Annotated in this window: 100 protein-coding genes, 3 tRNA genes and 2 pseudogenes (1 of these 105 running past the window's edge); 53 read left to right on the top strand and 52 right to left on the bottom strand. The window is 73.4% G+C overall.

Annotated elements, in window-relative coordinates:
- Nucleotides 1-116: 116 nt before the first annotated feature.
- The gene (locus QP090_RS22570; RefSeq protein WP_285941119.1) at nt 117-422 is read left to right on the top strand and encodes a hypothetical protein; all 306 of its coding nucleotides are present in this window, start codon (nt 117-119) and stop codon (nt 420-422) included.
- Between the two features lie 11 nt (nt 423-433).
- On the opposite strand, the gene QP090_RS22565 is transcribed toward QP090_RS22570, so the two are convergent.
- A complete protein-coding gene (locus QP090_RS22565; protein WP_285941118.1) occupies nt 434-1,459 on the bottom strand; it encodes a glycoside hydrolase domain-containing protein in 1,026 nt (341 codons plus the stop codon).
- A 203-nt stretch (nt 1,460-1,662) separates the two neighbouring features.
- On the opposite strand from QP090_RS22565, the gene QP090_RS22560 reads away from it, so the two are divergent.
- Nucleotides 1,663-2,589 (top strand): LLM class F420-dependent oxidoreductase, encoded by a 927-nt coding sequence (locus tag QP090_RS22560; RefSeq protein ID WP_285941117.1) that lies wholly within the window; start codon nt 1,663-1,665, stop codon nt 2,587-2,589.
- 109 nt (nt 2,590-2,698) lie between these two features.
- Here QP090_RS22560 and QP090_RS22555 read toward each other — a convergent pair whose 3' ends face one another.
- Complete coding sequence (locus QP090_RS22555; RefSeq protein ID WP_285941116.1) at nt 2,699-4,459, bottom strand: MFS transporter; 1,761 nt, start codon at nt 4,457-4,459, stop codon at nt 2,699-2,701.
- Between the two features lie 191 nt (nt 4,460-4,650).
- Between QP090_RS22555 and QP090_RS22550 the strand changes: the two genes are divergently transcribed.
- Entirely contained in the window at nt 4,651-5,373 is a 723-nt protein-coding gene (locus QP090_RS22550; protein ID WP_285941115.1) for a TetR/AcrR family transcriptional regulator, read from the top strand.
- Nucleotides 5,374-5,415: 42 nt separating this feature from the next.
- Here the strand turns inward: QP090_RS22550 and QP090_RS22545 are convergent, their stop codons facing one another.
- On the bottom strand, nt 5,416-6,060 hold the full coding sequence (locus QP090_RS22545; RefSeq protein ID WP_285941114.1) for a TetR/AcrR family transcriptional regulator: 645 nt from the start codon (nt 6,058-6,060) through the stop codon (nt 5,416-5,418).
- Between the two features lie 71 nt (nt 6,061-6,131).
- On the opposite strand from QP090_RS22545, the gene QP090_RS22540 reads away from it, so the two are divergent.
- Complete coding sequence (locus QP090_RS22540; protein ID WP_349666503.1) at nt 6,132-8,255, top strand: HelD family protein; 2,124 nt, start codon at nt 6,132-6,134, stop codon at nt 8,253-8,255.
- Here QP090_RS22540 and QP090_RS22535 read toward each other — a convergent pair whose 3' ends face one another.
- The gene (locus tag QP090_RS22535; protein WP_285941113.1) at nt 8,256-9,089 is read right to left on the bottom strand and encodes a TIGR02452 family protein; all 834 of its coding nucleotides are present in this window, start codon (nt 9,087-9,089) and stop codon (nt 8,256-8,258) included.
- A 114-nt stretch (nt 9,090-9,203) separates the two neighbouring features.
- Between QP090_RS22535 and QP090_RS22530 the strand changes: the two genes are divergently transcribed.
- The 3 genes from QP090_RS22530 to QP090_RS22520 are packed head-to-tail and all read left to right on the top strand — an operon-like array spanning nt 9,204 to nt 14,323.
- Nucleotides 9,204-10,193: a DUF3152 domain-containing protein gene (locus QP090_RS22530; protein ID WP_285941112.1), complete on the top strand. Its 990-nt coding sequence runs from the start codon at nt 9,204-9,206 to the stop codon at nt 10,191-10,193.
- A gap of 42 nt (nt 10,194-10,235) precedes the next feature.
- Nucleotides 10,236-11,732 (top strand): 3' terminal RNA ribose 2'-O-methyltransferase Hen1, encoded by a 1,497-nt coding sequence (locus QP090_RS22525; RefSeq protein WP_285941111.1) that lies wholly within the window; start codon nt 10,236-10,238, stop codon nt 11,730-11,732.
- Entirely contained in the window at nt 11,729-14,323 is a 2,595-nt protein-coding gene (locus tag QP090_RS22520) for a polynucleotide kinase-phosphatase (RefSeq protein ID WP_285941110.1), read from the top strand. The genes QP090_RS22525 and QP090_RS22520 overlap by 4 nt, the downstream gene beginning before the upstream one ends.
- 79 nt (nt 14,324-14,402) lie before the next feature.
- Here the strand turns inward: QP090_RS22520 and QP090_RS22515 are convergent, their stop codons facing one another.
- From QP090_RS22515 to QP090_RS22505, 3 genes are all read right to left on the bottom strand, one after another.
- Complete coding sequence (locus tag QP090_RS22515; RefSeq protein ID WP_432763067.1) at nt 14,403-14,663, bottom strand: TFIIB-type zinc ribbon-containing protein; 261 nt, start codon at nt 14,661-14,663, stop codon at nt 14,403-14,405.
- A 67-nt stretch (nt 14,664-14,730) separates the two neighbouring features.
- Entirely contained in the window at nt 14,731-15,690 is a 960-nt protein-coding gene (locus tag QP090_RS22510; protein ID WP_285941109.1) for a phosphotransferase family protein, read from the bottom strand.
- A 12-nt stretch (nt 15,691-15,702) separates the two neighbouring features.
- Nucleotides 15,703-18,390, bottom strand: coding sequence for a PQQ-dependent sugar dehydrogenase (locus tag QP090_RS22505; RefSeq protein ID WP_285941108.1), 2,688 nt, complete (start codon nt 18,388-18,390; stop codon nt 15,703-15,705).
- Between the two features lie 247 nt (nt 18,391-18,637).
- On the opposite strand from QP090_RS22505, the gene QP090_RS22500 reads away from it, so the two are divergent.
- Both QP090_RS22500 and QP090_RS22495 read left to right on the top strand, forming a co-directional pair.
- Nucleotides 18,638-19,204 (top strand): NUDIX domain-containing protein, encoded by a 567-nt coding sequence (locus QP090_RS22500; protein ID WP_285941107.1) that lies wholly within the window; start codon nt 18,638-18,640, stop codon nt 19,202-19,204.
- A 32-nt stretch (nt 19,205-19,236) separates the two neighbouring features.
- Complete coding sequence (locus QP090_RS22495) at nt 19,237-20,022, top strand: N-acetyltransferase (RefSeq protein ID WP_285941106.1); 786 nt, start codon at nt 19,237-19,239, stop codon at nt 20,020-20,022.
- Between the two features lie 10 nt (nt 20,023-20,032).
- On the opposite strand, the gene QP090_RS22490 is transcribed toward QP090_RS22495, so the two are convergent.
- A complete protein-coding gene (locus QP090_RS22490; RefSeq protein WP_285941105.1) occupies nt 20,033-20,317 on the bottom strand; it encodes a hypothetical protein in 285 nt (94 codons plus the stop codon).
- Nucleotides 20,318-20,517: 200 nt separating this feature from the next.
- Between QP090_RS22490 and QP090_RS22485 the strand changes: the two genes are divergently transcribed.
- Complete coding sequence (locus QP090_RS22485; RefSeq protein WP_285941104.1) at nt 20,518-22,050, top strand: glycosyltransferase family 39 protein; 1,533 nt, start codon at nt 20,518-20,520, stop codon at nt 22,048-22,050.
- Here the strand turns inward: QP090_RS22485 and QP090_RS22480 are convergent.
- Nucleotides 22,034-22,534, bottom strand: a complete 501-nt coding sequence (locus QP090_RS22480) for a GyrI-like domain-containing protein (protein ID WP_285941103.1) — start codon at nt 22,532-22,534, stop codon at nt 22,034-22,036. The two genes, QP090_RS22485 and QP090_RS22480, sit on opposite strands and share 17 nt — an antisense overlap.
- A 90-nt stretch (nt 22,535-22,624) precedes the next feature.
- Here QP090_RS22480 and QP090_RS22475 point away from each other — a divergent pair, with 90 nt between their 5' ends.
- Nucleotides 22,625-23,035: a nuclear transport factor 2 family protein gene (locus QP090_RS22475; RefSeq protein WP_285941102.1), complete on the top strand. Its 411-nt coding sequence runs from the start codon at nt 22,625-22,627 to the stop codon at nt 23,033-23,035.
- Nucleotides 23,036-23,090: 55 nt separating this feature from the next.
- Here the strand turns inward: QP090_RS22475 and QP090_RS22470 are convergent, their stop codons facing one another.
- Nucleotides 23,091-23,549 carry a hypothetical protein gene (locus QP090_RS22470; protein WP_285941101.1) on the bottom strand — a complete coding sequence of 153 codons (459 nt, stop codon included), beginning with the start codon at nt 23,547-23,549 and terminating at the stop codon, nt 23,091-23,093.
- 55 nt (nt 23,550-23,604) lie between these two features.
- Here QP090_RS22470 and QP090_RS22465 point away from each other — a divergent pair, with 55 nt between their 5' ends.
- The 4 genes from QP090_RS22465 to QP090_RS22450 all read left to right on the top strand — a co-directional run bounded on the left by QP090_RS22465 (nt 23,605) and on the right by QP090_RS22450 (nt 24,704).
- Entirely contained in the window at nt 23,605-24,051 is a 447-nt protein-coding gene (locus tag QP090_RS22465) for a nuclear transport factor 2 family protein (RefSeq protein ID WP_285941100.1), read from the top strand.
- A gap of 326 nt (nt 24,052-24,377) precedes the next feature.
- Nucleotides 24,378-24,462 (top strand) — tRNA-Ser (locus QP090_RS22460).
- 92 nt (nt 24,463-24,554) lie between these two features.
- Nucleotides 24,555-24,627: transfer RNA gene (locus QP090_RS22455), tRNA-Arg, on the top strand.
- Nucleotides 24,628-24,629: 2 nt separating this feature from the next.
- Nucleotides 24,630-24,704, top strand: a tRNA-His gene (locus tag QP090_RS22450).
- A gap of 28 nt (nt 24,705-24,732) precedes the next feature.
- On the opposite strand, the gene QP090_RS22445 is transcribed toward QP090_RS22450, so the two are convergent.
- Nucleotides 24,733-25,158 (bottom strand): NAD(P)-dependent oxidoreductase, encoded by a 426-nt coding sequence (locus tag QP090_RS22445; RefSeq protein WP_285941099.1) that lies wholly within the window; start codon nt 25,156-25,158, stop codon nt 24,733-24,735.
- 240 nt (nt 25,159-25,398) lie between these two features.
- Between QP090_RS22445 and QP090_RS22440 the strand changes: the two genes are divergently transcribed.
- Complete coding sequence (locus QP090_RS22440) at nt 25,399-27,237, top strand: glycoside hydrolase family 3 protein (RefSeq protein ID WP_285941098.1); 1,839 nt, start codon at nt 25,399-25,401, stop codon at nt 27,235-27,237.
- A gap of 6 nt (nt 27,238-27,243) precedes the next feature.
- On the opposite strand, the gene QP090_RS22435 is transcribed toward QP090_RS22440, so the two are convergent.
- The 4 genes from QP090_RS22435 to QP090_RS22420 form a co-directional block, all read right to left on the bottom strand.
- Nucleotides 27,244-28,185 (bottom strand): polysaccharide lyase family protein, encoded by a 942-nt coding sequence (locus tag QP090_RS22435; RefSeq protein WP_285941097.1) that lies wholly within the window; start codon nt 28,183-28,185, stop codon nt 27,244-27,246.
- 2 nt (nt 28,186-28,187) lie between these two features.
- Nucleotides 28,188-29,777, bottom strand: a complete 1,590-nt coding sequence (locus tag QP090_RS22430; RefSeq protein WP_285941096.1) for an alkaline phosphatase D family protein — start codon at nt 29,775-29,777, stop codon at nt 28,188-28,190.
- A 271-nt stretch (nt 29,778-30,048) separates the two neighbouring features.
- Nucleotides 30,049-31,353 carry an ABC transporter substrate-binding protein gene (locus tag QP090_RS22425; RefSeq protein ID WP_285941095.1) on the bottom strand — a complete coding sequence of 435 codons (1,305 nt, stop codon included), beginning with the start codon at nt 31,351-31,353 and terminating at the stop codon, nt 30,049-30,051.
- Entirely contained in the window at nt 31,350-32,633 is a 1,284-nt protein-coding gene (locus QP090_RS22420) for a Gfo/Idh/MocA family protein (protein ID WP_285941094.1), read from the bottom strand. Before QP090_RS22420 ends, QP090_RS22425 begins: the two co-directional genes overlap by 4 nt.
- Nucleotides 32,634-32,763: 130 nt before the next feature.
- On the opposite strand from QP090_RS22420, the gene QP090_RS22415 reads away from it, so the two are divergent.
- Together QP090_RS22415 and QP090_RS22410 are read left to right on the top strand one after the other, a co-directional pair.
- Nucleotides 32,764-34,050, top strand: coding sequence for an ROK family transcriptional regulator (locus QP090_RS22415; RefSeq protein WP_285941093.1), 1,287 nt, complete (start codon nt 32,764-32,766; stop codon nt 34,048-34,050).
- A gap of 134 nt (nt 34,051-34,184) precedes the next feature.
- Nucleotides 34,185-38,111: a glycoside hydrolase family 2 TIM barrel-domain containing protein gene (locus QP090_RS22410; RefSeq protein ID WP_285941092.1), complete on the top strand. Its 3,927-nt coding sequence runs from the start codon at nt 34,185-34,187 to the stop codon at nt 38,109-38,111.
- 91 nt (nt 38,112-38,202) lie between these two features.
- Here the strand turns inward: QP090_RS22410 and QP090_RS22405 are convergent, their stop codons facing one another.
- Complete coding sequence (locus QP090_RS22405) at nt 38,203-38,688, bottom strand: nucleoside deaminase (RefSeq protein ID WP_285941091.1); 486 nt, start codon at nt 38,686-38,688, stop codon at nt 38,203-38,205.
- 101 nt (nt 38,689-38,789) lie between these two features.
- On the opposite strand from QP090_RS22405, the gene QP090_RS22400 reads away from it, so the two are divergent.
- Entirely contained in the window at nt 38,790-39,797 is a 1,008-nt protein-coding gene (locus tag QP090_RS22400; protein WP_285941402.1) for an endonuclease/exonuclease/phosphatase family protein, read from the top strand.
- Here QP090_RS22400 and QP090_RS22395 read toward each other — a convergent pair.
- From QP090_RS22395 to pdhA, 4 genes are all read right to left on the bottom strand, one after another.
- Nucleotides 39,778-40,896, bottom strand: a complete 1,119-nt coding sequence (locus tag QP090_RS22395; protein ID WP_285941090.1) for an AAA family ATPase — start codon at nt 40,894-40,896, stop codon at nt 39,778-39,780. The two genes, QP090_RS22400 and QP090_RS22395, sit on opposite strands and share 20 nt — an antisense overlap.
- Before the next feature lie 143 nt (nt 40,897-41,039).
- Nucleotides 41,040-42,326, bottom strand: coding sequence for a dihydrolipoamide acetyltransferase family protein (locus tag QP090_RS22390; RefSeq protein WP_285941089.1), 1,287 nt, complete (start codon nt 42,324-42,326; stop codon nt 41,040-41,042).
- Entirely contained in the window at nt 42,323-43,348 is a 1,026-nt protein-coding gene (locus QP090_RS22385; RefSeq protein ID WP_285941088.1) for an alpha-ketoacid dehydrogenase subunit beta, read from the bottom strand. The genes QP090_RS22390 and QP090_RS22385 overlap by 4 nt, the downstream gene beginning before the upstream one ends.
- A gap of 13 nt (nt 43,349-43,361) precedes the next feature.
- The gene (gene pdhA / locus QP090_RS22380) at nt 43,362-44,477 is read right to left on the bottom strand and encodes a pyruvate dehydrogenase (acetyl-transferring) E1 component subunit alpha (RefSeq protein ID WP_285941087.1); all 1,116 of its coding nucleotides are present in this window, start codon (nt 44,475-44,477) and stop codon (nt 43,362-43,364) included.
- 131 nt (nt 44,478-44,608) lie between these two features.
- Here pdhA and QP090_RS22375 point away from each other — a divergent pair, with 131 nt between their 5' ends.
- The 5 genes and pseudogenes from QP090_RS22375 to QP090_RS22355 all read left to right on the top strand — a co-directional run.
- Nucleotides 44,609-45,241: a GntR family transcriptional regulator gene (locus QP090_RS22375; protein ID WP_285941086.1), complete on the top strand. Its 633-nt coding sequence runs from the start codon at nt 44,609-44,611 to the stop codon at nt 45,239-45,241.
- 82 nt (nt 45,242-45,323) lie between these two features.
- A complete protein-coding gene (locus tag QP090_RS22370) occupies nt 45,324-46,091 on the top strand; it encodes a LamB/YcsF family protein (RefSeq protein WP_285941085.1) in 768 nt (255 codons plus the stop codon).
- Nucleotides 46,092-46,183: 92 nt separating this feature from the next.
- Nucleotides 46,184-47,572, top strand: a complete 1,389-nt coding sequence (gene xylB, locus QP090_RS22365; RefSeq protein WP_285941084.1) for a xylulokinase — start codon at nt 46,184-46,186, stop codon at nt 47,570-47,572.
- Nucleotides 47,569-48,726 (top strand): xylose isomerase, encoded by a 1,158-nt coding sequence (gene xylA / locus QP090_RS22360; RefSeq protein ID WP_285941083.1) that lies wholly within the window; start codon nt 47,569-47,571, stop codon nt 48,724-48,726. Before xylB ends, xylA begins: the two co-directional genes overlap by 4 nt.
- A 15-nt stretch (nt 48,727-48,741) precedes the next feature.
- A pseudogene (locus tag QP090_RS22355) lies at nt 48,742-48,804 on the top strand (family 1 glycosylhydrolase); the annotation flags it as partial.
- Nucleotides 48,805-48,821: 17 nt separating this feature from the next.
- On the opposite strand, the gene QP090_RS22350 reads toward QP090_RS22355, so the two are convergent.
- The 10 genes from QP090_RS22350 to QP090_RS22305 form a co-directional block, all read right to left on the bottom strand.
- Nucleotides 48,822-49,832: a LacI family DNA-binding transcriptional regulator gene (locus QP090_RS22350; RefSeq protein ID WP_285941082.1), complete on the bottom strand. Its 1,011-nt coding sequence runs from the start codon at nt 49,830-49,832 to the stop codon at nt 48,822-48,824.
- Between the two features lie 18 nt (nt 49,833-49,850).
- Complete coding sequence (locus tag QP090_RS22345; RefSeq protein ID WP_285941081.1) at nt 49,851-51,287, bottom strand: GH1 family beta-glucosidase; 1,437 nt, start codon at nt 51,285-51,287, stop codon at nt 49,851-49,853.
- Nucleotides 51,284-52,168, bottom strand: coding sequence for a carbohydrate ABC transporter permease (locus QP090_RS22340; RefSeq protein ID WP_285941079.1), 885 nt, complete (start codon nt 52,166-52,168; stop codon nt 51,284-51,286). The genes QP090_RS22345 and QP090_RS22340 overlap by 4 nt, the downstream gene beginning before the upstream one ends.
- The gene (locus tag QP090_RS22335; protein WP_285941078.1) at nt 52,165-53,142 is read right to left on the bottom strand and encodes a carbohydrate ABC transporter permease; all 978 of its coding nucleotides are present in this window, start codon (nt 53,140-53,142) and stop codon (nt 52,165-52,167) included. Before QP090_RS22335 ends, QP090_RS22340 begins: the two co-directional genes overlap by 4 nt.
- Before the next feature lie 90 nt (nt 53,143-53,232).
- Complete coding sequence (locus tag QP090_RS22330) at nt 53,233-54,531, bottom strand: ABC transporter substrate-binding protein (protein WP_285941077.1); 1,299 nt, start codon at nt 54,529-54,531, stop codon at nt 53,233-53,235.
- Between the two features lie 98 nt (nt 54,532-54,629).
- A complete protein-coding gene (locus QP090_RS22325; protein ID WP_285941401.1) occupies nt 54,630-55,664 on the bottom strand; it encodes a LacI family DNA-binding transcriptional regulator in 1,035 nt (344 codons plus the stop codon).
- A 5-nt stretch (nt 55,665-55,669) separates the two neighbouring features.
- Nucleotides 55,670-57,331, bottom strand: coding sequence for a glycoside hydrolase family 13 protein (locus QP090_RS22320; protein ID WP_285941075.1), 1,662 nt, complete (start codon nt 57,329-57,331; stop codon nt 55,670-55,672).
- Nucleotides 57,332-57,407: 76 nt separating this feature from the next.
- On the bottom strand, nt 57,408-58,226 hold the full coding sequence (locus QP090_RS22315; RefSeq protein WP_285941074.1) for a carbohydrate ABC transporter permease: 819 nt from the start codon (nt 58,224-58,226) through the stop codon (nt 57,408-57,410).
- Nucleotides 58,223-59,239 carry a carbohydrate ABC transporter permease gene (locus tag QP090_RS22310; RefSeq protein ID WP_285941073.1) on the bottom strand — a complete coding sequence of 339 codons (1,017 nt, stop codon included), beginning with the start codon at nt 59,237-59,239 and terminating at the stop codon, nt 58,223-58,225. The genes QP090_RS22315 and QP090_RS22310 overlap by 4 nt, the downstream gene beginning before the upstream one ends.
- Nucleotides 59,240-59,288: 49 nt before the next feature.
- Complete coding sequence (locus tag QP090_RS22305) at nt 59,289-60,590, bottom strand: ABC transporter substrate-binding protein (RefSeq protein ID WP_285941072.1); 1,302 nt, start codon at nt 60,588-60,590, stop codon at nt 59,289-59,291.
- A 189-nt stretch (nt 60,591-60,779) separates the two neighbouring features.
- On the opposite strand from QP090_RS22305, the gene QP090_RS22300 reads away from it, so the two are divergent.
- Nucleotides 60,780-61,460 (top strand): nucleotidyltransferase domain-containing protein, encoded by a 681-nt coding sequence (locus QP090_RS22300; RefSeq protein ID WP_285941071.1) that lies wholly within the window; start codon nt 60,780-60,782, stop codon nt 61,458-61,460.
- A 188-nt stretch (nt 61,461-61,648) separates the two neighbouring features.
- Nucleotides 61,649-62,272 (top strand): GTP cyclohydrolase II, encoded by a 624-nt coding sequence (locus QP090_RS22295; RefSeq protein ID WP_432763066.1) that lies wholly within the window; start codon nt 61,649-61,651, stop codon nt 62,270-62,272.
- 14 nt (nt 62,273-62,286) lie between these two features.
- Here the strand turns inward: QP090_RS22295 and QP090_RS22290 are convergent, their stop codons facing one another.
- Together QP090_RS22290 and QP090_RS22285 are read right to left on the bottom strand one after the other, a co-directional pair.
- Entirely contained in the window at nt 62,287-62,994 is a 708-nt protein-coding gene (locus tag QP090_RS22290) for a creatininase family protein (protein WP_285941069.1), read from the bottom strand.
- Nucleotides 62,995-63,031: 37 nt separating this feature from the next.
- Nucleotides 63,032-63,967, bottom strand: coding sequence for a phosphatase PAP2 family protein (locus QP090_RS22285; RefSeq protein WP_285941068.1), 936 nt, complete (start codon nt 63,965-63,967; stop codon nt 63,032-63,034).
- 160 nt (nt 63,968-64,127) lie between these two features.
- Between QP090_RS22285 and QP090_RS22280 the strand changes: the two genes are divergently transcribed.
- On the top strand, nt 64,128-65,774 hold the full coding sequence (locus tag QP090_RS22280) for an ABC-F family ATP-binding cassette domain-containing protein (protein WP_285941066.1): 1,647 nt from the start codon (nt 64,128-64,130) through the stop codon (nt 65,772-65,774).
- Between the two features lie 170 nt (nt 65,775-65,944).
- Here the strand turns inward: QP090_RS22280 and QP090_RS22275 are convergent, their stop codons facing one another.
- Nucleotides 65,945-67,069, bottom strand: coding sequence for an ROK family transcriptional regulator (locus tag QP090_RS22275; RefSeq protein WP_285941064.1), 1,125 nt, complete (start codon nt 67,067-67,069; stop codon nt 65,945-65,947).
- A 164-nt stretch (nt 67,070-67,233) separates the two neighbouring features.
- Here QP090_RS22275 and edd point away from each other — a divergent pair, with 164 nt between their 5' ends.
- From edd to eda, 3 genes are read left to right on the top strand one after another with little or no spacing between them, the layout of a single operon-like run.
- Nucleotides 67,234-69,060 carry a phosphogluconate dehydratase gene (edd, locus tag QP090_RS22270; RefSeq protein ID WP_285941063.1) on the top strand — a complete coding sequence of 609 codons (1,827 nt, stop codon included), beginning with the start codon at nt 67,234-67,236 and terminating at the stop codon, nt 69,058-69,060.
- A complete protein-coding gene (locus QP090_RS22265) occupies nt 69,057-69,374 on the top strand; it encodes a glucokinase (RefSeq protein WP_285941062.1) in 318 nt (105 codons plus the stop codon). Before edd ends, QP090_RS22265 begins: the two co-directional genes overlap by 4 nt.
- The gene (gene eda / locus QP090_RS22260) at nt 69,371-69,994 is read left to right on the top strand and encodes a bifunctional 4-hydroxy-2-oxoglutarate aldolase/2-dehydro-3-deoxy-phosphogluconate aldolase (RefSeq protein ID WP_285941061.1); all 624 of its coding nucleotides are present in this window, start codon (nt 69,371-69,373) and stop codon (nt 69,992-69,994) included. The genes QP090_RS22265 and eda overlap by 4 nt, the downstream gene beginning before the upstream one ends.
- 35 nt (nt 69,995-70,029) lie before the next feature.
- Here eda and QP090_RS22255 read toward each other — a convergent pair whose 3' ends face one another.
- Nucleotides 70,030-70,227, bottom strand: a complete 198-nt coding sequence (locus tag QP090_RS22255) for a hypothetical protein (RefSeq protein WP_285941060.1) — start codon at nt 70,225-70,227, stop codon at nt 70,030-70,032.
- Nucleotides 70,228-70,300: 73 nt separating this feature from the next.
- On the opposite strand from QP090_RS22255, the gene QP090_RS22250 reads away from it, so the two are divergent.
- Nucleotides 70,301-71,248 carry a LysR family transcriptional regulator gene (locus QP090_RS22250; protein WP_285941059.1) on the top strand — a complete coding sequence of 316 codons (948 nt, stop codon included), beginning with the start codon at nt 70,301-70,303 and terminating at the stop codon, nt 71,246-71,248.
- Between the two features lie 50 nt (nt 71,249-71,298).
- Here the strand turns inward: QP090_RS22250 and QP090_RS22245 are convergent, their stop codons facing one another.
- From QP090_RS22245 to QP090_RS22235, 3 genes are all read right to left on the bottom strand, one after another.
- On the bottom strand, nt 71,299-72,519 hold the full coding sequence (locus QP090_RS22245) for a M28 family peptidase (protein ID WP_285941058.1): 1,221 nt from the start codon (nt 72,517-72,519) through the stop codon (nt 71,299-71,301).
- Between the two features lie 70 nt (nt 72,520-72,589).
- Nucleotides 72,590-73,123, bottom strand: a complete 534-nt coding sequence (locus tag QP090_RS22240) for a DUF1707 SHOCT-like domain-containing protein (RefSeq protein WP_285941057.1) — start codon at nt 73,121-73,123, stop codon at nt 72,590-72,592.
- Nucleotides 73,124-73,130: 7 nt separating this feature from the next.
- Entirely contained in the window at nt 73,131-73,901 is a 771-nt protein-coding gene (locus tag QP090_RS22235; RefSeq protein ID WP_285941056.1) for a PadR family transcriptional regulator, read from the bottom strand.
- 221 nt (nt 73,902-74,122) lie between these two features.
- Here QP090_RS22235 and QP090_RS22230 point away from each other — a divergent pair, with 221 nt between their 5' ends.
- The gene (locus QP090_RS22230) at nt 74,123-76,120 is read left to right on the top strand and encodes a bifunctional phosphatase PAP2/O-acyltransferase family protein (RefSeq protein WP_285941055.1); all 1,998 of its coding nucleotides are present in this window, start codon (nt 74,123-74,125) and stop codon (nt 76,118-76,120) included.
- On the top strand, nt 76,113-77,057 hold the full coding sequence (locus QP090_RS22225) for an SDR family NAD(P)-dependent oxidoreductase (protein WP_285941054.1): 945 nt from the start codon (nt 76,113-76,115) through the stop codon (nt 77,055-77,057). Before QP090_RS22230 ends, QP090_RS22225 begins: the two co-directional genes overlap by 8 nt.
- A 54-nt stretch (nt 77,058-77,111) precedes the next feature.
- On the opposite strand, the gene hpnH is transcribed toward QP090_RS22225, so the two are convergent.
- Genes hpnH through hpnC form a run of 7 tightly spaced genes read right to left on the bottom strand, consistent with a single transcriptional unit; the run spans nt 77,112 to nt 84,891 of the window.
- Nucleotides 77,112-78,110 (bottom strand): adenosyl-hopene transferase HpnH, encoded by a 999-nt coding sequence (hpnH, locus tag QP090_RS22220; protein ID WP_285941053.1) that lies wholly within the window; start codon nt 78,108-78,110, stop codon nt 77,112-77,114.
- A gap of 5 nt (nt 78,111-78,115) precedes the next feature.
- On the bottom strand, nt 78,116-78,832 hold the full coding sequence (locus QP090_RS22215; RefSeq protein WP_285941052.1) for a phosphorylase family protein: 717 nt from the start codon (nt 78,830-78,832) through the stop codon (nt 78,116-78,118).
- A complete protein-coding gene (shc, locus tag QP090_RS22210; RefSeq protein WP_285941051.1) occupies nt 78,829-80,781 on the bottom strand; it encodes a squalene--hopene cyclase in 1,953 nt (650 codons plus the stop codon). Before shc ends, QP090_RS22215 begins: the two co-directional genes overlap by 4 nt.
- Complete coding sequence (locus tag QP090_RS22205) at nt 80,781-81,806, bottom strand: polyprenyl synthetase family protein (RefSeq protein WP_285941050.1); 1,026 nt, start codon at nt 81,804-81,806, stop codon at nt 80,781-80,783. Before QP090_RS22205 ends, shc begins: the two co-directional genes overlap by 1 nt.
- Nucleotides 81,803-83,125: a hydroxysqualene dehydroxylase HpnE gene (gene hpnE / locus QP090_RS22200; protein ID WP_285941049.1), complete on the bottom strand. Its 1,323-nt coding sequence runs from the start codon at nt 83,123-83,125 to the stop codon at nt 81,803-81,805. Before hpnE ends, QP090_RS22205 begins: the two co-directional genes overlap by 4 nt.
- Nucleotides 83,122-84,012, bottom strand: a complete 891-nt coding sequence (gene hpnD / locus QP090_RS22195; protein WP_285941048.1) for a presqualene diphosphate synthase HpnD — start codon at nt 84,010-84,012, stop codon at nt 83,122-83,124. Before hpnD ends, hpnE begins: the two co-directional genes overlap by 4 nt.
- Nucleotides 84,013-84,015: 3 nt before the next feature.
- Nucleotides 84,016-84,891, bottom strand: a complete 876-nt coding sequence (gene hpnC / locus QP090_RS22190) for a squalene synthase HpnC (protein ID WP_285941047.1) — start codon at nt 84,889-84,891, stop codon at nt 84,016-84,018.
- Between the two features lie 412 nt (nt 84,892-85,303).
- Between hpnC and QP090_RS22185 the strand changes: the two genes are divergently transcribed.
- The 5 genes from QP090_RS22185 to QP090_RS22165 all read left to right on the top strand — a co-directional run bounded on the left by QP090_RS22185 (nt 85,304) and on the right by QP090_RS22165 (nt 90,205).
- Nucleotides 85,304-85,432 carry a hypothetical protein gene (locus tag QP090_RS22185; RefSeq protein ID WP_285941046.1) on the top strand — a complete coding sequence of 43 codons (129 nt, stop codon included), beginning with the start codon at nt 85,304-85,306 and terminating at the stop codon, nt 85,430-85,432.
- Between the two features lie 94 nt (nt 85,433-85,526).
- Nucleotides 85,527-85,859 carry a VOC family protein gene (locus QP090_RS22180; protein WP_285941045.1) on the top strand — a complete coding sequence of 111 codons (333 nt, stop codon included), beginning with the start codon at nt 85,527-85,529 and terminating at the stop codon, nt 85,857-85,859.
- A gap of 452 nt (nt 85,860-86,311) precedes the next feature.
- The gene (locus QP090_RS22175; RefSeq protein ID WP_285941044.1) at nt 86,312-86,731 is read left to right on the top strand and encodes a hypothetical protein; all 420 of its coding nucleotides are present in this window, start codon (nt 86,312-86,314) and stop codon (nt 86,729-86,731) included.
- On the top strand, nt 86,728-89,331 hold the full coding sequence (locus tag QP090_RS22170; RefSeq protein WP_285941043.1) for a TniQ family protein: 2,604 nt from the start codon (nt 86,728-86,730) through the stop codon (nt 89,329-89,331). The genes QP090_RS22175 and QP090_RS22170 overlap by 4 nt, the downstream gene beginning before the upstream one ends.
- A 697-nt stretch (nt 89,332-90,028) precedes the next feature.
- Nucleotides 90,029-90,205, top strand: a complete 177-nt coding sequence (locus tag QP090_RS22165) for a hypothetical protein (protein WP_285941042.1) — start codon at nt 90,029-90,031, stop codon at nt 90,203-90,205.
- A 38-nt stretch (nt 90,206-90,243) separates the two neighbouring features.
- Here the strand turns inward: QP090_RS22165 and QP090_RS22160 are convergent, their stop codons facing one another.
- Nucleotides 90,244-90,615, bottom strand: a complete 372-nt coding sequence (locus tag QP090_RS22160) for an ArsR/SmtB family transcription factor (protein ID WP_285941041.1) — start codon at nt 90,613-90,615, stop codon at nt 90,244-90,246.
- A gap of 64 nt (nt 90,616-90,679) precedes the next feature.
- Between QP090_RS22160 and QP090_RS22155 the strand changes: the two genes are divergently transcribed.
- Entirely contained in the window at nt 90,680-91,747 is a 1,068-nt protein-coding gene (locus QP090_RS22155; RefSeq protein ID WP_285941040.1) for a flavin-containing monooxygenase, read from the top strand.
- A 9-nt stretch (nt 91,748-91,756) separates the two neighbouring features.
- Here the strand turns inward: QP090_RS22155 and QP090_RS22150 are convergent, their stop codons facing one another.
- A complete protein-coding gene (locus QP090_RS22150) occupies nt 91,757-92,122 on the bottom strand; it encodes an ArsR/SmtB family transcription factor (RefSeq protein WP_285941039.1) in 366 nt (121 codons plus the stop codon).
- 319 nt (nt 92,123-92,441) lie between these two features.
- Between QP090_RS22150 and QP090_RS22145 the strand changes: the two genes are divergently transcribed.
- The 7 genes from QP090_RS22145 to QP090_RS22115 all read left to right on the top strand — a co-directional run bounded on the left by QP090_RS22145 (nt 92,442) and on the right by QP090_RS22115 (nt 98,909).
- Complete coding sequence (locus QP090_RS22145) at nt 92,442-94,136, top strand: FAD-dependent oxidoreductase (RefSeq protein WP_285941038.1); 1,695 nt, start codon at nt 92,442-92,444, stop codon at nt 94,134-94,136.
- A 4-nt stretch (nt 94,137-94,140) separates the two neighbouring features.
- A complete protein-coding gene (locus QP090_RS22140) occupies nt 94,141-95,406 on the top strand; it encodes an MFS transporter (RefSeq protein ID WP_285941037.1) in 1,266 nt (421 codons plus the stop codon).
- 76 nt (nt 95,407-95,482) lie between these two features.
- Complete coding sequence (locus QP090_RS22135; RefSeq protein ID WP_285941036.1) at nt 95,483-95,797, top strand: ArsR/SmtB family transcription factor; 315 nt, start codon at nt 95,483-95,485, stop codon at nt 95,795-95,797.
- Between the two features lie 59 nt (nt 95,798-95,856).
- Nucleotides 95,857-96,864, top strand: a complete 1,008-nt coding sequence (arsB, locus tag QP090_RS22130) for an ACR3 family arsenite efflux transporter (RefSeq protein ID WP_285941400.1) — start codon at nt 95,857-95,859, stop codon at nt 96,862-96,864.
- A gap of 92 nt (nt 96,865-96,956) precedes the next feature.
- Nucleotides 96,957-97,589 (top strand): arsenate reductase/protein-tyrosine-phosphatase family protein, encoded by a 633-nt coding sequence (locus QP090_RS22125; protein ID WP_349666506.1) that lies wholly within the window; start codon nt 96,957-96,959, stop codon nt 97,587-97,589.
- Entirely contained in the window at nt 97,586-97,987 is a 402-nt protein-coding gene (locus tag QP090_RS22120) for an arsenate reductase ArsC (protein ID WP_285941034.1), read from the top strand. The genes QP090_RS22125 and QP090_RS22120 overlap by 4 nt, the downstream gene beginning before the upstream one ends.
- Nucleotides 97,988-98,183: 196 nt before the next feature.
- Entirely contained in the window at nt 98,184-98,909 is a 726-nt protein-coding gene (locus QP090_RS22115; protein WP_285941033.1) for a hypothetical protein, read from the top strand.
- 469 nt (nt 98,910-99,378) lie between these two features.
- Here QP090_RS22115 and QP090_RS22110 read toward each other — a convergent pair whose 3' ends face one another.
- Nucleotides 99,379-100,887: a hypothetical protein gene (locus tag QP090_RS22110; RefSeq protein ID WP_285941032.1), complete on the bottom strand. Its 1,509-nt coding sequence runs from the start codon at nt 100,885-100,887 to the stop codon at nt 99,379-99,381.
- A 96-nt stretch (nt 100,888-100,983) separates the two neighbouring features.
- Nucleotides 100,984-102,120, bottom strand: coding sequence for an epoxide hydrolase family protein (locus tag QP090_RS22105; RefSeq protein WP_285941031.1), 1,137 nt, complete (start codon nt 102,118-102,120; stop codon nt 100,984-100,986).
- An 88-nt stretch (nt 102,121-102,208) separates the two neighbouring features.
- Between QP090_RS22105 and QP090_RS22100 the strand changes: the two genes are divergently transcribed.
- Nucleotides 102,209-103,216: a helix-turn-helix transcriptional regulator gene (locus QP090_RS22100; RefSeq protein ID WP_285941030.1), complete on the top strand. Its 1,008-nt coding sequence runs from the start codon at nt 102,209-102,211 to the stop codon at nt 103,214-103,216.
- Here QP090_RS22100 and QP090_RS22095 read toward each other — a convergent pair.
- From QP090_RS22095 to QP090_RS22085, 3 genes are all read right to left on the bottom strand, one after another.
- A complete protein-coding gene (locus QP090_RS22095) occupies nt 103,188-104,141 on the bottom strand; it encodes an HAAS signaling domain-containing protein (RefSeq protein WP_285941029.1) in 954 nt (317 codons plus the stop codon). The genes QP090_RS22100 and QP090_RS22095 overlap by 29 nt on opposite strands.
- On the bottom strand, nt 104,138-104,476 hold the full coding sequence (locus tag QP090_RS22090) for a PadR family transcriptional regulator (protein WP_432763065.1): 339 nt from the start codon (nt 104,474-104,476) through the stop codon (nt 104,138-104,140). Before QP090_RS22090 ends, QP090_RS22095 begins: the two co-directional genes overlap by 4 nt.
- Nucleotides 104,477-104,577: 101 nt before the next feature.
- Complete coding sequence (locus QP090_RS22085; protein ID WP_285941027.1) at nt 104,578-105,252, bottom strand: HAD family hydrolase; 675 nt, start codon at nt 105,250-105,252, stop codon at nt 104,578-104,580.
- 91 nt (nt 105,253-105,343) lie between these two features.
- Between QP090_RS22085 and QP090_RS22080 the strand changes: the two genes are divergently transcribed.
- Together QP090_RS22080 and QP090_RS22075 are read left to right on the top strand one after the other, a co-directional pair.
- Nucleotides 105,344-106,618 (top strand): sensor histidine kinase, encoded by a 1,275-nt coding sequence (locus QP090_RS22080; RefSeq protein ID WP_285941026.1) that lies wholly within the window; start codon nt 105,344-105,346, stop codon nt 106,616-106,618.
- Nucleotides 106,615-107,287: pseudogene (locus QP090_RS22075) on the top strand (response regulator). The gene QP090_RS22080 and the pseudogene QP090_RS22075 overlap by 4 nt, the downstream one beginning before the upstream one ends.
- A 322-nt stretch (nt 107,288-107,609) precedes the next feature.
- On the opposite strand, the gene QP090_RS22070 reads toward QP090_RS22075, so the two are convergent.
- Entirely contained in the window at nt 107,610-108,542 is a 933-nt protein-coding gene (locus tag QP090_RS22070; protein WP_285941025.1) for a LysR family transcriptional regulator, read from the bottom strand.
- Between the two features lie 105 nt (nt 108,543-108,647).
- Between QP090_RS22070 and QP090_RS22065 the strand changes: the two genes are divergently transcribed.
- The 4 genes in view from QP090_RS22065 to QP090_RS22050 are tightly spaced (at most 55 nt apart) and all read left to right on the top strand, a layout consistent with a single transcriptional unit that may run on beyond the window.
- A complete protein-coding gene (locus QP090_RS22065; protein ID WP_285941024.1) occupies nt 108,648-109,103 on the top strand; it encodes a nuclear transport factor 2 family protein in 456 nt (151 codons plus the stop codon).
- Complete coding sequence (locus QP090_RS22060; RefSeq protein WP_285941023.1) at nt 109,100-109,777, top strand: SDR family oxidoreductase; 678 nt, start codon at nt 109,100-109,102, stop codon at nt 109,775-109,777. The genes QP090_RS22065 and QP090_RS22060 overlap by 4 nt, the downstream gene beginning before the upstream one ends.
- A gap of 55 nt (nt 109,778-109,832) precedes the next feature.
- Complete coding sequence (locus QP090_RS22055) at nt 109,833-110,729, top strand: alpha/beta hydrolase (RefSeq protein WP_285941022.1); 897 nt, start codon at nt 109,833-109,835, stop codon at nt 110,727-110,729.
- A 10-nt stretch (nt 110,730-110,739) separates the two neighbouring features.
- Nucleotides 110,740-111,897, top strand: partial view of an MFS transporter gene (locus tag QP090_RS22050; RefSeq protein WP_285941021.1) — the 5' portion only. The gene runs 252 nt beyond the window's last position; only the first 1,158 of its 1,410 coding nucleotides appear in the window; its start codon is at nt 110,740-110,742; its stop codon lies off the right edge, out of view.

Genomic DNA, 111,897 nt, shown 5'->3' with positions numbered 1-111,897 from the left:
CGGAGTCTGAAATCATTCAGGATCTGACCGGTTGTTACGGCTACTGACAAGCGGGAACACTGGAGGTGCCGATCCCGGTCAGGAGCCCCCGCTCCATGGGCGAAGGAGTGTCACCGATGCGCGGACGCGCCCATCCTCGTCGGGGGCCCGGCGCCGCGGCGGCCGGCGTGGCCGGCGTCTCCGGCGCCGTGCTCGGCGTGATCGCGATCGCGCTCGCCATCGCCCCGGGCCGTCCCGATCCGCTGGTGCTCGTCGGCGCCGGGCTGGCGCTGGCCGTCGCCGGCCTCACGCTCGCCGTGCTGCGGCTCTCCCGCGAGCTGCGCCTCCAGCGGCGGTACCTGTTCAGGCAGATCGAGACGCAGACCCGCGTCCTGCACAACGCCGCCCGCCTCGCCGCGGAGCGGCAGGACGAGCGGCGCTAGCGCGGGCGCGGCTACTTCCAGAACAGCACCTTCGCGGAGCCGCCGGTCATCGAGGCCGCGCCGGTGCCGTGCTGGACGAGCTGGATCCGGACCCGGTGGTCCTGGCCGACGTTGTCGGCGGCCACCCCGTACACCAGGTTGGTCTCGTCGCCGACCGAGGCGAAGTCCTGGACCGGGCCGCCCTCGTACTCGGTGGTGTCGGCCGCGTCCACCTCGATCGCCCGCGCCTGGATGAGGGTGCCGGCGGGGACGCCGCTGACCGTGACCGCCGCGGTGAGCGTGTAGCGGGCCGGGCCGGTGAGCAGGCTCGGGCCGCCGTCGTCGCGGTGCTGGCCGCGGGAGTCGGCGTACTCGGTGTCCCAGTTGACGGTGGTCCACTTGCCGGGGGCGAGCGGCTGCGCGGCGGTGGCGCCGACGGACACGTAATCGGGCATGTCGTCCTCTCCGGGTGAGACACCGACGCGCCACTGCCCGTAGTCGTCCTTGACGGCGTGGTTGTAGTCGACGCCCACTCCGTTGATCGTGTGATCGTTGGAGTACTGCTGGAGCTGCGCGCGGGAGTCCCACTTGCCGCCGGACCAGGCGTACGTCTGCCAGCCATAGGTGATCTTGCCGGCGTCGAACGCGCGCTTGGTGGGCCCGTATCCCGCGTAGACCCCCACCCGGCCGCGGCCGATGACGGAGGCGGCGCCGTCGAGGTAGGCGTTGATCGCCGACTGCTGGGCGGCGGAGGCGTCGAAGTCGACGGCGAAGTAGATCGGCCGGTCGCCGGGCATGCCGAGCGCGGTCGCCTGGGCGGCGGCGTCCCGGGCGTCGGCCTGGCCGGCCGCGCGCCCGTCCAGCGCGCGGTTCGCCGAGGTCTCCCAGACGACCACCAGCCACAGGCCGGCCGCCGACAGCTCGTTCGCCTCGGCCTGGGTGAGGTTCTTCCCGGTGGTGTCGTGCGAGAGGTAGCGGCACGCGAACTTCGCGCCGGCCTTTTTCAGCGCGGCCGCGCCGGGGCGCCCCCACGCGTAGTCGACGCCGAAGACAGCCATGGTCAACTCCATGGGTCGGGAGCAGGTTCGCGACGATTCAACCCGAGTGCCCGTCCGGACGCAGGCGAATCCGCAGGTTCCAGGCCGGACGGCACCGAAAGGCTGGCTTTGCGGCCAGGTCGGACAGGCGGATCGGCCCCTTCCGGATTCCGGATTCCGGACCCGGCGCGCTCACGGCGCCCCGCGGGGACGAGGATGGGGGCATGCGTCTTCGGATCTTCACCGAGCCCCAGCAAGGGGCCAGCTACGAGACATTGCTGTCGGTCGCCAAGGCCACGGAGGACCTCGGGTTCGACGCCTTTTTCCGCTCCGACCACTATCTGAAGATGGGCGATGTGCCGGGCCTGCCGGGCCCGACCGACGCCTGGATCACCCTGGGTGCGCTGGCCCGGGAGACCAGCCGGATCCGGCTCGGCACGCTGGTGACCGCGGCCACCTTCCGGCTGCCCGGCCCGCTGGCCGTCGCGGTCGCCCAGGTCGACCGGATGAGCGCCGGGCGGGTCGACTTCGGGATCGGCACCGGCTGGTTCGAGGAGGAGCACACCGCCTACGGCATCCCGTTCCCCAGCCTGAACGAGCGGTTCGAGCGGCTGGAGGAGCAGCTCGAAGTGATCACCGGGCTGTGGCGCACGCCGGACGGCGAGACCTTCTCCTTCGACGGCGAGCACTACCGGCTCGCGGACTCGCCCGCCCTGACCAAGCCCGCGCGTCCCGACGGCCCGCCGGTGCTGATCGGCGGGGTCGGCGCCAAGCGGACGCCGCGGCTGGCCGCCCGCTACGCCGACGAGTACAACGTGCCGTTCACGATGCCGGACGACACCGGCGCCGCGTTCGACCGCGTCCGCGCGGCCTGCCGGGACGCCGGCCGCACCCGCCCGATGGTCTACTCCGCCGCGCAGGTGGTGTGCTGCGGGCGGGACGAGGCCGAGATCAAGCGCCGCGCCGACGTGATCGGCCGCGATGTGGACGAGCTGCGGGAGAGCGGCCTGGCCGGCACGCCCGCCGAGCTGGTCGACAAGATCGGCCGCTTCGCGGAGCTGGGCGCCGAGTGCCTCTACCTCCAGGTCCTCGACCTCGACGACCTCGGCCACCTGGAGCTGCTCGCCATCGAGGTGCTGAGCAAGCTCTGACCGCCGGCGGCGTCTGACGGCCGACGGCGCTGGACGGCGGCCTGAGGGCCGTCCCGGCGGCGGCCCGTGACGGGGGTTCGGTCACGGGCCGCCGTGTTTCGCCGGGGGGTCACGCGGTGGCGGGGACGGCTCCCGTCCCGGTCTCGGGCTCCGGGGCGTCCTCCTCGGGGCGGGCGTGCATCGGCAGCAGGAAGACCATCACGAAGGTGAGGCCGAGCAGGCCGACCTCGACCCACAGCGTGACCTTCATGGCGCCGTCGAAGCCGGTCTTGGCCGAGTGCCCGGCGGCGGCGCCGACGGCCCGCTGGACGGCGGGCGCCGACTCCGGGACGGTGGCGACGGCCGCCGCGACGTCCCGCTGGAGCCGGGCGCAGGACGCGGGGACCGCGGCCGGGTCCTTGGCGGTCGCGCGGTCGTCGCCGCAGGCGCGCAGCCCGGCCACGATCGGGTCCTGCCGGGCGGCCGGGACCGAGGCGGCGGTGAGCTGTGCGCGCAGTCCGGGCGCGTCGTGGTCGACGGCGCCGGTCACGTGCCCGCCGAGGATGCCGAAGAAGACGGTGCCGAGGACGGCCGCGCCGAGGGCGCTGCCGAGCTGCTGGACCGCGGTGAGCGTGCCCCCGGCCGAGCCGGTCTCCTCGGGCTCGACGCCCCCCAGGACGGTGTCGAAGAACGGCGCCATCATCATGCCCATGCCGAGCCCAGTGACGATCAGCGCCGGGGTGAACTGCCAGGGCGTCACGTCCAGGCCGGCCAGGTGGAGGGTCGCGACCATCCCGGCGACGCCCGCCGCCATGGCCGCGGTGCCGATGTGGATCACCGTCCGGCCGAGGCGCTGCACGGCCTGCGCGGCCCCGAAGCCGACCATGATCCCGACCGACCAGGGGATCTGCGACAGCCCGGCCTTCAGCGGGGAGTAGCCGAGGCCCATCTGGAGGTAGAGCGAGAAGACCAGGCCGAATCCCGCCACGCCGGAGAAGAAGACCAGCCCGACGGCCAGGCCGCCGGTGAAGCCGCGCTTGCGGAACAGGCTCGGCACGATCAGCGGGTCGCCGCCCGCGCGCTGCTTGCGGACCTCGTACCAGGCGAACACGGCGAAGACCGCGACCGAGGCGGCCATCATCAGGAACGTCCACGCGGGCCAGTCCAGCTCGCGGCCCTGGACCAGTGGGAAGACCAGCAGCCCGGCGCCGGTGGAGGCCAGCGCCGCGCCGGTGAGGTCGAGCCGGGTGGCCTGCTTGGACCGGCCCGCGGGCAGGTAGCGCAGGCCGGCCAGCACGGCGGCCAGGCCCACCGGCAGGTTGATCAGGAAGATCATCCGCCAGCCGGTGCCGAACAGGTCGGCGTCCACCAGCCAGCCGGCCAGCACCGGGCCGCCGACCGAGGACAGCCCCATGATCGGCCCGAACAGGCCGAACGCGGCGGCCATCTGCTTCGGGGTGAACATCTGCTTGATCATCCCGATCCCCTGCGGCAGCATCAGCGCGCCGAACGCGCCCTGGAGCAGCCGGGCGCCGATCAGCGTCCCCGGGCTGACCGCGATCCCGCACAGCAGCGAGGCGACGGTGAACCCGCCGGCGCCGATGAGGAACATCCGGCGGCGGCCGTAGAGGTCGCCGAGCCGGCCGCCGGTGATCAGCCCGACCGCCATGGCCAGGGTGTAGCCGGCGGCGAGCCACTGCATGGTGCTGGCCGAGCCGCCGAGCTCGGCGCGGATGGTGGGCGCGGCGATGTTGGTGATCAGCACGTCGAGCATGTCCATCACCTCGCCGGCGAGGATCACCAGCAGGGCGGCCCAGCGCCACCGGTAGCCGCCGGTGGCGGCGTCGGGACGGTCCTCCTCCGCCCTGCCGGTCTCGATGGTCTCGGTCATGAGGGTCCTCCGTTGTTGGAACAGGGTTCGTTATGACGAACACTGTTCTAAATTACGAATACTGTTCGTGTCAAGTACGATGTTCGTTGACCGGAGTGGGAGGGGTGTCGGCCGAGAACCTCTCCTCAACAGAGAAGATATATCGCGATTCTCGACAGTCAAGATGTATCGCGAGATTGGCAGGTTCCGACATGGCCGCACCCGCCGGCATGCCGACGCCTCCGGGCCGCAGGCCGCGCAAGGCCGTCCCGTCCAAGCGGCCGCTCAGCCAGGACCTCATCGTCGGCACCGCGATCGGGGTGCTCGACGCCGAGGGGCTGGACGCGGTCAGCATGCGCCGGGTCGCCCAGGAGCTCGGCACCGGGCCCGCCTCCCTGTACGCCCACGTCTCCGGCAAGGACGAGCTCCGCGAGCTGATGCTCGACCGGGTCGCGGGCGAGATCCGCGTCCCCGAGATCGATCCGGACCGCTGGCAGGAGCAGCTCAAGGACCTGGCCCGCGAGGTGCGGCGCGTGTGGGGCGCGCACGCCGACATCGCCAGGGTCTCCCTGGCGCTCATCCCCACCGGCCCCAACCTGCTGCGCCTCGCCGAGTTCCAGCTCGCCGTGATGCGGGCCGGCGGCGTCCCGCCCCGCATCGCCGCCCTGGCCGTCGACACGCTCGGCGCGTTCATCGACGCCGACAGCGTCGAGAACACCCTCTACGCCGCCAAGACCGAGGACGGGCAGGGCGGGACGGAGCACTTCCTCCGCTACATCGCCGAGATCCGCGAGTACTTCAAGGCCCTGCCGGCCGAGCGCTACCCCAACGTCGTCGCGATGGTGGACGATCTCACCGACGGCGACGGCGACGAACGCTTCGAGTTCGGCCTCGACATCTTCATCCGCGGCATCGGCTCCTACGTCGAGCAGTGACCGCGGTTCTTCTCGCCGCGGTGCGCGCGGGCGGCCGGGAGGTCAGGCCAGGTGGGCGGCGAGGCCGGTGTCGAGCAGGTCGAACGCGTGCTCGGCGCCCGCCAGTGCGTCCGGGAGGGCGGCGGCGGCGTCGCGTCCGTCCGCCAGCGCCCGCCAGTTGGCCCGGGCGAGGACGCGCATCACGGCGATCACCTGGGCCGCCGCCGGCCCGGAGGTGAGATCGGCGCCCGCGTCTCCGGGGCCGCGGCGCTCGGCGAGCGCGGCGGCCAGCTCCTCCTCCTCGCGCGCCGCGTGCTCGGCCAGGCGGGCGAGCAGGCTCGGGGTGGCGAAGACCATCCGGTGGTAGGCGAGGACCTCGGGGGCGTCGCTCAGGCCGGTGACGGGGTCGTGCCGCCGGAGCCCGTCGAGGAAGTGGCGGCGGAGGGCGGTCAGCGGGGGCCGGTCCGGCGCGTCCCGGACGACGCGCGCCGACTCGCCCCGGTGGTCGGTGACGCGGTGCAGCACCAGGTCTTCCTTGGTGGCGAAGTACTTGAACAGCGTGGGCTTGGAGACCTCCGCCGCCGCCGCCACGTCCGCGACCGAGACCCGGTCGAAGCCGTGTTTCAGGAAGAGCGCGATCGCCGCATCCGACAGCGCCCGGTGGGTGCGTTCCCGTTTGCGCTCGCGGAGTCCGGTCGGTTCGGCCATGCGCCGAGCGTAGCAGCGGGGCGACTCGGGCAAATTTTTAACCAGGTCACTATATTAACCAGGTTAAGATTTTGTCGGAGGAGGTGCTCACCGTCATGGACGAGCTCGAACGGGAACGGCGGCACGCCGCGGACGCACGCGAGGCGCTGGCCGCCATGGTCGACGCGGCCCGGCACCAGGTCGTCATCGGGGAGGCGGCGGGCGCCGACGGGTTCGCCCTCGAATCGCTCGGGCGGCTGCTGAAGGGCAACGCCGGGCGGATCGCCGGGGAGCCGGCCGGTCCGCCGTTCTTCGGGCGACTGGACTTCGGCGCCCGGCCCGAGGCCGGGGACCACGCCGGTCGCCGCTACCACATCGGCCGCCGGCACATCTCCGGCGGCCCGGAACGTCCGCCGCTGGTGCTCGACTGGCGCGCGCCGGCCGCGCGGGCGTTCTACCAGGCCAGCGCCGGAGAGCCGCAGGGCGTCGCGGTGCGCCGCAGGTTCGGCTGGGCCTCGCTGACGCTGACCGGATTCGAGGACGAAGACCTCGGGCGCGGCGCGGGCACCGAGCGCGGCGCGGATCCTGAGCACGGCGCGGACACCCGGCCTGCCGGCTGTATCCTCGCCGCTGAGCTCGAACGTCCGAGGCGCGGGCCGATGCGCGACATCGTCGCGACCATCCAGCCCGAGCAGGACGATCTGGTGCGCGCCGGGCCGGACGAGTCGATCTGCGTCCAGGGCGCGCCCGGGACGGGCAAGACCGCCGTGGGCCTGCACCGCGCCGCGTACCTGCTCTACAGCCACCGCAAGCGGCTCGAACGGTCCGGGGTGCTGATCGTGGGCCCCAACCCGACGTTCCTGCGCTACATCTCCGCGGTGCTGCCCGCGCTCGGCGAGGTCGACGTCGAGCAGACCACGCTGGACGGCCTGCTTCAGCGCACCGCCGTGCGCGGCGTGGACGAGGGGGCCGCGGCGATCGTCAAGCACGACGCGCGGATGGCGCCGGTGCTGCGCCGGGCCCTGTACGCGCGGGTGGCGGGCCCCGAGGAGACGCTCGTGGTCCCGGACGGCGCGTACCGCTGGCGCGTTCCGCCGGCGGACCTGCGGGCGATCGTCGACGCGGTGTGCGGCGAGCGGGTGCCGTACGAGACGGGCCGCGATCGGGTCCGGTCGCGCGTCGTGGCGCTGCTCCAGCGGCAGGCGGAACGCCGGGGACAGCCCACGAATGCCGCCTGGCAGCGCCGGACAGGCCGCTCCCGCGCCGTCACGGCCTTCCTGGACGCGACGTGGCCGAGGACGCGGCCCGAGGAACTGGTGGCGGCGCTGCTCGGCGACGCCGGGACTCTCGCGGCGGCGGCGGGCGGGACGCTGACCGAGGCGGAGCGGACGGCGATCCGGTGGGCGCGGCCCCGTCCGGCGAGGTCGGCGCGCTGGACGGCGGCCGACGCGGTCCTGATCGACGAGGCCGCCGGGCTGATCGAACCGGCCCGGGGCCACGGCCACCTGATCGTGGACGAGGCGCAGGACCTGTCGCCGATGGAGTGCCGGGTGCTCGCCCGCCGCGGCGGGCTCGGCTCGCTCACGGTGCTCGGCGACCTCGCGCAGGGCACCACGCCGTGGGCGGCGCGGGAGTGGCGCGCGCAGCTCGCCCACCTCGGCGTGCCGGACGCGCGGATCGTGCCGCTCACCCGCGGGTTCCGGGTGCCGGGCGCGGTCCTGGCCCTGGCCAACCGGCTGCTGGACGCGCTGGACGTGGACGTGCCGCCCGGCCGGTCGGCGCGCGGCGACGGGGAGCTGCGCCTCCGTCCGTCCGATGACCTGGCCGAGGGCGTCCGCGCGGCCGTGCGGGACGCGCTCGCGCGGGAGGGCTCGATCGCCGTGATCGCGGCGGACGCGGCGCTGCCCGCGCTGGCCGGCGCGCTGCGCGCGGCGGGGATCACGGCGGGGACCGCCGACGGGGACGAACGGGTGTCGCTGGTCCCGGCCACGCTGGCCAAAGGGCTGGAGTACGACCACGTGGTGGTCGCGGAGCCGGCCGGGATCGCCGAGGCCGAGGCCCGCGGGCTGCACCGCCTGTACGTGGTGCTCACCCGCGCGGTGTCGCGCCTCGACGTCGTGCACGCGCGGCCCCTCCCCGCCCGGCTCGCCGCCGCGGTGCCCCCGGAGGCGGAGGCGGAGGCGGAGGCGGCGGTACCTGCGGGGCCTGCGGGGTGATCAGGGGGAGGGGGTGATGACCTGCTCGAAGGCGGAGTGGCGGGGGGAGCCCGCGGCCGTGTCCCAGACCGCGAACACGACGTGCTCGAAGAACCCGGCGAAGTCGGCGCGCAGCGCCTCGTCGAACGCGGCGGCGACCTCGTGCGGGTCGTTGCCGAAGACCCCGCAGCCCCAGGCGCCGAGGACGATCCGCCGGTGGCCGTGCGCGAGCGCCACCGCGAGGACCCGGCGGGCGCGCGAGCGCAGCACCTTGGGGACGCGCGCGGCCACGGCCGGGTCGCGGATCGCCCCGAGGTTCGGGGCCGGGGAGGTGAGGAACGCGACGTCGTACGGCTCGTCCAGCAGCCGTCCCGCGTCGTCCCGGAACACCGGCACGGCGGGTGAGTAGATCATGTGGTCGCTGTAGAGCAGGTCGCGCTGCTCGCGGTGGAACTCGTAGTACTCGGGGGCCGCGCGCAGCGTCGTATAGAGGCCCGACGAGCGCGCGAGACCCTCTTCCTGGGCGTGCGCGCCGTTGAGGAAACCGCCGCCGGGGTTCTTGGCGGACGCGAAGTTGAGGGCGAGGGGCGGCGTGTCCGGGCCGCAGAGGCGGCGCGCGGCGGCGAGCGTGGTCTCGCCGGTGACCTCGACGCGCGTCGCCCGGCCCTCGGGGAGCGCCTCGGGCCGTCCGAACGGGGCGAGGCTGTCGCCGGGCCGGTGCAGGACGGTGCCGTACACGGCGGAGTCGAGACGTCCGGCGATCGTGACGGTGCTGCCGGAGGGAGAGGTGTATTCGCCGCTCTCGAGGATGGCCACGGTCTCCTGGGCGGTCATCCGGCGGGGGTGTCTGCTCATCGCGGTCCGGATTGTTCCGGTCACGCGGTCGGAGCGGCAACTTGTTTGCGCTGACCTGCGAGGTCACGCGAAATGATTAGAATCGCCCTGGTTTCTGGCATGCTGTGCTGCGCCATGCAGCCCCCACGATCGCGACCACGTTCCCGCCGCTCCTCGTCCCACCGCCGGGCCGAGGCCCCGCCGCCCGCCGCGCCGCCCCCGCCGCGCGGGCCCGCACCGTACGGGGAGCCGCCGCCGTACGAGGAGCCGCCGTTCGAGGAGTCGGTTTACGCCCCCCAGCCCCTCGGCAACCTCGCCGCCGACCTGGACCGGGAGTTCGAGGGCGCGCGGCGCAACCGGGTGCGGGGCGCGATCATCCTGACGGTGTCGCTGGTGCTGCTCGTCGCGCTCGGCGCGGGCGCGATGCTCGCCTGGGGGTCGATGTCGGGGAAGAAGCCGCTCGCCGCCGACACCCCCGACTCGCCCGCGACCTCGAGCCCCTCCGCCGACACCGCCCCGTCCAGCCCGCCGGTCGTCACCCCGAAGCAGCCGCCGTACATCCCCGCGAAGGGCGACGGGAAGTTCACCCGCCCGCCCTCGGCGACCCGGGCGTACGGGCACGGGAAGCTGATGCGCTACATGGTCGAGGTCGAGGGCGGCCTCCGCCAGAACCCCACCGCGTTCGCCCGCAGCGTGGACCGGATCATGGCCGACCCGCGCGGCTGGACCGCCGGCGGCAAGTGGTCGTTCCGCCGCGTCGACTCGGGCCCCTACGACTTCGTGGTGCGGCTGGCCTCGCCCGGGACCGTCGACAAGATCTGCGGCGCGTACGGCCTGACCACCGAGGGCAAGGTCAATTGCAGCGTCGGCAAGCAGGTCGTCGTCAACCTGAAGCGCTGGCTGCTGCTCACCACCTTCTACCGCGGGCAGCCCGACCACTACCACGCGCTGGTGATCAACCACGAGGTCGGCCACCGGCTCGGCTTCGGCCACATGACCTGCGCCGGCCGCGGCCGGGCCGCGCCGGTCATGCAGCAGCAGATCTTCGGCCTCAAGGGCTGCAAGATCAACGGCTGGCCGTTCGACCGGCGCGGACGGCTGGTCACCGGTCCCTCGGTGCCCTGAAAACCGCTGGGGCACCCGACCCGCTTCCGCCACACTTGGCCCGTGCTTCTGACCATAAAGACCACCATGCCAGGTGCGCCCGACCTGGGGTACGCGCTGCACAAGCACCCTGGACGGGTGCAGCGGTTCGACCAGTCCTTCGGGACCGCGCACGTCTTCTACCCCGACGCCGACGAGGACCGCTGCACGGCCGCGCTGCTGCTCGACGTCGACCCCGTCAAGCTGGCCCGCACGCGTAGCAGGAGCACCCCGGACTTCTCCCTCGGCCAGTACGTCAACGACCGTCCGTACGCGGCGTCCTCGCTGATGGCCTCCGCCATGGCCAACGTGTTCCGGACCGCGATGCGCGGCCGGTGCGACGCGCGTCCCGAGCTGGCGGCCACGCCGATCCCGCTGGAGATCGTGCTGCCCGCGCTGCCCTGCCGGGGCGGGCCCGCGCAGGCCGCGCGGTTCTTCGAGCCGCTCGGCTGGGAGGTCTCCGCCGTTCCGGTGCCGCTCGACCCGGAGTTCCCCGAGTGGGGCGACTCGCGGTACGTGACGCTCACGCTGACCGGCACGCAGCGGCTCGCCGACGCGCTCAACCAGGTCTACGTGCTGCTCCCGGTGCTGGACGACGCCAAGCACTACTGGATGGCGCCGGACGAGGTCGACAAGCTCATCCGCGCGGGGGAGGGCTGGCTGGCCGCCCACCCCGCCCGCGCCGACGTCACCCGCCGTTACCTGGCCAACCGCCGCACCCTCGTGCGCGCCGCGCTGGGACGGCTCGCCGACTCCGAGGACGCCCCTGAGGACGCGCTCGACCACACCGACATCGACGAGGAGCAGCCCGCCGCCACCGTCCCGCACGCGACCGACGCCGACGCCGACGCCGACGCCGCGTCCGCGCACGGCGCGACGGCCACCGAGGACGCCGGGGCCACCGAGGACGCGGCACCCGTGACGCTCGCCGAGCGGCGCGGGCGGGCGGTCCTCGAGGCGCTGCGCGAAGAGGACGCCCGGCGCGTCATCGACCTCGGCTGCGGCTCCGGGAAGCTCCTCTCCCGCCTGCTCCAGGACGCCTTCTTCACCGAGATCGCGGGCGCGGACGTGTCCTACCGCGCGCTCGGGGCGGCCAAGCGGCGGCTGAAGTGGGAGCCGAGCCCGAACGCGTCGTCCGGCCGGCTCACCGACCTGTTCCAGGGCGCGCTGACGTACGCCGACGAGCGCTTCCGCGGCTACGACGCGGCGGTGCTGATGGAGGTCGTCGAGCACGTCGACCCGCCCCGCCTCGGCGCGGTCGAGCAGGTGGTGTTCGGCGACGCCGCGCCCCGCGTGGTCGTCGTCACCACTCCGAACTCCGAGCACAACGTGCGCTACGAGGGCATGGCGCCCGGCGCGATGCGGCACGCCGACCACCGCTTCGAGTGGACCCGCGCGCAGTTCCGCGAGTGGGCCGGGCGCGTCGCCGCCGCCCACGGCTACCAGGTCCGCCACGTGCCCGTCGGCGACGACGATCCCGAGGTCGGCGCGCCGACGCAGATGGGGGTGTTCAGCCGATGACGATCGAGACTGCGGAGGGGGCGCGGCCGGCCGGCCGCGAGGTCCGGATCCCCGAGATGGGGCTGGTGGTGCTGGTCGGGGTGTCCGGCTCGGGCAAGTCGCACTTCGCGCGCGAGCACTTCACGCCGACCCAGGTCGTCTCGTCCGACTTCTGCCGGGGCCTGGTGTCGGACGACGAGAACGACCAGTCCGCGACCGGTGCGGCGTTCGACCTGCTGCACTACATCGTCGGGACGCGGCTGCGGCGCGGGCTGCTCACGGTGGTCGACGCCACCAACGTGCAGCCGAAGTCGCGCGAGTCGCTGGTGCGGCTGGCCAAGGAGAACGACGTGCTGTCGGTCGCGATCGTGCTGGACGTGCCCGAGCACGTCGCGGCCGAGCGCAACGCCGCCCGGCCTGACCGGGACCTGCCCGCGCACGTGATCCCGCGGCAGCGCCGCGAGCTGCGCCGCGGGCTGCGGTCGCTGTCCCGCGAGTTCCGCCGGTCGTACGTGCTGGCGGGCACCGCGGAGATCGACGCCGTGACGCTGGTCCGGGAGAGGGCGTGGAACGACCGGCGCGACCTGACCGGCCCGTTCGACCTGATCGGCGACGTGCACGGCTGCCGCGCCGAGCTGGAGGACCTGCTGGCCGACCTCGGCTACGAGATCGAGCGGGACGCGGCGGGCCGGGCCGCCGGCGCCAACCACCCCGGCGGGCGCACCGCCGTGTTCGTCGGCGACCTGGTCGACCGCGGCCCGGACAGCCCGGGTGTGCTGCGGCTCGTCATGGGCATGGCCGCCGCCGGGAACGCCCTGTGCGTCTCGGGCAACCACGAGGCCAAGCTCGTCAAGGCGCTGCGCGGGCGCAAGGTGCGGGTCGCGCACGGGCTGGCCGAGTCGCTGGAGCAGCTCGCCGCCGAGCCGGCGGAGTTCCGTGACGAGGCGCTGCGGTTCATGGACGGCCTGGTCGCCCACTACGTCCTGGACGGGGGCCGCCTGGTGGTGGCGCACGCCGGGCTGAAGGAGGACTACCACGGGCGCGCGTCCGGCCGGGTCCGCTCGTTCGCCCTCTACGGCGACACCACCGGCGAGACCGACGACTACGGGCTGCCGGTGCGCTACCCGTGGGCGCGCGACTACCGGGGCGAGGCGATGGTCGTGTACGGCCACACGCCGATCCCGAGGCCCGAGTGGATCAACAACACGATCTGCCTGGACACCGGCGCGGTGTTCGGCGGGAGCCTCACCGCGCTGCGCTATCCCGAGCGCGAGCTGGTCTCGCTTCCGGCCCGGCAGGTCTGGTACGAGCCGGTCCGCCCGCTCGCGGCGCCGGGCGGGGCGGACGCCGCGGGCGGGCACCGCGAGAGCGACGTGGTGAAGATCGACGACGTGCTCGGCAACGGGGGCGTGCGGACCCGGCTGATGGGCCGGGTGTCGGTCCGCGAGGAGAACGCGCTGGCGGCGCTGGAGGTGATGAGCCGGTTCGCGGTCGATCCGCGCTGGCTGGTCTACCTGCCGCCGACGATGGCGCCGGCCGCGACGTCCGGCCTGCCCGGCTACCTGGAGCACCCCGCCGAGGCCCTCGCCGCGTTCCGGGACAGGGGCCTCACCCGGGTGGTGTGCGAGGAGAAGCACATGGGCTCGCGCGCCGTCGTGGTCGTCTGCCGCGACGCCGAGGTCGCGCGGGCGCGCTTCGGCGTGGACGACGGCACCGGCGGCGCGATCTACACGCGCACCGGGCGGGCGTTCTTCCGCGACCCCGCCCGCACCGGCGAGGTGCTCGGCCGGGTCCGCGCCGCGATCGGGGCCGCCGGGCTCTGGGACGAGCTGGACACCGGCTGGCTCGTGCTCGACTGCGAGCTGCTGCCGTGGTCGGCCAAGGCGATGGACCTGATCCGCACCCAGTACGCGGCGACCGGCGCCGCGGCGCGGGCGGCGCTGCCGGTGGCCGCGGACGCCCTGGCGCGGGCGGCGGCGCGCGGCCTCGACGTCGGCGGGCTGCGCGAGCACGTCGACCGGCGGGCCGCCAACGCGGCGCTGTTCCGCGACGCCTACGCGCGGTACTGCTGGACGGTCGACGGCCTGGACGGGCTGCGCCTGGCCCCGTTCCAGGTCCTGGCGGGCGAGGGCTCGGCGTGGGCGGCGCTGCGCGACCACGACTGGCACATGGAGGTGGCCGGGCGGCTCGCCGCGTCCGACCCGTCCGGGCTGATCGCGCCGACCGGGTGGACGGTCGCCGACCTCGGCTCGGCGGACTCGGAGGCGGCCGTGACCCGGTGGTGGGAGGAGCTCACCGCGTCCGGCGGGGAGGGCATGGTGGTCAAGCCGCTCGGGCCGCTCCCGGACGGCGCCAAGGTGCAGCCGGGGGTGAAGTGCCGGGGCCGCGAGTACCTGCGGATCATCTACAGCCCCGACTACACCGAGCCCGCCAACCTGGACCGGCTGCGCGGCCGGTCGCTCGGCCGCAAGCGGTCGCTGGCCATGCGCGAGCACGCGCTCGGCCTGGAGGCGCTCGACCGGCTCACCGCGGGCGAGCCGGTGTGGCGGATCCACCAGGCGGTGTTCGCCGTGCTCGCGCTGGAGTCGGAGCCGGTCGACCCCCGGCTCTGACGGCTCCGGGCGCGGACCGCGTCCCGCCGTGCTCAAGGGGCGTCCGGACGGACGGGCTCTTGAGCACGGCGGTGGCGGGTCAGGTCGAGAAGAGCATGCCGAAGACGCCGCCGTGGTGCGGGCGGTGGTGGCCGCCGTGGTGGTGGTGCACCGCCCCGCCGGGGGCGCCCCACGCGGGGGCGGCGGGCGGCGGGGCGGCCCGGTACTGGGCCTCCATCTGCCCCAGGGCCTCCAGCTCGCCGTAGTCGAGGAAGACTCCCCGGCAGTTGTCACATTGCTCGATCTGAACGCCGCTGCGGTTGTAGGTCCGCATCACGCCGCGGCACTTTGGGCAGTGCATCGCTTGGCCGTCCTTCCGATCTGGATCCCCAGGAAGAGGGTAAATCTAGGGCAGGCACGACGCCACGTCATGCCCGGTCCCTCATCCTGGAGATTCTCCTACAGGTGTCGATGAGCGCCTCTTCGGCGCCGTCGAGCGGTCGGTCCTCCTCCCGCGCGGTTCTGACGCACGTGGCGGCGATCTGGACCGCCAGACTTCGGGCCGGCATCTCCAGCGCCGCCCACGGGTCGCCGTCCGCGGGCACCGCCGCGCCGCCGGCGGCGCGGTAGGCGTCCAGGAAGACCTCCCAGTCGGCGGGGGCGAGCACGCCCGCCGAGTACAGCGCGGCGGGCCGCGCCAGGTCCCAGGCGGGGTCGCCCCGGCCGAGGTCCTCGATGTCGATGAGCCGCCAGTACCCGGCGCGGGTGCGGACCATCTGGCCGAGGTGCCAGTCGCCATGGAGCAGATGGTCGTCCGCGCTGCGCGCGGGCGGCGCGGATTCGCCGCGGACCCAGGCCGGGAGAGTGGCGAACGCCCGGCGCACCTCGGCCGCCGCAGTGACCAGCTCAGGCGCGTCCGTGGCGTCCATACGGGCGACGACGCGGGCGACGCGTTCGGGGCGTCCCCAGGAGGGCGCGTCCATGGGGACGGGGGTGTTGTGGAGGGTGGCGAGCAGCCGCGCGCCTTCCGCCCAGGGCAGCCTTCCCAGCGGGTCGACCGGTTGCCCGTACGGTGCGACGGTGACGGTGTGTCCGTCCAGCAGGAGCAGCGGGGGACCGAGCGGCGCCAGCACCTGCGGGAGGGTACCGGCCAGTGCGACCCGCTGGGCGAACGGACGGCCGTAGACGCGGTCGGGTTGGTGCGCCTTCACCGCCAGTTCCCCGATCCGCACCACCAGGACGCCGTGACGGTCGTACAGCATCTCCGGCTCGCGGTCCCCGCCGGCACGGCCGCCACCACCGCCGGTACCGGCGATGGTGCCGTACGAACCGCTGCCTATCTCGACGAGCCGGGCGAACAGCTCAGACTGCTCCGTCTCGGTGTGCACCGGTCAAGTCAATCATCTGTCGAAGACCTCCATCTCCCAGAGCGAGTAGCCCCAGTTCGTCCCGCGCGCGGTGCCGTACACCCGGACCCAGCGGGCGTTGATCGGGGTGAAGCGCATGACGTCCACCTTGCCGTCGCCGTTGGTGCGGGTGTGCACGGTGGTCCACACCCCGCCGCCGGTCGAGGTCTGGAGTGTGTAGTTCTTGCCGAACGCGGTCTCCCAGCGCAGCAGCGCGTAGCCGACCGGGCGGGCCGTGCCGAGGTCGACCTCGATCCACTGCGGATCGGCGGCCTTGCTGCCCCAGCGGGTGGCGAGGTCCCCGTCGACGGCCTTGGCCCCCTCCACGCCGGCCTTCTCCACGCTGGAGGTCTTCACCGGCCGGTTCAGGGCGAGGTCGGTCTTGCGCCGGTATGTGGCGGTGAGGGTGCCGGCGGCGTCCACGGTCACGTTGTGCGCGGACGCGCCGCCGTCCGACCAGCCGGCGAACTCGTAGGCGTTGTCGCCCACCACCTGCGTCTGCGTGGGCGCCGAGACCGACACGTTCGATCCGGTGATGACGGTGCCGTCGAACGGCGCGGGCGCGGTCTTCTCCAGCAGCGTCAGCGGGATCCCCGGCGGATCGCTGGCGAGCGTGAGCGTGCTGGTCTTCGGATGCAGTTCGACGCTCTTGGTGTCGCTGAGCCCGTCGGAGTCGGTCGCGGTCAGCCGCAGCTCGATCCACGACGGGTACTCGTGGTCGGGCGCGTCGAACGCCCCGGACTGCCCGTCCTGCCCGGTGATGGTGTGGGTGTGGCAGTCGCTCGGGCAGTGGTGCATGATGATCTGCCACTTCAGCGCGTCGCCGGTGAGCGTGCCGTCCTCCCCGTCGGTGCCGCCGCCGGAGAACCCGATCCGGTCGCCGACCTTCCAGGTGAGGCCCGCGTCCGGGGAGGCGATCGTCGCGACCGGCGGGGTGGACCCGGCCGTGACCACCAGCGTGGCGGTGTCGGACGCGCCCCTGGTGTCGGTGACCTTCAGCCCGACGGTGTAGCGGCCCTTGGTCTCATAGGTGCGCTTCGGCCTCGCGTCGGTGGAGTCGTCGTAGGCACCGTCCCCGTCCAGGTCCCAGGCGTAGGCCAGCGGGACGTCCCCGTCGGCGTCGCTGGAGGTCGTCCCGTCGAACGCGACGGTGAGCGGCGCCGGGCCGCTGGTCACGTCCGACTTGATCGCGGCCACCGGCGGGTTGTTCACCCCGTTGTAGGTGAACCGGACGATCCGGCCGCCGAGGATGTCGACGCCGAACAGGTCGCCGTTCGGGCCGGCCTGGAGCTCCACGATGCCGCCCGCGCTGGTGGCGAACGTCTCGATCCTGGTCTTGTCGGGCAGCCCGTTCGCCCCGGGCCGCATCGCCCACACGCACTGGCGCGCGTAGTCGCTGAAGAACAGCGCGCCCCGGTACTGCGCCGGGTAGATCCCGCCGGAGTAGAACGCCATCCCGCTCGTGGAGGAGCTGCCGACGCCGCAACTCTCCCCGGGGACGACCTTGTCGCTGTGCTTGTAGGCGAAGTGCGGCGCCGTCACGGCCGCCGCGCCCTCCGAGTACAGGTTCTCGCAGATGTCGAGGTTGGCGGCGTCGTACCCGGGCGTGCGGCCGGCGCCCTCGTAGCAGGGCCACCCGAAGTTGCGCAGGGTGGACCTCGGCTCAGGGAGGCGGTTGATCTCCTCCCAGGTGGTGTAGCCGACGTCGCCGTTCCAGATCTCGTCGGTGCCGGGCCGGACGGTGAACCGGTAGGGGTTGCGCAGGCCGTAGGCGACGATCCGCCGCACGTTCACCCCGCCGTTCGGCAGCGGGTTGCCCGCCGAGCCCTGGCCGGTGTCCGGGTCGATGCGGATGATGGCGCCGTCGAGCGTGGCCGGGTCGCCGGCGGTGCGCAGGTCCTGGGCGCGCAGCGCGCCGCCCTCGGCCGTGGGGGCGGTCAGCGGGGTGCCCGCGGGCTTGGGCGGGTCGCCGCAGGCGTTGTCCTTCTGGCCGTAGTCGGCGTACCCGAAGCTGGCGCCGTCACCGCCGCCCGCGTAGAGCTGCCCGTTCTTGCCGAACGCCAGCGTCCCGACGGAATGGCTGGAGAACTGCTGGCACCAGTCCTCCACCAGCACCTGCTCGCTGATCGGTCCCTCCTGCGCGGCCCGCGCCCGCACCGCGGGCGTCAGCACCGAGATGCGTCCGGCGACCACGCACCCGGCGTTGTTGGCGCCCGGCGGGTCGGGGCACTGGTCGTTGGTGCCGTCCTCGGAGGGCCACCTGGGGTAGGCCCCGCCCAGCTGGCCGTTGTAGGTGTACATCACGTACACGCGCGGGTCGGTGGGGAAGTTCGGGTGCAGCGCCATTCCGAGCAGGCCCCGGTCCCAGCCGTTGAACGTCTGGCGGCGCAGGTCCGCGAACACCTCCGGGGTGGTGTCGGCCGGCGAGTCGAAGACCTTGATGATCCCGCTCTTCTCCGCGACGAACACCCGGCCGTCCGGGGAGAACTCCACGTTCGTCGGCATGGTCAGCCCGGAGAAGGCCGTCTTCTGCTGGAAGCCGGCCGGGAGGTCCACCGCCGGGAGCCCGGCGCCGAGCGCGGTGGGCGCCGCGAGCACGACCGCGGCGAGCAGCACCGCCAGCACCGCCGCCGCGGTGCTCCTCGCCCTTCGTCCCCGATCGGTCAACGCGAGTGCGGCCACGGACAACCTCCCCGTTCCCGGGTGCGCGCTGTGGACTCCGCGCACTGGGGCGAACGATGAAGCATTTCGTGACATGTGGGGATACCTAGGACGAATACGGACCGCAAGCGGTCAGCGCCCCATCCGGAACCGGTCACCAAGTCAACCGATCACACCGGCCGGACGACGCGGACACCGCCCCCCCCGTGAAGATCGCCGGGCCGCCCGGGCCGGCGACGGCGGGTGGGCGATGCAGCACAATGGGGCCATGGGAGACGGGGGAGCGGGGAGCGACGGACCGGCGGTGCGGCGACTGGCCTCGCGGGTGGTGTACGAGAACGCGTGGATGACCGTCCGGGAGGACGAGATCCAGCGGCTCGACGGCGCGCGCGGTATTTACGGGGTGGTCGACAAGCCCGACTTCGCGCTGGTGATCCCGGCGGCGGACGGCGGGTTCCACATGGTGGAGGAGTACCGCTACCCGATCGGGCGGCGCACCTGGAACTTCCCCCAGGGGTCCTTCCCCGGCGACGAGACGGGGACGCCCGAGGAGCTCGCCCGGCGCGAGCTGGCCGAGGAGACCGGGTTCCGCGCCGCGACCCTGACGCCGCTCGGCTATCTGAACGCCTCGCACGGCACCAGCAGCCAGGGGTTCCACGTGTTCCTCGCGACCGGCCTGGAACCGGGGCCGCACGCCAGGGAGACCGAGGAGCAGGACATGCGGCAGCGGTTCGTCGGCCGCGCGGAGTTCGAGCGCCTCGTCCGCGAGGGGGCGGTCACCGACGACTCGACGGTCGCGGCCTACACGCTGCTGGCGCTGCACGAAAACGCCTAGCCGCGCCGGCGGCACCGGGCTAGCTTCGGTGCGTGGACGTTGTGATCACGACGCTCGCCGAGCGTCCCGAACTGGCCGGACCGCTGCGGCGGATGCCGGCGGGCTGGCCGGAGTTCGTCCAGCACGACCCGGTGAACCGCGACCTGTTCGCCCTGCTCGCCACCACCTTCCCCGAGTTCACCCTGGTCGCCACCGACCCCGGCGGGCAGGTCGCCGCCCGCGCGCACAGCGTGCCCTTCGCCCTGGCCGCCCCCGGCCGCGCGACCCTGCCGGACGGCGGCTGGGCCCAGGTCATGACCTGGGCCTTCGCGGACGAACTCGGGGCGGCGCCGGCCCGGCGCGAGGCGGCCGGCCCGGACGCGGCGGGGCTCGCGGCGGCGGCCGACACGGTGAGCGCGATCGAGGTCGCCGTCCGGCCGGACCTGCGCGGCGCCGGCCTGTCCGGGGCGATGCTCAGGGCGATGCGCGAGAACGCGGCGCCACGCGGCCTGGTGGCGCCCGTCCGGCCGACGGGCAAGCACCTCGAGCCCGCGACGCCGATGGCCGAGTACGCGTTCCGCACCCGCGGCGACGGGCTGCCCGCCGATCCGTGGCTGCGCACCCACGTCCGGGCGGGCGGGGTGATCGAGTCGATCGCCCCGGCGTCGATGACCGTCGCGGGCTCCCTGGCCCGGTGGCGGTCCTGGACGGGCCTGCCCTTCGACGCCGACGGCTGGGTGGAGGTGCCGGGGGCACTGGTCCCGGTCCGCTGCGCGGTGGCGCACGACCACGCCGTCTACGTCGAGCCGAACGTCTGGATCCGGCACCCGGCCGGGTGAGCCCGGCAGGTCAGCCGGCCGGGTCGTCCGCCCCCTCGATGCGTCCGCGGACGAGCCGGGGGTGGAAGTAGCTGATCACGATCCGGCCGGCCCCGGTCACGCAGAAGATCTGGTAGCCGTTGCGGCCGTCCTCGTCGGGCGTCGTGAACTCCTCGGGCACGAACATGCCCTCCGAGGTCATCGCGCTGAACCAGCGGCCGAGCGCGTACTCGTCGCCGAAGGTCTCCACGCCCGCGCCCCGGCGGCCCAGCGTGTAGCGGACCTCGTAGCCGCACCCGTCCGGCGGGAATCTCATCTCCGGCACGTCCCCCCGCGGACGCCGCACTCGCGCATACGCCTCCCCCTCCCCGGATCGCCCCATCCTAGGGGCCGCGGGGTCTCGCTCATGGTGATCGCCTGGCACCGGGCGGCGGCGGCGCCGGTCCCGCCGGGCGCGGTGGCCCGCCGCGGCCGAATCCGGACGCGACCGAACCCCTCGATCGACGTACAGTGCGCATGGCAGCCTCCGGCCCGGCGCCGCCCACCCCCGCTCCGACGCCCGCGCCACCCGGGCCGCCGCCGGTCGCCTGGCGGCCACTGCTCCTGATGGCGGCCGTCCTGGCGGCCGTGCTGATCCCGTTGAGCACCCGGTACGGCTACCACCGCGACGAGCTGTACTTCCGGGTCGCCGGGCGGCACCTGGCCTGGGGGTACCCCGACCAGCCGCCGCTGCTCCCGCTGATCACCCGGGGGATCACCGCGGTGTGCGGCGACGTGCTGTTCGTCCAGCGCCTCCCGGCGGCGCTGCTCGCCGTGCTGGGCGTGCTGCTCGCCGCGCTGACCGCGCGAGAGCTGGGCGGCGGGCGCCGCGCGCAGCTGCGGACCGCGGGCGCGTACGCGATCGCCCCGTTCATGGTCGCGATCGGCCACTCGTTCTACACCGCCACGCTCGACGTGACCGTCTCCACCGCGCTGGTCTGGCTCGCGGTCCGCTGGGTGCGGGTCCGCGACTCCCGGTCGCTGCTCGCCGTAGGCGTGCTGACCGCCGTCGCGGTGAACGTCAAGTACCTGGCCGCGCTCCTGCTCGTCGCTCTCGTCGCCGGGCTGCTGGTCAGCGGGCCGCGCGACGTCCTGCGCCGCCCGGTGCTGCTGCCCGCCGCCGCGATCGCGGTGGCCGCCGCCGTCCCCGGGCTGATCTGGCAGGCCGGTCACGGCTGGCCCCAGCTGGACATGGCCGGCGAGATCGCGGCCGAGGCCGACTTCGGCGGCCGTCCCGGATTCGTGCCGTTCGAGCTGATCCTCGCCGGGGTGGTGCTGTCGTGGCTGTGGATCTACGGGCTGTGGCGGCTGTTCCGGTCCCGCGAGCTGGCCCCGTACCGCTTCCTCGGCATCGCGTTCCTGCTGTTGAACCTCCTCTACCTCGCCACCGCGGGCAAGCCGTACTACCTGGCCGGGTTGTGGGCGGCGCTGTGGGCGGCGGGCGCGGTCGAGGTCGAGCGCCGGGGCGGCGCGCCGCGCGGTGCGGGGTGGACGCTCACCATCCCCGCGTACGCGATCACCGGCCTGGGCGTCGTCCTGGTCACCCTGCCCGTCTACCCGGTCCGCGACCTGGCGGGCACCCCGCAGCCGGTCATCAACCCGGACTCGGCCGAGACCGTCGGCTGGCCCCGGTTCGCGGCGGAGATCGCGCGCGTGCACCGCGCGCTGCCCACCGCCGAACGTCGCAAGGCGACCATCGTGACGTCCAACTACGGGGAGGCCGGCGCCCTCGATCGCTACGGCCCCGCGCACGGCCTGCCCCGCGCCTACAGCGGCCACAACGGCTACTGGTACTTCGGCCGGCCCCCGGACACCGGCGGCCCCACCATCGTCGTCGGCCCCGACACGCCCGCCCTCCTGCGCCGCTACTGGTCGGACGTCACCGTCGCGGGCCGCATCGACGACGGGGTCGGCCTGGACAACGAGGAACAGGGCAAACCGGTCTTCGTCTGCCGCGGCCAGACCGCCCCCTGGCGGACCCTGTGGCCGGACTTCAAGCACCTCGGCTGAGCTTGAACGCCAGATCGGTCACCCATTGGTCCATGTCGGGCTGCTCGGACGGATCGGTGCGGTAGATCTCCAGCCGGCACGCCCACCGCTCCTCCTCGGAGGTCGCGGTCATGTCCCACTCCAGCCCCTCCCGCGCCCCCCATCCGAGCATCGCCGCGGTGACCCCGACCAGCTCGTCGGGAGGCCCGACGTGCGTGTACGTCGCGTAGCGTCCGGCCGGCAGCGTCTCGGCGAGCACCTCGCCCTCGCCCTCCACCGGTTCGACCACCGGCACCCCCGCCTCGACCACCGTGCGGCCCGCCATGTCGATGACCACGTACCGCAGGAACGGCGCCCCCGCCGGTCTGGCCCCGCGGTCGGAGAGCCACATGAACACCTCGGGTATCCGGTCGGCGACCTCCGCCAATCCGTCCATCGTCACGTCCTGCCGGATCGCCGCGTACGGCACCGCCGGGCGCTCCTCGATATAGGGCTCACTCGTCATGCCCGTTCAGACCTCCCCATCGTCCGGAACTCATCGCATGACCTCCGAAGTAATCGGCCGCTCTACCCGTCCGGTGCGAGGATCGTCCCCATGGACACCCGCACCGTCGTGCAGACCCTCATGCAGAGCGTGGCCGCCGGAGACTCCGCGACCATCGAGAGCCTCTTCGCCGACGTCGTCGACTGGCGCCTCGACTGGCCGGACGAGGGCCACCCCGCCGTCCCGTGGATCCGGCCCCGCCGCACACCCGCCGAGGCCGCCGCCCACTTCAGCGAGATCCGCACCCACCACGTACCCGAGAAGGACGCCTCCGAAATCCACCAGATCCTCGTGGACGGCCCCGACGCCGTGGTCCTGGCCACGATCGCCCAGACCGCCCGCGCCACCGGCCGCGAGTACACCGCCCTGTGCGCGCTCCACCTGACCGTGGAGAACGGCCTCATCACCCGCTACCACGTCTACGAGGACAGCCTCACCGTGGCCAACGCCCTGACCCCCTGAGGCGGCAAATGGAAGTCCCGCACACCTGAGCGCCTGCTGTTTCCACCACTGACCGCTAGAGAAGGGTGACGGTCCAATCGCCGTCGGCGCGGACGTGGACGAGCGTCGACCCTTCCAGGTGGCCCTTCGCGCTGGAGTTCCCCATGCCGGACAGGACCCTTTCGCCCTGCCCGAATTCGAGGGTGAGCCCGGTGAGGGAAAAGGCGCCGCGGCCGTTGTGCTGCATGGAGATCTGCCTGGGTTCGCCGACGTGGCGGAAGACGAACGAGCCCTTGGAACTGATCCGCTTCTGGAGGATCGGCGCGGTGTCCGCGGCCTGAAGCCACGCCGACCACGTGCAGTCCGATTCGATCAGCAGCTGGACGTGCTCGGCCTCGTCCGCGGGCAGGGGCATCACGACCCGGTCCGGTCCGCGCCCGCGGAACAGCAGCCAGGGCCTCCCGAACCCCTCCAGGTCGACGGGCGCGGGGCGCCGCTGCCAGGGCGGTGCGGCGCGGCCGGACCGCCGGCGCATGGCCGTGACCTCCGGAGTTATCGAACGAATAACTCCCAGCAGGAAAATAGAATTCATGGACACCCGAACCGTCGTTCAGACCTTCCTCCAGAGCATGGCCGCCGGAGACTCCGAGGCCATCAAGGGCCTCTTCGCCGAGCGTGTCGACTGGCGGCTCGACTGGCCGGACGGTGAGCACCCCGCCGTCCCGTGGATCCGCCCCCGCTTCACCGCCGAGGACGCCGCCGCCCACTTCCGGGAGATCAGCGACCACCACGTGCCCGAGAAGGCCGCCTCCGAGATCCACCGGATCCTCGTGGACGGCCCCGACGCCGTCGTCCTGGCCACGATCGTCCAGACGGCCCGCGCCACCGGCCGCGAGTACACCGCCATGTGCGCCGTCCACCTGACCGTGGAGAACGGCCTCATCACCCGCTACCACGTCTACGAGGACAGCCTCACGGTCTCCAGCGCCCTCACCCCGTGGCCCGATTTCGGCCCGGCCTCCAAGGGCTTCGCCTAGAACCGCCCGGCTGAGCCGTAAACGTTCCGCGCACGCGTCGCGTGCCGGACCGTCCGCGCCCTCGGCCCAGGCGAGCGCGATGCGCAGCGGTTCGGTGCCTACCCGAGCCAATAAAAGCGTTGCCGTCCGGCAGAAGGTCGGGCAGAGTGGTCAACGAAGCGAACGAGACCGGAGGAGGGCAGCGAAATGCGACGTCGTCATCAGCGCCGAATGCATCGCAGTGGCCACCCTGGCACCGGGAGCAGCCGCAGCGGGACGTGACCTGCACGTCTCGATGTGAACCGCCCGCGGACCGAGGTCCGGCCGGGCGGTTCTCTGTTTTTCCCGGAGGGTTGGCCGAGCGGAAAGGCAGCGGCCCGCTAAGCCGTGGTCAGGGGTCACCCTGCGCGAGTTCGAATCTCGCACCCTCCGCTCCCGGCGAGGAGGGACGCTGGTGCGTCCGGCGGCCTCATAAACCGTTTCAGGTGGGTTCGATTCCCGCACTCGCCACAATTCAATATCTGGTCTCCGTGGCGCAGCGGAAAGCGCGCCGGGTTGCGAACCCGGAGGGCGCAGGTTCGATTCCTGCCGGAGACACGGCGACCGTGGTGTAGTGGTTTCTGCACGCCAGGCTGTGGACCTGGAGGTTCTCGGTTCGATCCCGGACGGTCGCCCTGAAAGGTCGAGGCTGAGGGCGTCCCGCTATCGGACGATGGTGGGACGGCTGTGCGACCAGCGGTCCCCTTCGGCCGCCTGCACGACGAATCGTGCGAGGTCGGCTCTGGGAATGCTGGAGGAGAGGGCGACGAGTCGTTGAACACCGACGGCGAGCAGGGCGGTGACGAGAGTGCGGGCGCCTTCGGAGTAGAGCTTGTCGGCGTGCCGTCCTGAGGGGCCGATGGCGGAAATGACGGCGTCATGGCCGGCGACCGCGGAGCGGACGGTGTCGATGTCGCGAATGTCGGCCCGCGCGACATCGAGGGGAGCACCGCGGAGTTCATCGGGTACCGCGCGGAAGGCGTCAGGGTCGCGGACGGCTGCGGTGACGGCATGCCCCGCGCGCAGGGCCTCCTGGACGATCACGTGGCCGGTCGCGCCGTTGGCGCCGAAGACGACCAGGGAGCTCATCGATTCTTCCTTTCGTGTCGTTCGCGATTGGGGGCGAAGAACATGGTGGCGTACATCCGGTCGAAGAGCCGGGCCGCCGCGTCCCGCTCCGGCAGCGGTCGCGCCCTTTCTTTGAACGCCGTCCGGCGGGGGAAGGATCCTGATCACCCGCCGGGGGCGGGTCTTGCTCGCGAGACGGGACCGACTTACGTTGCTCGTGACGCGGGGGGGCACGCACGACGATCCGTTCGCGGAGGCGACATGCACCGCAGACCATCCCGATCAGTCCTTCTCGGCCTGCTCACCTCGCTCATCCTCAGCACCGGCGGCGCGGCGGCCCAGGTCGCCGCGGGCGCCGCCCCGGCCCCCGGTCCGCGGCGGCCGGTGAAGGACCGGGTGGAGGACCTGCTGCGGCGGATGAGCCTGGACGACAAGCTCGGGCAGATGACGCAGCCGGAGCGGCAGAACGTCACCGCCGCCGACGTCACCAGGTACCGGCTCGGCTCGCTGCTGTCCGGTGGCGGGTCGGCGCCGGAACCCAACACCGCCAAGGGCTGGGCCGACATGTACGACGGGTTCCAGAAGGCGGCGCTCGAGGCCCCGCTGAAGATCCCGCTGATCTACGGAGTGGACGCGGTGCACGGGCACAACAACGTGGTCGGCGCGACGGTCTTCCCGCACAACATCGGGCTCGGCGCGACCCGCGACCCCGCGCTGGTGCGGCGGATCGGGCGGGCGACCGCCGAGGAGGTCTCGGGCACCGGCGTCGACTGGGACTTCGCGCCCTGCCTGTGCGTGGCCCGCAACGACCGGTGGGGCCGGACGTACGAGTCGTACGGCGAGGTGCCCGAGCTGCCCGCCGCGATGTCCACGGTCGTCACCGGGTTGCAGGGCGAGCGGCTCGGCGGGCCCGCGTCGGTGCTGGCGACGGCCAAGCACTACATGGGCGACGGCGGCACGATCGGCGGCAAGGACCAGGGCGACACGCGGCTGTCCGAGGCCGAGCTCCGCGAGATCCATCTGCCGCCCTTCAAGGCCGCGGTCGACCGCGGCGCCGGGTCGGTGATGATCTCCTACAGCTCGTGGAACGGCGTCAAGCTGCACGGCGACAGGTATCTGATCACCGACGTGCTGAAGCAGGAGCTCGGCTTCTCCGGGTTCGTGGTCTCCGACTACAACGGGATCGACCAGATCGACGGCAGGCCCGGCTTCACCCCCGCCGAGGTCCGCACGGCGATCAACGCGGGGGTCGACATGGTGATGGTGCCGGCCGAGTGGCGCAGGTTCATCGACACGCTCCGCGCGGAGGTCGAGGCCGAGCGGGTGCCGATGTCGCGGATCGACGACGCCAACCGGCGGATCCTGACCAAGAAGGTCGAACTCGGGCTGTTCGAGCGTCCGCTCACCGACCGGCGCTACACCGCCACGGTCGGCGGCGCCGAGCATCGCGCGCTCGCGCGTGAGGCGGTCGCCGAGTCGCAGGTGCTGCTGAAGAACGCCGGGAACGTGCTGCCCCTGAAGAGCCGCGACAACAAGATCTTCGTGGCGGGCAAGAGCGCCGACGACATCGGGATCCAGAGCGGCGGCTGGACCATCACCTGGCAGGGCTCGGCCGGGCCGATCACGCCCGGGACCACGATCAGGCAGGGCATCGAGCAGGGCGCGGGACGCGGCACGAAGGTGACCTACAGCAAGGACGGCAGCGGCATCGACCGTTCGTACAAGGCCGCCGTCGCCGTCGTCGGCGAACTGCCGTACGCCGAGGGCATGGGCGACCGGCCCGCCGGCATGGGCCTGGACGCGGCCGACCTCAAGACCCTGGCCACCCTGCGCGCCGCCGGCGTGCCGGTGATCGTGGTGCTGGTCTCGGGCCGGCCGCTGGACATCGCGGCGCAGCTCCCCGGCTGGGACGCGCTGGTCGCGTCCTGGCTGCCGGGTACCGAGGGCCGCGGCGTCGCCGACGTGCTGTTCGGCGCCGCCGAGCCGTCCGGCAGGCTGCCGATGACGTGGATGGCGAGCGCGGATCAGCAGCCCATCAACCGCGGCGACGGGAAGAAGCCGCTGTTCCCCTACGGCTACGGGCTCACCTACCGCCGCTGACACCGGTCAGCGGGCGAAGACGCCCAGGGCGTCGTAGGCGTGCCAGGAGCCGGTCCTCTTGTCGATGGTCAGGACGTTCTCGCCGGTCTTGAGGGCGGAGGCGGGCAGCCGCAGTTCCACGTAGGACGGGACGAGCGCGCTGCCCGGGACGGTGGCGTCGCCCTCGAGCGAGCCGCGGGTCGCGCCGTTCTCCAGTTCCACCTCGCGGACGGGCGCGCCGTTCAGCGCGAGGACGACGCTGCCGGGGTTGGAGGCGTGGGTGTCGATCAGCCAGATCGCCAGCCATGTCTCGCCCGCGGGGACGGCGTCCAGCGGGAAGCGGAAGGTGGCGCGGGTCGCCTTCCGATCGTTCCACGCGTCGGCCGGGCCGGGCTGGATGTAGGACCAGTCGGCGGACGGGTCGCTCTCGCCGTGGGTGTAGTCGACGCCGCCGGCGAACCTGGTCTTGTACTGCGCGTAGCCGGCGGGGGCGAGGGCGAGTTCCAGGCTCTTGTGGTCGAACGCGCCGACGGTGGCGAGGGGGCGGCCCGAGGCGGTGACCGATTCGGCGCTGTGGCCGGCGGTCTCGGCGGACGGGCGGCTGCGGTTCCCGGCGGCGTCGACGGTGACGAGGCGGTAGTGCCAGTCCTGCCTGCGTCCGCCCATGCCGGAGTGGGAGAAGGAGGCGTAGACGGTCTTGGCGATGAGGTTGCCGGGGCCGGGGGTGAAGCCGCGGGTGCGCGAGGCGTGGATCGCGTAGTGGTCGACGAGCGGCGCGTACGCCTCGCCTTCCCAGGTCAGCCTGATCCGGCCGATCTCGGCCGCGGTGCGCAGCCGGCGGGCGGGACGGGGCGCGCCGCCCGCGGCGGCCTCGGCCGGGGCCGCGCCGAACGCGGCGGGGGCGGCGGCCAGCGCGGGGGCCGCGGCGGCGGCGAGGCCGAGGGCTCTGCGGCGGGCTACGGGTTCCATGCTCAGACCTCCCGGTTCAGGCCGGGGCGGCCGGCCTCGGTGACGAAGCGCGCCGCCGTGGTGACGGGGGCGCCGGGCCTGCTGACGTACGGGACGGTCTTGAACTCCGACGTCAGCTCCGACGGCGTCAGCGTGCAGCTCACATAGCCGCGGCGGCCGTTGTAGAACTTCACGTGCGGGTTGCCGAGCCAGAGGTCGGCGTACTTGTCGGTGTCGGCGCCGTCCCCGTCCGAGCCGATCGAGGTGCACACCAGCTCGGTGCCGATCGCGGGGGAGCCGGGGTCCTTCCAGTCGGACTTGAGCTCGGCGGCGACGTGGTGGTGGATGTCGCCCGACAGTGCGACGGGGTTGGCGACGCGGTGCCGCTTCAGCGCGGCCCACAGCCGGTCGCGGTTGGCGGGGAAGCCGTCCCACATGTCGTTGCTGTACAGGTGGCCGGGGCCGGTGTCGCGGTCGATCTCGGCCATGACGACGCCGGTGCCCATGAGGTTCCAGACGGCGTCCGACCGGCTGAGCCCGTCGTACAGCCAGCGCTCCTGCCGGGCGCCGAGGATCGAGCGGCGCGGGTCGTGCCGTTCGGGCGAGTCGTCTTCGACGACGCCCGCCGGAAACCCGTCGCGGTACTGGCGGTTGTCGAGCATGTCGATCTGCGCGAGTCGCCCCCATCTCAGCCGGTTGTAGAGGGTGATGTCCGGGCCGTGGGGGAGGACGGCGCGCCGCACCGGGAGGTTCTCGTAGAACGCCCGGTACGCCACGGCGCGGCGGCGCAGGAAGTCGGACGGCGGGATGCCGGTCTCCGACCACGCGTCGGCGTGGTTGTTCTGCACCTCGTGGTCGTCGCTGGTGACGATCCAGGGGGCGGCGGCGTGCGCGGCCTGGAGGTTCGGGTCGGTCTTGAACAGGGAGTAGCGCAGCCGCCACTGCTCCAGCGTGACGGTCTCCACGGCGTGCTCGGGGCCGGGCAGCGGGACGCCGCCGCGCAGCATGTTCTTGCTGGTGATGCCGTACTCGTACACGTAGTCGCCAAGGAAGACGACCAGGTCGAGGTCCTCCTTGGCCAGGTGCTCGAAGGCGGTGAAGTGCGCGTGGTACCAGGCCGCGCAGGACGCGGTGGCCAAGCGCAGCGAGGCGGGCCGGGAGCGCGGGTCGGGCGCGGTGCGGGTGCGGCCGGCGGGGCTCACCTCGGTCCCGGCGCGGAACCGGTAGAAGTACTCGCGGCCGGGCCGCAGCCCGGTCACCTCGGGGTGCACCGAGTGCGCCAGCTCCGGCGTCGCGAGGGCCTGCCCGCGCCGGACGACCTTGGTGAACGCGGCGTCCTCGGCGACCTCGTAGCGGACGGTGCAGGGGCGGCGCGGCATGCCGCCGTGCCCGTCCGGGTCCAGCGGCCGGGGCGCCAGCCGGGTCCAGAGCACGAAGCCGTCCGGCCGCGGGTCCCCGGAGGCGACGCCGAGGGTGAACGGGTCGGACGGGACGGCGCCGCCCGCGTTCTCGGCGGCGTCGGAGTGCCCGGTGCCGACCGCGAACGCGGCGGCGCCGACGCCGGTCAGCGTGAGGAACGAGCGGCGCCGCGGCGCGGGAAGGGAAGGTGTCATGCGCGTGCTCCAGGGGACGGGGGGCGGGCGCGGCGGAATCCGGCGCCGCCCCGTGAAGATCAGGCTGGAGGGGGCGGGTGGACGGCGGCGGGCCGGCGGGTGTCCTGCCGCCGGACCGGTGGTGACGTTCGCTGACGCGGGCGGGAGGGACCGCCCTGGCCGGGCCGCTCGTGGCCTTGGGAGACGGCCCGGCCGGGGCGTTCGGACCGGCCCCGCACGGGGTCGGGGCCGGTGTTGGCGCGGGCGTGGTGACGCCCGGTGACGGGGTGGCTCAGTCGGCGAGCGGGCCGAGGGCGGTCTGGAGGTCGGCGGCGGCCTGGTCGATGGACTTGGCCCCGGAGATCGCGGCGGAGACCTGTTCCTGGATCGCGGTGCTGACCTCGCTGTAGCGGACCACGACGGGACGGGGCCGGGCGTTCTCCAGGCTCTTCTTCATGACCGGCAGGTACGGGTACAGCTTGATCATCTCGGCGTCGTCGTAGAGCGCGGCGCGCGACAGCGGGAACGACTGCACCTTCCCGTACTCGCGCTCGACCTCGAGCCCGACGATGTGGGCGATGAAGTCGCGGGCGCTCGCCTGGTGCTTGGAAAACGCCGACACCGACAGGTTGTTGCCGCCGAGCGTCCCGGAGCCGGGGCCGTCCTTGCCGGGCAGCGGCGACACGTCGAACTTCCCGTTCACCTTGGACGAGCCGTCCTTGGCGGCGGCCATCGCGTACACGTACGCCCAGTTGCGGTGGAAGACGAGCTTGCCCTCCTGGAAGGCGCGGCGGCTCTCCTCCTCTTTGAGCGTCACCCCCTTGGCCGGGATGGTGCCCTGTTTGAACCCGTCCACGAGGAAGCGCAGGCCCTCCTTGGCCTGCGGAGTGGTCACCTGGGGCCTGCCGGACGCGTCGAACACCTGCCCGCCGGCCGACTGGACGGCCTCGGAGTAGTTGACGGTGAGGCCCTCGTACTTGCTGAACTGGCCCGCGTAGCAGTCGACGCCCTTGCCCTCGGACGTCTTCTCGACCTTGCCGCACGCCTCGCGCAGCTCGGCCCACGTGGCCGGGGGCTTGTCGATCCCGGCGGCCGACAGCAGGTCGGTGCGGTAGTAGAGGATGCCGGTGCCGGTCAGCCACGGCGCCCCGTACAGCTTGCCGCGGTACATCCCGGTCTGGAGCGCCGCCGGGACGAACGTGCCGGTGTCCATCGTGTCCTGCGGCAGCGGCATCACCCAGCGGCGCGCGGCGAACTCGGCGGTCCACACCGCGTCCAGCCGGACGACGTCGTAGGCGTCGGACTTGATCTGGGCGTTCTGCACGAGCTGCTGCCGCACCTGGTCGCCGTCCTCGGGCAGCTCGATGATGCGGGCCTTCTCGTCCGGGTGCGCGGCGTTCCACGTGTCGACGAGCTTCTGCGTGGTCTGGGTGAGGTCCTTGCCGGTGGCGAAGGTGATCGGGCCGCGGCCGTCGTTGGCGGCCGGGGCCGCGCCCGAGCCGCCGCCGCCGTCACCTGAACCGCAGGCGCTCAGCGCGCCGAGCGCGATGGCCAGCGCGAGCACTGCGGCGGCGCCGCCGGTGGGTCTGGTCGTCATGGGATCGCCGTGCCTTTCGCGGGGGGAGGGGTGAGGTCCACGACCGTTCCGGCGTGCCGGGCCCGTTCGGCGGCCCACACCACGCGGTGCGAGGCGAGGCTCTGGCGGCCGTCGGAGCCGAGCGCGGACGGGTCGCCGGAGGCGAGCGCCTCGGCGAACGCGTCGGCCAGCGCGTCGTCGGCCGCGGCGTGCCGGCCGTCGGGCGCCTCCCGGCCGCCGCCGGGCTCGATGGTCTCCACCTCCCCGGTGACGAAGTCGCGCACGAGCAGCCGCACCCCGTCGCCCTCGACGCAGCCGGCCGAACCGAAGATCCGGGTCTGCCGCTGGGCGAACGGGGAGAAGGCGGTCATCGTGAACGAGGCCGTCGCGCCCGACGGGAACTCCATGCTCACGACCTGGTGGTCGACCACGTCGTTGTCGCAGGCGTACACGCATCGGCCGTAGGGGCCCTCGCGCAGCGCGCGCAGCACGCCGTCCTCGGTGCGGTCCCGGGTGACGGCGCCGAGCGGCCACTCCTCGCGCTCGGGGTCGCCGAGGCACCCCAGGTAGAGCCGGGTCGCCGAGTACGGGCAGTCCGGCTCGACCGCGCAGCCGGTGCAGCGGTCGGCGGCGCCGGCCGGGCGGTTCTCGGGACGGAAGTGGGTCAGCCGCCCGAACGAGCCGACCCGGGCCGGGACCTCGCCCATCACGTGCACGAGCCAGTCGACGTCGTGGCAGGACTTGGTCATCAGCATCGGGCCGGACTCGTCCTCGCGGCGCCAGTTGCCGCGCACGTAGGAGTGGGCGTGGTGCCACCAGCCGACCGGTTCGAGGTGCTGGACGCTGATCGGCGCGCCGATCCGGCCCGCGCGGACGAGCTCGCGGAGCGCCCGGGTGTAGGGGGTGTAGCGCAGCACGTGGCAGACGGCGAGCATGACGCCGGCGCGCTCGACGGCCTCCAGGACCCGGACGGCGTCGGCCTCGCCGGTCGCCATCGGCTTCTCCAGCAGGAGGTGGCAGCCGAGCCCGGCGAACGCGATCGCCGGTTCGGCGTGCTCGGCGTCCTGCGTGGCGATGACCACGCCGTCGGCGACGCGGCCCGCCGCGGCCATCTCGCGCCAGCCGGCGAAGGCCAGCTCCGGGGGGATGCCGTGCTCGGCGGCGAACCGGGCGCGGCGTCCCGGGTCGGGTTCGGCGACGGCGACGACCCGGCCGCGTCCGCTCTCCCGCATCCGCCGCGCGTAGGCGGTGCCGCGCAGGCCGGCTCCGGCCACCGCCACCGCGGGTCGGGTGCTCGGCATCCCGCTCATCAGCCTCCTGACATGGGCACACGGCTCGGCCGGCGGACGGCCGGGGCTACTTACGTAATTTCATTTCATAAGTAGATTGGCAATAATGTGGTCCGTCCGCCGATCCCTGTCAAGAGGTGCCGTGTCCGAACTCCCCCTGCACGGCGGCGATCCGTCGGTGCTGCGCCGCCTCAACTCCGCCGCCACGCTGCGGGCGCTGCGCGAGGACGGCGAGGCGACGCTGTCCGGCCTTGCCGGGCGGGTCGGGCTGTCCCGGCCGACCACCGAGGGCGTGCTCGCCGACCTGACCGCCCGCGGCCTGGTCGACGAGGCGCCGCCCCGCCAAGGCGCCGGGCTGGGCCGTCCCGCGCGCCGCTACCGGTTCCGTGCCGAGGCGGGACATGCCCTCGGCATCGAGATCGACGCGCACCGGACCCGGCTGTTCCTGGCCGACCTCGCCGGGACCGTCGTCGGCCGTCACCGCGCCGACCTGGAGGCCGATCAGCCCCCCGCCGAGCGGCTCGCCGCCGTCCGCGCCGCGGTCAAGACCTGCCTCGCGGACGCCGGGATCGACCGCCGCTCGCTGCGTGCGGTCGCGGCCGGCACCCCGGGCGTGGTCGCCCCTGACGGCGTCGTGGCGTTCTGCACGGTCGTGCCGGGCTGGGAGGGCGTCGACCTCGGCCGCGAGCTGGGCCGCTCGTTCCCGTGCCCGGTGCTGGTCGAGAACGACGCCAACCTCGCCGCCGTGGCCGAGCGCTGGCACGGCGCCGCCCGCGAGGCCGACGACGTCGTCTGCGTGCACGCCGGCTCGCACACCGGCATCGGCACGCTCATCGGCGGACGCCTGCACCGGGGCCGCTGGGGCGCGGCGGGCGAGATCGGCAAGCTGCCCGAGCTGGGCCTGTACGACACCACCGCCGTTCTGAGCGGCGCCGAGAGCGCGGGCGCGCTGCTGGACGGGATCGCCCCGTCCGGCGCCGGGGCCCGCCGGGTGCTGGACGCGGCGGGCCGCGCGGAGCGGGTGCTGGACGCGGCGGCCCGCGCCGAACGGGTGCTGGACGCGGCGGGCCGCGCCGAGCCCGCCGCGTCGGCGCTGGTCGCCGCGCTCGCCGAGCGGATGGCCCGCGGCGTCGCGGCGATGGCGCTCGCGCTGGACCCGGAGATGATCGTCGTCGGCGGTCCGCTGGTCCGGCCCGGCGGTCCGCTGGTGCCCGAGCTGCGGCGCCGCGTCCGGCCGCTGTGCCTGAGCCCGGTCCGGATCGAGGCGTCCACGCTCGGCGACGAGGCGGTCGGGCTCGGCGCGGTCCGGCTCGCCCTGGACCGGATCGACGAGGACCTCTTCAGCCTCGACCGGCCCGCGCAGGCGCCCGCGGAATCGCCCGCGGAAACCGGCGAGGAGCGCCAAGACAGGCCCGCCCCGTCGGCATGAACCGCCACAAGTGGCGCGACCGGTTGACGGCACTACGCGTGACACCTACGTTCCGGTGGTAGACATCCACTCCGGCCGTCAGAGAGAGTCGACGGGTGTTGTCAGGGGGCCGCCCGCGAGGAGGCGTCGCGCCGATGCTCCCGTCCGCCCCATTCCTCCCGTTCCGTCATCCCCGCCGCCCCCGCCGCCCCCGCCGCCCCGGCCGCCCCGGCCGCCCCGGCCTCGGTCCCTCGTCCCGGCCGGCCCGTGCCCTGGTCGTCTGCGCCACGCTGGTGGCGCTCGTCGCGGCGTCGCTGCCCGGCCTCGCCGCCGCGTCCCCGTCCGCGCCCGCGCCGCCGCCCGACGTCTACACCTACCTCGACGACCCGCAGATGACCGGCGAGGGACAGGAACCCGCGCACGCCCTGCTGCGCCCCTACACCGGCGTCCCGGAGGCGACCGCGGGCGGGGACGGCTCGCGGTGGACGCGACCGCTCGACGGCGACTGGCGGTTTGCGCTCGCCGACCGTCCCGGCGAGGTGCCCGCGGGCTTCTACCGCGAGGGCTACGACACCTCCGACACCTCCCGGTGGCGGGACGTGAAGGTCCCGCACACCTGGCAGAGCGACCGGCTCGACCATCCGATGTTCCGCAACATCCCCACCGAGGTCTGGCCGGACGACCCGCCGAGGACTCCCCGCGACATCAACCCGACCGGCGCGTACGTCAAGCGGCTGGACGTGCCGTCCGACTGGTCCGGGCGCCGCACGGTCGTCCGGTTCGAGGGCGTGACCAGCGCCTACTTCGTCTGGGTGAACGGGAAGTACGCGGGCTACGACCAGGGCGGCTACACCCCCGCCGAGTTCGACGTCACCGATCTGGTGCACAAGGGTGCCAACACGGTCGCGGTGCAGGTGCACCGCTGGAGCGCCGGCTCCTACATGGAGGACTACGACCAGTGGCGGTACAGCGGCATCTTCCGCTCCGTCTGGGCCTACTCCACGCCGAAGACCTACCTGCGCGACGCGACCATCACCACCGGCCTCGACGCGTCCTACCGCGACGCGACGCTCAACGCCGATCTGACGCTGGCCGGCAAGCAGGGGACCCGGGGCGCCCACACCGTGCGCGCGGCCCTCGTCGCCCCGGACGGACGGACCGTGCAGCGCCTCTCCGGCAAGGTCACGGTCGCGGGCGAGACCGCCAGGGTGCGGCTGAGCGCGCCCGTCGCCGATCCCGCCAAGTGGTCGGACGAGACGCCGAACCTCTACCGGCTCGTCCTCGAGCTCGTGGCCCCCGACGGACGGGTCGCGCAGACCACCGCCGAGACCTTCGGCTTCCGCAAGATCGAGGTGCGCGACCGGCAGCTCCTGGTCAACGGGAAGCGCATCCTGATCAAGGGCGTGAACCGGCCCGAGACCGACCCTGACACCGGCCGGCACCAGACCCGGGCGCGGATGGACTCCGACGTCGCGCTGATGAAGCGGCTGAACGTCAACGCCGTCCGCACCGCGCACTACCCGTCCGACCCGTACCTCTACGGCCTCGCCGACCGGCGCGGGCTGTGGATCGACGACGAGGTCGACATCGAGACGCACAACTACCAGGACTGCACCAAGCCTCCGGGGCCGCAGGACTGCCTGGCCGACCGGCCCGAATGGCAGAAGGCGTTCCTCGAGCGGTTCCAGGCGATGGTCGCCCGCGACAAGAACCATCCGAGCGTCCTGATGTGGGACACCGGCAACGAGGCGGGCCTCGGCGCCGCGCACTACACGATGGCCGAGTGGGCGACCGCGACCGATCCGTCCCGGCCGCTGTACCACCAGTCCAACACCCCCGACGGTGACGCCCCGTACGCGGCGGTGTGGGGCCCGCGCTACCCGACGCCCGCCCGGCTGGAGGCGCAGGCCGCCGCGACGACGAAGCCGATCGTGCTCGGCGAGTACGCGCACGCGATGGGCAACAGCCTCGGGAACTTCCGGGAGTTCTGGGAGGTCATGCGCCGGCACCCGCAGGCGCAGGGCGGGTTCATCTGGGACTGGGCCGAGGCCGGGCTCCGGCAGCCCCTCACCACCACCCCCGACGCGTCCGGCAACAACATCCGCGCCTGGTTGCAGGGGCTCCCGCGGACCGTGCCCGGCCACCACGGCAAGGCCCTCTACCTGTCCGGGCTGGACGACTTCACGGAGGTCTACCGCGACCGCCGCCTCGACCTCACCGGCAGGGCCGTCACCCTGGACGCCTGGGTGAAGCCGGCCCGCCCCTGGACGGGCGACTTCACCATCGTCGGCAAGGGCGACCGGTCGTACGCGCTGACGATGGCCGACGAGAAGACGCTGGAGTTCTTCATCCACAGCGGCACCTGGCGTACCGTCCGCGCGCCCGTCCCCGCGAACTGGAACGACACCTGGCACCGCGTCACCGGCAGCTACGACGGCACCGCCCTGCGGCTCTACATCGACGGCCGCCAGGCCGCCGCCGTCCCCTACGGCGGCACCATCGACCGGTCGTCCTCGGACGTCAACGTCGGCCGCAACTCCGACACCATGCAGGACGCCTACAAGGGCCGCATGGCGCACGGCACCATCGACGAGGTCCGGATCTACGACCGCGCGCTGGCGCCCGCCGAGCTGGCGTCCGGCGCCGACCCGAAGAGCGGCGCCGTGCTCGCGCTCGACTTCGACCGCTTCGACACCGGCGGCACCTTCCTGTCCAACGGGCAGAGCCTGTCGGGCGAGGACGGGCTGGTCGGCGCCGACCGCTACCTCCAGCCCGAGCTGAAGCAGCTCGCCTGGACGCAGTCGCCGATCCGCGTCACCCGCGCGGGCGGCGCCGGCGGCACGGTGACCGTGGCGAGCGAGCGGGCTTTCGCCGGCACGTCCGACCTCGAACTGCGCTGGCGCTACATCGAGGGCGGTCGCACGCTCGGCTCAGGCACGAGGCCCCTCGACCTACCGCCCGGCGGATCGACGCAGTTCGCGCCGCCACCGCCGCCCGCGAACCCGGCCGGGGCCGAACGGTGGCTCACCGTCGAGGCCGTCCTCAAGGACCGCACATGGTACGGGCCGGCCGGGCACGTCGTCGGCTTCGGCCAGTTCCCGGCGGGCGGCACCGCCGTCCCGGGCGTCCGCAGGCCCCCGTCGGGCGAGGTGCGCGCGGTGCAGGACGCGCGGACCGTCACGGTGACCGGCGGCGGCTTCCGCTACGTGTTCGACAAGGCCAAGGGCACGCTCACCTCGATGCGCAGCAACGGCGCCGAGCTGCTGCGCACCGGCCCCGAACTCGACGTGTGGCGCCCGCCGATCAGCAACGAGACCTACACGTGGGGCCGCGCCGAGGGGGAGGACTGGCGCAAGGCGGGCCTGGACCGCCTGGTCACCACGCCGGGCACCGTCACCGTCACGCTCGGCGGCGGTTCCGGCGCGGCCCGGGGCGCGGCCCCGCGCGCCGCCGGCCCGAAGGTCACGGTCGAGATCACCTCGACGGTGTCGGGGGAGGCGGACGCCTGGTTCGACCAGACCACCACCTACGTCGTCGACGGGGCCGGGCAGATCGACCTGACCCACCGCGTCGTCCCGCAGGGGCGCGTGCGCACGCTGCCCTACCTCGCCCGGATCGGCCACACCCTCAAGGCGCCCGACCGGTTCTCGACGTTCGCCTGGTACGGGCGCGGGAAGGCGGAGAACTACACCGACCGCAAGGACGGCACCCAGATGGGCGTGTGGTCGTCGTCCGTCGACGACCAGTACGTCCAGTACTACCGGCCGCAGGACCACGGCAACCACGACGACGTCAGATGGGCGCTGCTGACCGACGGCCGCGCCGGGCTGCTGGTCGCGGGCGACCTGGAGGTCGGCGTGACCCCCTACGACGACCTCGACCGGGCGCTGTACCCGTTCGCCCGGCAGCGCAATCCCGGCTGGAACACCCTGCACGTCGACCATTCCGTCACCGGGGTCGGCGACACGCCCAACCCGGTGCGGCCCGAATACCAGGTCCGTCCGGACCGGGAGTACTCCTACACCACGCTCCTGCGCCCACTCACCCCGGCTGAGGCGCGCGCCAAGGCCCCGGGCGGCTAACCGCGCGAGACGTCGGCCTCGGCCCAGGCTCCCCGGCGCGGCCCGTCCGGAGGCGCCGGTCTCAGTCGCGCCGGTTCTCGTCGCCCCGGTCTCAGTCGCGGTGGTCCCGGACGCGGCGGTGGTGCAGAGCGCGCATCTCGTCGGCGAACTCGGGGGCGGGGCCTTCGACCGCGACGCCGGGCGCGACCTCCTGCACCGGCAGGGACCGCACCGGCGAGGGCGGGAGGCCGATCTCGGCGCACCAGGCCGCGGTCTGCGCCGCCGACGACGCGTACACGATCCGGCCGATGCCCGCCCAGGCGTGCGCGGCCGAGCACATCGGGCAGTGCTCGCCGGAGGTGTAGACCGTCGCCCCGGCCCGCTCCCCGGCGGAGAGGTTCACCGCGGCCCAGCGCGCCAGCGCGAACTCCGGGTGGGCGGTCGGGTCGCCGTTCTCGCGGACGCGGTTGTGGTCCTCGGCGAGCGAGGCGCCGTCCGCGCCCGCCAGCACCGACCCGAAGGGCTCCTCGCCCCGCTCCAGGGCCGTGGCGGCGAGGTCGACGCATCGGCGCAGGTGACGGAGATCGTTCTCGTTCATGGGCGGATGCTAGCCCGCGGTCGCACGCCGCCGCGAACCATCGGTCCACTCCGTCCATCGAAGGATCGAGACCACCGGCGGACGGAGACGACTTGCACACCGTGACCGACGCGGAGCCGAGCACGGACGACCATGGCGCCGGGCGGGGGGACCGGCCGCGCGCGTGGGTGACCGTCCTCGTGTGGGCTGTCGTGGCGCTGTTCGCGGCGTGGGCCGCCCTGCGGACGCTCGGCTGGGAGCCGGGCTTCCGCTGGCGGCAGCTCGTGGCGTTCACGCCGTACGTCGCGGCTGCGGCGGTCCTCGTGCCGGTGGCGGCGCTGGTGATGCGGCGCTGGTGGGCGTCGGTGACCGCGGTGGCGGTGGCCTGCGCCCTCTCCTGGGCGGTGCTGCCCCGGGCGATGCGCGACGGCGACCCGCCGGCCCAGGGGCCCGCGCTGCGGGTGCTCGCCGCGAACCTGCGGGCCGGCACGGTACCGGCGGACGACCTGGTGAACGAGGTGCGGCGGCTGCGCCCGGACGTCCTCGCGGTGCAGGAGCTGACCCCGGACGCCGCGGCGGCGTTCGATGCGGCGGGCCTGAAGGGCCTGCTCCCGCACCGGGTGCTCAGCCCGTCCCCCGGCGTCGTGGGGTCCGGGGTGTACGCCCGGTTCCCCGTCCACGAGCAGCAGATGATCGCCTATTCGTTCCGGCAGGTGCGGGCCCGGGTGGACGTTCCCGGGGCGCCGCCGGTGGAGGTCGTGTCGGTGCATCCGTGCGCGCCGTCCGTCCCGAGGCTGGAGGCGTGCTGGGAGGCCGGGCTGAAGGCGCTGCCTCCCCCCGGCGGGAAGGGGCCGGTGCGGCTGCTGGCCGGCGACTTCAACGCCACCCTCGACCACCGGCTGATGCGCGGGCTGATCGACCGGGGCTACCGGGACGCCGCGGACGTCACCGGCGCCGGGCTGCTCGCCACCTGGCCGGTCAACGACGTGCGCCGCGAGCCGACGCCGCACGTCACCCTCGACCACGTGCTGGCGGACCCCCGGGTCGCGGTCCGCTCGTTCGGCACCCGCACCCTGCCGCGCACCGACCACCGGGCCGTCCGCGCCGACCTCACCCTGCCCCGGGGGTGAGCGGGGCGGCGAACGGCGGGCGTTTGGCGAGGAGCGCGTCGGTGGCGGCGACGGCGGCGGCCAGGCGGTCCTCGTGCGGGCCGGTGACCTGGACGTGGGGGAGCCCGCGCCGCTCCAGCTCCGCGCGGAGCCGGTCCGCCGCCCGGGTCCGGTCCGGCTCGCCGTCGTGCCGCCCGTCCGGCGCGAACGGGACGCCCTCCGGCGAGGTGACGATCCACAGGTGGTGCGCGGTGCCCTCGTGCAGATGCTCGATCTCGGGCGCGGGCGCGTCCAGCCGGCGCTCGTGCCAGAGCGCCGCCGCGAGCGCGTCGGTGTCGCAGACCAGCAGCGGCGAGCCGGACCGCGCGGCGGCGTCCTCCACCGCGAGGTGGCGCTCGGCGATCAGGGTGAACTCGGCCGACTCCCAGGTCAGATCGCCCGGCCCCAGGCCCGGGTCGGCGGCGTCGCGGCGCGCGGCGGCGAGCTTCTCCTCGGCGTAGGTGCGGCCGTACTCGGGCACCCACCGGGTCGCCTCCCACACCCCGCCCCGTCCGGCGTAGTGCGCGGCGAGCGCGCGGGCGAGCGTCGTCGTGCCGGACGATCCCGCCCCCGCCACCACGACCCGGCGGGCGAGGTAGGCGCGGACCGGCGGGGCGAGCCAGCGCCAGTGCCCGGCCGGGTCGTCCCGGATGGCGGTGCCGCTGACCGGGAACCGCTCGCGCGGCGGGTCCACCGGGACGTGCGCGGCGGAGAACCGGCGGGCCAGCTCCGCCCCGTACGGCTCGGAGCTGAACACCGCGTCCACCGGGGGCACCGCGACGCCGAGCCCGGACCGCAGCGCCAGCCCGGCGCGGAACGCCGCCACGTGCGCCGACCGGACCGCGTCGGAGTCATCGTCGACCTCCGCGTCGTCCACCACCGGGACGATCTCCACGTGCGGCTGCGGATGGGCCTCGCGGAGCCAGGCGGTGCGTAGCGCCAGCGGGACGCTCTCCACGCTGGACGCCGCGACGGTCACGGTCACCCGGACGCAGGACCGGGCCGCGGTGTCGATCAGATGGCTGTGGCCGGCGTGCGGCGGGTGGAACTTGCCGATCACCAGCCCGTGCTCATAGGTCAATCGGTCCCCTCCCCGGAACGATCACAGGTCGTCCGGCAGACGGTAACGCGTGCGCGCCCGTCCGGCCACGCGGGGCGAAGACCCCTCCGTCCCGGACCGTGTGGGGCGGCCGGGACGGAGGGGGACTCGGGGGACGCGCGGAGTCAGGCGACGATCAGGACCGGCCGCTCCAGCAGCTCGGCGAGGCGGGCCAGGAACTGCGCGCCCGTCGCGCCGTCGCACGCGCGGTGGTCGACCGACAGCGTCACCGCCAGGCGCTTGCCTGGGACGACCTGCCCGTCCTTCACCACCGGCTCGTCCCGCACCGCGCCGACGGCCAGGATCGCCGCCTCCGGCGGGTTGATCACCGCGGAGAAGCTGGCCACCCCGTACATGCCGAGGTTGCTGACGCTGAAGGTGCCGCCGCTCATCTCCCGCGCGCCGAGCTTCCCGTCGCGGGCCCGGCCGGCCAGCTCCCGGGTCTCGGCGCCGATCTGCGACACGCTCTTGCGGTCCGCGTCGTGGATCACCGGGACCAGCAGCCCCTCGTCGACCGCGACGGCCACCCCGACGTTCACCCGCTTGTGCTGGAGCAGGGCGTCCTCGGTGTAGGAGACGTTGACGGCCGGGTGCTCGCGCAGCGCGGTGGCGCACGCCTTCACGATCAGGTCGTTCACGCTGACCTTGGCGGGGGCCAGCGCCTGGTTGAGCGTGCCGCGGAAGGCCAGCAGCGGCTCGGCGTCCACCTCGCGGGTGAGGTAGAAGTGCGGCGCGTCGCGCTTGCTCTCGGTGAGCCTGCGCGCGGCCACCTTGCGGAACCGGCTGAGCGGGACCGCCTCGACGTCCGGGTCGTCCTGCCGCGCGGTCGCGGGCTGGGCGGGCGCCGCCTGGACGGCCGCGGTCACGGGCGTTACGGACGCGGCGGGCGTGACGGACGCGGCGCCGCGGACGGCGGCCTCGATGTCGGCCCGGATGATCCGTCCGCCCGGGCCCGAGCCGGTCAGGGTGCCCAGGTCGATGCCGTGGTCACGGGCGAGCCTGCGGGCCAGCGGCGACGACGGCGGCCGGGACCGCGGAGCCGTCCCCTTGCTCTGCGCCGGGACGGGGGCCGGGGCCGGGGCGGCGGCGGGCGTGGCCGCGGCGGCGGGTTCCGGGACGGCCGCCAGGACGGGCTTGTCCTCGGCGGCGGGCTCCGCCGCCTTGGCCGGGGCCGCGCCGGTCGGGGTGACGATCGCGATGGGGGCGCCGATGGGGGCCGACTCGCCCTCGGCCACCAGGATCTCGGCGAGCACGCCGGCCTCGTAGGCCTCGTACTCCATCACGGCCTTGTCGGTCTCGATGTCGACGATGACGTCGCCGACCGCGACCGGGTCTCCGGGCTTCTTCTGCCAGGAGCTGACGACGCCCTCCTCCATGGTGTCGGAGAGCCGGGGCATGAGGATCTCGGTCATGAAGCGTTCTCCAGCGGGGACAGGGGCAGGCGGCCGGTCGCGCGGAGCGTGTCGCGGGCGGCGGCGAGGAGGGAGTCCGCGGACGGCAGCGCGGCCGTCTCCAGGGACTTGGCGTAGGGGAGCGGCACTTCGGCCATCGCGACCCGGCGGACCGGCGCGTCGAGCCAGTCGAAGGCGCCCTCCTGGATGGTCGCGGCGATCTCGGCGCCGATGCCGTAGGTCAGCCAGTCGTCCTCGGCGACCACGGCGCAGCCGGTCCGGCGGACCGACTCGACGATGGTCGCGCGGTCGAGCGGGCGCAGGCTGCGCAGGTCGACGACCTCGGCGGAGATCCCCTCGGCGGCGAGGGTCTCGGCGACCTCGGTGGTGACCCGGGCCATCCGCGAGTAGCCGATGAGGGTGATGTCGGTGCCGGGACGGGTGACCGCGGCGCGGCCGATCTGCGCCGGCTCGATGTCGGCGATCTCGGCGGGCAGCTCGCCCTTGCTGTTGTAGAGGGCGAGGTTCTCCAGGAACAGCACCGGGTCGTCGTCGCGGATCGCGGCCTTCAGCATCGCCGACGCCTCGGCGGGCGTGCTCGGCGCGACGACCTTCAGGCCCGGGATGAACGAGTAGAACAGCTCCACGTTCTGCGAGTGCGTGGCACCGAGCTGCTGGCCGCCGCCGCCGGGGGTGCGGATCACCAGCGGCACGCTGGCCTGGCCGCCGAACATCCCGTAGATCTTCGCGGCGTGGTTGACGATCTGGTCCAGCGCGAGCAGCGAGAAGTTGATCGTCATCAGCTCCACGACCGGGCGCAGCCCGAGCATGGCGGCGCCGATCGCGGCACCGACGAAGCCCTCCTCGGCGATCGGGGTGTCGCGCACCCGGCGCGGGCCGAACTCCTTCAGCAGCCCTTCAGTGATCTTGTACGAGCCCTCGAAGAGGCCGATCTCCTCGCCCATGAGGAAGACGTTCTCGTCGCGCAGCATCTCCGCGTGAAGCGTGTCGCGCAGGGCCTGGCGGTAGGTGACGGTTGCCATCGGACGGTCTCCTTCAGTCCCGGAACACCGGCTCGGCGGGCAGGCGGCGCAGCTCGCCCGGGACGGGGGTGGCGTAGGTGTAGTCGAACAGCGTGGAGACCTCGGGGGCCGGGCTGCCGTCGGCGAACGCGGCGGCGGCGTTGATCTCCGCGGTGACCTCGGCGTCGAGCCGGTCGCGGTCGTCGTGGCTCAGCGCCCCGGACTCGGCCAGCTCCAGCGCCAGCCGGGCCAGCGGGTCGGCGGCCTTGAGCGCCTCCCGCTCCTCCTTGGAGCGGTACCGGGCCGGGTCGACCACCGAGTGGCCCTTCAACCGGGGGCTCACGGTCTCCAGCAGGTACGGCCGGCTCTCGGAGCGGGCGCGCTCCACGGCGACGCGGGCCGCCTCGCGCACGGCGATCACGTCGGTGCCGTCCACCCGGGCGCTCTCCATCCGGTACGCGGCGCCGCGCTTGTACAGCTCGGGCTCGGCGGCGGAGTTCTCCACCGTGGTGCCCATCCCGAGACCGTTGTTGATCACCACGAAGACCACCGGCAGGTCCCACAGGCCGGCGATGTTCAGCGACTCGTGGAAGGCCCCGATGGCGGTCGTCCCGTCGCCCATCTGGCACATCACGACCTCGTCGCCGCCCTTGTAGGACACCGCGAGGGCGGCCCCTGTGGCCAGCGGGACCTGCCCGCCGACGATGCCGTACCCGCCGAGCAGCCGGGCCTCGGCGTCGAACAGGTGCATCGACCCGCCCCAGCCCTTGGACACCCCGGTCGAGCGGCCGTACAGCTCGGCCATCACCCGGTCGGCGCCGATGCCCTTGCCCAGCGCGTACCCGTGCTCCCGGTAGTTGGTGAACAGGTAGTCGCTCGGGCGCAGCGCGGCCATCAGCCCGACGACCGTGGCCTCCTCGCCCAGGTTGAGGTGGCAGTAGCCGCCGATCTTCGCCTCGGTATAGGCCCGGGCGGCGCGCTCCTCGAAGCGCCGGATCAGCAGCATCTGCCGGTAGTAGGCGACGAGCGTCGCCGCGTCGGCCGAATGCTCGGTCGTGCCCTGCGCCGTCGCGCCGCCGCCATTGGAGCGGGCGCTGTCCGCGCGCGTGCGCCGCGCGCGGGCCGGGGCGGCCTTGGTGGTCTCAGCCATCGGCGACCTTCCTCTGTACGGGGGAGACGTCGTAGGATCGCCACGACGCTCACCGATCATCATTGATCAATGATCGATCATATGTTAGCCGTCAAGAGGCACTTACCGGGCATGCGTCTACGATGTGCTGCGTGAACGCGCCGCCCGCCGCCCAGCTGCTCCGTACCGGACTGGCCGACCAGATCCGCGAGTTCATCGTCGAGGGCATCAGCTCGGGCCGCTGGGAGCCCGGCGAGCGCATCGTCGAGCGCCGCATCGCCGGCGAGCTCGGGGTGAGCCAGGGCCCGGTCCGCGAGGCCCTGCGCCAGCTCGAGGCGCAGCGGCTGATCGAGACCCTGCCCAACCGCGGCGCCCGGGTCCGCGAGTTCACCGAGCAGGACCTGGCCGAGATCTTCCCCGTCCGGGCCGGCCTGGAGCGGACCGCCGCCGAGCTGGCGCTGCCCCGCCTGGCCGGCCGGATGGGCGCGCTGGAGCACCACAACCGGCTCCTGGCCGCCGCCGCCGAGGACGGCGACCTGGTCGCCCAGATGCGGCTCAGCATCGCCTTCCACCGCGAGATCGTCGAGACCGCGGGCAACCGGCTGCTGGTGGCGGTGTGGGAGGGCCTCGGCATCGAGCTGTGGACGACGCTCTCGCTGCGCCTGCACCGCACCGAGATCTACTCCAAGTCGGCCGAGCACGCCGAGCTGATCGAGGCGTTCCGCCGCGAGGACCCCGACGCCCCCCGGCTGCTGCACGACCACGTGATGAACTACGCCCCCTAGGACTCCCGTGCCCGCCCCGATGGCCCGCCCGGGCTGTGGGGCGGGCCGGCCCTGGGCACAACCCGGGAAGGAAAGGAGTGACATGCGCATCGATCTGAACTCCGACCTCGGCGAGGGCTTCGGCCGCTGGGAGCTCGGCGACGACGAGGCCATGCTGGACGTGGTGACCAGCGCGAACGTCGCCTGCGGGTTCCACGCGGGCGACCCGGGGGTGATGCGGCGCACCTGCACGGCCGCCGCCGCGCGCGGCGTCGTGGTCGGCGCCCACCCCGGCTACCGCGACCTGGCGGGGTTCGGGCGGCGGTTCATCGACATGCCGCCGCGCGAGCTGGCCGACGACGTCCTCTACCAGCTCGGCGCGCTCCGGCAGTTCGCCGAGGCGGCGGGCGTCCGGGTCGGCTACGTCAAGCCGCACGGCGCGCTGTACAACGCGATCGTCCACCACGAGGAGCAGGCGCAGGCGGTCGTCGACGCGGTCGTGGCCTGCGACCCCGGCCTGCCGGTGCTGGGCCTGCCCGGCTCGGCGTGGCTGCGCCGCGCCGAGGCCGCCGGGCTGCCCGTGGTGCACGAGGTGTTCGCCGACCGCGGCTACACGCCCGAGGGGACGCTGGTGTCCCGCCGAGCCGAGGGCGCGGTGCTGCACGACCCCGCCGAGGTCGCCGAACGGTGCGTCCGGATGGCGGTGGACGGCGAGGTCGTCGCGGTGGACGGCACGGTGGTGCGGGTACGGGCCGAGTCCATCTGCGTGCACGGCGACAGCCCCGGCGCGGTGCGGATGGCGAGCGCCGTCCGGGCGGGCCTGGACGCGGCCGGCGTCGAGGTCGCGCCGTTCGTCCCGGTCACGGGCTGAGGGAGAAGGGACCGGTCGCCGGTACCTGGTGCGCCGCCCCGTAGCCGTCTAGGGTCGAAGCGCTTCGAAAGTCACAGCGGAACGGAGCGCGCATGCTCGTCGCCGGGATCGACTCCTCCACCCAGTCGGCGAAGGCGGTCCTGTGCCGGGCCGAGGACGGGGCCGTCGTCGCCGAGGCGTCCGCGCCCCATCCGGACGGCACCGAGTGCGACCCGGCGCGCTGGTGGGACGCGCTCGGCCCGGCCCGCGAGCTGCTCGCCCGCGCCGACGCCGTGGCCGTCGCCGCGCAGCAGCACGGCATGGTCGCGCTGGACGACGCCGGCACGGTCGTCCGGCCCGCGCTGCTGTGGAACGACACCCGCTCGGCCCCGCAGGCCCGCGCCCTGGTCGAGGAGTTCGGCGGGCCGGGGGCCTGGGCCGGGCGCACCGGCAGCGTCCCGCTCGCCTCGTTCACCGTGAGCAAGCTGCGCTGGATGGCCGAGCACGAACCGGGCCATGCCCGCCGCACCGCGCGGGTGCTGCTCCCGCACGACTGGCTGACCTGGCGGCTCGGCGCGGACGAGCCCGTCACCGACCGCGGCGACGCCTCGGGCACCGGCTACTGGTCGCCCGCCACCGGCCGCTACGTCCCCGAGCTGGCGCGGGCCGCGCTCGGCCACGACTTCGAGCCGCCGCGCGTGGCGCGTCCCGGCGAGGCCGTCGGGCGCACCGCCGACGGCGCGCTGCTCGCCCCCGGCACCGGCGACAACATGGGCGCCGCGCTCGGGCTCGGCCTGCGGCCCGGCGACGTGGTGGTCTCGATCGGCACGTCCGGCACCGCGTTCGCCGTGGCGGACGAGCCCGCCGCCGACCCGTCCGGGCTGGTCGCGGGGTTCGCCGACGCGACCGGACGGTTCCTGCCGCTGGTGTGCACGCTGAACGCGGCGCGGGTGCTGAGCGCCGCGGCGGCCATGACCGGCACCGGGCTGGCCGAGCTTTCCGCGCTGGCCCTCGCCGCCGAGCCCGGCGCGGGCGGCGTGACCCTGCTGCCCTACCTGGAGGGCGAGCGCACGCCCGACCGGCCCGGCGCCACCGGCCTCCTCGCCGGGCTGACCACCGCCAACGCCACCCGCGAGAACATCGCGCGGGCGGCGGTCGAGGCGCTGCTGTGCTCGCTCGCCGACGCCGCCCGCCACCTCGAAGGCCAGGGGGTGCGCCCGCGCCGGACGCTGCTGGTCGGCGGCGGCGCCCGGTCCGAGGCGGTGCGGGTGCTGGCCCCCGCGATCCTCGGCACCGCGGTCACCGTCCCCGAACCCGCCGAGTACGTGGCGCTCGGCGCCGCCCGGCAGGCCGCCTGGGCGCTCGCCGGCACGCCCGGCCCGCCGGACTGGCCCGCCGCCCCCGCCACCGAGTACACCGCGGACCCGCTCCCGGACGTCCGGGAGCGCTACGCCGCGCTGCGCGACGCCGCCCCCGAGCTGGACATCTGGAGGAACCCGTGAGCGACTTCGTCCCGCGTCCCGAAGACCGGTTCTCGTTCGGGATCTGGACGGTCGGCTGGCAGGGGGTGGACGTGTTCGGGCCCGCCACCCGTCCGCCGATGCCCGCCGAGCGGGCCGTGCGCAAGCTCGCCGAGATCGGCGCGTACGGCGTCAACTACCACGACGACGACGTGTTCGCGTTCGGGGCGACCGCCGCCGAGCGGGACGAGCGCGTCGGCGCGTTCCGCAAGGCCCTGGACGAGACCGGCCTGGCGGTGACCACCGCGACCACCAACCTGTTCTCGCACCCGGTCTTCAAGGACGGCGCGTTCACCGCCAACGACCGCGACGTGCGCCGGTTCGCGCTGCGCAAGGTGATGGACAACATCGACCTGGCGGCCTCGCTCGGCGCGGAGACCTACGTGTGCTGGGGCGGCCGGGAGGGCGCCGAGTCCGGCGCCGCGAAGGACGTGCGCACCGCGCTGGACCGCTACAAGGAGGCGTTCGACGTGCTCGGCGCCTACGTCGCCGAGCAGGGGTACGCCCTGCGGTTCGCGATCGAGCCCAAGCCCAACGAGCCGCGCGGCGACATCCTGCTGCCCACCGTCGGGCACGCGCTGGCCTTCATCCAGGAGCTGGAGCGTCCCGCCCAGGTCGGGGTGAACCCCGAGGTCGGGCACGAGGAGATGGCGGGGCTCAACTACGCGCACGGGCTCGCGCAGGCGCTCTGGCACGGCAAGCTGTTCCACCTCGACCTCAACGGGCAGCACGGCCCCCGCTACGACCAGGACCTGCGGTTCGGCGCGGGCAACGCGCGCGGCGCGTTCTGGATCGCCGACCTGATCGAGCGCAGCGACTACGCCGGGCCGGTCCACTTCGACTTCAAGCCGCCCCGCACCGAGGACGACGACGGCGTGTGGGAGTCGGCGCGGGCCTGCATGCGCAACTGGCTGATCCTGTGCGCGAAGGCGCGGGCGTTCCGCGCCGACCCCGAGGTGGCCGAGGCGCTCCGCGCCGCCCGCGTCGACGAGCTGGCCGAGCCGACCCTCGCCGCGGGCGAGGACTGGCGCGCGGTGCGCGACTTCACCCCCGACGTCCAGGGCCTCGCCGAACGCGGCGCCGCGTTCGAGCGGCTCGACCAGCTCGCCCTGGAGCACCTGTACGGCGTCCGCTGACCCGGAGGAGGTCCGATGGGATTCCCCGAAGGGTTCGTGTGGGGTGCGGCCACCGCCGCGTACCAGATCGAGGGCGCCGCCGTCAGGGTCCGGCCTCAGGTCGACTCGCGCAGCACCAGGTGCGGCTGGAGGATCACCACCGGGTCGGCGAGCGTCTCGCCGCGGATGCGGGAGACCAGGAGGCGGGCCATCTCGCGGCCCATCTCCTCGGGCGACTGGTGGACGGAGGTCAGCGGCGGGTCGGCCAGTGGCGCCGCGGCCGAGTCGTCGAACCCGATCACCGCGACGTCGCCGGGGACGGCGCGTCCGCTGCGGCGCAGCACCCGGATCGCGCCGAGCGCCATCGGGTCGTCGGCGGCGAAGATCGCGTCGATGGCGGGCTCGCTCGCCAGCAGCTCCTCGGTCGCGGCGATCGCGCTCGCCTCGCCGAAGTCGCCGTACACCACCAGCTCGGGCAGGCCCGCCCCGGCGAGCGCGTCGCGGTAGCCGGCCAGCCGGTCGATGCCGACGCCCATGTCCTGCGGCCCGGCGATGGTGGCGATGCGGCGGCGGCCCCGCTCGACCAGGTGGTCGACGGCCTGGCGGGCCCCGCTGCGGTTGTCGACGTCGACGTAGGAGACCGGTGACAGGCCGGGCGGACGGCCGCCGAGCACGGTCGGGACGCCGTTGGCCTCCAGCTTGCCGGGCAGCGGGTCCTCGGCGTGCAGCGAGGTGAGGAGCACGCCGTCGACGTGCTGCGCGGTCAGGTAGTCCTCCAGCCGCGCGTACTCGGCGGGCGAGCGGGCCAGCGCGAGCAGGAGCTGGAGCCCGGTGTCGCCGAGCGCCGCGCTGATGCCCCGGATGATGCCGGCGAAGTACGGCTCGCCGAACAGCCGCTGGTCGGACTCGGCCACCACCAGCGCGACCGTGTCGGTGCGCCGGGTGACCAGCGTGCGGGCCGCCCGGTTGGGGACGTACCCGAGCTCGTCGATCGCGAGCAGCACCGCCTCGCGGGCCTGCCGGCTCACCCGCGGTGAGCCGTTGATGACCCGCGAGACGGTGCCCCGGCCGACACCGGCCCGGGCCGCCACCTCCTCAAGGGTCGGTCGCGTGCCCTTCACCGCCATCGGCCCCCCATCGTCGTCTCAGCCCGCGTCCGGCAGGCCGCCCCGCCGGATCACCGCCGCGTACCACCGCGCGCTGTCCTTCGGCGTGCGGCGCTGCGTCGCGTAGTCGACCCGGACCAGCCCGAAGCGCTTGGAGTACCCCCACGCCCATTCGAAATTATCCAGCAGCGACCACGTGAAGTATCCTCGGAGCGGGACGCCGTCGGAGATCGCGTCGTGGCACGCGCGCAGATGCGCGTCGAGATAGGCGATGCGGCCCGCGTCGTGGACCGTGCCACCGTCCGGCGTCTCGTCGTAGCCGGCGCCGTTCTCGGTGATGTACAGCGGGACGGCCGGGTACTCGCGGTGCAGCCTGGTCAGCACCTCGTGCAGGCCCCGGTCGTCGATCTCCCAGCCCATCCCGGTGACCGGCCGGCCCCTGGTCACGAACCGCACCGACTCGCTGCCGACCCACGGCGAGTGCGCGGAGAACGGCGAGGAGACCGCCTGCGTCGCCTCGCCCGGTCGGCCCGAGACGGTGTGCCGCGTGTAGTAGTTGACGCCGAGCTGGTCGAGCGGCTGGTTGATGACGGGCAGGTCGGCCGGGTCCGGCGCGAAGCCGTGCGGTGCGAGGTCGGCGAGGACGTCCTCGGGGTAGCGGCCGTTCAGCAGCGGGTCCAGGAACAGCCGGTTCTGCAGGCCGTCGATCCGCCGGGCCGCGTCCGCGTCCGCCTCGTCGTCCGTCGCCGGGGACACCGCGTACAGGTTGACGGCCGCGCCGAACCGGTTGCCCGGGAGGCGGTCGCGCATCGCGTGGACGGCCAGGCCGTGGCCGAGCAGCAGGTGGTGCGCGGCCATCAGCGACCCGGCGGGCTCGCGCCGCCCCGGCGCGTGCTCGCCGGAGGCGTAGCCGAGGAACGCCGCGCACCACGGCTCGTTCACCGTCGTCCAGTGCCGGACCCGGTCGCCGAGCGCCGCGTGGACCCCGGCCGCGTAGTCGGCGAACCGGTGCGCGGTGTCGCGCTCGGGCCAGCCGCCCGCGTCCTCCAGCGGCTGCGGCAGGTCCCAGTGGTAGAGCGTCGGCCACGGCTCGACGCCCGCTTCGAGCAGCGCGTCGGCCAGCCGCCGGTAGAAGTCGAGCCCGGCCTGGTTGAAGGCGCCCGAGCCGTCCGGCTGGACGCGGGGCCAGGAGATCGAGAACCGGTAGGCGTTCAGCCCGATCCCGGACATCAGCCCCACGTCCTCGCCGAACCGGTGGTAGTGGTCGGCGGCCACGTCGCCGGTGTCGCCGCCGAGCACCTTGCCGGGCGTGCGGCAGAAGGTGTCCCACACCGACGGGCCGCGCCCGTCCTCGGCCGCCGCGCCCTCGACCTGGTACGCGGCGGTGGCGGCGCCCCAGCGGAACCCGGCCGGGAACGGGACGGCGGGGGCGGCGTCGCGGCCGGCCTGCTGTGTGATGTCGTTGAGAGAGGTCAAGCCTTGATCGCACCTTCCATGATGCCGCCGATGATCTGACGGCCGAACACGATGAACACCACGAGCAGGGGCAGGATCGCCACGGTGGTGCCGGCGAACATGAGCGTGTAGTCCTTGAAGTAGGCGTTCGCCAGGTTGTTGATCGACAGCTGCACGGTCGGGTTCTCCGGGTTGAGCACCGCGAGCGGCCACATGAACTCGTTCCAGGTCTGCATGAACGTGAACAGCCCGAGCACGCCGGCGGCCGGCCGCAGGGCGGGCAGCACCACCCGCCAGAACACCCCGAAGGTGGTGCAGCCGTCGACCCGCGCCGCCTCGATCAGCTCGTCCGGGACGGCCTGGTCGGCGTACTGCCGCATCATGAACACGCCGAACCCGGTCACCAGGAACGGGACGATCACCGCCTGGAGCTGGTTCTGCCAGCCCAGCCTCACCATGATCATGTAGAGCGGGATGATGCCCATCTGCACCGGGATCATCATCGTGGCGATGATGCTGAGCAGCAGCGCGCCGCGCCCCCGGAAGCGCAGCTTGGCGAACGCGAACCCGGCCAGCGAGGCGAAGAAGACCGTCGAGACGGTGACCGCGGTGGACGCGATCGCCGAGTTGAGCAGCCCCTTGGCGAAGTAGGCGTCGGGGTTGTCGAACAGCCGTCCGACGTTCCCGCCCACGTGCCCGCCGGGCAGCAGCGGCGGCGGCACGTCGGCGACCACGTCGTTGGTCCGGGTCGCCACGACGATCATCCAGTAGATCGGGAAGACCGACAGCGCGAGCGCGGCGACCAGCGTCAGGTAGGTGAGCGGGCCGGCGTTCCAGAGCCCGCGGAACCGGCCCGGCCGCGCCGCGCGGTCCGGCCTCGCCCGGGAGATGAGCGTGGTCATGCGGTGCCTCCCGTACGGCGCACGGCCAGGAAGTTGACCAGCGAGAAGACGATGATCAGCAGGAACAGCGCCCACGCGACGGTGGCTCCGTAGCCGTACCGGTCGTGGCCGAAGGCGTTGTCGAACATGTACATCGTGATCGTCTGGAACTGGTGCAGCGAGCCGCCGTCCATCCGGTTGGTGGTCCCCACCCCGAACAGCACCGGCTCGGTGAAAAGCTGGAGCCCGCCGATGGTGGAGATGATCACCGTGAAGATGATCGTCGGGCGCAGCATCGGCACCGTGATCTGCCAGAACTGCCGGATCCGGGAGGCGCCGTCGATCGCCGCCGCCTCGTACAGGTCGCGCGGGATCGCCTGCATCGCGGCCAGGTAGATCAGCGCGTTGTAGCCGGTCCACCGCCAGTCGACCATCGTCGCGATGGCCAGCCAGGACCAGCCGCGGCTCGCCTGCCAGTCGATGTGCCCGCCGCCGACCAGGCCGAGCGCCCAGTTGACCATTCCCCAGTCGCGGTCGAAGAGCTGGGTGAACACGATCGCGACGGCGGCGGTCGAGGTGACCAGCGGGGCGACCATCCCGATCCGGAACAGCGTCGGCATCCGCATCCGCCGGTTCAGCGCGTTGGCGGCCAGCAGGGCCAGCATTAGCTGCGGGACGGTCGAGACGACGAAGATGCCGAGGGTGTTGACGACGGCGTGCCAGAAGTCGGCGTCGCCCAGCAGGTACCGGTAGTTCTCCAGGCCGACCCAGTCGCGCGTCCCCGAGGCGAGGCCCCAGTCGTGCAGCGACACCCAGAGCGTGTAGACGAGCGGGAACCCGCCGAAGATCAGGAAGACCAGGTAGAACGGCGAGATGAACACGTACGGCGCGGTCTTGAGGTCCAGCCGGGCGAGCCGGCGCCGCCACGCCCGCCCGGCGGGGACGGGCGCGGGCGCCGGGGCCTGATGGCCCGCGGGGCGCAGATCGACGCTCATGCGCCTCCTTTCGGTGCGCCGACCCGCGGCGGGCCGTCCGGACCGGATCTCCGGTGGACGGCGCGCCGCGGTTCGGTGGGGGAGGTGGGGTTACCTGGCGGACTTCCGGGCCGCCTCGACGGCCTTGGTCCAGGCCTCGTCGGGCTTGACCTTGCCCTGGCCGACGGCGATCAGGACGTTCTCGACGGCCTGCCGGACGTCCTCGTTCTTCGGGCCGAGGTGCACCGGCTTCACCTGCGCGGCCATCTCCCCGAAGATCTTCCCGGTGGGGGCGTCGCTGAAGTAGGCGCTCTTGTGGCCGGCCACCGCCGGATCCTGGGCGGCCTGCGGCGACGACGGGAAGGTGTTCTTGTCCTTGAACGCGCCGGTCTGACCCTGCGGCCCGGACAGGAACGTGGCCAGCTCGGCGGCCTCCTTCGGGTGCTTGGTCTGCTTGGGCACCGCCAGCCACGAGCCGCCCCAGTAGCCGCCGCCGCCCGGGACGGTCGCCACGTCCCACTTGCCCTTGCCGTAGTCGCCGGAGAACTCCTCGATGCCGCCGAGCATCCAGGACGGGCACGGCACGGTGGCGAAGGTGTCGCGCTTCAGCGCGGTCTGCCACGGCGGCGTGAAGATCGACATGTCCGAGGTCAGGCCCGACCGCTCGAACTTCAGCGCGGTGTCGAACGCCGTCCGGACCGCCGGGTTGGTGTCGAAGACGAGTTTGTCGTCCTTGTCGAAGAAGCTGTAGCCGGGCCCGGCGCCGGCGTTCTGGAGCACGGTGGCGCGCAGCACCGCGGTCGGCCCGTCCAGCCACCTGGTCCTGGGCTGCTTCTCCTGGTACCGCTGCCCGGTGGAGAGGAAGTCGTCCCAGGTGGGCCAGAGCTTGGACACCTCCTCGCGCGCGGTCGGCAGCCCGGCCTTCTTGAACAGGTCCTTGCGGTAGCACATGCCGAGCGGTCCGATGTCGGTGCCGAGGCCCACGAGCTGCTCGCCGTCGGGGCTGACGCCCATCTGCCACTTCCACGGCAGGAAGTTCTGCTGGAGGCTCCGGCCGCCGTAGTCGAACAGGTTGAGGAACTTGCCCTTCTGCTGCATGTAGGTGGGCAGGATGCCCTCCTCCAGCCCGACCACGTCGCCCGCGCCGCTGTTGGTGGCGATCCACTGCTGGAGCCGCGGCTTGTAGTCGTCCAGCGTGGAGACCTTGCGCTGCCTGATCTTGACGTTCGGGTGGGACGCCTCGTACTGCTTGTAGAGCTGGTCGTAGCCGAACTCGCCGAAGACGTCGACGGTCAGCTCGACCGGGCCGGAGCCGCTGCCGTCGCCGTCGCCTCCGCAGGCGGCGGCGAGGACGCCGACGAGCACCGCCGCCATCGCCGTGCTCAGCCCGCGTCGCATGGTGGCCCTCATGGCGGACCCCTCTCAGATCGTGTGGTCCAGATGTGGGAGCGCTCCCACGAAGGAAAGACCGTGACCCGGGTCACTGTCAATGCGTCGAAACGCAACCGTTACCTGAGGGCGTCCGCCGGAGCGTCCGCGGGAGCGGGCGCGGTGGAGTTCCGGACGACCAGTTCCGGCCGGTAGAGCAGCTCGGTGCGGGGCGCGCGGGCGCCGCGGATCTCGTCCAGGACGGTGCTCACCGCGGCCAGCGACATCTCCCGCACCGATTGCCGGATCGTGGTGAGCGGCGGGTCGAGGTAGGCGGTCAGCGGCGAGTCGTCGAACCCGACCACCGACACGTCCCGCGGCACCCGCAGGCCGCGCTGCCTGGCGGCTCTTATGGCGCCGAGCGCCATGATGTCGTTGCCGCAGCACAGCGCGGTGCAGCCCTGGTCGAAGAGCCGCTGCGCCGCCGCGTAGCCGCCCTCCACCGTGTACATCGTGTTGACGATCAGCTCGTCGAGGACGGTGGTGCCGGTGTGCTCGGCCATCCCCCGGCGGAACCCCTCGGTCTTGCGGCGGGTGGGCACGTACACGTCCTGCCCGATCGCCAGCCCGATCCGCCGGTGGCCGAGCGAGGCCAGGTGCGCGACCGCCGACTCCATTGAGGCCACGTCGTCGTTGGAGATGAACGGGGCGTCGATGTCGGCGCGGAAGCCGTTCACCAGCACCAGCGGCAGCGCCCGTTCGAGCAGCCGCGCGTAGCGGGCCCGGTCGGACCGGGCGTTGGCGTGCAGCCCGTTGACGAAGATGATCCCGGCGACGCCGCGTTCGAGCAGCATCTCGATGTAGTCGTCCTCGGCGACGCCGCCCGGCGTCTGCGAGCACAGCACCGCCATGTAGCCGTGCCGGGCGAGCGCGCTCTCGATGATCTCGGCGAAGGCGGGGAAGATCGGGTTGGTCAGCTCCGGGATGATCAGCCCGATCAGCCCGGCCCGCCGCTGCCGCAGCCGGGCCGGGCGCTCGTACCCGAGCACGTCCAGGGCGGTCAGCACCGCCTGCCGGGTCGTCGGGGACACGCCCTGCTTGCCGTTGAGCACCCGGCTCACCGTCGCCTCGCTCACCCCGGCGTGCGCCGCGATGTCCGCCAGGCGCGTCGTCATCGCCATTAAGCCACCTCCCACCAGACCGCGGTGCCCGGGGCCAGTTCGATGCGTCCGCCGGCCGCGCGCACGGGCCCGCTGGCCAGCAGCGGCGCACCGAACGCGGCGATCTGGACGGTCCGGTCTCCCATGTTCACAGCGCACCCGACGGACCGGCCCGCCGGGGTGCCCGCACCGCCGGCGCCGTCCGGGCCGCCGGGCTCGCGGACGAACATCAGCGTGCCGGGCGGGCCCACCAGCCAGCGCAGCGGGCCGTCGCCGAGCGCGGGGTGCCCGCGGCGGACGCGCAGCGCGTTCCGGTAGAGGGCGAGCGTCGAGTCCGGGTCGGCGTCCTGCGCGGCGACGGTGCGGTCGCGCCACGCGGGCGGGATCGGCAGCCAGGTCGTCCCGCCGGTCCCGAAGCCGAACGGAGGCTCCTCGCCCGACCACGGCAGCGGGACGCGGCAGCCGTCGCGGCCCTCGCCCTCGCCGCGGCGGCGCTGCGGATCCTGGAGGACCTCCGCGGGCAGGTCGAGGACCTCGGGCAGGCCCAGTTCCTCGCCCTGGTAGACGTAGGCCGAACCGGGCAGCGCCAGCGTCAGCAGGGCGGCGGCGCGGGCCCGGCGCAGGCCCTCGGCGCCGCCGCCGTACCGGGTGACGTGCCGCTGGACGTCGTGGTTCGACAGCACCCAGGTCGCGGGGGCCGAGACCGCGGCGGCGGTGCGGAGCGACTCCTCGATGACCGCGCGCATCCCGTGCGCGTCCCACGGGGCGGTGAGGTAGTGGAAGTTGAACGCCTGGTGCAGCTCGTCCGGGCGGGTGTAGCGGGCGAGCCGCTCGGCGGTCGGCGCCCACGCCTCGGCGACCCCGATCCGCTCGCCGGCGTAGGTGTCGAGCAGCGCCCGCCAGGACCGGTGGATCTCGTGCACGCCGTCCTGGTCGAAGTAGGGCAGCACAGCGGTGCCGAGCATCCGGGTCTGGCCCGCCCGCCCGACGTCGGGGAGCCCGGCGGCCTTGACCATGCCGTGCGCGACGTCGATCCGGAAGCCGTCCGCGCCGAGGTCGAGCCAGAACCGCAGGACGGCCTCGAACTCGGCCCGGACCGCCGCGTCGTTCCAGTTGAGGTCGGGCTGGGCGGGGTCGAACAGGTGCAGGTACCACTGGCCGCCCGGGATCCGGGTCCAGGCGGGGCCGCCGAACACCGACTCCCAGTCGTTCGGCGGCTCGGCGCCGCCGGCGCCGCGGCCGTCGCGGAAGAGGTACCGGGCGCGCTCGGGGGAGCCGGGCGCGGCGGCCAGCGCGGCGCGGAACCAGGCGTGCGCGTCCGAGGTGTGGTTGGGCACCAGGTCGAGGATGATCCGCAGGCCGTGCGCGTGCGCGTCGGCGATCAGCGCCCGCGCGTCGTCCAGCGTGCCGAACCGCGGGTCGACCTCGCGGTAGTCGGCCACGTCGTAGCCGAAGTCGGCCATCGGGGAGCGGTAGAACGGGGTGATCCACAGCGCGTCCACGCCGAGCCCGGCCAGGTAGGGCAGGCGGTCCCGGACGCCGGGCAGGTCGCCCACGCCGTCGCCGTTGCCGTCGGCGAAGCTGCGCACGTACACCTGGTAGATCACCGCGTTCCGCCACCAGCCGCCGGTGCCGGTGCCGGCGGCTGCGGCTGCGGAGGCGCCGTGGATGTCCTGCGTCATCGGAGTCCTTCGCGTCGAGGAGGGAGGGGTGCGCGTGCCGCGGGACGGCTCCGGCGCCGCCCCGCGGCACGCGGGGTCACTTCACGCCGCCGGCGGTGAGCCCGGCGACGATGCGGCGCTGGAAGACCAGCACCACGACGATGAGCGGGACGGTCACCACGACCCCCGCCGCCATCTGGGTGCCGAAGGGCTGGTCGAAGCCGGAGACGCCGGTGAACTTGGAGATCGCCACGGTGGCGGTCTGCATCTCCTTCTTGTTCACCATCGACAGCGCGATCAGGAACTCGTTCCAGGCCGCGATGAAGGTCAGGATCGCGGTGGTGAACACCCCGGGCGCGGCCAGCGGCACGATGATCTTGCGGAACGCCTGGCCGCGGGTGCAGCCGTCCACCATCGCGGCCTGCTCCAGCTCGAACGGGAGCTGCCGGAAGAAGGTGGTCAGCAGCCACACCGACAGCGGCAGCGCGAACCCGAGGCTGGGCAGCACCATCGCCTGGTAGGTGTTGATCCACGTGATCTCGGTGAACAGCTTGAGCAGCGGGACGAGCTGGGAGATCCCGGGGAACATCGAGGTGGCGACGATGATCCCGAGCACCGCGTTCTTGAACCGGAAATCCAGCCTGGCCAGCGCGTAGGCGGTGAAGGTGCCGATGACCAGCGTCAGCACGGTGGTGACGCCCGCGACGACGATGCTGTTGAGCAGCGCCCGGCCGAAGCCGTTGTCGCCGGAGAACACCGCGTTGAAGTTCTCCATCGACCACTGGAGCGGGACGGGGGCGTTGTCGAACTGGTCCTGCGGGCGCCGGAAGGCCGACACGACCATCCAGTAGAACGGCGCCAGGCAGTAGAGCGCGACCACCGTGAACCCCAGGTAGGGCAGTGCGCGCCGGGTCATGCGGCCGCCTTTCCGGTGCGCTTGCCCCGCACGGCGCGGGGGCGTCTGGTCCGCTGCCGGGCCGCGCCGATGATGTCGGCGCCGAGCAGCTTGACGAACAGGTAGGCGATCAGGGCGATGTACACGAACAGCACGGTCGCGTACGCCGCCGCCGACCCGTACCGCAGGTTGGACGCCTCGAACCAGGAGATCATCGTGAGCGTCTCCACCGACCGCTGGTTGACCCCGATCAGCACCGCGGGCAGGTCGAACATCCGCAGCACGTCGAGCATCCGGAACAGCACCGCCACCAGCAGCGCGGGCCGCACCAGCGGGAGAGTGATCCGGCAGAACCGCTGGACCGGTCCGGCGCCGTCCACCTGCGCGGCCTCGTGCACCTCGCGCGGGATCATCTGGAGTCCGGCCAGTACCAGCAGCCCGATGAACGGCGAGGTCTTCCACACCTCGGCGATGATCACCGCGAGCCGGGCCGGGAAGCCGTCCGCGGTCCACAGGATCTGCTGCCGCAGCAACGCGTTGGCGGCGCCGTCGGCCTGGAAGATCCAGCGCCACAGCAGCCCGGAGATCGCGGTCGGGATCGCCCACGGCACCAGGATGCTGGCCCGCACGAGCGCCCGGCCGCGGAACGCCTGGTTCATGATCAGCGCCATCCCGACGCCGAGCACGGTCTCCAGCAGCACCGTGGTCACGGTGAACAGGGTGGTGTTGGAGAAGGCGTTCCAGAACGCGTCGGCGCGCTCGCCGGAGAAGATCGCGGTGTAGTTGTCCAGGCCGACGAACCGCTCGCCCTCGACCACGAACCCGTCGGCGTCCAGGCCCTGGCCCTTGGTGAACAGCGATTCGCGGAACCCGGCGAGGACGGGGTAGCCGATGACCAGGCCGAGCACCAGCAGGGTCGGGGACAGGAGCATGGCCGCGAGCCGCCTGGTGCCCTGCACGTCGCGCCGTTTCTCGGGCGGCCGGCGCGCTGCCGGTGGCGCCGCCGTCCGCTTTGCGTCGTACGTCGTCGTCATGTCGGTCAGTCTTCCGGGTTTCGGGCAGCTTGTGGATCTTGCTGGCGGATCACGGTGCGGTGAGCGGGCCGAGCTTGCCCTGGAGGCCGGACAGCGCCTGATCGATGGGGGTCCTGCCGGTCACCGCGTCGTACACCGAGCCCTGGATCGCCGCCGTGACGTCGCCGTACCTGACCACCACCGGACGGGGCTTCGCGCCGGCGATCGCCGTCTTGAGCACCGGCAGGTAGGGGAACTTCGCCACCATCGCCGGGTCGTCGTACAGCGCGGCGAGCGTCGGCGCCTGCGAGGTGGCGAGCAGGTTCGCCCGCTGCGACGGCTCGCCGGTCAGGTACCTGATGAAGTCGAGGGAGCTGGCCTTGTTCGCGGCGAACTGGGAGATCGCCAGGTTGTGCCCGCCGAGGTTGGCGACGCCGGGGCCGTCCGGGCCGGGCAGCGGCGCGACGGCGAACCTGCCCGCCACCTTGGACGAGCCGTCCTTCTGGTCGGCCATCGCGTACTGGTAGGGCCACTGCCGCTGGAACAGCAGCTTGCCGGACTGGAAGTAGCGGCGCCCGCCCTCGGTGTCGAGGGTGACGGCGGCCTTGGGCATCCGCCCGTCCTTGCGGGCGTTCACCAGGAACTCCAGGCCCTTGGCGGCCTGCGGCGTGGTCAGCGACGGCCTCCCGTCGGGGCCGAGGACCGAGCCGCCGGAGCTGGCGATGGCCTCGACCGCGCTGATGGTGATGCTCTCGGTCTTGTTGACCTCGGTGAAGTAGCAGTCGACGCCCTTCCCCGCGGGCGTCTTCTTCACCTTGTCGCACGCGGCCCACATCTCGGCCCAGGTCTTCGGGGGCGCGGAGACGCCGGCCCCGTCGAGCAGGTCCTTGCGGTAGTAGAGGATCCCGGCGTCGGAGGTCGAGGGCACCGCGTAGAGCCTGCCGCGGTACTGCCCGGTCGCGATGGTGGCGGGGAGCATCTCGGCCAGGTCGACCCGGTCCTTGGGCAGCGGGGCCAGCCAGCGGTTGGCGGCGAACTCGGCCGTCCAGACGACGTCGAGGTTCAGCACCGCGTAGGCGTCGGACTTGGTGGTGGCGTTCTGGATCATCTGCTGGCGCTGGTCGTTGGGCTCGTCCGGCAGCTCGATGATCCGCACCTTCTCGTCCGGGTGGCCGGAGTTCCAGCCGTCCACCTGCTCTTGCAGGTAGCCCGAGCGATCCTTGCCCGTGACGAACGTGATCGGCCCGCGCCCGTCGAGGGCGGCGCCCTTGCCGCCGCCGGTGCCGCCATCGCCGCCGCAGGCCGTCAGCGCGAGGGGGAGGGCGAGGGTGAGGCCGAGGACGGCGCCGCCGGCCGGGGAGATGCTCCGCATGGGACCTCCTTCGCGGAACGCCCCGGGGAAGGTGTCCCGCATGTACCGATGTGGGGGGTGGTGCGGCGACGGTAGCAACGAGTTGCAGGATCGTAAATGGTTTGCAGAAAGTTTCAGCAAGTCCGCGTCCCGCCGTCATCGGCCGCGAAAGGAGTGGCCTCCGGGCGCCCGCTGCGTCAGGCTGCTCCCGTGACCCTCGACCTCGTCCGCGAGCACACGATCCTGTCGGTCGTCGTCGGCTCGCGCGCCTACGGGCTGGCGACCGGCGGCAGTGACGTCGACCGCCGCGGCGTCTTCGCCGCCCCGACCGCGCTGTACTGGCGTTTCGACAAGCCGCCCACGCATCTGGACGGGCCGCTGCCCGAGCAGTTCTCCTGGGAGCTCGAGCGCTTCCTCCAGCTCGCGCTGGCCGCCAACCCGACCGTCGTGGAGTGCCTGTGGTCGCCGCTCGTCGAGCGGGTGACGCCGGACGGCGAGGAACTGCTGTCCATCCGCACGGCCTTCCTGTCCCGGCACGCGCACCGCACGTTCCTGCGCTACGCCGACGGCCAGTTCCGCAAGCTCGAGGGCGACGTGCGCAACCAGGGCGCGCCCCGCTGGAAGCACGCGATGCACCTGCTGCGGCTGCTGATCAGCGGCCGGCACCTGGTCGAGCACGGCGTCCCGAAGCTCGACGTCGGCGACGAGCGCGACCGCCTGCTCGCCGTCCGCCGCGGCGAGGTCGGCTGGGACGAGGTCGACGCCTGGCGCGGCGTGCTGACCACCGGGATGAACGAGGCCCTGGCCCGCAGCCCGCTGCCGGCCGAGCCCGACCGGACCCGTGTCGAAGACCTGCTGTACTGCGTCCGGCGAAGGAGCGCCGACCGATGAGACCTCCCGACGGCATGGCCGAGCGGCTGGACGCCGACCACCCCCATCCCGCGGCCCCGCTTCGATTCCGGCACCGGGTGCGGGGAAGGAATCCCCTGCCGTCCGGCGCGACCGCGCGTACCAGGGGGACGGACGGCCCGCACGCCCGAGGCGCGCGGGGAAGAGGGGGGACGATGCGCGATCGGGGCATGGCTCACGACGACGTCGCGGAGGCCGATCTGGTCACCCGCCGCGGCACCTTCCGGGCGGTCGCGTTCCGGGACCGGACGGACGGGCAGGAGCATCTCGCCCTCGTCATGGGCGAGGCGAGGGCGCGCGAGGGCGTGCTGGTCCGGATGCACTCCGAGTGCCTCACCGGCGACGTGTTCGCCGCGACGCGCTGCGAGTGCGGCGACCAGCTCGGCGCCTCCCTGGACGCCATCGTCGACGCGGGCGGCGGCGTCCTGGTGTACCTGCGCGGGCACGAGGGGCGCGGGATCGGCCTGGTGGCCAAGGTCCGCTCGCACATCCTCCAGGACGAGCAGGGACTCGACACCGTCGACTCGGCCACCGCGCTCGGCCTGCCCGTGGACGTCCGGGACTACGGCCCGGCCGCCCGCGTCCTGGCCTACCTCGGCGTCCGGTCGGTGCGGCTGCTGTCGAACAACCCGGACAAGGTCAGCGCGCTCCGCTCGCACGGGATCGACGTGGCCGAACGGGTCCCGCTCCTCGTCCCGGCCACCGACGACAACGCCCGCTACCTGCTCGCCAAGCGCGACCGGCTCGGGCACGACCTGCCCCATCTCGGCCACCTCGACGGCGCGAACGGATGACCCCGCCGGCCGCGCTACCGGCCGGGCGCCGCCCCGTCCAGGACGGCCAGGAGCCCGCCGAACGACGCGACCAGCTCCGCGAGGAGGTCCCGGCCCTTGCGGGCCGAGGCGAGCGACGGCCGGCCGACGACGCCCGACCCGGTGTACGGCGCGAGCCCGAGCGTGAGCAGGTGCCGGCGGTCGTCCGCCAGATGGTCGGCCGACTCGTACCCGGGCCTCACCAGCGCCGGATGGGCGTGCAGCAGGATGGACGTCTCCAGCTCCCCGGCGTGCATGTCGCTGTCGGCCGGGGTCTGGACGCCCGCCGCGCCCAGCGCCGCGTCCCAGTCCTGGACGCCGGGGAAGAGCGCCATGCCGCCACCGGCCTCCTGCACGACGTTGCCCAGCACGTAGTTCCCGCCGTGCCCGTTGACCAGGACGAGCCCGGCCGGGGCGACCGAACCGGCGATGTCCCGCACGATCGCGTCGAGCGTCCGCGCCGAGATGCTCACCGTCCCGGGCCAGGCCGCGTGCTCATGCGAGCAGGAGACCGTCACCGGCGGCAGCACCCGGACCGGATGGACGGCCGCGATCTCCCGCGCGATGGTGCAGGCGATGACGGTGTCGGTCGCCAGCGGGAGGAACGGCCCGTGCTGCTCGAAGCTGCCGACGGGCAGCAGGGCCACCCGGTGCCCGCGCTCGTCGGCGGTGGTGCCCATCGGCAGCAGGTACCCGTCGTCCATGCCCTGTCCCTGCCCGTCCGCGCACGGCGCCACTCTTTCAGCGCGAAGGCGTGAGCACCGGCACCCGGGCCGCCTCAGGCTCCGCCGGCGCCTCCCGCGGCGCCGGGACCAGCGGGGCGGCCACGGGCCGCGCCACCGGCACCGTGACCGTCGCCGCCACCATCGCCGGGCGGGCCCCCGCAGGCCGCCGGACGACGATGGCGGTGAGCGCCGCCGCGAACCCGAAGAGGACCGCGGCGACCAGGCCGTCCAGCCAGTAGTGGTTGGCGGTGACGACCACGACGAGCACGGTGACCGGGGCGTGCAGGGCGACGGCCCAGCGCCAGCGGCTCCGCGACACCCGCAGCACCGTCACCGCGACCAGCAGCGCCCAGCCGATGTGCAGCGACGGCATCGCCGCGTACTGGTTGGCGATCCCATCGGCCACCTGCGGATACGCCGACGGACCCACGGTCTGCATGGTGTCGACCATGCCCAGCCCCGCCAGCCGGGGCGGCGCGAGCGGGAACAGCATCTGCACGCCCAGCCCCGCCGCGGTGAGCACCACCAGCTCCGTCCGCACCCGCCGGTAGGCGTCGCGATGCCGCGTGTACAGCCAGATGAGCAGCAGCGCCGTCCCCGGGAAGTGCACCCCCACGTAGTAGAGGTTCGCCAGGAGCGCCGCGTGATCCCAGCCCAGCACCCAGCTCTGCAACGCGCCCTCGCCGGGCAGCCGCGCCGCCCGCTCCAGATCCCACAGCCGGGACGCGTTCGCCATCGCGTCCCCGACGCCGCCCTCGACCAGCGTCCGCCCCCACTTGTAGGCGGCGAAGAGAATCAGCAGCGACGCCACCTCGAACGCCAGTGGCCGCGCCGACCGCAGCACTCCGTTCGCCCCGCGCAAGCGGAGCACCCCGTTCGCCATCCCGTCCTCCGCGTCCGTCGCTCCCGATCCGGCGAACACCAGCCTGAGCGCCCCCGTCCCTCCGCGCACTGGGCCCAGCCCGCGTCCCACGGAAGGCTGAGCCCAGTGCATGGGGTGGACTTAACCCCACCCTGACCCACAAGTCTCCTGGACGATCGCCACCGCCCCGACCACGGGCCCGCCGGCGCCGGCGGGGGCACCGCCCATCCGGGACGGATAGCGTTCGGGGATGAGCGCCACTCTTGTCGTGAAGGATCTCGCCGCCGGGCACGGTGACCGGATGCTGTTCTCCGGGCTCGACCTCGTCGTCGCGCCCGGCGACGTCGTCGGGCTGGTGGGGGCCAACGGGGCCGGGAAGTCGACCCTGCTCAGGCTGCTGGCCGGGCTGGACGCGCCGGAGGAGGGGCTCGTCCAGCTCAGCCCCGCGTCGGCGGCCGTCGGCTACCTGCCGCAGGAGCCGGAGCGGCGGGCGGGCGAGACGGTCGAGGGGTTCCTGGCGCGGCGCACCGGGGTGGCGCGGGCGCAGGCGGACCTGGACTCGGCCACCGAGGGCCTCGTCGCGGGCGCGGACGGCGCGGACGACGCCTACGCCGCGGCGCTCGAACGGTGGCTCGCGCTGGGCGGCGCCGATCTGGAGGACCGGGCCGGGGAGGTCGCGGCCGACCTCGGTCTCGCGGTCGACCTGCGGCAGCCGATGACCGCGCTCTCGGGCGGCCAGGCGGCGCGGGCCGGGCTCGCCTCGCTGCTGCTGAGCCGGTACGACGTGTTCCTGCTGGACGAGCCCACCAACGACCTCGACCTCGACGGCCTGGACCGGCTGGAGCGGTTCGTGACCGGGCTGCGCGCCGGGACGGTGCTGGTGAGCCACGACCGCGAGTTCCTGACCAGGACGGTGACCCGGGTGCTGGAGCTCGACCTGGCCCAGCACCAGGTGAACACCTACGGCGGCGGCTACGGCGCCTACATCGCCGAGCGCGAGGTGGCCAGGCGGCACGCGCGGGACGAGTACGAGGAGTACGCCGGCAGGCTGTCCACCTTGCAGGAGCGCGGGCGCACCCAGCGGGCCTGGATGGACAAGGGCGTCAAGAACGCCCGCCGCAAGGCGGCCGACAACGACAAGATCGGCCGCAAGTTCCGGTCCGAGGCCAGCGAGAAGCAGGCCGCCAAGGCCCGCCAGACCGAGCGGGCCATCGAGCGGCTGGAGACCGTGGACGAACCGCGCAAGGAGTGGGAGCTGCGGATGGAGATCGCCGCCGCGCCGCGTTCCGGCGCGGTGGTGGCGACGCTGCGGGGCGCGGTCGTCCGCCGCGGCGGGTTCGAGCTCGGGCCGGTCGACCTCGAGGTCGGCTGGGCCGAGCGGGTCGCGATCACCGGTGCCAACGGCGCCGGGAAGACCACGCTGCTCGCCGTGCTGCTCGGCCGGGTCGCCCCGGACGCCGGGCACGCGGCGCTCGGCCCCGGCGTGATCGTCGGCGAGGTCGACCAGGCGCGCGGGCTGTTCCTGGGCGAGGAGGTCCTGCTGGAGGCGTTCGGAGCCGCTGTCCCCGACCTCGCGCCCGCCGACGTCCGCACCCTGCTCGCCAAGTTCGGGCTCCGCGCCGACCACGTGCTGCGTCCCGCCGCCGGCCTGTCGCCGGGGGAGCGGACCCGCGCGGCGCTCGCCCTGCTCCAGGCCAAGGGCGTGAACCTGCTCGTGCTGGACGAGCCGACCAACCACCTCGACCTCCCGGCGATCGAGCAGCTCGAGTCGGCGCTCGACTCCTATCCCGGCACGCTCCTGCTGGTCACCCACGACCGCCGGATGCTGGAGGCCGTCCGCACCACGCGGCGCCTGCGCGTCGAGGACGGCCGGGTGCGGGAGATCGACCAGGACTAGGCTGTGTTTCAAAGCCCGGCCCGGTGTCCTCGCCTGGCGGCTCGGACGCCGACCGTGCTTGGGCGAGCGCTGCATCGCTTCGCGATCTGGCCGGTGGGGCTCGCCTCCGGCTTCGCCCCACCGGCCAGGTAACGCGCTCGCGCGGCGGCCGAGGCGCTTTGAGACAGGCCCTAGATCGGGGACGCGTCGATGGCCTCGGGGGCGAGGATCTGGTCCAGGACCATGGCGGCGCAGCCGGTGAGGCCGGCCGACTCGCCGAGCCGGCTCGGCTCGATCCGCAGGCTGCGGGTGGCCAGGGCGGTGGAGCGCCGGTAGACGACCTCGCGGACGCCCGCGATCAGCGGCTCGCCGGCGGTGAGGTCGCCGCCGAGGACGACCACGGCGGGGTTGAGCAGGTTGACGGCGGTGGCGACGACCTCGCCGATGCGGCGCCCCGCGTCCCGGACGAGGGCGACGGTGGCGGCGTCGCCCGCGCGGGTGAGGGCGGCGAGGCCGGGCAGATCGTCCGCGGGCGACCGGGCCAGCAGCGCGGCGCTGCCCGCGATCGCCTCGACGCAGTCGAGGTTGCCGCAGCGGCACGGGGTGCCGCCCCCGTCGCGGACGGGGACGTGGCCGATCTCGCCGGCGGCGCCGAGCGCGCCGCGCTGGATCCGGCCGCCCGCGATCAGGCCCGCGCCGATCCCGGTGGAGACCTTCACGAACATCAGGTCGTCGACGCCGGGGTGGGCCTGGTGCTCGCCGAGCGCGGCGGCGTTGACCTCGTTGTCGAGGTAGGCGGGGACGCCGAAGCGGGCGGTGATCGGCGGGCCGATCTCCACGCCGTCCCACCGGCCGGGGGCGTGCTCGACGGCGTTGGGCACACCGAGGCCGGCGCCGCGGACCGTGCCGGGGTCGATGCCGGCCGACTCCAGCAGCTCGGCCCACCGGTCCAGCAGACGGGGGAGCGTCCGGCCGGTGGAGGCGCCGGCGGGCGGCGCGTCGGCGTGGGCGAGGAGGGTGCCGGCCAGGTCGCTGACGGCGACCTGGCCGCGCGACTGCCCGAGGTTGGCGACCAGGACGGCGCCGCCGCCGGCGTTGAACGCCAGCCGGGCCGGGGGGCGGCCCCCGGTGGACGGGCCGTCGGCGCGTTCGGTCACCAGGCCGCGCGCGACGAGCTCGGTGACCCGGGCCGCGACGGCGGGACGCGACAGCCCGGTGATCCGGCCGAGGTCGGCGCGGGTGGCGACGCCGTCCTCGCGGATGAGGCGCAGCACATCGCCGCTGGTGGACGGGCGGGTGCTGGGGCGGCGTGGCATCCCGCAAGTCAAGCATGCGATGCTTAAGTACGTCGATTTGGTGTAACCCCCCTACTTTAGTAACTCAAAGTTCATAAGTAGGAGAGTCGCGCTTGCCGATGTCGCGATAGCCTGCCCGCTTCGTCCTCTCCGTTCTGTCGTCCTCCCCGGTCTGGAGCGTTCCGATGACCATCTCCCCGCACCCCGCCGTGGCGCGCGTGACCGAGCGCGTCGCCGAGCGCAGCGCGGACCGCCGCGCCGCGTACCTGAGCCGCGTCCGGGACGCGCGGACCGCCGGCCCCGCCCGCGGCGGCCTCGGCTGCGCCAACCTCGCGCACGGCTTCGCCGCCTGCGGCCCCACCGAGAAACTCCAGCTCAGGGGCAGCGCCACGGCCAACATCGCGATCGTGTCCGCCTACAACGACATGCTGTCGGCGCACCAGCCGCTCAAGGACTACCCGGACCGGCTGAAGGCGGCCATCGCGGCGGCGGGCGGCACCGCCCAGTTCGCCGGCGGCGTGCCCGCCATGTGCGACGGCATCACCCAGGGCCGCGCCGGGATGGAGCTGTCGCTGTTCAGCCGGGACGTGGTCGCGATGGCGACGGCGGTCGCGCTGTCGCACGACATGTTCGACGGGGCGCTGCTGCTCGGCGTGTGCGACAAGATCGTCCCGGGACTGGTGATCGGCGCGCTGTCGTTCGGGCACCTGCCGGCCATCCTGGTCCCGGCCGGGCCGATGGCCTCCGGGCTGCCCAACGGGGAGAAGGCCAAGGTCCGCAAGCGGTTCGCGGCGGGCGAGATCGGCCGCGACGAGCTGCTCGCCGCCGAGGCCGCCTCGTACCACTCGGCGGGCACCTGCACGTTCTACGGCACCGCCAACTCCAACCAGCTCCTCATGGAGGTCATGGGCCTGCACCTGCCCGGCGCGAGCTTCGTCCCGCCGGGCACCGGGCTGCGCGACGCGCTCACCGACGCGGCCGGCCGCCGGGTCCTCGAACTGACCGACCTGAGCGGCGCGGGGTACACCCCGATCGGGGAGATGCTGGACGAGCGGGCGTTCGTCAACGGCGTCGTCGCGCTGCTGGCCACCGGCGGGTCCACCAACCACACCCTGCACCTGGTCGCCATGGCCGCCGCCGCGGGCCTCGAGCTGACCTGGGACGACTTCGACGAGCTGTCGGACGTCACGCCGCTGCTCACCCGCCTCTACCCCAACGGCACCGCCGACGTGAACCACTTCCACGCCGCGGGCGGCACCGCGTTCCTCATCGGCGAGCTGCTCGACGCCGGGCTCCTGCACGGCGACGCCCGCACCGTCGGCGGGGACGACCTGAACGCCTACCGTCAGACCCCGGAGCTCACCGGCGGCGGGATCGGGTGGCGGCCCGTCGCGCCGGAGTCCGGCGACCTCGGGGTGCTGCGCCCGGTGGAGGAGCCGTTCGACACCCACGGCGGGCTGCACACGGTCCGCGGCAACCTGGGCCGCGCCGTGATGAAGGTGTCGGCCGTGCGGGAGGAGCACCGCACGGTCGAGGCCCCGGCGCGCGTGTTCGAGTCGCAGGAGGCCTTGCAGGAGGCGTTCGCGGCCGGGGAGCTCGACCGCGACGTGGTCGCGGTCGTCCGCTACCAGGGGCCGCGGGCGAACGGCATGCCCGAGTTGCACCGCCTCACCCCGCCCCTGTCGGTCCTGCAAGACCGGGGGCACCGGGTCGCGCTGGTGACCGACGGGCGGATGTCCGGGGCGTCCGGCGCCGTGCCCGCCGCCATCCACGTCTCGCCGGAGGCCGCCGCCGGAGGCCCGCTGGCCCGCGTCCGCGACGGCGACGTCATCCGGCTCGACGCGGGCAAGGGCCTGCTCGACGTGCTGGTCCCGGACGAGGAGTTCGCCGCCCGCGAGCCCGCCGGGGCCGCCGCCGGCCGGGACGCCTGGTCGGGCACCGGCCGCGAGCTGTTCGGCGCGTTCCGCGCGGCCGTCGGCCCCGCCGAGCGCGGTGCCGGGGTCTTCTCGTGATCGTTCCCGGGCGCCCCGGGCTCGTCGCCGAGGTCGGCGGCACCGACGCGCGGCCCGCGCTGCTCGGGTCGTCCGCCGGGAACGCGGAGGTCACGCCGGGTGCCCGCGGCGGCGTCCACCCCGGCGGCGGTATCCTGCCCCGCATCGCCGACGTGCTGCGGGGGAGCGCGTTCCGCGGCAGGTTCGAGGGGAAGCCGCCCGTCGAGGACTACCTGCGGGCCGTTCCCACCGCGCTCATCGTCCATCCCGGCCCGGCCCTGCTCGGCGCCACCGTCCGGCTCGCGCAGAGCCCGTCCGCACTGGAGCCCGCATGAACGCCGAAGAAGTACTCGCCCTCGCCCCGGTCGTCCCCGTCGTGGTCCTCGACGACCCGGACGCCGCCGTCCCGCTCGCCCGCGCGCTGGTCGCGGGCGGCCTGCCCGCCATCGAGGTGACCCTGCGCACCTCCGCCGCGCTGGAGGCGATCGAGCGCATCGCCGCCGAGGTTCCGGACGCGGTCGTCGGCGCCGGCACCGTCGTCCGGCCCGAGGACGCCCAGCGGTCCGCCGCCGCCGGGGCGCGCTTCCTGGTCAGCCCCGGCTGCACCGCCTCGCTCCGCGAGGGGATGGCGGCGACCGGCCTGCCGTTCCTGCCGGGCGTGTCGAGCGCCTCGGAGGCGATGGCGCTGCTGGAGCACGGCGTCACGGTCATGAAGTGCTTCCCCGCCGAGGCGTCCGGCGGGATCGGCCTGCTGAAGTCCCTGTACGGGCCGCTGCCGCAGATCCGCTTCTGCCCGACCGGCGGGATCACCCCCGCCAACGCGCCCGGCTACCTGGCGCTGCCGAACGTCGCCTGCGTCGGCGGCTCCTGGCTCACTCCCGCGGACGCCGTCCAGGCCGGTGACTGGGACCGGGTTGAGGCGCTCGCCGCGGAGGCCGCCGCGCTGTCCGGCTGACCGGGACGGCGCGGCGGTGGGCGCGGACGCGGCGGTCAGCCCTCGCACCGGGAGCACGGCCGGGTGCGGGCCGCCGCCGAGAGCCGTTCGCCGTCGGCGCTGTAGGGGACGCGGACCATCCGGAGCCGCCCGCAGGCGCAGCGGCTCCAGACGACGACGCCGTCGCTGGTGGTGTGGCGGGAGATCAGCGCCTCGCGGGTGTGCGAGGCCGGCAGGGGATTCGCTTGAGTCATGAGAGCAGTGTGCGCCGACTCGACTCCCGCGGTCCATTGCATGTTTTCGCATCGGATCGTGCAATATGGTCACATGATTGACCTTCGGCGGCTGCACACGCTGCGTGCGATGCACCAGTACGGGACGGTCACGGCGACGGCGGCGGCCCTCCACCTCACGCCGTCGGCGGTCTCCCACCACCTGCGGGAACTCGCCCGCGAGCTCAAGGTCCCGCTGCTGGAACCGCAGGGCCGCAACGTGCGGCTCACCCCGGCGGCGCTGCTGCTCGTCGAGCACGCGGACGCGCTGCTGGCCCGCTGGGAGGAGGCGCTCGCCGACCTGGAGTCGCACCGCGCGGGCGAGACCGGCCCGCTGCGCATGTGCGGGTTCACCACCGCGATCAGCGGGCTCGTCGCGCCCGCCGCCGGGCTGCTGCGCCGCGCCGACCCCGCCCTGAGCCTCCAGGTGCGCGAGTGCGACACCGGCGTCGCCCTCGGCCTGCTGCTGGCGGGCGAGACCGACATCGCGGTGATCGAGCCGACCCTGGACGCCCCGCCGCCGGGCGACGCCCGGTTCGACCGCGAGCCGCTGCTCGCCGAGGTGCTCGATCTCATGGTCCCCGCCGGGCACCCGCTGACCAGGCCGAGCCGGGTGGCCCTGGAGGACGCCGCGGCCGAGCCGTGGATCGTCGTCACCCCCGAGAGCTGCGACCACCACCAGCAGGTGGTGACGCACTGCGCCGCCGCCGGCTTCACCCCGCGGGTCGAGCACGACGCCACGAGCTGGTCGGCGATCTGGGCGCTGGTGGCCAACGGCCTCGGCGTCTCCCTCGTCCCGCGCCTGGCCGACGGCCCGCAGGACCAGCCGGTGGTGCGGATCCCGCTCAGCGGCCCGTCGGTGCCGACCCGCCGCATCCTGACCTGCGTCCGCCGGGGCAGCCGCGAGAACCCGCTCATCGCCCGCGGCCTGCGGGCCCTGAACGACGTCATCCCCGACCGCTGCGTCCGCCCGTCCCAGGCGCCGGCCCCCGTCCCGGTCTGATCGGTGCCGGAACGGCGGGCCGGGTCACCGGATCGGGTCGGCGGATCGGGTCAGCGGGCGGCGAGGGCGCGGGCGACGGCCTCGGCGAGCTGCGCCGCGTCGGCGACGCAGCGGTAGTCGACGTGCTCGGGGACGTCGCTCGGCAGGTGGTAGTGGGGGATCAGCCCCTGCTCGTCGACCGAGACCAGGCACGCGGCCGGGTAGCCGTGCCGGGCCGGCACCGTCGCGGCGCCGTCGGCGCGCGGGCGGGGCACGCGCTGGAGGCCGATGCCCTGCTCGGCGGCGCAGCGGGAGATCAGGTCACCGAGGTCCGGGTCGAACGGGCCGCCCCGCAGCGGCCCCCGCGTGCGGGGCAGCACCAGCTCGCCCGAGCCGAGCGCCTGGAGATCGAGGAACCAGGTGGCGTCGTGCGCCAGGTCGGGGAAGTGCCGCCGGGCGAAGCCCCGGACGCCCTCCTGCAACGCCTCCTCGGCTCCCGCCGACAGCAGGATCACCCGCAGCCCCGAAAGCGGCCGTCGCCGCGCGGCCTCGGCGAGGGCGACCAGTACCGACACCCCGCTCAGAGCGTCGTTCGCGCCCGGGACGGCCCGGCGGGCGCCGATGTCGGCCAGCGCGGCGGTGGCGAGCGCGCTCAGCGCGCCGCCCGCGCGCCGCACCCAGGTCAGCCCCGTCGCGGCGCCGAGCGCGACCAGGACGGGACCGGCCAGCACCGGCCACCACACCGGGGGGCAGGGCGCCGCCCGTCCGGCGAGACGGGGGAGCCGGAGGCGCCGTGCCGCCCAGCGCACCGGCCTCTGGTCGTACACCCGTCCGGACGGGGCCGCGTCGTGGTGGGCGATGACGACCAGCGTCCGCCGCGCCGACCGGTCGCCGACCCCGGCGACCACGTTGCAGGCCGTCCGGCGCCTGCTCAGGAGGGCGCGGGCGACCCGCCGGCCGGGCCCGGCGTCGCCGGCGATCCCGGCGGCGGCGACCGCCGCGCCGAGCGCGCCGAGCGGCCGGGACCGCCCGCCGGCCAGGGCCGCCAGCACGGCCAGTCCGGTCAGCGCCCCCACCGGCCAGGCGTAGGACCCGTACGCCGGGACCTCCTCGACCCGCGCCGCGGCGCCGAGCCCCCGCAGCCGGTCCGCGATGAGATGGGCCGCCTCGCGCTCGCCCGGCGAGCAGGGCGGGCGCTCGATGCGGGCGAGCCGCTCGACCGTGGCGCGCAGCCCGGCCTCGTCGGGGCGGTTCGCCGGCGAGACCGGGTACAGGAACCTCTCTGAGGTCATGTGCGCGACGGTTTCACGATTCGGTTGGACGGTCCATGGCGGGCGCCGCCCCCAAGATGGTTCCGTGCGGTCAGCGGACGCGGCGGGCGCGCCGCACCGAGACGGCCAGGATTACCGCGCGGACGATCCAGATCAGCATCGCGATCTGCAACACCGTCAGGACCGCCGCGCCCGGCCCCACCGCGATCGTGGTGAAGACGAACACCCCGACCAGCAGCGGGAACGCGGCAAACGGGTGGTGCCGGGCGTGGTGCCCGTGATGCCGCGCCGGGTGCCCGTGCCCGTGGAAGTGGGCCGGGTGCCCGAACGGCCCCCTGCCCGGACGCCCGAACGGCCCACGGACCGCCGGGCCGTACGCGGGGCCGAACGCCGCCCCGAACGGCGTCGCCGACATCGGGGACGGCTCGGCGAGGACGTCCGGGCCCGGCAGGTCCCGCAGGACGCCGCGTAGGTCGCCCCGGGTCTTGGCGCCCAGCGCGGCGCCGAGCCGCTGGTCGAGTTCCGCGCGGTCGAGCCGTCCCGCCGCGAAGTGGTCGTGCAGCGCGGCGGTCGCCGCGTCCCGCTCGGCGTCGCCGATGCGGAGGTCGTCGGGGCGGGTCACCATGATCCCTCTACTCCTCGGTGGTGTCGTCGGTGGTCGGGCCGCCGTCCGGCGCCGCGGTCGCGGCGCCCGGGTCCTCGTCGGCGAGGATCCGGTAGAGGCTGCGGCGGGTCTCGGCGAGCACGTCCCTGGCCTGGGCGACCTGGTCGGCCGACCCCGAGTGCACGATCTGCATGACCGCGGCGCCGGTCTGCGCCACCTGCTTGAACAGCTCGGGGACGCCCTCGCCGAACTCGGGCGTCATCTCGGCCCAGGGCTCGGTCAGCTCGTCGGCGTGCTCCTGGACGTAGGCGCGGCCCTCGCCGGTGAGATGGAAGGTGCGCCGCCCGCCGCTCTCCTCGCCGGCGATGAGCCCCTCGTCGGCGAGCTGCTGCAACGCCGGGTAGATCGCGCCGGGGCTGGGCTTCCAGCCGCCGCCGCTGCGCTCGTTGATCTCCTGGATGATCTGGTAGCCGTTGCGCGGCTCCTCGGCCAGCAGGGCGAGGACGGCCGCGCGCACGTTGCCCTTGCGCGCCTTGGGCCCGCGGCCCCATGGGCCGCCGCGCCCGCGCGCCCACGGCGGACGCCCCTGCGGCCCGCGTCCCCAGTCGCCGGACGGTCCCCAGGGCCCGGGTCCGCCGCCGAACATCCAGCCGAAGCCCGGCCCCTCGCCGTGGGCGCGGGGACCGCAGCCGCGGCCCTGGTGCGCCGCCGCGGCCTGGGCCGCCTTGGCTCCGAGCGCGGCGGCCGTGAACGCCCAGCGCAGATCGGGTCCGGATCCGTGTCCGTGTGTCGCCCCCATGTTCTCCACCACCTTCTGAGATCTCTCTATGATCTCTCGCGATACGACAACGATATATCGAAAACGTTCGGCATGGCCAGAAGATTCCAGGCGCGGTTCCCCCGTCCGGCCGCGCGGCCCGATCACCGGGCGTGATCTACCGGCCCGATCCGGCCCGTCTGACCGGAGTGAATCTTGGGTAATGAGGCGGATGTGGGGGAACGATGGGGACGCGGGAGGCCGTGACCGCGCGTGACGCGGTGCTGCCCCGGACGAGTGCCGCGGTGCGTGGCCACGTCTGGCGCGAACTGCTGCTCGGACTGACCGTGTTCGGGCTGTACGGCCTGGTGGTGATGCTCCCCCAGCAGGGCCGCGTCGGGCCGGCCCGCGTGCACGGGGAGCAGGTCTTCCGGCTGGAACGGGCCCTGCACATCGATGTGGAACCGGCGCTGAACGGGTGGCTCGTCGGGCAGCCGGTCTGGCGGGCGCTGGCCAACTACGAGTACGCCATCACCTACATCGTCAGCGCGTTCGGGCTGCTGGCCTGGCTCTACGTGCGCCACCCCGAGCGCTACCGGCCCGCCCGCAACACCTTCGTCCTGCTCAACCTCGGCGGCCTCGCCTGCTTCGTGCTGTACCCGGTGATGCCGCCCCGGCTGATGCACGGCCTCGGCTTCCACGACACGGTCCGGCTCGACCGCACCTGGGGGTCGTGGGGGTCGCCGGTGGTCGAGCACGCCGACCAGCTCGCCGCGATGCCGTCCCTGCACATGGCCTGGACGCTGTGGGTCGGGGTGGAGCTGGCCAGGGTGTCGGCGCGGCGGTCGGTGCAGGGGCTGAACGCCGCGCACATCGTGCTGACCGGCTATGTCATCCTCGCCACCGCCAACCACTTCCTGCTGGACGCGGTGGCCGCCGTGCCGCTGGTGGCCGCCGCGGTGTTCGTCGCCGGGCGGACCGCCCGCGCGCCGGCCGAGCGCGTCCCGGCGGCCGATGCGTTCTTCCTGGCCGTGGAGTCGCCCCGGGCGCCGCAGCACGTGGGCGGGGTCGTCCTGCTCGACACCTCGGAGGCCGGGCCGCGCCGCGACGACCTGGTGCGGGTGGTCACCGACTCGCTCGACCGGCTGCCCAGGTTCAAGCAGCGGCTCGCCGACCCGGCGCGCTGGCGGCGCCCGGTCTGGCGGGACCACACCGCGATCGACTGGGCGTGGCACGTCGGCGAGCGCGACGTCGGCGCCGCCGGCATGGACGGGCTGCGCGCCCTGATCGCCGAGATCCAGCGCGAGTCGCTGCCGCGCGACCGTCCCCTGTGGCGGATGGTGCTGGTGGACGGCGCGCAGCCGGACCGCACCGCCCTGGTCTTCCTGATGCACCATGTCGTCGCCGACGGGGTCGGGGTAGTGGCCCAGGCGATGCGGCTGATGGAGCCGTCGCCGGAGCAGGCGGGCACGACCGCCGTGCCGCCGCGCCGGCGGCTGCGCGAGGCGGCGGCCACGGTGATCGGGTTCTGCCAGCTCGCCGTCGACGTGGCGCCCCGGGCCCGGCTGCCCGCGAGCGGGACGTCCGAGCGGCGGTTCGGCACCGTCCGGGTCCCGCTGGAGACGGCCCGGGAGGTGGCCCGGCGGCACGACGCGCGGGTCAGCGACGTGGTCCTGTGCATGGTGGCGGGCGCCCTGGACCGGGTCGTCCCGTGGCCTCCCGGCGGCTCGCCCGACGGGGCGCGGCGCGACGTCCGGGTCGCGGTGCCGCTCATGATGCGCTCGCCCGAGAGCGAGGCCGAGGGCAACCACACCACGGCGGTCATGGTGGACCTGCCGGTCGGGAGGATGCCCGAGGCCGAGCGGCTGGCCTGCATCGCGCGGCGCAGCCGGGTCCTGCGCACGGGGACCCGCGCGCTGGCGTCGTGGTTCGTGATGCGGCAGGTGGGGCGGCTGATGCCGGCGCCCCTCCACGCGCGGTTCGCGCGGGCGGTCTACGGCGGCCGGTTCCTCCAGGGCGTCGTGTCGAACCTGCCGGGCCCGGACCGGCCGATGCGGCTGGCCGGGGCCCCGCTGACCGAGGTGTACCCGATCATCCCGCTGGCGCCCGGCGCGCCGCTGGCGGTGGGCGCGCTCGGCGTCGACGGGGAGCTGTGCTTCGGCGTCTCGGTGGACCCGGCGCTGGTGGACGACGCGGGCCTGCTGACCGCCGCGATCGCCGAGGTGCTCGACGAGCTGCGGGACGGAGACGCCCATGCCTGACCGGCCGTCCGGCGAGCCCGCACGCGTCCCCCCGCACGCGTCCCTGCACGAGCCACCGCGCGGTCGACCGCGCGGGCGATCACGGCCGGGTCGGCGGCTGGACGGGCGGCTGGACGGGCGGCTGGACGGGCGGCTGGACGGCGCGGTCGCGCTGGTGACGGGGGCCTCGTCCGGCATCGGCCGCGAGAGCGCGGCGGCGCTGGCGCGGGCCGGCGCCCGGGTGATCGTGCACGGCCGGGACGCGGACCGGCTCGCCGAGGTCGCGGCCGAGGTCGGCGGCACGGCGGTGGCCGGCGACCTGGCCGGTCCCGGGGAGGCCGAGCGCGTCGCGGCGGCGGCCCTGGCGGTGGCGGGACGGGTGGACGTCCTGCTGTGCAACGCGGGCCTCGGCTGGTCGGGCGCGTTCGCCGACATGCCCGCCGACGCCGCCGAGCGGCTCGTGGCGGTGAACCTGACCGCGCCGATCGCCCTCACCCGGCTGCTGCTGCCCGGGATGCGCGAGCGCGGCGGGCGCCTGGTGTACGTGACCTCGATCGCCGGACGGCTCGGCGTGGCGGGGGAGGCGGTGTACGCGGCGACCAAGGCGGGGCTGGACGTGTTCGCCTCCAGCCTGCGGGAGGAACTGCGCGGCACCGGGGTGACGGTGGGCGTGCTCGTCCCGGGCGTGGTCGACACCGCGTTCTTCGAGCGCCGCGGCGAGCCGTACACGCGCCGGCGCCCCCGCCTCCTGCCCCCCGCCCGTGTCGCGGAGGCCCTGGTGGAGGGCATCGCGGCGGGCACGGCGGAGATCTACACGCCGGGCTGGCTGCGGCTCCCCGTCGCCGTACGGGGCGTGGCGCCCGGCGTCTACCGCACGCTGGGCCGCCGCTTCGGCGCCCGCGCCGTCGCGCTGGAACCGGCGGACGGACGCCCGCCCGGCCCCGCCCCCCGATCCTGATGCGGATCGGTGCGGCGACCGGACGGGCGCAGGTCGTGGGTGACGGGCGCGCGTTCAGCCGTTGCGCACGGCCCGGATCGTCTCCTGGAGGGACCCCAGCGTCGCGAACACGGAGGTGGGCTCGTAGCCGCAGTGCGCCATGCAGTTCGCGCAGCGGTCGTCCTGCCCCCGTCCGTAGGAGCCCCAGTCGGTCGTCTCCACCAGCTCCTTGTAGGTCTCGGTGTAGCCGTCGTCCATCAGGTAGCAGGGACGTTGCCAGCCCTTGAGCGAGTACGACGGGATCGCCCACGCGGTGCACGCGAAGTCGACTTTGCCTTCCAGGAAGTCCAGGAACAGCGGCGAGTGGTTGAACCGCCAGCGTTTGCGGTTGCCGTTCGCGAACGTCTTCTGGAAGAGGGCGCGGGTCTCCTGGACGCCCAGGAAGTGGTCCTGGTCGGGCGCCTTCTCGTAGGCGTAGGCCGGTGAGATCATCATCTGATCCACCCCCAGGTCGTCGTTGAGGTAGTCGAGCACATCGATGACGGTCTGCGGGGTGTCGGTGTTGAACACGGTGGTGTTGGTGGTGACCCGGAAGCCGCGTTCCTGGCACATCCGGATGGCCGCGACCGCCTCGTCGAACACGCCCTTCTTGCAGACCGACTCGTCGTGCCGCTCGCGCAGCCCGTCCAGGTGCACGGTCCAGGTGAAGTAGCGGGACGGCTCGAACAGGTCGATCTTCTTGGGGATCAGCAGCGCGTTGGTGCACAGGTACACGTAGTGCTTGAGCCGCACCAGCTCGGCCACCATCTCGCCGATCTGCGGGTGCATCAGCGGCTCGCCGCCGGCGATCGACACCATCGGCGCGCCGCTCTCGCGGATCGCGGCCACCGCCTGTTCCACCGGCATTCGCTTCTTGAGCGTGCTCGCCGGGTGCTGGATCTTGCCGCATCCCGCGCAGGCCAGGTTGCAGGCGTACAGCGGCTCCAGTTCCACCAGCAGCGGGAACTTCTCGCGGCGGGCCAGTTTGTTGCGCATGATGTAGCCGCCGATACGCAGGCTCTGGCGCAGTGGCATGGCCATTACGGTCCGACCTCCTCAGGCAGGTCGATCTCGGTCGCCTTCATCCCGGACGGGGTGAAGGGCGCGTACATCGCCGATGGCGAGGGTCGCGGCGGCGGCGGTGCGGCCGTGGCGCCCTCGGCGGCGTGGGCGGCGGCGGCCCAGGCCGAGAGCGCGGGCCCCGCCGCCCACAGCCGCCGCCACGCGTTCAGGCCGTGCGGGACGGTCCCGGGCGAGACCAGCGGATGCCGGGGCGTGTCGACGATGGCGCGCACGACCGCCCAGGGGCGGGCGCCCGCGGCCTCGACCAGCGGCCCGGACTCCATGTCGACCGCCACCGCCCCGGTCGCGGCCAGCGCGCCCCGCTCGGCGCCGGTGACGGTGTGGCCGGCGGTGATGATCGGCCCGCGGTGCACGGTGGCGCCGCTCAGCGCGAGCAGGCGGGCCAGCGGTCCGGCCCAGCGGCAGCGCAGCGTCCGCCCGCCGGAGCGCACCTCGGTCGCCACCACCAGGTCGCCGGGCCGCAGCCGGGCGTCCAGGGCGCCGCCGAAGCCCGCCACCACCAGGGCGTCGAACTCCGGCAGCCGGGCGGCGGCGGCCTCCGCGCGGCGCGGCCCCATCCCGGTGCGGACGACGCGCACCGCCGCGCGCCCGGGACGCCCGCCGCGGCGCGCCCGGAGGCGTCCGACGGCGCGGGCCTCGACGCCGAGCGCGGCGCAGATCACCAGCCGCGTCACGAGACCTCCCCGCGGGCGTAGCGGCCCAGCGCGTTGATCGGGAACACCAGCCGGTACAGGTGGTAGTTGATGTAGAAGTCGCCGGGGAAGCCGGTGCCGGTGAAGTGGTCCTCGTCCCAGCCGCCGTCCGGTCGCTGCCGGCTCGTGAGCCAGCCGACGCCGCGGTCCACCACCGTGCCGCGCTCGCCGGCCGCGAGCAGCGCCAGCAGCGCCCATGCGGTCTGCGAGGGCGTCGAGGCGCCCCGGCCGATCCAGGACGGCGACCGGTAGGAGCGCAGGTCCTCGCCCCAGCCGCCGTCGTCCTGCTGGTGGCGTTCCAGCCAGTCGACGGCGCGGCGGACGGCCGGCTTGTCCGGGCGGACCCCGGCGGCGATGAGGGCGGGCACCACGCTGCCGGTGCCGTACACGTGGTTGGCGCCCCAGCGGCCGAACCACGACCCGTCCGGCTCCTGGGCCTTGAGCAGCCAGACGACGGCCCGCTTGACCAGCGCGGAGTCGGCCATGCCGCGCTCGCACAGCGCCTCCACGACGTGCGCGGTGACGTCGGCGGACGGCGGGTCGGTCACGGCGCCGAAGTCGCAGAAGGGCAGCTTGGCGGGCAGGGTGCGGGTGTTGTCGGCGTCGAACGCGCCGAATCCGCCGTCGCGGGACACCATCCCGGCCATCCAGCGGACGCCGCGTTCGATCGCGGGCTCGGCCCGCGGGTCCCGCAGCCGGCTGAGCGCGAGGACGGCCTCGGCGGTGTCGTCGGTGTCGGGGTAGACGTCGTTGTCGAACTCGAACGCCCACCCGCCGGGCGGCAGGTCCGGCCGCCGGACCGACCAGTCGCCGGGGCCGGTGACCTCCTCGCCGAGCACCCACTCGGCGGCGCGGACCTGGGCGGGGTGGTCGCCGGGCAGGCCGGCGTCGGTCAGCGCGTTCATGGCGAGGACGGTGTCCCAGAGCGGCGACTGGCACGCCTCCAGGCGGCGGCCCTTCTCGTCGCGGACGGTGAACCGGTCGAGGCCCTCCAGGCCGCGCCGCATCACCGGATGGTCCACGCCGTAGCCGAGCAGGTGCAGCGCGATCAGCGAGTACACCCACGGCGGCTGGATGCCGCCCCACGAGCCGTCCTTCTCCTGGCGGGCGACGATCCACTCGCCGGCCCGCCGCAGCGCGGCCCGCCGCACCACCGCCACCGGGCGCCGCTCGTACACGTGCAGGGCCCGGTCCAGGGCCTGGAACGCCTCGCTCCAGCCGGGCCGCCTCCCGGACCGGCGGCGCCGCGGCGGGCGGTGCTCCGGGCGCAGCTCGGCGAGGTCGAACGGCAGTGTCCGGACGGGCCGGAGCGCCCCGACGACGGTCAGCGGGACGATCGTCTGCCGCGCCCAGCACGCCCAGTCGTAGACGTTCAGCGGGAACCAGCTCGGCAGGAACATCATCTCCGGCGGCATCACCGGCAGGTCGTCCCAGGACCACTGCCCGAACAGCGCCAGCCAGAAGCGGGTGAACACGCGGGTGGCCGCGATGCCGCCCGCCTCGCGGATCGCGTGCGCGGCGCGGCGCATGTGCGCGGCGTCCACCGGGTCGCCGGCGAGCCGCAGCGCCACGTACGCCTCGACGGTCGTGGACAGCTCCGTCGGCCCCCCGTGGAAGTTGGCCCAGGTGCCGTCCGGCGCCTGCTGGGAGCGGATCCAGCGGGCCGCCTCCTCGGTGTCGGGCGCGGTGCGGACGCCGAGGAACTCGCGCAGCAGCAGATCCTCGGCGTCCATGCTCACGTTCGTCTGGAGCTCGCCCTTCCACCAGCCCTCCGGGGACTGGAGGGAGAGCAGGTGGTCGCGCGCCGCCTCCAGCGACGCGGCGGCCTTCCCCGCCTGCGTCCTGGGCTTCGCCGGCGCCCCCGGTTTGCCGGGCTTGCCCGGCCTGTCCGGGATGGGTGCGCTGGACGGCGTGGGTGCGGTGGTGGTCATCAGTGGTCCCGTCGGGTGACGAAGTCGGCGATGTGCAGGAACTCGGTGCGGACGGCGCCCGGCAGCCCGGCCCCGGCCAGCCGCGCGGACGCCCGTTCGACGCGGCGGCCGGCCTCGGCCTCGGCCCAGGCCCGCCCGCCCGCCGCCTCGACCAGGCGCGCGATCTCCCGCAGCGCGCCCTCGTCCGGCCCGGCGGCGTCGGTCCCGGCCGGGAGCGTGTACAGCTCGGCCAGCCGCGCGGACGCCGCGTTCCCGGCGTTCAGGGCGGCGACCACCGGCAGCGACATCTTGCGGGACCGCAGGTCCGACAGGGCGGGCTTGCCGGTGACGACCGGGTCGCCCCAGATGCCGAGCAGGTCGTCGACGAGCTGGAAGGCCACGCCGACGTTCGCGCCGAACGCCTCCAGCGCGCCCGCCAGCGGCTCCGGCGCGCCGTGCAGGACCGCCCCGATCGCGCAGGAGCAGGCCAGCAGCGCCGCGGTCTTGTCGGCGGACATGGCCAGGCACTCGTCCAGGCCGATCTGCCGGCGGCTCTCGAAGTCGAGGTCGAGCGCCTGCCCGGCGATGAGCCGCCGGGTGGCGGCGGCCATCGCGTGCGCCGCCGCCGTCGCGCCCGGTCCGGGCGCCTCCAGCAGCACCTCGGCGGCGAGGGCCAGCAGCGCGTCGCCGGCGAGGATCGCGGCGGGCTCGCCGAACACCGTCCACGCGGCGGGCCGGTGCCTGCGGGTCCGGTCGCCGTCCATGATGTCGTCGTGCAGGAGCGAGAACGCGTGCGTCAGCTCGACCGCGACGGCGCCCGGGAGCCCGCTCTCGGGCGCGGCCCCCGCGGCCCGCGCCGACAGCAGGACGAGCGCGGGGCGCAGCGCCTTGCCGGCCGGGACCGCGGGACGGCCCTCGGCGTCGGTCCAGCCCAGGTGGTAGGCCGCGACGCGGTAGGTGTGCGGGTCGAGGCGGCCGACGGCGGCGCGCAGCGCCCCGTCGACCAGCGCGCGGACGTCGGTCATCGAGACCGGAACGGTCGTCATCGGTCCCTCACCCCCTCCAGGTGGCGACGGACCAGGCGAGCGGCGGTGAGACCACTGCGCACTGCTCCCTCCATGGTGTCGGGCCAGCCCGTGTCGGTCCACGCGCCGGCGAGGAAGACTCCCGTTGCCCGGGTCGCCGCGCCCGGACGCCGCGCGCCGCTGCCCGGCCGCTGCCGGAACGTCGCGCGCCGCTCCCGGGTGACGAACACGTCCCGGACGCGGGCCCGGCGCGCGGCCGGCAGCAGCCGCCGCAGCTCGGGCACGAAGCGGTCCCGGAGCTCGGCGGTGGGCACGTCGATCCAGCGGTCGGCGGCCGACACCGACACCGCCAGGTACTGGCCGCTCCCCAGGCCGCTCACCGCCGTCCGGTCGAAGATCCACTGGACCGGTGAGCCGACCGCGGCGGCGAACGGCCGGTCCAGCACCGGCCGGTCGTAGACGACGTGCACGTTGACGATCGGGCTGGCGTCCAGCGCGTGCCAGCGGGCGTCCGGCCCGGGGTGCGCCTCGGCGGGCAGCAGCCGGGCCGCCGTCTCGTGCGGGACGGCGAGGATCACCGCGTCGGCGGCGACCGGCTCGCCGTCCACCACCACCTTCGGATCGGCGGTCACCTCCTCCGCCTTCGCCTTGAGGCGGACGGTGCCGCCCGCCTCCTGGATCCGCCGCAGCGCCGGGCCGCCGTGCAGTTCGGCGAGCGGGACGGACGGGACGCCGATGTCGGCGGCGCCGGTCCGGCCGAACAGCGCCCGGCGGCAGACCATCGCCGACAGCCCGAGTGAGGCGTCGTCGACCTCGGCGTTGAGCGAGGCGGTGATGAACAGCCCCCACAGCGCCTCGCGGGCCCACGCGCGCTGCCCCCGCCCGGCCAGCCACGCCCCCGCCGAGACCTCGTCGAGCGCGGGATCGGCGGGGTCCAGGCGGCGCAGCGCGGTGGAGGCCCGCATCGCGCGCAGCCGGTCGGCGGGGGACAGCGGCGAGTACCGGGCCAGCGCCGGCAGCAGGTGCAGCGGGCTCGGCAGCGGCGCCCGGCGCAGCCGCGCGCCGCGCCCGCCGGGCGTCAGGACGGTGACGTCGAAGCGGTCCTGGACGGTGGCGAGGTGGTCGGTGCCGAGGCGCCGCAGCAGCCCCTGGTAGGCCGTGCAGCAGCGCAGGAACACGTGCTGGCCGTTGTCGACGTCCAGCCCGTCCCGGCGAAACGAGTGCGTGGCGCCGCCCAGCCAGGGGCGCGCCTCGACCAGGGTGACCTGCACGCCCGTCTCCTGGAGGGCCATCGCGGCGCTGATCCCGGCCAGGCCGCCCCCGACGATGACGACGTTCACCGTTCCGTCCCCGTCAGCGCCCGCGCCGCCACGACCGCCTTCTGCCAGTTCGGCAGCGACATCCGGGAGTCCAGCGCGATGGAGGGACGGTCGGCGATGCGCTCCAGCAGCCGCCGGTAGATGCCCGCCATGGCGGCGGTGCACGCGGCGCTGCGCCGGTCGAGCATCGGCAGCAGCCGCAGCCCCTCGTCGTACCAGGACCGCGCCCGCGCCGCCTCGAAGCGGATCAGGTCGTTCAGCCGCTGCGGCGGGTCGGTGAACCGGCCCGTCTCGTCCTGCGCCAGCGTGCAGCCGAACTTCGCCAGGTCCTCGGCCGGCAGGTAGATCCGGCCGTTCAGCCGGTCCTCCCGCACGTCCCGCAGGATGTTGGTGAGCTGGAGCGCGACGCCGAGCGCGTCGGCGAGCGGCTCGGCCTTCAGCGGGCGGTCCGTCCCGAACACGCCGAGCGACAGCCGCCCGACCGTGCCCGCCACCTGCCGGCAGTAGGGCAGCAGGTCCTCGAACGTGCCGTACTCGGTGCCGCGCACGTCGGCCTCGCAACCGTCGATCAGCTCGCCGAACGCCTCCAGCGGGACCGGGTAGCGCACCGCGGTGTCGGCCAGCGCGGCCAGCACCGGGTCGTCCTCCAGGACGCTGATGCCGGTCCGCCGCCGCCCGTGCGCGTCCCGGAGCACGGTGAGCTGCGTCCGCGACCCGGCCAGCAGGTCCAGCCGCACCCCCGGCGGCTCGGGGCCGTCGCCGATGTCGTCGATCCTGCGGGCGAACGCGTAGATCGCGCTCATCGCGCGCCGCTTGGGACCGGGCATCAGCCGGATCCCGTAGGCGAAGTTGCGAGCCTGGTCGCGCACGACCCTCTCGCAGTGCTGGTAACCGTCGGAAACCGTCACCGTTCAGCCCCTTCCAAGAGCGCGCGCCCACCCGGCCAGCAGCCTCGCCCGGTGCGGGCGCGGCGGATGCGCGAGCACGTCGTAACGGCCGCGGGCGAGCGCGGCCAACGCCGCGCGCCCCCCGGCCACATAGCCCGCCACGGCGAGCCGCGCCCACCCCGACAGGCCCGAGATCAGCGGCTCCGCCCCCCGGTCCAGCAGCTCCCGGGCCCGGCCGGCCTCCAGCGCCAGGACGCCGCGCAGCCGCGTGGGCGTCACCGGGCGCGCGAGGTCGTCCTCGGTGCAGTCGAACCGCCGCAGGTCGTCGGCGGGCAGGTAGATCCGGCCGCGCCGGTGGTCCTCCCCGACGTCCTGGCAGTGCTCGATGATCTGGAGCGCGGTGCAGACCCGGTCCGACGACTCCAGCAGGCCCGGCCTGGCGGCCCCGAACACGTGCAGGACGATGCGCCCCACGGGGTCGGCCGACAGAGTGCAGTACTCCAGCAGTTCGCCGAACGTCCCGTAGCGGTGCACCTCCTGGTCCTGGCGGTTGGCCTGGACGAGGCGGCGGAACGGGGTCTCGGGGATGGAGCGGGCGGCGACGGTGGCCGCCAGCCGCCGTAACTGCGGCAGCCGCGGCGTCCCGGTCCCGTAGATCCGGTCCAGGTCGCCGTCCACCAGGTCGAGCAGCCCGGCCCGTTCCTCCTGCGGCGCCTCGTCGCCGATGTCGTCGACGAGGCGGGCGAACCCGTAGACGGCGCGCAGATCGGCGCGGTGCCGGGCGGGCAGCAGCCGCGTCGCGACCGGGAAGTTCTCCCGGGAGGCGAGTTCGCCGAGCGCGCGACGGTTCCCCTCGATGCTCCAGGTCGATGCAGGGGCGATGTTCTCTCGACGAGTCACCACAGTGAGATTCGCCGACCTGTTACCAGAGAAACTCTGGCCAAGGTATGGAGTTATTGAAACGGCCCGGGTTTTGGTAGCAAAAACAGCGCCACAGGAATATCGCCCCCAAATGACGGTCGGTCGGGGGTGATGAGCAGGGAACATCGCCGGACGGGCCGCCGTGCCGCCGTCCACCGGGCCCGGCCCGGCAAAGAAAGCCATGCGCGCCGGAGCCCGAGCCGGGGCCGCCGTTTGGGCGCGTCTTTATCGAACCGGCCGGTATATCAGGTGAACGAGCATGAAATGCGAAGTCTCGCCGGCGCCCGCGGCCCGCTAGGCCCGTGAAGCCGTCTGGAGCCGGCGGGCGACCTCGGCCGCTTCGGCGTCGCCGAGGTGAGGGCGCATCCGGTGGGCGAGTTCACCGAGGCGGGTGCGGCACACCTACCTCGCGACGACCGGTCGGCTCGGCGCGCACTGGGCCGACCTCGACCTGGTGGCGGCGCTCGAGGCGTTCGCCGCAGCGACCGGATTGCGGTCTCTGCACGGAGTCGCGGACTGATCCAGTGTTCTCCGGGCCGCGGGCGCCGCGGCTGTGTTAGCGTGCGGGCTTTCCGCGATCCGGAGGCCCGGTGTTCCAGCGAGTCAGTACGGTCATGACGTTCGCTGTCGACCCTGAGGCGTCGGCGCACTGGTGGGGCGAGGTTCTTAACGTCCCGGTGAACCTCGACGTCGACGGCGACTCGGTGTACGCGTGGGTCATGGTCGCTGGTGTCGAGTACGGCTGGCATCAGGCCGACGACGAACGCAGTCCACGAGGCCGCAGTCCAGTCGTGTACTGGGCGGTCGACGATCTCGACGCCGCCCGCAAGCATCTCCTCGACGCCGGCGCCGTTCACCACCGCGGACCTCTTAAGGTCGCCCCCAGCCGCCGCATCTGCCAGCTCATCGACCCGTTCGGCACCTGTGTCGGCCTCGAAGGGCCGTAACGGTCACCCGTGGGCATCCTTGTAGGTTCCACGTTTCGATGGACAATGGTCGCCTGAGATGGACACTGAATGGGCAATTTCGCGGTTCAGTGGGCACTGACTACGTTCAGTAATTACTGTCCTTTGCATGGCCATGAAGACCCCAGCAAGGGCCGGTGGGAAGCGTGAATCGGCCACGGCGGTGATCCGGTACGACGATGCTTCGGTGCGCGAGATCCCCTTCAGGGACCTGCGGTTGGCAGATTTCGCCGCTTCGATACCTTGGAGGAGCATTCGTTCTGTTCACGGCCAGGCACACTATTCGGGTCGATATGCGTCGGCGACGATGCCTGTCGTCTATGAGAGTCGGCTCGAGTTGGCCCGGTTGCTTTTGGCCGACATGGATCCTGCGGTCCCCTCGCTCAGGACCCCTCGCTCCTGTAGTCCGACACCGACGTAGATCAGCGTGACCGGTGCGCTCGCTGAGGAAGTCGCTGCACGCCCAGTTCGGCCGCCGCACGACGGCGTTGACTCTGCTTCCGTTCCAGGTCGAGGACGAGCAGGGGCGGCGGGAGTTCCGCCAGGTGCTGCTGACGATCGAGAAGAAGCTGGTCTTGGCCGACAAGTACCCGGGCATGCTGGCCGATGATCTCGCCGATTATTTCTGGGTCCGCTCCAGCGGGCATTTCGCCTCACTGATGGCGCTGGTCAACCGGGGCTGCTACCGGGCGATCCGCACTGGCCATGAGCGCTTGGACGAGGAACTCATGGACGGTGTCAAGAACGATGCGGCCGCCGAGGAGGCCCGGCTGGACCTGAAGGCCGCGATCGACGCGGGCCTGCTCACCTCCAAGCCCAGGTCCCGGTCGGTCACCGGGAGACGGTCGGCGTGAGGCAGAGGTGGGCCACCGAGCGGATCCCCATCGCCTGTCCGCCGCTGCCCGGTGAGGCTCTGGACAGCTGGATCGAGGCCTACGCCCGAAGGCTGAGGATCACCGCCTTTCACTTCCTTCGATTCGTGGAGTTGCCGCAGGCCAGGGTCGGCAAGATGACGATCCGGCTCCACGCACAGGAGGCACGGCGACTCAGTGCGGTCGCCGGGGTTCAGGAGTCGGTGCTGAGGTCGTTGACCCTGGAGCCTTTCGATCAGATGGCGGTTCGGCTCCATCCCGACCGCCGCGCGATGAAGGCGCCTCCGAGCTGGCGTTCGGGCGGCGCCAGCACCCGCTTTTGTCCGCGCTGCCTGCACGACAACGGGGGACGGTGGCTGCTGGCCTGGCGCCTGCCGTGGACGTTCTGCTGCCTGCGGCACAACTGCCAGCTCATCGGGCAGTGCCCGGCCTGTCACAAGCCCCCCAGGATCTCCGGCAGCAGATTCGGCGGTCCCTCCCGGCCGGGACAGTGCGCCAACGGCGTGCACGCCCAGGCCCCGGGTGGCCGGCGAGACCGTGTCCCCTGCGACTTCCCCCTGCCCCAGGCCGCGGCTCCGGGGCTGCCCGCGAGGGGCCTGATCGTGCAGGCTCAGCGGGCGGTCAACCAGATCCTCACGCAGGGCCAGCGGCACGACCGCACCGCCGCCGAGCTCCACCTGCGAGAGATCTACGCGCTGGGACGTCGATCGCTGCACGGCCTGCCGGACCACCTGCCCACAGCGCCTCCAGTGGTGCACGAGGTCCTGAGCGAGTGGCAGGGGTCGCCACTCGAACCAGGGCGGGTGCCCAACACCCCCTCCAGCACCGCGATCTCCAGCACCGCGGTCGGTACAGTGCTCGGCCGCATCGCACGCTCTCGCGCGGACGCCCAGGCTCGTGACCTGCTGGAGTGGATCCTGCGCGTCGACCAGGCGCGGGCCCCCTCGACCAAGGACCCGCACACCCGCGCCAAAACCTGGAAGAAGGCGGGGGCCAGCCTAAGGCAGCTCGCACTGGCCTCGGCCGATTCGGAGTCCGGGCTGCTGACGCGGTTGAGAGACCGCGCTCCTGGCCGCGACCACCCGGCCCGCCTCACCAAAGAGCAGCTTCAAGGGCGAGCCGCGAAGATACCCGGGATGCTCTGGCCCCAGTGGAGCATCAGGCTGATGCCCGATCGCATCTCCAGCCCGCCGGCGACCGACGGGTTCCGCAGGGCCTGCAGCGCGTTCCTCCTCCTGCCCGGGTCCGAGCTCGACTACAGCGGGGCCGCGACGCTGCTGGGCCATCAAACCCCGGCCAAGGACCGCCTGGCCTTCGACCGGGCAGAGCTGGTGGAGCCCGCGCTGACGGCCGTGGTCTGGGCGCTGATCGAGTTGACCGACGTCCTGGACCAGCACGCGCCGCCGATCGACTACGCCCGCCGCAGGCAGACCTTCGCCTGCGGCGATCTTGACCTCGACGTCGCCGCCTACACGGCGCTGTGCCGGGCGGAGGGCTGGCGGACCGGGGGCGCTCCACGGCTTGCCCTTGTGCGCTGGTACCTGCGTTCGCTGCTGCTGGGCGCGCCCGCGCTCCTGCCGGAGCGGGTCAGCTACCACGCGCGAGACAACCTGCGATTCCAGATCCCGCGCAGCTTGCGGGGGTGGCTGCTCGACCAGGCCGCCGGCGCCCTTGCCGCCCGCGGCATCGACGAACCGGTCCAGTGGGCACCCCCGATCCACGAGCCCCCCGGTGCCGGCTGGCCCGGACCCGATCCCGCGGACGTCGATCGTGAAGCGTTCGTCGCCCTCCTTTGGGCCGGACACCTGGTGACTCGCGTCGCCGATCAGCTGGCCCTCTCCTGCGAGCAGACCCGGCTCTACGCCGACATCACCGACGCGAAACCGCGACCTGCGCACTTCCCGGCGCCCAAAGGCGGCCGGCGCATTCCGCGGCGGGGCGTCCTGTCACCACAAAGCCTGCACCATCTCCACCTGCGCCAGCGGCTGACCCCGGCGCAGATCGCGGCTCCGGCCGGATGCAGCAACACCACGGTCCTGCGCGCGATGGCCGAGGCCGGCGTCGAGCGACGCACGTACGCGCAAGCCACCCGCCACCGCATCTCCCGCGAGTGGGTCGAGCACGAGTACCTGGTCAAGCTGCGGAGCCTGTCCGACCTGGCAGACCAGGCCCGATGCCATCCAGACACCATGCGCAAGATGGCCAGGGATTGGGGGATCGTGCTCCGGGCGGGGAACCCGGTCTCCAACCCGTTCGCGCACCTGGATCCCCTGCCCGATCTGTCGCCGGCGATGCTCACCACAATCGCCACCCCCAACAGCATCCGGCGGCTGCGATCCCTGGTCGCGCTGTCGATGAGCACCGACCTCAGCCGGGCCGCAACCGCACTGGGCATCGCCCCCAACTCCCTGCGCGGCCAGATCCGAACCCTGGCCAAGGCGACAGGATCGCCACTGCTTGCTTCGACGACTCCCGTGAGACTCACCCCGTCCGGCAGGCGATTCCTCGACGAGGCCGTTCGGCTGCTGAACTCCCTGGATGGGGGCATACCAGGCAAGCCCACAAGGGGCAATGGATCTTGAGCCGTGCTGGCCGGCAAGCAGGGGTTTCGGCTGTGGACAGTGTGGGGGCGGTGCCCGCATCGATGCTCACGCTGTCATCTAAGCGTTGGCCTTCGGCGATGCCGGTCGATGGAGGGGACAGTATGGAGGTTCTGACCCATGCGCCCGCCGATGCCCACTTTTTCGCGCTCACCGGGCAGACCCGCCATGAACGCGTCCGGCCTTATCTTGTGTCGCTGGTTTCTGCTGGTCAGTGGCCTGGATGTTGCTGAGGCACGTGAGGCAAGTAGCTCTTTTGTTGTCGGCTCGTTTAAGTGTTGAAGTGATGCGTGCCGAAGCGGCTCAACGCTTACGGTGTGTTGGTGAGCAGGGGGCCGGGGAGGATCCAGCGCGCCATCTACGAGTTGCTCGCGTCTGTGCGGACGGTGGAGCCGTGGCCGGTTTACGTGTCGGCGGGCGGGCTGACGCGTTTGGTCTACGGTACCGAGTTGCCGAGCGCCGCGCAGTGGAGGCCATCCGCCGGGTCTGTCGCACGTCAACGGCACTGGAGCGGGGCAGCACATGGACCCTGGTCCCTGCGCCGAGCCGTTGGGATGCCGGCCGCCACGTGGACCGCAGGGTACTGATCGCGCGGTTGAGGGCTGACGCCGCGCAGGACTGGCTCTGGCGTGCCTATCTGTTCGGCCGAGGACGGCCGAATCGGAGCTGGGGTGTCGTTGTGCCGTGCGCGGACCAGCCGGACTACGGCGTTCCTGAACCCGACGAGCTCGCCGCGGCGATCGAGGCGTTCGCGCTCCAGCAAGAGTCGGCTCGATCGACGTCGAGGGCGAGCTCGCCCAGCTTGGCCCGGCCGGGCGGGTACCGGCCCCTGCGCGTCCGCGACACCCTGTTCTGAGCCTGAGCCGGCCTGGTGGGAGGTCTGGCGGGCCAGCGTCAGCCGTCACCGGTGAGGTTGGGCGGGCAGCAGGTCCGCAGGTAGTTCTGCAGCTCGGTGAGGGACCGCTCGACCGCGAGGGTGTCGACGCGGTAGCGGACCTGTTTGCCGTCCTTGCGGGAGGTGAGCAGGCCGCCGCGGCGCAGCAGGGCGAGCTGCTGGGAGGCGCCGGACTGGCCGATGCCCAGGCGCTCGGCGACGGTCCCGACGGTCAACTCGACACCACCGGCGAACAGCTCCAGCATCTGCTGCCGCTGCTGGCTGGCCAGCCCCTTGAGGAACTCGCGCAGCTTCTCGCTCGGCGGCTCCACCACGGCCCCGCAGCCGAGCTGCGGTGCTTCACGCGAGCTGTCCGTGGCCTGGTCCGACACCGGTTCCTCCTTCATCCCCACCCTGACATATTAACATTTCATGAAACGATGTTATGTTGTGGGCATGCCCCACCGTTTCGACACCATCATCATCGGGGGCGGGCAGGCCGGTCTGGCCACCGCCCGCGTCGCCCTCGACCTCGGACTCACCCCGCTGGTCCTGGAGGCCGCCCGGTCGGCGGCCGGGTCGTGGCCGCACTACTACGACAGCCTCGCCCTGTTCTCTCCGGCCCGCCGCAGCGCGCTGCCCGGCGCTCCCTTCCCCGGCGACCCGGACGGCTACCCGACCCGCGATGAGGTCATCGCCTACCTGGCCGGCTACGCCGAACGCCTGGACGCCGACATCCGCACCGGCCACCGCGTGGTCAAGGTCGCCGCCGGCGTGGGGGCGGGCGCGAGGCCCGGGCGGGCCTTGGAGGTCGCGGTCGAGAGCGGGGAGAGCTTCACCGCCCCGGCGGTGATCGCCGCGACGGGCGCGTTCAGCCGCCCGCACCGCCCCGACGTGCCCGGGCTGGACTCGTTCACCGGCACGGTGCTGCACTCCTCGCAGTACCGGCGGCCCGGCGAGTTCGCCGGGGGGCGGGTGGTGATCGTGGGCGGCGGGAACTCGGCGGTGCAGATCGCCATCGAGCTGGCCGGCCACTGTCGGGTCACCCTGGCCACCCGGCACCCGCTGCGGTTCATGCCGCAGCGCGTCGCCGGCGTCGACATGCACCTGTGGCTGCAGCGCACCGGCCTTGACGCCGCCGGGTGGGCGCGCCGGCTGCTGACCGGTGGCAAGGGCACCCCGGTGTTCGACACCGGCACCTACCGGGACGCGATCGCCACCGGCAACCCCGACCGGCGCCCCCTGTTCACCCACCTGGAGGGCGACCACGTGGTGTGGGCCGACGGGACGCGCGAGCGCGTCGAGGTGGTGCTGCTGGCCACCGGGTACCGGCCGGGCGTGGACTACCTCGCCGATTCGGGCGCTCTGGACCAGGCCGGGATGCCGCGGCACCGCGGCGGGATCTCCATCACCCATCCCGGGCTCGGCTACGTCGGGCTGGAGTGGCAGCGCTCGTTCGCCTCGGCCACCCTGCGCGGGGTCGGCGCCGACGCCCGCCACGTCCTGACCGGGCTGCGCCCGTAGGCGAGCAGGTCAGGCGGGGGTGAGCGCGGGCAGGGCGAACAGGCCCGACAGGCGGCTCAGTGCTTCGGGAACGGCCCGGTAGTACACCCAGGTCCCGCGCCGCTCGCCGTCGATCAGCCCGGCTTGGCGCAGCACCTTCAGGTGGTGGGAGATGGTGGGGGCGGTCAGCTCGAAGGAGCCGGTCAGGTCGCACACGCACGCCTCGCCGCCCTCGGCAGAGGCGATCATGTTCAGCAATCGCAGCCGGACCGGGTCCGACAGCGCCTTGAACACCCCGGCCAGCTCGACGGCCTCCTGCTCGCCCAGGGTGGAGCCGCTCAGTGGTGCGCAGCACGCCGGGTTGGTGGCGTCTTCCAACTCCAGCAACTTAGACATAGCTCTAATTTGACATCTATCTATGCAGCGACGCAAACTGGCGCCTGCTTCGAAGAACGTCTAAACAAGGGGTCGTGATGAAGACGCCGCTCACCCGGATCACCGCTCAGCGCAGCACCGCACGCAACGGCACCGCACGCTCCGGCGGGCGTGTCACCTTCCGCGACGAGCGGGGGAGGTCTGCACCAGCGCCTGCCGTGCGGCCGCCCACCGCGACCGGGTCGCCACCGCCGCCCACCGCGCCCGTCTCTGACCCGAACCGCCCGTTCCTCGGGCCCACCTACGCAAGGCCACCTACGCGACGCAGCGAGGAGAGATCATGAGCGAGAACGACCGGTCCCAGGAGCCCGCCGAGCAGGCGCCGGAGTCGGCGCCCGGGCAGGCGGCGGGCAGCTGCTGCACCGAGACCGAGCGGCCGCTGGACCCGGCGGTCACCGTGACCCAGGCCAAGACCAGCGCCGGGTGCGGCTGTGTCGAGGGGGCTGACTCCGGCGACCTGCCGGTGGTGGTCATCGGGGCGGGGCCGGTCGGGCTGGCCGCCGCCGCTCATCTGGCCGAACGCGGCCTGGACTTCGTGGTCCTGGAGGCCGGCGAGGACGCCGGGGCGGCGATCTCCGAATGGGGGCACGTCCGGCTGTTCTCGCCGTGGCGGTACGACACCGACGCCGCCGCCCGCCGCCTTCTGGAGCCCACCGGATGGACACTGCCCGATCCGGAGGCGCTGCCCACCGGCGCCGAGCTGGTCCGCGACTACCTGGCCCCGCTGGCGCGGGTGCCGCAGCTGGCCGGGCGGATCCGTACCGGCACCCGCGTGATCGCCGTCGCCCGTCGCGGCGTGGACGTCACCCGAACCGTCGGCCGCGACCAGCAGCCGCTGCTGGTCCGCACCGTCGGCCCGGACAGCGCCGTCACCGACCTGACTGCTCGCGCAGTCATCGACGCCTCGGGCACCTGGGGGCGCAGCAACCCGCTCGGCCACTCCGGGCTGCCCGCTCCAGGCGAGGACCAGGCCGCCGATTACCTGGCCGGGCCGCTGCCGGACGTGCTGGGCCGTGACCACGACCGCTTCGCCGGTAAGCACATCTTGGTCGTCGGGATGGGCCACTCGGCGGCCAACACGCTGCTCGCGCTGGCCGAGCTCGCCAAGACCGCGCCCGGCACCCACATCGCCTGGGCCGTGCGCGGCGCCTCGGTCGCCCGCCTGTACGGCGGCGGCGACGCCGACGGCCTCCCCGCCCGCGGCGCGCTCGGCACTCGCCTCAAGGCCGCCGTCGACGCCGGTGAGATCGAGCTGGTGCGCGGCTTCACCGTCACCGGCTTCCATGCCCCCGCAGGGGGCCCGGCCGCCGGGCCCGTCCAGGTCACCGGCACCGGCACCGGCGCCGCCCCGGACGGCGCACAGACCATCGACGCCGATATCGTGGTGGCGGCCACCGGGTTCCGGCCCGACCTGGACATGCTCCGCGAGGTCCGCGTCGAGCTCGACCCCGCCACCGAGGCACCGGTCCGGCTCGCGCCGATGATCGACCCCAACTTCCACTCCTGCGGCACCGTCCCCCCGCACGGCGAACGCGACCTCGCCCACCCCGAGACCGGCTTCTACATCGCCGGAATGAAGAGCTACGGCCGCGCCCCCACCTTCCTGATGGCCACCGGCTACGAGCAGGTCCGCTCCGTGGTCGCCGCCCTGGCCGGAGACCGGGCCGCAGCCGACGCCGTCGAACTCGACCTGCCCGAGACCGGCGTCTGCTCCACCGACCTGGTCACCGAAGACCAGCTCCCCGGCGCCCCCGACAGCACATCCCGTATCGCCGCCGATGGCGGGTGCGGCTCGTCCTGCGGCGCCGAGCCCGAGCAGATTCCCCTCACGGTGGCCGTGAGCGAAGCCGACGGCGGCTCCTGCTGCGGCGGGTCGGCGCCCCAGCCGGTCAGCGTCGGCGCCCCCGCCGGAGCGGGTTTCGCGACCGGGCGCGTGCACGGCTACTCCGGCGACGCCGATCGAGGCGACAACTGACCCGGTGAGCCGCGAATCCTCCATCCCGGTGCCGGCGGCGGACCACCCCACCGCCGGCGCCGGTGTCGCCTCCCGCGTTCCGCTGCTCGCGCTGTGCGTCACCGAGATCACCAGCTGGGGCGTGCTCTACTACGCCTTCCCGGTCCTGGCCGCCGGCATCAGCCGCGACACCGGCTGGCCCACCGGCACCGTCACCGCGGCGTTCTCCGCCGCGCTGGTCCTGGCCGCCCTCGGCGGTATCCCTCTCGGCCGCGCCCTGGACCGGCACGGCCCCCGCGGCCTGATGACCGGCGGCTCGGTGCTGGGCGTCCTGGCCGTCCTGGCGATGGCGGCCGCCCCGAACCTGGGCTGGTTCGTGGCCGCGTGGCTGCTGGCCGGGGCCGCGATGACCGCGGTGCTCTACCAGCCCGCGTTCGCCGCCCTCACCCGCTACTACGCGCCGCGCCACCTAAGTGCCCTGACCACCCTCACGCTCGTCGCGGGCCTGGCCAGCACCCTCTTCGCGCCCCTCACCAGCGCCCTGGCCGCCCAGATGTCCTGGCGGGCCGTCTACCTGGTGCTGGCCGCCGTCCTGGCCGCGGTGACCATCCCCCTGCACTACTTCGCGCTGCGCCGCCCATGGCCACCGCCGTTCGAGCACGACACCCCCTGGGCGGGCGATGGTGACGTCGGCGGCGACCTGAGCAACGACCCGGTGAACACCCCGGTGAACACGGTGGTGCGCAGCGCCCCGTTCCTGCTGCTGACCACCGCGCTGACGTTGTCGGCGTTCTCGATGTACGCCGTGCTGACCAACCTCATTCCGCTGCTCACCGCACGCGGCGCCTCCAGCGGCATCGCCGCCTGGGCGCTCGGCCTCGGCGGTGTCGGCCAGGTCGCCGGACGCCTGGGCTACGGCGCCCTGACCCGCCGCACCGGCGTCCGCGCCCGCACCATCGCGATCCTGTTCGGCTCCGCCGCCACCACCCTCGCGCTGGCAGTGCTGCCCGGCCCGATACCGCTGCTCATCGCCGTCGCCGTGCTGGCTGGCACCACCCGCGGCATCGCCACCCTGCTGCAGGCCACCGCCGTCTCCGACCGCTGGGGCACCGCCGCCTACGGCTCCCTGTCCGGCGTCCTGTCCGCCCCCGTCACCATCGCCGGAGCCATCGCCCCCGCCGCCGGCGCCGCCCTGGCCACCGCCCTCGGCGGCTACCCCGCCCTGTTCGCTGTTCTGGCCGCCACCACGGCGGCGGCCGCCGCGGCCGCCGCCGGCAGCGTCCCCCGCTGACGCCTCATCCCGCCCGTTCACCTTGCCGCCGGGCGCAGCGCCGAACGGGGCGGAGTGCCCGCTAATGTATCATTCTATGATGATGTCAGTTGAGACTGATGTGTTGCGGCTGCTGGCCGACCCGCTCCGAGCGCAGATCGTGTCGCTGCTCGCGAGCGAGGCGCTGTGCAACTGCCACCTGGTCCAGGAGACCGGCGCCAAACAGACCAACATCTCCAACCACCTGCGCGCCCTGCGCAAGGCGGGGCTGGTGGACACCGAGCCGTGCGGCCGCTTCACCTACTACCGGCTGCGCCCCGAGGCGATCGACGCCCTGGCCGCCCAGCTGGCCGGCCTGGCCGACGCCGCCCGCCAGGTCCAGACCCAGCAGCGAAAGAGGCCGTGCACGTGACCGACACCCAGACCCCCGCCGGATCACCCCTAGCCGGGACCGGGCCCGGCCAGACCGCCGTGGTGGCAGGGCTGTCCACCCTGGACCGGTTCCTGCCCGTATGGATCATCGCCGCCATGGTCGCCGGGCTCGGCCTGGGACGGGCCATCCCCGGGCTGAACGACGCCCTGTCCAAGGTCGAGGCAGGCGGCATCTCGCTGCCGATCGCGCTCGGCCTGCTGGTGATGATGTACCCGGTGCTGGCCAAGGTCCGCTACGACCGCCTCGATTCGGTCACCGGCGACCGCCGCCTGATGGTCTCCTCGCTGGTGATCAACTGGATCATCGGCCCCGCGGTGATGTTCGCGCTCGCCTGGATCTTCCTGCCCGACCTGCCCGAGTACCGCACCGGCCTCATCATCGTGGGCCTGGCCCGCTGCATCGCGATGGTCATCATCTGGAACGACCTGGCCTGCGGCGACCGTGAGGCCGCCGCCGTCCTGGTCGCCCTCAACTCGGTCTTCCAGGTCATCGCCTTCGGCGCGCTCGGCTGGTTCTACCTGCAGATCCTGCCCGGTTGGCTCGGCCTAGCCACCGACGACGTCGACTTCTCCGTAGGCAAGATCGTCGTCAACGTGCTGGTGTTCCTGGGCATCCCGCTGCTGGCCGGATACCTGACCCGGCGGATCGGCGAGAAGACCAAAGGCCGCACCTGGTACGAGGACCGCTTCCTGCCCAGGATCGGGCCCGTCGCCCTGTACAGCCTGCTGTTCACCATCGTCATCCTGTTCGCCCTCCAGGGAAAGACGATCACCTCCCAGCCCGCCGACGTCGCACGCATCGCACTGCCGCTGCTGGTGTACTTCGCGCTGCTGTGGGGCGGCTCGTTCACCCTTGGCCGCGCCGTCCGCCTGCCCTACGAGCGGACCGCGACCCTTGCATTCACCGCGGCGGGCAACAACTTCGAACTCGCCATCGCCGTGGCCATCGGGACCTTCGGCGTCACCTCCGGCCAAGCCCTGTCCGGGATCGTCGGCCCCCTCATCGAGGTCCCCGTCCTGGTCGCCCTGGTGTACGTCTCGCTGTAGCTGCGCCGCCGCTATCCGCGTCCTGCCGCCCCCTCGGCTGCACCGGCGAACGACACCTGTGACGATGGCTCCGGCCACGGGTCGCGATCGTGATGGATGCCGCAGCCGATCAGGCGGTGTTCGACAGAATCACAGCCCGGCTAGCCGACCGCTTTCACGGCTTGGTCTCGGCCGAGACCGTCCGGCGGCTGGTCATCGACTCCTACCAGCGACTGGCCGCCTCGTCCCGGGTGCGTGACCACCTGGTGGTGATGGCCGAACGGCTTGCCACCGAGCGCCTCACCGCCCTCGCGCAAGCCGAGGGCCGCCTTGGCACGCCAGTCCCCGAAGTGCTGTTCGTCTGCGACGCCAACGCGGGGCGCTCGCAGATGGCCGCCGCGCTGGCGCTGGCACGCGGCTCCGGCACGGTGCACGCCCGCTCGGCCGGGATCAACCCCGCCGGCGAACTGGAACTGGCCATCGTGCGGGTCATGGACGAGATCGGCGTCGACATGTCCGCCGAGTTCCCCAAGCCGCTCACCGACGAACTGGTCGCCGCCGCCGACGTGGTCATCACCCTGGGCTGCGGCGGCGCCTGCCCGGTGGTCCCGCACACCCGCTACCTGGACTGGGCCGTCCTCGACCCCACTGGACGCCCTCTCACCGAGGTGCGCCGCATCCGCGACGAACTCGACCTCCTCGTCACCGACCTGCTCACCACACTCACCAGTGAGGGAACCCGATGACCGACAAGCCCAGTGTCCTTTTCGTCTGCGTGCACAACGCCGGACGTTCCCAGATGGCCGCCGCCTACCTGACCCACCTCGCGGGCGGCGCCATCGAAGTCCGCTCCGCCGGATCGCAGCCCGCCGACCAGATCAACCACGCCGTGGTGGAGGCGATGGCCGAAGAGGACATCGACATCTCCGCCGAGATCCCCAAAGTCCTCACCACCGACGCCGTGCAAGCCTCCGACGTCGTCATCACCATGGGCTGCGGCGACACCTGCCCGGTCTTCCCCGGCAAGCGCTACCTCGACTGGCAACTCGACGACCCCGCCGGCCAAGGCGTCGACGCCGTCCGCCCCATCCGCGACCAGATCCGCACCCGAATCGAAAAGCTCGCCTCCGAACTCACCGCCTGACCCCTCACCCGCCAACCGCCAGGGGACCTGCCACTGAGGCCCGGCGCGGGCGTGAGCGCCGCCCGGCCGCGGCATCCGGCGGCCGCCTGGAAGTTGATCCGGTTCGCCACTGATCTTGAGCGATTTGTGCGCCGGTAGCCCTGCTCAGGGCGATAATGCGCTGCGTAGGGAGTCCGCCATTCCCTACGCTCGATCTATGGACGTCCGTAGCGAAGTGCTGAAGCTTTTGGCCTCCCCCGGCATCGACGCCCGCTTCGCCCAGTCGTACCTGCCCTCGACGGTCCGAACCCTGGTCGGCGGCAGCATGACCAAGGCATGGGAAGTGCTGTGGGGAATGACCGCCGACGGTTTGATCTACCTGGACCCCAACGGCCAGGGATCCAGCACCGACAACTGGCGATGGAGGCTGTCCGAACGCGGCCGGGCCGCCGCCACGGGCGGCCCCTGGGAGCCCTACGACCCCGAGGGCTACCTGACCCGGCTGCGCCACCAGATCCCCGGCCTCGACCCCGTCGCCCTGCGTTACGTCCAGGAAGCCCTGGGAGCGTTCAACGCCCGGTGCTTTCTGGCCAGTTCAGTAATGCTGGGAGTGGCCTCCGAGCAGGTCTTCATCGGCCTGGCAAACAGTGTGGTCGCCGCCTTCGACTCCGTCCCCGAACTGGGGGGCACCGCCGACAAGCTGAAACAGGCCTTGAACAACCCCAAGCAGTCCCAGCACACTCGCTTCCTGGAACTGCGCAAGCGCCTGGAGCCACTGCGCCCCAAGCTGCCCGACGACCTCGGCGACAACCTGACGATGGATGCCGTCGCCGACCTGCTGCGCGTCACCCCAACGACGCCGGACACCCCACCGGCCGCAACGTCGACGAGAACACCGCCTACACCCACCTACAGATGGCGGCGCGGTACTTGGAGAAGATGACCGCTCTCAAACACCACTTCGAAGCGTTGACCGCCAACGCCATCAGCGCACCGAGTCCCAGTGCAGGCGCCGGCCCGGTGGTAAGCACGCCGACCGTGTGAAAGAGCGGCCCGAGATCAGAGGGTGCGGCGACGGGCAGCGGGATCGGCGTCGGCGGTGACCCGAGCGTAGGTCTGCTCACCGAGCCGAACGTAGCTGCCCAGGCTCGCCAGGTGCTGGTGACGGGACTTGGCCTGCAGCTCAGCGGCCGCCAGATGCTGCAAGGCCGAGTGCCGCAGATGATGCAACGTCCAGAGCGGCAGACGACACCAAGATGTCACTGACCGTGACGAACATCTACTGAGCAGGCGAGGAATGCTCACGGAGGCCACACACCTGCTGTGCTCACCTTGCGCGGAAACCGGTGCTTCCCCAGGAGTCGGTGCGCACGGTCATCTGGAACCTACAATCCTTGTAGGTTCCGCGTTAGTTAGCACTGGTGGGCGTACGCCTCCAGCAGGCTCATGAACTGCTCGGCCGGCAGTTCGCAGGCGTCGCCGCGCAGCCAGAGGTGCTCCAGCCGCACCGTCCGCGCGCCGAGCACCAGGTGGCAGGCGTTCCCGCTGTGCTCCCACCCCGGCCCGGCCGCCTGGACGACCTCGATGTGATGCAGATGGCTCTGCACGTCGTGCAGCAGGAACGCGGTCAGCACGTGCGCGTGCCCGGTCAGCGCCAGGCATCCGGCGACGTCCCGCGCGAACGCGGCGAGCACCTCCGGGTCGACGCCGGTGTCGTAGAGCACCGGGAAGAAGACCTCGACGGTCGCCGCCACGGCGCCCGCCTCGTCCCCGGCGACCGGGAGCGCCCCGGCCCGGTCCCGGGCCAGGTAGCCGTGCACCGGGACGTCCTCGATCATTCCGCTCCACGCGCCCGGGATCCCGGCGACCGGACGCGCCGACGTCGTCAGCGCCCGCGTCATCGCGGCCATCGCCGCGGCCCCGCCGATGCGCGGCGGCAGGAACGTCTTGGTGCCGCCGCGCGGCCGTCCGGCGCCGGGGCCCGGCACCGCGAGGTCGGCCCAGTACGCGCCGGTGCCGGTGGCCGCGGCGCCTCGGGGCACGCAGGAACGCGAGTGCGGGCTCAGCCCGGCCGTCTCGGCCAGCATGGCCGGGTCCGTCCGGACGAGCCCCCAGCCCATCGCCGTCGGGGACGAGCCGCCCAGGCCGAGCGTGCGCGCGACCGGGTCCCCGGCGGGCTCGGCGGGCGGGTCGTCCTGCGCGTCCGGGCCGGGGGCGGCGGGCCGGGCGTCGTGGTGCGAGTCGATGAGCGCCTGCTGGTACGAGGCCAGCGCCTGCCGGAACGTCTCGGTGTCGAGGGTCTGCCGCGCGCCGTCGAACGCCTCGACGGCGGCCACGTCCCCGTCCACCTCGACCTGGTAGAACCGGCCCGGCCAGGCCGGCCGGGCGCCCGGCGCGTCCAGCTCGGCCAGCAGCCAGCCCACCGTCATCGTCATCTCCGCGCCGCCGCCGAACAGGCCCGCGAGGATCTCGTTCCCCGGCTCGGGCAGGCACAGCACCTGGCCGGGCGCCACCGTGTGGAACGACACCGGCAGCGCGCGGGTCGGGGTGAACCGCGCGGTGCCCGCCCCCTCGCGCTCGATCCGCTCCATCGTCCGCCGGTGCTGGACGACCTGGAGCTCGCCGAGATAGCCCTCCAGACACGCCGAGAACGTCGCCGGATGCAGCTCGCACGCGGTCCCGCCGTCGAGCGGCTCGACCCGCACCGCCGAGCCGTCGTAGCCGAGCCGGTGCCGCCGGTAGAGCGCGTCCCAGGGGGTGAACGGGTCGCCGCCGAGCCGCGTCTTGGTGGTGGCGATCGAGGTGAGGTCCGCGCCGAGGTCGTGCAGGAAGAAGGCGCGCAGTGGCGCGAAACCGTCGTCCGCCCCGATGAGCACCTGGACGTCGTCACTCGTGAATCTCAGCGGAAGCGGCATCGACATTCGCGGGATTATGCCGGTTCCTCCCACAGTGGGAGGCCAAAACGGGATCATCCGTTCACCGACCGTGTCCGGAGTCCCGGCCGCCGCGCCCGTACCTCAGTCGCGGACGAGGCCGAAGAACGTCCGGAGGTCGGCGGCGACGGCCTCCGGCTCCTCCATCGCCACGAAGTGGTGGCCGCCGGGGTTGGCCTCCGGCCAGTGGACGATGGTGCTGTCGCGCTCGGCGAGCCGCCGGATCCCGGGCGGGCCGCTGTAGAGGCCGGTCGGCGCGTCGTGCTGCCCCGCCGGCCAGGTGAACTCGGCGGTGTTCTCGTAGTAGGGCCACGCGGCCGACCCGAACGTCCCGGTGAACCAGTAGAGGCTCACGTTGGTGAGGATCAGGTCGCGGTCGATCGCCTGCTCCGGCGTCGTCCCGGTGGAGTTGAAGTCCTCGAACTTCTGCATCATCCACGCGAGCGCCGCGACCGGGGAGTCGTTCCAGCCGTAGGCGAAGGTCTGCGGCGCCGACCGCTGGAGGGCGTGGTGGTCGACCCCGCCGGTCGTCCACTGCTGCATCAGCTCGTAGTGCGCGAACTCCTCCGGCGTCATGTCGGGGACGTCCTTCTCGCTGGGCATGCCGAGCCCGCTGATGACGTACACGCCGACCACGCTGTCCGGAGCGGCCTTCGCCAGCTCGGGCGCGACGTAGGCGCCGAAGTCGCCGCCCTCGGCCCCGTACCGGCCGTACCCGAGGCGGCCCATCAGCTCCGCCCACATCTGCGCCACCCGCGCGGCGTCCCACCCCGTGCCGCGCGGCGCCGCGGAGAACCCGAACCCCGGGATCGACGGCACCACCACATGGAACGCCTGCTCCGGGTCGCCGCCGTGCGCCCGCGGATCGGTCAGCGGGCCGATCATGCGGGCGAACTCCACGAACGAGTTCGGCCAGCCGTGCGTGAGGATCAGCGGCAGCGCGCCGGGCTCGGGCGAGCGGACGTGCAGGAAGTGCACGTCGTGCCCGTCGATCTCGGTCACGAACTGCGGGAACTCGTTCAGCGCGGCCTCCTGTGCGCGCCAGTCGAACCCGGTGCCCCAGTACTCGGCCAGGTCCTTCAGGTACGACACCGGCACGCCGCGGCTCCAGCCCTCTCCGGGGAGCTGCCGGGGCCACCGGGCCCGGACGAGACGGTCCTTGAGGTCGTCCAGGTCGGCCTGCGGGACGTCGATCGTGAACGGGCGGATCGGGGCGTTCATGTGCTCCTCCAAGGGGATTCGGCGACAGGGACGACTCTGTCGGCCGTGTAGGGCATTTTCTGTCCTATATAAACGGGATCCTGGAGTCATGGCAGAGACTTCGGCGCGGCTCCTCAGGTTGCTGTCCCTCCTCCAGACGCCGCGCGAGTGGTCGGGCACCGAGCTCGGCGAGCGTCTGGAGGTCACCACCCGCACCATCCGCCGCGACATCGAGCGCCTCCGCGACCTGGGCTATCCGGTCGAGGCGGCGATGGGCCCGGCGGGCGGCTACCGGCTGGTCGCGGGCACCGCGATGCCGCCGCTGCTGCTGGACGACGAGGAGGCGGTCGCGATGGCGGTCGGCCTGCGCACCGCAGCCGGGCAGCCCGTCGAGGGGATCGGGGAGGCGTCCGTCCGCGCGCTGGCCAAGCTGGAGCAGGTGCTGCCGTCCCGGCTCCGGCACCGGGTCGGTGCGCTGACCAGCGTGACCGTCCCGCTCACCGGCCCGGACGGGCCCGTCGTCGATCCCGGGCTCCTGTCCGTCCTGGCGTCCACCGCCGCGGGCCGGGAGCGGCTGCGCTTCGCCTACCGGACCGGGGCGGGGGACGAGGCCAGGCGCCTGGTGGAGCCGCACAGCCTCGTCCCCGCGGGCCGCCGCTGGTACCTGGTCGCCCACGACATCGACCGCGACGACTGGCGCATCTTCCGGGTCGACCGGATCCGCGAGCCGCACCCGACCGGGCAGCGCTTCCGGCCCCGCGAGCTCCCGGAGGCCGACGCCGCCGCCTTCGTCAAGAAGAAGATGTACGCGATGGTCCCCAGCTACGAGGTCGACGCGACCCTGCGGCTTCCGGCCGCCGACGCCCGCGCCCGGCTGGACGCCAGGGCCGACCAGATCGAGCCGGTCGACGAGCACACCTCCCGCCTGCGCGGCCACGTCGACACCCTGCCCTGGCTCGCGGACCGCCTGATCAGGCTCGGCTGCCCCTTCGAGGTGCACGGGCCGCCGGAGCTCGTCGAGCACCTGAGGGAGATCGCCGAGCGCGTCTCCCGCGCCGCGGGCGGACGCTTCGAGGAGCCGCCGGAGGTCAGCGGCGCGCCTCGCGGAACCGCTTGACCGCCTCGTGCGCGCTCACCGCGAGCACGCCCAGCGCCGCGACCGTGTAGAACGCGTCCGGCGTCGTCCAGTCGCCATTGACGGCCGCCAGGAAGTCCGGGTCGAAGAACTCGTGCCGGTAGAGGATCCAGGCCAGCGGCAGCGCGAACAGCGCCTCGGCGAGGGCGTAGCCGATGGCCAGCGGCCGGGTCCAGCCGCGCGCGGCGACCCGGACCAGTTCGAGCGCCACCAGGGCGGCCAGGCCGGCGAGGATCGGCCAGATCCAGCCCGACCACAGGCCCGGGTCGAGCACCTGGAGCCGGTCGCCGCCGTCGGTCCGGTACGGCTCGGCGGTGTGCTGCCAGACGATCAGCACGAGCAGGAACGCGTTCCATATTGCCGCCGCGCCGGCCATGAAGCCCTGCTTGTCGGGCTTGGGCAGATCGCGCAGCTCGGGCAGGTCGTCGGGGGTCCACTTGTCGGCGCCGCGGGCCGGCCCGTCGCGGTGCTGGACCCGTTCGATCACGGCGAACATCACGGTGAGCCACGCGATCATCTGGGCCCCGACGGTGAGCAGCGCGGCGATGCCGGAGCCGATCACCGAGCCGGCGTCGTTGCCGTCGAGGACGTCGATCACGACGGTCAGCACGACGATCACCGGCAGGACGGTGGACAGCAGGACCGTCAGCAGCCGGATGTAGGTCGGGTAGAGCCAGGGGCCGATCAGCGAGAGCGGCCGGTCGGCGTAGCGGGCGGCGAGCCGGAACGGGTCGCCCATCTCGGTGAGCACCTCGCGCTCGGCCGCGTCCGGGTCGGACGACTCGCGCGCCTCGATGGTGTCGGCGATGGTGGCGCGCAGCTCGTCGGCGACGTCGTCGCGCTGGTCGGCCGGGATCCGCCGGGCGACCTCGTGGACGTAGCGCTCGGTCAGCGTGTTCGTGCTCATGGGGCTTCCTTGGTGAGTCGTGCGATCGAGGCGACGAGGTCCTGCCACTCGCGCACCAGGCCGGTGCGCACCCGGGAGCCCTCCGGGCTGACCCGGTAGAACTTCCGCGGCCGGGACTCGTCGGTGTTCCACTCGCTGGTGAGCAGGCCCTGCTTGTCCAGCCGCCGCAGCAACGGGTAGAGCGTGTTGCCGTCGACGGTGACCCCGGCGTCGTTGAGCGTCTCCAGTAGCGCGTAGCCGTACTGCGGCTCGTCCAGGAGGGCCAGGCAGGCCAGGACCACCGTGCCGCGCCGCAGCTCCTGGGCCTGGCTGAGGATCAGGTCTTCTAAGGTCACGTCCGGCACTTTACTGTGTGCCGCACACTAATGTCCAGTGCGCTCTAGAGTGCGGGGACAGATCACCCCGGGTGGAGGTCGGATGCGGCGGGCGCCTCAGCTCACAAGGAGGTCAGCAGCCGGGGAAGTTCACCGAGGTCCGGAATGCGGTGCACGCCGTCCGGTACCCGGACCGCCGTGCGTCCGCGGTCGAGCCAGATGCCGACGAGACCCGCCTCATGCGCGCCGACCGCGTCCACGTCCAGCCGGTCGCCCACATAGGCGACGGCGGCGGGCGGCAGGCCGAGCGCGGCGCATCCCGCCAGGAACGCCGCCGGGTCGGGCTTCGCGCAGCGGAGCATGTCCGAGCACAGCAGCACTTCGAAGTGATGGCGCAGCCCCAGGACCGCCATTCTCCGCTCTTGGTGCCCGGTACTGGAATTGGACAGGATTCCCTGCCGGTAGGGGAGTGCCTCAAGCGTCGCGGGCACATCGGGGAACACCGTCCACGCCGCCTCGAACAACGCGGTGTACCGCCCGAACCACGCGTCCGCTTCGGCCCCGCTCAGCGCCTGCCCGGTGAATCCGCGGACCCGTTCCCGCTGGTACTCCGCATAGGTGAGCTCCCCGGCCGCCAAGCGTCCGTACGCGGTCCTGGTCGCCTGCCGCCAGTGCCCGAGTGCGGTCTCACCGGCCGAAAGGCCCTCGGCCTCGAAGTGCCGCAGCAGCGCCAGCCGATCCGAGCCGGAGAAATCGAAGAGCGTGTCATCGACGTCCCACAGCACGGCCTCGATCACTTCTCAAGCCTAATCCAATGGGACCTGTCGACCCTGGTCGTACACCCGGGGTCCGATGCCCCAGGTGGGGGTGCCTGGCTACCATCAGCACATGTCCGTGACGCCGCCCCTGCCTCTGCTGAAGCGCGTGCCGCCGGGCGCGTGGACGGCCCTGGCCTGGTGCGTGTCGGTCGCCTACCCCGTGCTCGTCATCGGTCAGAATCCCGACCGTCCCGCCTTCCGCACGAGCGGCGCCACCGGGCAGACCGACTGGCCGCTCGTCGCCGTCGCGTCCGCCGTCGCGTTCGCCGCCGCCGCCCTGCTGCGCCGGTGGCCGCTGCCGTCGATCGCCCTGCTGATGGTCGCCACGATCGGGGTGACGGACGCGGCGCACATGAACGTGCAGCTCCCGCTGACCGCGCTCCTGGCGGTCGACGTCGCGCTCTTCCTGGTCACGGCCGCCCAGCCGCCCCGGACCGCACGGGCCGCACTGGCCCTGGTGCTGGTCGTCCTGATCATGCATGTGGGCATGACGCCCGACAACACCGTGGGGCTGACGACCGCGACGTACGACGGCGCTCCGGCGCCGGGGACCAGGTTCGTCGTGGGGCAGTTCCAGGTGACCACCAGCCTGCCGCACATCGGTGTCTCGGACGCGGGCGTCCTGGTCGCCGTCATCGCCTGGCTGGTGGGCCGGTCGGTGCGCCGGTCCCGCGAGCACACCGAGATGCTGAGCGCTCAGGCCGCGGCCCAGGCGGTCACCGCCGAACGGCTGCGGATCGCCCGGGAGATGCACGACACGGTGGCGCACAGCATGGGCATCGTCGCCCTCCAGGCCGGTGCGGCCCGGCGCGTCATCGACCGCCGGCCGGACCGGGCGCGCGAGGCGCTGGCCGAGATCGAGACCGCCGGACGGGAGACGCTGTCGGGACTGCGGCGGATGCTCGGCGCGCTGCGCCAGGCCGATCAGGACGCGAGCGCGGAGACCGCCCGGCCGCACGGCCTGGCCGACCTGGACCGGCTGGCCGCCGCGACGACGGCGGCGGGCGTGCTGGTCGACGTCCGGTGGGAGGGCGAGCGGCGCCCGCTTCCGCCGGAGGTCGACCTGGCCGCCTTCCGCGTCATCCAGGAGTCGATCACCAACGTGGTGCGGCACGCCGGTGTCACCTCCTGCGAGGTGTCCGTCGACTGCCGGAAGGACGACGAGGTCGCCGTCGTGATCACCGATCGGGGCCGCGGCCACGGCACCGCCCCGGGCGGCGGCCACGGCCTCGCGGGCCTGCGCGAGCGGGCCTCGCTGCTGCACGGGGACTTCGACGCCGGACCCCGGCCGGACGGCGGCTTCCGGGTCGCGGCCCGGCTGCCCGTGGCGGGAGGAGCGCGATGACCGTCCGCGTGGTGCTGGTCGACGACCAGCCGCTGGTGCGGGCCGCCCTGGAGATGGTCATCTCCGGCACGTCCGACGTCGAGGTCGCCGGGGAGGCCGGCACCGGCGCTGAGGCGGTCGAGCTGGCCGGGGAGCTGTGCCCCGACGTGGTGGTGATGGACATCCGGATGCCCGGTATGGACGGCATCGAGGCCACCCGCCTGATCACCGCGGGCCCGGACGGGGCGCGCGTGGTCGTGCTGACCACGTTCGACGACGACGACCACGTCTACGCCGCGCTGCGGGCGGGCGGGCGCCTCCGGCTTCCTGGTCAAGGACATGGCGCTGGACGACATCCTGGCCGCGATCCGGGTGGTCGCCGCCGGGGACGCCCTGATCGCGCCGAGCGTCACCCGCCGCCTGGTCGCCGAGTTCGCCGGACGCCCCGAGCCCGCCGCCGTGCCCGCCGCCGCCGCGCGGCGGATCGGCGGCATCACCGACCGGGAGCGCGATGTCCTCACCCTGGTCGGACGCGGCCTGTCCAACACCGAGATCGCCGCCGAGCTGGTCATCAGCATGTCCACCGTCAAGACGTACGTGACGCGGCTGCTCACCAAGCTGGGCGCCCGCGACCGGGTGCAGCTCGTCATCCTCGCCTACGAGACGGGCCTGGTCGCGTCGCCCCGCTGAGCGGGTCGCAGGCGACCACGCAGTACCGACGTCAGGTGCTCGGGGGGGGCAGGACGGCGCGGCGTCGGGGGTCAGCACCGTTATGTCCGTTCCCGAGGCGACGACGATCCGGTTGTCCGCGCCGATGCCGCGCCGATCTGCGCGAGTGGTTCCTGACCGCGGGCGTCGCGGTCTGCGGCGTCGACTTCATGGTGGCCGAGACGGGCACGATGGTGCTGGATATCGGACGACGCCGAAGCACCCACGAAGAGTTGCCGGGTCCTGCACCACACGGGTTCGGCCGGCCCGGCCCGGATGCCCTGCCCGCGGCGGATCGGCGGCATCACCGAGCGGGGGTCGGGTCGACGCTCACCGGTTCGCCGTACGGGGCCGGTGGCGGAGTGCGGAGGGCGTCGATGAAGTCGCGGATGACGGTGCGGTGGTCGTCGGGACGCCAGGCGAGGGCGAGTTCGCTGGGGGACAGACCAGTGACGGGAATGGAGTGGACTCCAGGTCGCCGGTAGACGGCGGCGTTACCGGAGGAGAGCAGCACGATGCCGCTGCCTTCCTCGACGGCGGTGAAGGTCTCGTCGGCGTTGGAGACGGTGGCGCCGATCCGGACCGGATGGCCGCCGCGGTGGTCGAGGGCGAGCCAGAAGTCGCGGAGCGTTCCCGCGCTGTCGGGGAGTGCGAGGAACGGCTCATCGAGGAGTTCGGTGAAGTCCACCTCCTCGCACGCGGCGAGCCGATGGTCGTCGCGGAAGGCGACCCACCGCGGTTCGCGGGCCACCACCCGGGTGTTGAGGGCGTCCTGGTTCGGGATCGGGAGCCAGACGAACGCCACGTCGACGTCACCGCTCGCCAGCCCGGCGGTGGCATCGTCCCAGTTGATCTGACGTATCCGGAGCCGCCAGTTCGGGCGTCGTTCAGCGAAGCGCGCCCGCAGGGGCGGCAGCAGGCCCCTACCCAGGCTGGTGGACAGTCCGACGGTGAGCAGGGCCGCTTGGGCGGCGGCGGCGTCGCTCACCGCCCGCTGGGTCTCGTCCCAGGAACGGACCATCTCCCGCGCGGCGGTGAGTAGGGCCTGCCCGGGCGCGGTGAGCGTCACCGAACGCCGGTCCCGATCGAACAGCTTCACCCGCAGCTGATCCTCCAGCTGCTTGATCTGCTTGCTGAGCGCGGGCTGGGAGACGAACAGCCGCTCGGCGGCCCGGGTGAAGCTGAGCTCCTCGGCAACGGCGACGAAGTATCGCAGGTCACGAAGGTGCGCATCCATAACGCATGGCTATCACAGCAGGTATTGGACGTGCCGCACCGTCTCGGCTGATGATCACTTATGTCCGACCTGCACGGACGGAACGACGATGACGAGGAGTGAACCATGAGCCTGACCGAAGACCGTCTTGCGATCACCGAGACCTGCACACGGATGGGCTGGCACACCGACCAGCGCGAGTGGGACAGGCTCACCGGCGTGTTCGCGGACAAGGTGACGCTGGACTACACCAGTCTGAACGGCGGCGAAGCGGCCGAACTGACCCCCGACCAGATCGTCGACGCCTGGTCCGGACTGCTGGGCGCTTTCGACGCCACCCAGCACCTGATCACCAACCACCTGGTGACCGTCGAAGGCGATACCGCGGTCTGCACCGCCTCCTTCCAGGCCACGCACCGGCTGGCGAACCCGTTCGGTTCACCACTGTGGACGCTGGGCGGCACCTACCGCTTCGACCTGCTCCGTGCCGATGAGGGCTGGCGGATCAGCGGTGTGGTGATGACCGCGACCTGGGCCGACGGCAACAAGGACCTCATGGCCCTGGCCGCCGACAAGCGATGATCTCGCTGGTCACCGGCGCCAACCGCGGCATCGGCCTGGAGGTCTGCGGGCAACTCGCCGCCCTCGGCCACACCGTCCTGCTCACCGCCCGCTCCCTTGAGGCGGCCACGGCCGCGGCGGGCAGGCTCGGCCCGACGGTGCATCCGCTACGGCTGGACGTCACCTCCGACGACGTCTCGACGGTGGCGCGGGAGGTCGCCGAACGGTTCGGTCGGCTGGACGTGCTGGTCAACAATGCCGCCGTCACCTACGACACCTGGCAGCGGGCCGCAACCGCCGACCTGCGAGTCGTGGGCCAGGCGGCCGAGACCAACCTCTACGGCCCCTGGCGCCTGGTGCAGGCCCTGCTGCCGCTGCTGTGCAAGAGCGCCCACGCCAGGATCGTCAACGTGTCGAGCGAGGTGGCCTCGCTGACCAACATGGGTGGCGGCACTCCCGCCTACAACGCCTCCAAGGTCGCCCTCAACGCCCTCACCAGAATGCTCGCCGCCGAACTGCGCGCCGAAAAGATCCTGGTCAACGCCGTCTGTCCCGGATGGGTCGCCACCGATATGGGAGGTCCCGGCGGCCGTCCCGTCGCCGACGGCGCGGCCAGCGTCGTCTGGGCCGCCACCCTGCCCGACCATGGCCCCACCGGAGGCTTCTTCCGCGACGGCCGCCCCTTGCCCTGGTAAGGGCACCAGCCCATCCCCACCTCGGTCCCACCTCAGCTTTGAACACGGAGTAGTGATGACTGTCCGTACCCGGACTGTGACGATTCCCAGTGAAGGCGCGACCCTCACCGGCGAGGTGTTCCTCCCCGCCGACGCCGCGGACGGGGCCCGTCTGCCGGCCGTCGTGGTGACCGGTTCCTGGACCACCGTCCGCCAGCAGATGTCCAACCTGTACGCGCGGCACCTGGCGGAACAGGGATATCTGGCATTGACCTTCGACTTTCGCGGCTATGGGGACAGCGAGGGCGAGCCGCGCGACTACGAATCCCCCGAGTTGAAGATCCGCGATATCCACAACGCGGTCACCTTCCTGGCCTCCTACCCGCTCGCCGACTCCGGCAGGATCGGTGCTCTGGCCGTGTGCGCCAGCAGCGGCTACACCGCCGTGAACGCGGCCACCGACGCCCGCGTCCGCTCCATGGCCCTGATCGCGCCTTGGCTGCATGACGCCGATCTCGTCCAAGCGATCTACGGAGGCCCCGAAGGGGTGAGGCAGCGGATCGAGGCGGGCGAGCGGGCCACCACACTGTGGCGAGAGACCGGGCAGGTCGAGTACGTCCCCGCCGTCAGCGCCACCGACCCCGGTGCCGCCATGTACGGCCCGTTCGACTACTACCTCGACTGTGACCGCGGGGCCATCCCGCAGTGGGGCAACCGGTTCGCGATCATGGCCTGGCCGGGCTGGCTCGCCTTCGACCCCATCGCCGTCGCCCCCGAGATCCAGACGCCCACGCTCCTGGTCCACAGCGAGGATGCCGCCGTTCCCGACGGTGCCCGGCGCTTCCACGCCGACCTGGCCGGCGCCAAGCAGATCATCTGGACCACCGGCGAACAGTTCGACTTCTACGACCGAGAACCCGCGGTGAAAGCGGCAGTGGACGCCGTTGCCGCGCACTTCGCCTCGACACTCTGAACCGGGAACCATGACCACTGGCACTCCGAGCCGACTCGCGGCCTCCGACACCATCTCCTCCCCGACTCCCCGGGCCGGTATGACGCTGCTGGCGGCCGCACTCGGCTTCTTCATGATCACCCTGGATGCGTCCGTGGTGAACGTCGCGCTGCCGACCATCGGCCGGCAGTTCGGCGGCGGCATCACCGGCCTCCAATGGGTGGTCGGCGGTTACACCCTCGCCTTCGCCGCGCTCCTGCTGTCGGCGGGCGCGCTCTCCGACCGCCTCGGCGCATCCCGCTGCTTCGCCGCCGGACTCACCGTCTTCACTCTCGCCTCCGCGGGATGCGGACTCGCCCCCACCCTGCCGGCCCTGCTGGCGGCCCGGGTGGTCCAAGGGGCCGCGGCGGCTCTCATGATGCCCGCGTCCCTGGCGCTGATCCGCCAGGCCTACCAGCAGGACACCGCCCGCGCGAGGGCGATCGCGACCTGGACGGCGGCCGGCGGCGCGGCCGTCGCCGCCGGTCCGGTCTTCGGCGGCGTGCTCACCAGCGGGCTCGGCTGGCGGACCATCTTCTTCATCAACATCCCCGCAGGTGCGGCGGCGCTGATGACGCTCACCCGCGCGCCACGATCCAGCCCCAGGCCCGTCCCGCTCGACCCCGCCGGGCAGATCGCCGCGGTGACCGCCCTGGTGGCGCTCACCTTCGCGGTGATCGAGGCCGGTCAGTACGGCTGGACCTCGCCCGTGGTGGCGGCGGCACTGGCCGGATTCGTGCTGGCCGCCGCCGCCTTCGTCCTCATCGAGGCCCGGACGAAGAACCCGATGGTCCCGCTCGGCCTGTTCCGGTCCCGGGCCGTATCGGTCACCGCTGTCACCGGCCTGGTCCTGAACCTGACCAACTACGGGCTGATCTTCGTCATGAGCCTGTACTTCCAGCAGATCCAAGGCCGATCCGTACTCACCGCCGGGCTCATGTTCATCCCCATGACCGCGCTGATCACCGTTGCCAATCTGACCGCCGGAAGACTCACCGCCCGGTACGGCCCGCGGCTTCCCCTGGTCGGTGGCCAACTCCTCCAGGTCATCGGATACCTCGCCCTGATCGGTGTGGGACCGCACACCTCCACCACGATCCTGCTGACCCTGTTGATCCCCATCGGCATCGGCGGCGGGCTGTCGGTCCCG

The organism is Actinomadura xylanilytica, from assembly GCF_030283145.1.
GTDB classification, from domain to species: Bacteria; Actinomycetota; Actinomycetes; order Streptosporangiales; family Streptosporangiaceae; genus Spirillospora; species Spirillospora xylanilytica.
Note: the sequence above shows the minus strand (reverse complement) of the source record. Positions and strands in the feature narration are given on the sequence as shown.

Bases quoted from the DNA above. Each gene is read 5' to 3' on its own strand.
- QP090_RS22570 (WP_285941119.1), top strand. From the start codon at position 117: ATGCGCGGACGCGCCCATCCTCGTCGGGGGCCCGGCGCCGCGGCGGCC.
- QP090_RS22565 (WP_285941118.1), bottom strand. From the start codon at position 1,459: ATGGCTGTCTTCGGCGTCGACTACGCGTGGGGGCGCCCCGGCGCGGCC.
- QP090_RS22560 (WP_285941117.1), top strand. From the start codon at position 1,663: ATGCGTCTTCGGATCTTCACCGAGCCCCAGCAAGGGGCCAGCTACGAG.
- QP090_RS22555 (WP_285941116.1), bottom strand. From the start codon at position 4,459: ATGACCGAGACCATCGAGACCGGCAGGGCGGAGGAGGACCGTCCCGAC.
- QP090_RS22550 (WP_285941115.1), top strand. From the start codon at position 4,651: ATGGCCGCACCCGCCGGCATGCCGACGCCTCCGGGCCGCAGGCCGCGC.
- QP090_RS22545 (WP_285941114.1), bottom strand. From the start codon at position 6,060: ATGGCCGAACCGACCGGACTCCGCGAGCGCAAACGGGAACGCACCCAC.
- QP090_RS22535 (WP_285941113.1), bottom strand. From the start codon at position 9,089: ATGAGCAGACACCCCCGCCGGATGACCGCCCAGGAGACCGTGGCCATC.
- QP090_RS22530 (WP_285941112.1), top strand. From the start codon at position 9,204: ATGCAGCCCCCACGATCGCGACCACGTTCCCGCCGCTCCTCGTCCCAC.
- QP090_RS22520 (WP_285941110.1), top strand. From the start codon at position 11,729: ATGACGATCGAGACTGCGGAGGGGGCGCGGCCGGCCGGCCGCGAGGTC.
- QP090_RS22515 (WP_432763067.1), bottom strand. From the start codon at position 14,663: ATGCACTGCCCAAAGTGCCGCGGCGTGATGCGGACCTACAACCGCAGC.
- QP090_RS22500 (WP_285941107.1), top strand. From the start codon at position 18,638: ATGGGAGACGGGGGAGCGGGGAGCGACGGACCGGCGGTGCGGCGACTG.
- QP090_RS22490 (WP_285941105.1), bottom strand. From the start codon at position 20,317: ATGAGATTCCCGCCGGACGGGTGCGGCTACGAGGTCCGCTACACGCTG.
- QP090_RS22485 (WP_285941104.1), top strand. From the start codon at position 20,518: ATGGCAGCCTCCGGCCCGGCGCCGCCCACCCCCGCTCCGACGCCCGCG.
- QP090_RS22480 (WP_285941103.1), bottom strand. From the start codon at position 22,534: ATGACGAGTGAGCCCTATATCGAGGAGCGCCCGGCGGTGCCGTACGCG.
- QP090_RS22475 (WP_285941102.1), top strand. From the start codon at position 22,625: ATGGACACCCGCACCGTCGTGCAGACCCTCATGCAGAGCGTGGCCGCC.
- QP090_RS22470 (WP_285941101.1), bottom strand. From the start codon at position 23,549: ATGCGCCGGCGGTCCGGCCGCGCCGCACCGCCCTGGCAGCGGCGCCCC.
- QP090_RS22465 (WP_285941100.1), top strand. From the start codon at position 23,605: ATGGACACCCGAACCGTCGTTCAGACCTTCCTCCAGAGCATGGCCGCC.
- QP090_RS22445 (WP_285941099.1), bottom strand. From the start codon at position 25,158: ATGAGCTCCCTGGTCGTCTTCGGCGCCAACGGCGCGACCGGCCACGTG.
- QP090_RS22440 (WP_285941098.1), top strand. From the start codon at position 25,399: ATGCACCGCAGACCATCCCGATCAGTCCTTCTCGGCCTGCTCACCTCG.
- QP090_RS22435 (WP_285941097.1), bottom strand. From the start codon at position 28,185: ATGGAACCCGTAGCCCGCCGCAGAGCCCTCGGCCTCGCCGCCGCCGCG.
- QP090_RS22430 (WP_285941096.1), bottom strand. From the start codon at position 29,777: ATGACACCTTCCCTTCCCGCGCCGCGGCGCCGCTCGTTCCTCACGCTG.
- QP090_RS22425 (WP_285941095.1), bottom strand. From the start codon at position 31,353: ATGACGACCAGACCCACCGGCGGCGCCGCCGCAGTGCTCGCGCTGGCC.
- QP090_RS22420 (WP_285941094.1), bottom strand. From the start codon at position 32,633: ATGCCGAGCACCCGACCCGCGGTGGCGGTGGCCGGAGCCGGCCTGCGC.
- QP090_RS22410 (WP_285941092.1), top strand. From the start codon at position 34,185: ATGCTCCCGTCCGCCCCATTCCTCCCGTTCCGTCATCCCCGCCGCCCC.
- QP090_RS22405 (WP_285941091.1), bottom strand. From the start codon at position 38,688: ATGAACGAGAACGATCTCCGTCACCTGCGCCGATGCGTCGACCTCGCC.
- QP090_RS22390 (WP_285941089.1), bottom strand. From the start codon at position 42,326: ATGACCGAGATCCTCATGCCCCGGCTCTCCGACACCATGGAGGAGGGC.
- QP090_RS22385 (WP_285941088.1), bottom strand. From the start codon at position 43,348: ATGGCAACCGTCACCTACCGCCAGGCCCTGCGCGACACGCTTCACGCG.
- pdhA (WP_285941087.1), bottom strand. From the start codon at position 44,477: ATGGCTGAGACCACCAAGGCCGCCCCGGCCCGCGCGCGGCGCACGCGC.
- QP090_RS22370 (WP_285941085.1), top strand. From the start codon at position 45,324: ATGCGCATCGATCTGAACTCCGACCTCGGCGAGGGCTTCGGCCGCTGG.
- xylB (WP_285941084.1), top strand. From the start codon at position 46,184: ATGCTCGTCGCCGGGATCGACTCCTCCACCCAGTCGGCGAAGGCGGTC.
- QP090_RS22350 (WP_285941082.1), bottom strand. From the start codon at position 49,832: ATGGCGGTGAAGGGCACGCGACCGACCCTTGAGGAGGTGGCGGCCCGG.
- QP090_RS22340 (WP_285941079.1), bottom strand. From the start codon at position 52,168: ATGACCACGCTCATCTCCCGGGCGAGGCCGGACCGCGCGGCGCGGCCG.
- QP090_RS22335 (WP_285941078.1), bottom strand. From the start codon at position 53,142: ATGAGCGTCGATCTGCGCCCCGCGGGCCATCAGGCCCCGGCGCCCGCG.
- QP090_RS22330 (WP_285941077.1), bottom strand. From the start codon at position 54,531: ATGAGGGCCACCATGCGACGCGGGCTGAGCACGGCGATGGCGGCGGTG.
- QP090_RS22325 (WP_285941401.1), bottom strand. From the start codon at position 55,664: ATGACGACGCGCCTGGCGGACATCGCGGCGCACGCCGGGGTGAGCGAG.
- QP090_RS22320 (WP_285941075.1), bottom strand. From the start codon at position 57,331: ATGACGCAGGACATCCACGGCGCCTCCGCAGCCGCAGCCGCCGGCACC.
- QP090_RS22315 (WP_285941074.1), bottom strand. From the start codon at position 58,226: ATGACCCGGCGCGCACTGCCCTACCTGGGGTTCACGGTGGTCGCGCTC.
- QP090_RS22310 (WP_285941073.1), bottom strand. From the start codon at position 59,239: ATGACGACGACGTACGACGCAAAGCGGACGGCGGCGCCACCGGCAGCG.
- QP090_RS22305 (WP_285941072.1), bottom strand. From the start codon at position 60,590: ATGCGGAGCATCTCCCCGGCCGGCGGCGCCGTCCTCGGCCTCACCCTC.
- QP090_RS22295 (WP_432763066.1), top strand. From the start codon at position 61,649: ATGGCTCACGACGACGTCGCGGAGGCCGATCTGGTCACCCGCCGCGGC.
- QP090_RS22290 (WP_285941069.1), bottom strand. From the start codon at position 62,994: ATGGACGACGGGTACCTGCTGCCGATGGGCACCACCGCCGACGAGCGC.
- QP090_RS22280 (WP_285941066.1), top strand. From the start codon at position 64,128: ATGAGCGCCACTCTTGTCGTGAAGGATCTCGCCGCCGGGCACGGTGAC.
- QP090_RS22275 (WP_285941064.1), bottom strand. From the start codon at position 67,069: ATGCCACGCCGCCCCAGCACCCGCCCGTCCACCAGCGGCGATGTGCTG.
- edd (WP_285941063.1), top strand. From the start codon at position 67,234: ATGACCATCTCCCCGCACCCCGCCGTGGCGCGCGTGACCGAGCGCGTC.
- eda (WP_285941061.1), top strand. From the start codon at position 69,371: ATGAACGCCGAAGAAGTACTCGCCCTCGCCCCGGTCGTCCCCGTCGTG.
- QP090_RS22255 (WP_285941060.1), bottom strand. From the start codon at position 70,227: ATGACTCAAGCGAATCCCCTGCCGGCCTCGCACACCCGCGAGGCGCTG.
- QP090_RS22250 (WP_285941059.1), top strand. From the start codon at position 70,301: ATGATTGACCTTCGGCGGCTGCACACGCTGCGTGCGATGCACCAGTAC.
- QP090_RS22245 (WP_285941058.1), bottom strand. From the start codon at position 72,519: ATGACCTCAGAGAGGTTCCTGTACCCGGTCTCGCCGGCGAACCGCCCC.
- QP090_RS22240 (WP_285941057.1), bottom strand. From the start codon at position 73,123: ATGGTGACCCGCCCCGACGACCTCCGCATCGGCGACGCCGAGCGGGAC.
- QP090_RS22235 (WP_285941056.1), bottom strand. From the start codon at position 73,901: ATGGGGGCGACACACGGACACGGATCCGGACCCGATCTGCGCTGGGCG.
- QP090_RS22225 (WP_285941054.1), top strand. From the start codon at position 76,113: ATGCCTGACCGGCCGTCCGGCGAGCCCGCACGCGTCCCCCCGCACGCG.
- hpnH (WP_285941053.1), bottom strand. From the start codon at position 78,110: ATGCCACTGCGCCAGAGCCTGCGTATCGGCGGCTACATCATGCGCAAC.
- shc (WP_285941051.1), bottom strand. From the start codon at position 80,781: ATGACCACCACCGCACCCACGCCGTCCAGCGCACCCATCCCGGACAGG.
- QP090_RS22205 (WP_285941050.1), bottom strand. From the start codon at position 81,806: ATGACGACCGTTCCGGTCTCGATGACCGACGTCCGCGCGCTGGTCGAC.
- QP090_RS22180 (WP_285941045.1), top strand. From the start codon at position 85,527: ATGACGTTCGCTGTCGACCCTGAGGCGTCGGCGCACTGGTGGGGCGAG.
- QP090_RS22155 (WP_285941040.1), top strand. From the start codon at position 90,680: ATGCCCCACCGTTTCGACACCATCATCATCGGGGGCGGGCAGGCCGGT.
- QP090_RS22150 (WP_285941039.1), bottom strand. From the start codon at position 92,122: ATGTCTAAGTTGCTGGAGTTGGAAGACGCCACCAACCCGGCGTGCTGC.
- QP090_RS22145 (WP_285941038.1), top strand. From the start codon at position 92,442: ATGAGCGAGAACGACCGGTCCCAGGAGCCCGCCGAGCAGGCGCCGGAG.
- QP090_RS22135 (WP_285941036.1), top strand. From the start codon at position 95,483: ATGATGATGTCAGTTGAGACTGATGTGTTGCGGCTGCTGGCCGACCCG.
- QP090_RS22125 (WP_349666506.1), top strand. From the start codon at position 96,957: ATGGATGCCGCAGCCGATCAGGCGGTGTTCGACAGAATCACAGCCCGG.
- QP090_RS22120 (WP_285941034.1), top strand. From the start codon at position 97,586: ATGACCGACAAGCCCAGTGTCCTTTTCGTCTGCGTGCACAACGCCGGA.
- QP090_RS22115 (WP_285941033.1), top strand. From the start codon at position 98,184: ATGGACGTCCGTAGCGAAGTGCTGAAGCTTTTGGCCTCCCCCGGCATC.
- QP090_RS22110 (WP_285941032.1), bottom strand. From the start codon at position 100,887: ATGTCGATGCCGCTTCCGCTGAGATTCACGAGTGACGACGTCCAGGTG.
- QP090_RS22105 (WP_285941031.1), bottom strand. From the start codon at position 102,120: ATGAACGCCCCGATCCGCCCGTTCACGATCGACGTCCCGCAGGCCGAC.
- QP090_RS22100 (WP_285941030.1), top strand. From the start codon at position 102,209: ATGGCAGAGACTTCGGCGCGGCTCCTCAGGTTGCTGTCCCTCCTCCAG.
- QP090_RS22095 (WP_285941029.1), bottom strand. From the start codon at position 104,141: ATGAGCACGAACACGCTGACCGAGCGCTACGTCCACGAGGTCGCCCGG.
- QP090_RS22080 (WP_285941026.1), top strand. From the start codon at position 105,344: ATGTCCGTGACGCCGCCCCTGCCTCTGCTGAAGCGCGTGCCGCCGGGC.
- QP090_RS22070 (WP_285941025.1), bottom strand. From the start codon at position 108,542: ATGGATGCGCACCTTCGTGACCTGCGATACTTCGTCGCCGTTGCCGAG.
- QP090_RS22065 (WP_285941024.1), top strand. From the start codon at position 108,648: ATGAGCCTGACCGAAGACCGTCTTGCGATCACCGAGACCTGCACACGG.
- QP090_RS22060 (WP_285941023.1), top strand. From the start codon at position 109,100: ATGATCTCGCTGGTCACCGGCGCCAACCGCGGCATCGGCCTGGAGGTC.
- QP090_RS22055 (WP_285941022.1), top strand. From the start codon at position 109,833: ATGACTGTCCGTACCCGGACTGTGACGATTCCCAGTGAAGGCGCGACC.